This is a genomic window from Faecalibacterium sp. 7, assembly GCF_049562865.1.
Classification (GTDB): Bacteria; Bacillota; Clostridia; order Oscillospirales; family Ruminococcaceae; genus Faecalibacterium; species Faecalibacterium wellingii.
The window spans coordinates 2,503,720-2,616,139 of record NZ_CP186911.1; the positions used below are offsets into that span (position 1 = coordinate 2,503,720).

Here is a 112,420-nt window from a genome sequence, read left to right on the forward strand (position 1 = left end):
GATGCGGACAAGCATGAATCACCTGCTGCGCACTGCAGATTTTACCGAACTGGAAGCCGCCCTGCGGGCTGCGGACGGCCATCTGGAAATGAATGCTCCCGAGGAAGCCTTTGGTGAGCTGCGGCGCGCACAGGTACAGGTGGAAACGCTGGAATGGCTCTCCCATCGGCTGGTATGACAAAAGCACCGGAACTGTGCCTGTTCGGACACAGTTCCGGTGCTCATGGGGTCTATTCTGTTATTTCTGTGGTTCCCTGCGGTCGCCCATCAGCTTCTGCAGCTCATTGAAAAAGCTCTCCACATCCGCGAACTGGCGATAGACGGAGGCAAAGCGGACATACGCCACCTCGTCGATCTTTTTCAGTTCCTGCATGGTCAGCTCACCAATGCGTACACTGGGGATCTCACGGTCGTAGGAGCTGAGCAGGGTCTGCTCAATGCTGCTGACCGCCCGCTCCAATGACTCATAGCTGACCGGGCGCTTGGCACAGGCACGCACCATGGCATTGAGCAGCTTCTGCCGGTCAAAGGGTTCCCGGGAGCTGTCCTTTTTGATGACCACAAGCGGAACAGTCTCCACGACCTCATAGGTCGTAAAGCGCATGTGGCAGCTGAGACATTCGCGGCGGCGGCGGATGCGTTCGCTGTCTTCAGTGGGGCGGGAGTCGATCACTTTGGATTCCTCAGCTCCGCAATAGGGACATTTCATGTTCTGTTCCTCCTGTCCGGTCTGACCGGGCTGTGTTTTTACGCTTTGGTCTTGGGCTTGCGCTCGCTCCACAGCACCCACGCAGAGGTGGAAACGCACAGCGAAGTATACACACCGCTGATCATGCCCATCATCAGCGGGAACGCAAAGGTAAAGATGCTGTCCAGACCGTACAGCTTTGCCACGACACACATAACACCCAGTGCCATTACCGTGGTAATGGTGGTGATGAGGGTGCGGCGGGCAGACTGATTGACCGAGCGGTTGACCAGCTCTTCAAACGAGGCTTTTTTGCCCATCAGGGTGCGGTTTTCACGGATACGGTCGTAGACCACAACGGTATCATTGATGGAGTAGCCCAGAATGGTCAGCATGGCTGCAATGAAATTGCCGTCCAGCGGAGTGCGCAGCAGCACGAAGGTGCCAAACACCACCATCAGGTCGTTCACCAATGCCAGCACTGCCATCATGCCGCCGGTCAGGCCGCCGATGTTCTTGAAGCGCAGGGCAATGTACAGCAGGATCAGCACCAGTGCGAACACCACAGCCACCAGACTCTTCTGCAGGAACTTGATGCCCATGGCAGCGCTGACATTGCTCAGGGACAGCTGCTCAAAGTGGTTTTCCGGATAGCTCTCGTTCAGGCTGTCCAACAGGTCGGCCACCTGTTCCGTGGTCACCGTCTCGGTGCCGGGCATGGAAATTTTCAAGGTCTGGTCGCCGGTGGCAACGTTCTCGCCGGTCTGCAGGGTCAGGCCGGTGCTGTCCAGTGCAGCGGAAGCCGTTTTCTGCACATCCGCCGTGGTAAAGCTGCCCTCGTAGCTCAGGGTGATCATGGCACCGCCGGTGAACTCGGTATCCAGATGGACGCCGAACACCACAGCGCACAGCACGATGGCTGCCATCAGGCAGGTGGAAATAGTCAGGAAGCGCTTGCGCAGGCCCACAAAATCGATGGGCTTCTTTTCTGCCGTTTCCTTGCCGGGCTTTTCAGCGCCGTAAAGCCAGGGGTTGCGCAGTGCCTTAATGGAAGCTGCGCCGCGGATCATCACACGGGTAGCAAACACGCCAAACACAAAGTTCAGCAGCACGCCGGTAAGCAGCGTGTAGCCGAAAGCATAGATCGTACCGGCAGTGGACGGGCCAAAGGCAAAGAATACAAAGTGCAGTGCCTTGGCAAACAGGCCGTCCGAGGGGCCGAAGGCACCCATCAGCACAATCGCCACGATAACGATGGTCACGTTGCCGTCAATGATCGGCGTCAGGCCGCGGGCAAAGCCGCTCTTGAGTGCACCGTCCAGCGACTTGCCGTTCTTCAGCTCTTCCTTGATGCGCTCTGCGGTGATAACGTTGGCATCCACACCCATGCCGATGGCCAGAATGATGCCGGCGATACCGGGCAGGGTCATGGTGAAGCTTTCAAATACCGGGAAATAACCGGACACGAACGCCAGCGTTGCCGCCACCTGACCGGCCAGTGCCATGCAGGCCAAAAAGCCCGGCAGGCGGTACAGGATGGTCATGAATACCACGATCAGCGCAAATGCGATCAGACCGGCCAGCACCATGGCGCTCAGGCTGTTTTCGCCCAGGCTGGGGCTGACGGTAGAGTAGCTGTCCACAGTCAGCGCAAAGGGCAGTGCGCCGGAGTTGATCTGGCGGGCCATCTTGACGACCTGCTCCTGCGTGAAGGGATTGGATGCCGAACTGGTGATGATGGCAGAGCCATCGGTGATCGCAGTGTTCACGGTTGCGGTGCTCACGTTCTCGTCATCCAGCCAGATGCTGATGGTACCTTTGGACGCGGCCAGCCGGGTGGTCGCATCACCGAATGCCTTGGCACCGTCGTCCGTAAATTTCAGAGAGACGAAATACTCCGATGCACCCCCGCTGGTCACAGGGCCATACTGGGCTGCGGCGCTCTCGATCATGGAGCCGTCCAAAATCAGCTCACCGTCGGCACTGCTGCCCTCCCGGAAGGTGAGGTACGCGGTGGTGCCGATCTCGTCGATCGCCGCTTCCGGGTCAAAATCCGTCTCACCGGACTGCCACGGAAACTCGAGGATCAGGCTGTCGGAGGTGTTGTCCACATACAGCTCATAGTCGGTCACGTTCAAAGCGACCAGACGGTTCTCAATTACAAGCTGCGCGGCCTCCAACTGTTCTTCGGTGGCATCGTAGCCATCCGACGGCACAAAGGTGACGTTTACGCCGCCCTTGATATCCACACCGAAGCGGATATCCTTTGCGCCCTTGATGTAGGTCGTGGTCGTATCGCCGTACTTGGCATATACGCCGAAGAAGGCAGTGTAGACGAACACTGCGATCAGCAGCACTGCGGCGACAAGATGCCATGCTTTGCCTTTTGTTTTCATAAAATTCAGGGAACCTCCAAAAGCAGCGGCACAGACAGCCGCTGCCCGTATTCTGGTACAGACCCGCCTTCTGCGGGCCGTCTTTCTTCCGCAGGGCAGCCGTCATGCCGGCTTTCCTGCGACAAAACTCCCCTGACGGCTCAAGCGAGCCGCACAGAGGAGATAAAATCAGGAATCGTTAGATCTTAGTCCGCCTTATCAGCCAGCAGCTTTTCCACGACCGCCAGACGCACGCAGACGCACAGCAGTTCGGACGCCATTTCTACCTCGTCCAGACTGGGATAGGTAGGTGCAATGCGCAGGTGAGAATCCTGAGGATCCTTGTGGTAGGGATAGGCAGAACCGGCACCGGTCAGGGTCAGGCCCGCATCCTTGCACAGACCTGCCACGCGCTTTGCACAGCCGGGCATCACATACAGGCTGATGAAGTAGCCGCCCTTGGGGTCTGTCCAGTGGGCAATGTCGCCGCAGGGAATGAGGTTGTTCTTGAATGCCGTCTTGACGGCATCGAAGCAGGGCACCAGACGACGGCGATGCTTTGCCATGTGGGCCAGAACGCCTTCCTTGTTCTTCAGGAAGCGGACATGGCGCAGCTGGTTCATCTTGTCGTAGCTGATGATCATGACCGAGAAGCGCTTGCACATATACTTCATGCTGCTCTCGCTGCAGGCAATGGCAGAGACGCCTGCGCCCGGGAAGGTGATCTTGCTGGTGGAGGTGAACATGAACACACGGTCTTCGTTGCCGTACTTCTTGCTCTCGTTCAGCAGCACCGGAGTCTCGATGATCTCATCGGTGAGATGATGGACGATATAGGCCTCATCCCAGAAGATCTTGAAATCAGGCGCAGCGGTCTTCATCTTCGCAAAACGCTCGATGGTCTCATCGCTGTAGGTGTAGCCATCAGGGTTAGAATACTGCGGCACGCACCAGATGCCCTTGATATCGGCATCCTCGGCCACCAGCTTTTCCACAATATCCATGTCCGGGCCGTTGGGGGTCATCGGCACACTGATGAGCTCAAAGCCAAACTCCTCGGTGATGGCAAAGTGACGGTCATAGCCGGGCACCGGGCAGAGGAACTTGCGCTTCTCCACCTGAGACCAGGGGCACGGAGACTCCGGGAAACCAAACACATAGCCGATGTTGATGAGGTTGTACATCAGCTGCAGGCTGGAATTGCCGCCCACGAACACCTCGCCGGGCTGCACGCCGAATACATCCGCGAACAGCACACGGGCTTCCTGCAGGCCTTCCAGCTCACCATAGTTGCGGGCATCCGTGCCGGCATCGGTGGTGTAATCGTTCATCTTCAGCAGGTCCATGGCCAGATCCATCTGGTGAGGGCCGGGCTTGCCGCGGGCCATATTCAGCTTGAGGCCCTTGGCCTGAAATTCCTTGTACTTTGCTTCAAGCGCTGCCTTTTCAGCAGTGAGTTCATCACGGTTCATTGCAAGATAATTTGCCATTGGAAACACACTCCTTTATCGTACTTCCTGTTACCCATTGCGCTGGCGTTGCATCCGATGGAGCCTTCCTGCCAGGGAACCGGCTCCGTACTGCATCCAGACCTTAATATTATAGTACATTTTCAGCCCGGAAACAAGAATATTAAAACAAAAAGCCCTGCTAAAAGCAAAAAGCTTTTAAAACAGGGCTTTCACTCCCCTGCTGTGCGCCGAAGCGTCAGCTCAGAGAGGCTTGGTTTTTGTAGCGTTTGCGCACCGCACCGTATTCCAGATGGGCTTCTCCGCCCTCCACAGTGTCTTCATCCACCGTCACGCGGATGATGGTAGCATCTGTGGGCACATCATACATGATGGGCAGCAGGATGCCTTCCATCACGCTGCGCAGGCCGCGGGCACCGGTCTTGCGCTCAATAGTCTTGCGGGCAATGGCATGCAGTGCTTCATCGGTAAATTCCAGCTCCACATTATCCATGCCCAGCAGCTCTTTGTACTGCTTGACCAGACTGTTGCGCGGCTCCTTGAGCACACGCACCAGAGCATCCTCGTCCAGATCATCCAGCACGGTAATGACCGGCAGACGGCCGATCAGCTCCGGGATCAGGCCGAACTTGACCAGATCGTGAGGTTCCACCTTGCGCAGCAAAGCGCGCTCGGCTTCGCTGGAGTTATCCTTCAGGCTGCTGCCAAAGCCCAGCGCGGACTTATCCGTGCGGCGCAGGATATACTTGTCCAGACCATCAAATGCACCGCCGCAGATGAACAGGATATTGGTGGTGTCGATCTGGATGAACTCCTGCTGCGGGTGCTTGCGGCCGCCCTGCGGGGGAACATTGCTCACAGTGCCCTCAAGGATCTTCAGCAGGGCCTGCTGCACGCCTTCACCGCCCACATCGCGGGTGATGGAGGGGTTCTCGCTCTTGCGGGTGATCTTGTCGATCTCATCGATATAGATGATGCCGATCTGTGCCTTCTGCACATCGAAGTCCGCTGCCTGAATGAGCTTGAGCAGGATGTTCTCCACATCCTCGCCCACATAGCCGGCCTCGGTCAGGGTCGTGGCGTCGGCAATGGCGAACGGAACGCCCAGCATCTTGGCCAGAGTCTGCGCCAGCAGAGTCTTGCCCACGCCGGAGGGGCCCAGCAGCAGCACATTGGACTTCTGCAGCTCCACATCGCCGCCCTTGCCGCTGAGGATGCGCTTGTAATGGTTGTAAACCGAGACAGCCAGCACACGCTTTGCCTCGTCCTGACCGATCACATACTGGTCCAGACCTTCCTTGATCTCGGCCGGGGTCAGGATGTTGATATCCAGACCGTCTGCGGGCTGGATGTGTGCGCGGTTTGCACCGCCCCGTGCCGGGCGTGCGCTTTTGGGCTGATCCGGCTTATCGGAAAGCAGATCGTGGCACAGGCCGATGCATTCGCTGCAGATGTTGACGCCGGGGCCGATGATCATGCGCTCCACTTCGTCCTGATGCTTTCCGCAGAAGCTGCAGACCAGATCCTTTTCATTTTTGTCTCTGCCGGAATTGTTATTTGCCATAGCTGTTTTTCCTTATCCTGGGTAAATTAAATGTCAGCGGCTCAGCGATGGGCAATGACCTCATCGATCAGGCCGTATTCTTTTGCCTGCTGTGCGGACATATAGTTATCGCGCTCGGTATCCAGCTGGATCTTTTCCAGCGGCTGACCCGTGTACTCGCTGAGCATCCGGTTCATCTTATCGCGGATATACACCATGTGTTCAGCGTGGATCTTGATATCAGTGGTCTGGCCGGACAGGCCGCCGCCCTGACCGCCTGCGATCAGCGGCTGATGATCATGATCTCCGCATTGGGCAGTGCAAAGCGCTTGCCCTTGGTACCGCTTGCCAGCAGGAAAGCGCCCATGGAAGCAGCCATGCCCATGCAGATGGTGGAAACATCGCACTTGATATACTGCATGGTATCGTGGATGGCCATACCGGCGCTGATGGAACCGCCGGGGCTGTTGATATACAGGCTGATATCCTTATCCGGGTCCTGCCCTTCCAGATACAGCAGCTGTGCCACAACAAGGCTGGCCGTGGTATCGTTGACATCCTCACTCAGAACGATGATACGATCGTTCAGCAGACGGGAGAAAATATCGTAGGAGCGCTCGCCGTGGGACGACTGCTCTACAACGTAAGGAACAAAACTCATAAAGTTCGCCTCCTGAAATGGAATATAGTATTTGCAAAATTGACCGATACGGTTTCCCTGCCGGTTCTGCCGTATCGGTCAATTTTTACAACCTTTGATTGAAACCGTGCAGCGCGCCGCCAGCTTCAAAGGAGTGCAGCCGACTGATTACTCAGCGTCTGCTGCCTTCTCTTCCTCAGCAGCCTTCTCCACGATGTTTGCGTGGCTCTTGATGAAGTCGATGGCCTTGTTGATGGCCAGATCCTTCTTCAGGTCGTCAACATTGACCAGCTCACGGACCTTGTCCTCTTCCATCTTGTACTGGTCAGCGATGCGCTTGATCTCAGCGGAAACTTCCTCCTCGGAAGCCTCGATGTTCTCAGCAGCGGCAACAGCCTCCAGAGCCAGACGGATCTTGACCTGCTTCTCAGCCTGAGGCATGAAGGAGGCACGGAACTGCTCCATAGTCTGGCCCATATACTTCAGGTAGTCCTCGAGACGCAGACCCTGCTGCTCCACGCGGAATGCAAAGTCGTTGACCATCTCGTCCATGCGCTCATCGTACATTGCCTGGGGGATCTCGCCCTCCATGCTGTCGATGACCTGATCGACCAGAGCATTCTCAACAGCCAGGTCGTCCTGCTTGTCCAGCTGCTCCTGATTGTTCTTGCGGATGGAAGCCTTGAACTCGTCCAGAGTGTCGTACTCGGAGCAGTCCTTTGCCAGCTCATCATCCAGAGCAGGCAGCTCCTTGTACTTGACCTCGTGCAGCTTGATCTTGAACACAGCAGCCTTGCCAGCCAGCTCAGCAGCCTGATACTCGGTGGGGAAGGTGACGTTCACGTCGAACTCTTCGCCAGCGGAGTGGCCCACGATCTGATCCTCAAAGCCGGGGATGAAGCTGCCGCTGCCCAGAGTCAGGCTGTAGTGCTCAGCCTTGCCGCCCTCGAATGCGACGCCGTCCACAAAGCCCTCGAAGTCGATATCAGCGATATCGCCATTCTCAGCAGCACCCTCACGGGTCAGCTCACGGGCGTTGCGCTCCTGCACACGCTTCAGCTCTGCCTCAACAGCCTCGTCAGAGACAGTATGGACAGTCTTTTCCACCGTCAGACCGTTGTAGCTGCCGACCTTGACTTCGGGCTTGACAGCGACCTTGACGGTCAGGGTGACACCGTTGGTCTCGTCAGCAGAGTCAACAGTGACTTCCGGACGGCCGACCGGCTCCACGTTTGCTTCCTTGACAGCAGCCTCGAAAGCCTCGGGGAACAGCTCGTTGATGGCGTCGTAGGTAAAGACGTCCTTACCGTAGAACTTCTCGATCAGAGCGCGGGGTGCCTTGCCCTTGCGGAAGCCCTGAACAGGGTACTTCTTGCCTTCCTTCTTGAAAACATCGGCAGTGGCCTTCTTAAAAGCCTCTGCATCGATGGAGAACTGCAGCTCTGCCATGCTCTTCTCGAGCTTTTCACACTTGATGAGATTCATTTGTTTTTCCTCCACTCAAAAAATCTATTGCTCGGGGCAGGAAATTTTTGCCCTTTGCAACCGCGCACTGCGTCCTGAATGAACTTGCTTTTGCAACATGCGGGGACGCGCGCGCTCAATTGGGTGCAACAATCGCGTCAAAACTTATTATAGCACGCTTTGGACACAATTGCCAGTCCAAATTGTGAATTTTTATCATTTCTGCCCTTGCTGCAGCTTCCGCCCGGTCAGAACGTCTCTGTCCCGGACGATCAGTTGATGCGATATGGACAGAAACGCAGCCCATCCGCACTTACCAGCTTGTAGTGGATGCCGTCCACATCGCCCTGCACCGCATATCGGATCGCGTTGCCGTGCAGATGGCCGTAAAAGCAGGTTCTGATGCCATATTCTTTTAAGGTAGCTACGATCTCCGGGGCACTGGTGCCGGTGTATACCGGCGGATAGTGCAGGAACACCAGCTTTTCCAGTCCCGGTTCGGCGGCATCCAGACTCATGCGCAGCCGTCCGATCTCGCGGTTCATCACCTTTTCATCATGGGCCTCGCCTGCATCAAACAGCCAGCCCCGGGTGCCGCAGATGGCATAGCCCTCTACGCTGTAGGAATTGTTGTGCAGGATGTGCAGGGTGTCGAACCCCTCTGCTTTGAGGTAGGCGTTCATCTTATTGGCAGTGGACCACCAGTAATCGTGGTTGCCCTTCATGATGATCTTCTGTCCGGGCAGGCTCTGCAAAAATTCAAAGTCCCTGCGGGTATCGGTCAGGCGCATGGCCCAGCTGATATCTCCTGCCAGCACGATGGTATCTTCCGGTTTGATGAGCTTCCGCCAGTTTTTTTCCAGACGCTCCACATAATCGTTCCAGCCGGGAAAAATATCCATCGGCTTGGAAGCGCCCAGAGAAAGATGGGGATCGCCAAGCACAAAAAGTGCCATGTTTTTACTCCTGTTCTAAAATGCAGCAGGATGTATTATTCCTGATAGCCCAGCGCAACTTCGGCGATCTGCGCAGGCTCGATCACAGTGCTGAAGCGCTCCGGCTTCTGGCGCAGCGCAGCAAGACTTGCCGGTGCGGTATGCGCGGTAGCTGCTTCCAGCTGCTGCATTGCTTCAAAATCATTTTCCGGCGCGGACTGTCCCAAAGCCGTCAGCACGCTGCGCGGGAACTTGAAGGGAGACGCAGTGGACAGCACCACCATGGGCACCCCTTCGCGCTTTTTCTGTGCAGCCACATGGAAGGCCACTGCGGTGTGCGTATCGCACAGGTAGTTGTCCTTCTCATAGCGGGCACGGATCTCCCCTGCCACTTCTTCCTCGCTGCTCCAGCCGCAGGAGAAGCTCTCCTGAATGGCGGCCAGCGTCTCCGGACGTACCGTGTAGCTGCCGGTCTCGGCCAGACTCTTCATCAGGCCCGCCACCTCGGCATCGCTGCCGGTGACATGGTACAGCAAGCGCTCCAGATTGGAGGACACCAGAATGTCCATGCTGGGCGAAGTGGTCTTGAAGAACTCCCGCTTTGCGGTGTAGGTGCCGGTGGTGAGGAAATCGGTGAGGACGTTGTTCTCATTGGAGGCGCAGACCAGCTTGCCCACGGGCAGGCCCATGCGCTTTGCATAGTAGCCTGCCAGAATGTCGCCGAAATTGCCGGTGGGCACACAGAAATCCACTTCATCGCCGAAGGCGATGCTGCCCGCCTTGAGCAGCTGGGCATAGGCGGCAAAGTAGTAGACGATCTGCGGGACCAGACGGCCCCAGTTGATGGAGTTGGCGCTGGACAGGCGGATATCCCGTTTTGCCAGCTCGGCCGCAATGGCCTTATCGCCAAAGACCTTCTTCACACCGGTCTGGGCATCGTCGAAGTTGCCGCGCACCGCGTAGACTGCCACGTTGGCACCCTCCTGCGTTGCCATCTGCAGACGCTGGATCTCGCTGGTGCCGCCCGTGGGATAGAACACTGCGATCTCCACACCCGGGATATCATGGTAGCCGTCCAGAGCTGCCTTGCCGGTATCGCCGCTGGTCGCCACAAGGATCAGGGTCTTTTCCGTGCGGCCCAGATTCTTTTTGGCTTCCACCAGAAGCTTCGGCATCAGCTGCAGAGCGTAATCCTTGAATGCACAGGTAGGGCCATGCCACAGCTCCAGCGCATAGGTATCTCCCTCCACCGGAGCAAGGTATCCGGCCTTGCCTCCGAAAGCGTCGCCATAGGTCTTGCGGGCCGCTTCCGTCAGAAAGTCCTGCGAATAGTCGGTCAGATATTCCTTGATGACAGCAGCTGCCATAGCCGGGTAATCCAGCTCACACAGCGCCTTCACATCCACCTGCGGAAAGCTTTCAGGGACAAACAGGCCGCCCTCGTTGGACAGGCCCTGTGCGATTGCTTCCGAGGAAGTCACTTTGCGGTTTTGGTCTCTGGTACTGAAAAACTGCATTGTTGTCGCTCCTTTTTCGCCGTGGAACGCTGAAAACACGTTCCTGCTGCTACGGCAGAGAAGATCCCTGCCCGTACATTTCCCACCGGGGCGCTTGCTTTACGCAAGAAAAGCGCCCCTTATAATATGTACCATCCAGCGCCCGCTGTCAAGAGGGAACACTTCCGCCACATCAAATCGCACCGGCGCATCGCTCTGTCCGGTACACTGCAGATAGTGCTGTGCTGCAAAGATCAGCCGCTTCTGTTTGGCGGCATTGACCGCAGCAGCCGGGCGCGAAACGGCGTCCGAGCTGCGGGTCTTTACCTCGCAGATGACAATGGTCCCATCCGGTTCCTGTACCACCACGTCCAGCTCCCCCATCCGGGTGTGGAAGTTATGCGCCAGCAGCCTGCAGCCCTGCTTCTGATACCAGCGGGCCGCAGCGGCTTCTCCCCTGTGCCCCGTCTCAGCGCGGTTCACTTTCCGTTCTCCGGCCAGTAGCCCTGTTTTTTCAGGAAGCTGCGGCGGTAGAATGGCTGGATGCCGTACTGCGCAATGAGCTCATAGTGGAGCTTGGTCGGGTAGCCCTTGTGCTTTGCCAGCTGATACTGCGGGTACTGTCTGTCCAGTTCCAGCATATAGCGGTCACGGCTGACCTTGGCAAGGATGGATGCCGCGCCGATGCTGGCGCTGGTAGCGTCGCCCTTGACCACCGGCTGTGCCGGGATCTGCAAACCCGCCGGAGTGCGGTTGCCGTCCACCAGCACGAGGTTCGGCACGATGTCCAGCTCTTCCACGGCCTGCTTCATGCCGCCCATGGTGGCGTTGAGGATGTTTTCCCGGTCGATGATTTCCGGCCCCACAAAAATAATTTTGTAGGCCAGCGCCTTTGCAACGATCTCGTCAAACAGAGCTTCCCGTTTTTTCTCGGTGAGCTTTTTGGAGTCGTTGATGCCAAAGACCGGATTTTCCGGGTCCAGAATACAGGCCGCTACGCACACCGGGCCGCACAGAGGGCCGCGCCCGGCTTCGTCCACGCCTGCAAAGCAGCCATACTGACTGCGTACAGCGGCATCGTATTCATACAGCGGAGCCGAGATCTCCTCATCGGAACGGCGCTTCATTCCTCTTCCTCCTCGGCAAAATCCGTCAGGTCATCCCGCTGCGGCGGGCGCTCCAGCGAAATGCGGCCCCACTTGCAGGCGCGGAATTCATCCACCAGCATAATGGCGCAGCGCTCGGTGTTCACCTCGCCGCCGCGCACCAGCAGGCCGCGCTTGCGGCCGATGGCTTCCATCAGCTCGTAGGGCGGCAGTGCCAGCGTTTCGGCATCCAGCTTGTAGCGCTGGGCCACAAGGTCGGGATAGTTGCGGCGCACCTCATCCAGCAGGTTCATGGCCAGCTCTTCCACGTCCAGAATATCATCCTTGATGGAGCCGATGAAGGCCAGATTGGATGCAATGGTCTTGGAGTCAAACTTCTTCCACAGTACGCCGGGCATATCCAGCAGATCAAATTTGTCGGTGCTGACCCACTGCTTGCCCTTGGTCACACCCGGGCGGTCTGCTGCTTTGGCGCGGGCAGAGCCTGCAAAGGTGTTGATAAAGGTGGACTTGCCCACATTGGGGATGCCGCACAGCATCACCTGCGTCTTGGCACCGCCCATGCCGCGGTTCTGGCGGCGTTCCAGCAGGCCGGCCAGTTCTTTTTCGATCGCAGTCTTAACGGCATTGGCGCCGCCCTTCTGCTTGGCGCTGATCGCCACGCAGCCGGCGTCTGCTGCACGGAAGTATCGGATCCATTCTTCCGTTACGACCGGATCGGCCAGATCTGCCTTGTTCAGCGCATAGAGCTTCGGCTTGCGGGCCGTGATGCGCTCGATCTCCGGGTTCAGGCTGGAAAGCGGGATGCGGGCATCCAGCAGCACAAGGCTTGCATCCACATGCTGGATCTCCTGCTCCATCATGCGCAGGGTCTTGGTCATGTGGCCCGGGAACCACTGAATATTGTACTGGTTTGCAAAGCGGGTATCCATTTCGTTCATTTTACCACCCCAAAATCTGTAAAGGGCATAAAGCACACAAGCACCTTGCCCAGAATATCCCGTTCGTCGATGCAGCCGACATAGGTGGAGCGGCTGTCCAGCGACTGGTTGCGGTTGTCGCCCATCACAAACACCGTGCCCTCCGGCACTGTGTACGGGAACTGCACATCGTAGCCAAGATAGGTAGGCTCTGCAATGTAGTCCTCCTGCAAGACCTCACCGTTCACCGCCACGGTGCCGGTTGCATAATCGATGGAGACCGTATCGCCGCCTTTGGCGATGACACGCTTGACCAGCGGCTTGCCGTAGGAGGTATAGCTGTCCACAATGACCACATCACCGCGCTGAGGCTCGTAGCCCGCCCCCCACACGATGAGCTTGTCGCCGTTGACCAGCGTGGGCACCATGGAGCTGCCGTCCACCTGAATAATGCGGAAGAAAAACGAAAAGATCAGCACCAGCACCAGCGCTGCCGAGATCAGGGCCTCGTACCATTCCAGCAGATTCTGCCCGCGCACGGGCTTTGTCTGTTCCTGCTTTTCCATATCCGGTACACCTCACCTTCTGGTTTTACACTGCTGACCCGATTATACCGCAGCCGACAGGCTTTCTGCAAGCCAGATCACCTGTCGGCTGCACAGTTTTTTCAAATTTTTGATAAAGAAAAAAGGGACAACGAGGTTGTCCCTTTTCTCCCGTTTCAAATCGGGGATGATCAAATATCGCTCTTGACCTTGGCAGCCTTGCCGGTACGGCCACGCAGGTAGAACAGCTTTGCGCGGCGGACCTTGCCCTTGCGGACAACGGTGACCTTCTCAACGAAGGGGCTGTTGATGGGGAAGACACGCTCGATGCCGACACCGTAAGCAACGCGGCGAACGGTAAAGGTCTCAGCAACGCCGCCGTGCTTCTTTGCGATCACAGTGCCCTCAAAGGCCTGGATGCGCTCACGGTCGCCTTCCTTGATACGAACATCAACGCGGACGGTGTCGCCAACGTTGAACTGGGGCTTTTCAGCCTTGATGCTGCCTTCAGAAATAATCTTCAGTGCGTCCATTTTTGAATCCTCCATTTGTTTTTAGACGTTCATGCACGGCACCTTGCCGTCAGAGGACCGCCCGTTTAATGATATTGTCATTAACCCCGCTGTGGTCTCAGCGGACACTAACGCCTAAATAGGATATCACAAAACCCGCGTGAATGCAAGCGTTCTGACCAAAATAAATGCAAAAATTTTCTGTTTTGCCCAACAGACGGTCTTTCACGCTCTGATCAGACAAACAGCTGCTTATCTGCCGTCAAAAACTTTTTGCGCAGGATGTTGGCGCTGACGGCAGGCAGACCGAATTTTTCCTCCAGAAAGCCGGTGAGCAGCGAGGGGTTCAGGTTCAGTTCCTGTGCGGCCGGCATGCACAGATCAATGTGCAGGCTGTCCCCCTCCGTGGTGTACTCCACCTGCGGGATGTGATCCTTCAGCTCAATGATCTTGTTGCCTTTTTTGCCGTGCTTTTCCACCGGGGCGCTTTCCAGCGCATTGTACTGATCCAGCGCCGCAGCCGCTGCTGCCGGGTAGGTGATGCGATAGCATGCGTAGGCAATGAGGTCCGCCTTCATCTGCACCGGGCCAACGTGCGTGATCACGATACCTGCGGGCATGATGGCATTGAGGGCCGCTTTCCACTGCTCAAAATCCGGGGCTTCCGCTTCGGTCTTGACGTCCACGCACTCGCACTCACTCTCCTGCCCCAGCGAAAGCGGGCAGGCAAAGGTCATATAGATGTGGGGATTGAAGCCCAGCGTATGCCACACCGGCAGGCCGCTGCGCTTGAGCACACGCTGCATCACACGCTGCAGGTCCAGCAGGGAAATGTAGGAGGCCTCATTCTTTTTCTCAAACGAGATTCTGACTGTAATCAAAGCAGGGACCTCCTAACAGATGATTTGCACCGCAGCCGTGGCAGGCACGGTTGCAGGGCTGGGTGGTCTGGGCGGCAAGCGCCTTTTGGTACTCCCGCACCAGATATTCGTGGGTGACGCCGTAATCCATGTGGGACCAGGGCGTCACTTCGTCCAGACCGATGGGCCGCTGGCAGTAGAATGCCGGGTCGATGCCCAGATCTGCAAAGGTTTGCAGCCATGTGTCGTACTTGAAGCACTCTTCCCAGCCGTCAAAGTAGCAGCCGCGCTTGTAGGCTTCCACAATGACCGGGGCAAGGCGGCGGTCGCCCTTGGCAAACACGCCCTCCAGAAAGCTGGTGGTGCTGTCGTGATAGTTGACCTTGATCTTGCGGCTGCGCACGCTTTCCAGCAGATGCTTCTGCTTGGCCTGCAGGGTCTCGGCCGTATCCATGGGCACAAACTCAAAGGGAGTATGGGGCTTGGGCACAAAGCAGGCACAGCTGATCGTCACCTGAACGCCCTTTCCCTTGCCGCGCCTGGGCAGAGAATAGTAAAGATCGACCACCTTCTGCGCCGTCTCTGCGATGCCCTCAATGTCCTCCATGGTCTCGGTGGGCAGGCCCATCATGAAGTAGAGCTTGACCGAGGTGTAGCCCGCGTTGAATGCAATGGTGCAGGTCTTTTCGATCTCGTCCCATGTGACATTCTTGTTGATGACGTTGCGCAGGCGCTGGGTGCCGGCTTCGGCGGCGAAGGTCAGGCCGCTCTTGCGCACCTTGGTGGTTTTTTCAATGAGGCTCTGGGAGAAGTTGTCCACACGCAGGCTCGGCAGCGACAGGCTGACATGCTCCTTGGGTGCCCACTCGTTCAGATCATCCAGCAGCTCTTCCAGCTGTCCGTGGTCAGAGGTGGACAGGCTGGAAAGGCTCAGCTCCTCATAGCCGGTGTTGGCGCACAACTCCTGCGCCGCCCTGTTCAGAAGGCCCGCGTCACGCTGGCGCATGGGGCGGTACAGAAAGCCCGCCTGACAGAAGCGGCAGCCGCGCACACAGCCGCGCAGCACCTCGATGCTGGCGCGATCCTGAATAGCACCCACCATGGGCACCACGAAATTCGTGGGCGGGGCGAACTCGTTCAGGTCCTTGATGATGGCCTTGGTGATGCGCGCCGGGATGCCCGGCTCGTTGGGGGTGATGGCCTTGACCCGGCCATCCTCGTAATACTCCACATCGTAGAACGCCGGGATATAGACGCCGGGGATCTTTGCAATGCGCAGCAGCAACTCCTTTTTGGAGACGCCGCCCTCTTTTTTGGCCTTTTCGATCTCGGCACAGATGCCGGGCAGCTGGTTTTCACCCTCGCCCAGCTGGATCACATCAAAAAAGTCCGCGATCGGCTCCGCATTGCAGGCACAGGGGCCGCCCGCCACGATCAGCGGCCAGCGTTCGTCACGGTCTTTGGAATAGAACGGGATGCCGGCCAGATCCAGCATGGCCAGAATGTTGGTATAGGACAGCTCGTACTGCAGGGTGAAGCCCACTGCGTCAAAGGCGGTGAGCGGGTCCTTGCTCTCCATGGTGTAGAGCGGCAAGCCAAGGCGTTCCATTTCAGCCTTCATGTCCAGCCAGGGCATGAAAGCGCGCTCACACCACCAGTTTTCGCGGCGGTTGAGCAGCTCATAGAGAATCTTTTCGCCGAGGAAGGACATGCCCACCTCATAGGTGTCCGGAAAGCAGAACGCAAAGCGGACATCCACTTTTTCTTTGTCCTTATATACACTGCCGGGTTCTCCGCCGGTATAACGGCCGGGCTTCTGTACCCGTCCCAATGCTTCTTTCAGTTTTGGATCAAACATCGAGTCCTCCAATAAACAGTCCATTTTTACACGTCATTTTATTGTACCCGAAATGAGCTGTTTTTTCAATCGTTTCCCTTAAACTTTTTGCCTGCGCACCGCATTTCGCGCAGGCAGGACGCCAGCTGCGCCCCATCCAGCGGTGGAACGGGCAGCAGGTTGAATCCCCCGGTCAGTAGATTTGCCGCCCAGAAGGCACTGCCGCGGATGGTCAGTTCCTGTTCCAGCCGCAGCGTCCAGATGCCCGCCAGCATGAAATTGACCGCCGGGCCTGCAACAGCCAGCCAGAAGAGCCGCCCCGGTGAAAGGCCCCGGGCCGGAGCGTCCATCCGCATACAAAAGCCGGTCATGGTCACCTCAATGACCGGAAAGCGGCGCAGCAGCGCACAATACACCAGAATGTGTCCGCACTCGTGCAGGAACGCCGCCAGCAGGCCCAGCCGCAGAAAGCCGCTGGCATCGAAGTACAGCAGAAAATACAGGGAACCGCACAGCAGCACCGGGTCCCGGAACACCAGAGGCCCCAGCCGCAGGGCATCAGGATGCTTCATGCGAAAGGCCCAGTGCATCTGCCGGGTCACAGGCTTTTCCCTGACGATACAACTCAAAATGCAGATGTGCCCCGGTGGCCCGGCCGCTCTTCCCTGCTGTGCCGAGGGTCTGCCCGGCCTCTACGGCTTCGCCCGGACGGACATAGATATACTGCAGATGGGCATACACCGCCGCTGTTCCATCCGCAAGCAGAAGCTCTATGCAGCTGCCATAGCTGGTACTTCGCTTTGTGCGGAGCACGGTGCCGCCCTGCACCGCAAGGATGCCGGTGCCCTCGGCGCAGGCAAGGTCGATGCCTTTGTGGAATGCCCGTTTGCCCGTAAAGGGGTCCTCCCGCCAGCCGTATCCGTCCGAAATGCGCCACTGTGTGGTCTCCAGCGGAAAGCACAAGGCATCCTCCGTTTTCGACTGTGCCCGTGCCGGGAGCACCAGTCTGACGCAAAGCAGCGCTCCCAGCAGGGCCGCTGCCCGGAAAAGGGCCGATTTCTTCCCATATTTTGCGTGTTTTATGCGCCGTCCTGCTCGTCCGCTCCGCTTTGTCTGCATACCGTTTCCCCTTTCCGCTGTAGTCCACTGTATGCAGGCGGCGGTTCAAAAAGACCCGGCGGGGCTTTTCCCTGCCGGGTCTTACAGTGCTGTTATCTGCGGAACTTGAAGAGGTTCAGGAACTGCTTCAGGCGGCTCTTCTGTGCAGGCGCTTCAGCGATGGCCGGTTTTGCCGGCTTTGGCACAGAAGCAGGCCGGGGCGCCGTTTTTTTGCGGTTCACCATCTGTTCCAATTCGTCAAAGTGATCGTGTTCCTCCGGTTTCGGGGCCGCATCCAGATGGATGGGTGCCGACGGTTCAGGAGCCTTTTTCGGCTCCTGCTTCTGTACGGGGAGCTCCACCGTCTTTGTCTCCGGTTTCTCTGCAGACGGTTCTGCAGCGGGAGCTTCTGCAGTCAACGGTTCCGTCGGAGCTTCCACAGCCGCCGGGGCCGTTTTTTCACAGGCAGGAACTTTTCCAGTCCAGTCATCCCGAAGCAGCTCATACATATCCATCTGGCCGTTGACCGGTGCTTCGCCCTCGGCAGGCTTCACCTTCTGGTAGCTGCCATCCGGGCGCATCTCGCGGGCATTGACGTTATCCCGCAGCTGCAGCTGCAGAATATCGGTGAGCTTCTGCACCAGCACCGGGTCATCCACCCGGACGCCCACCTCCACGCGGCACTCCGTGTTGCGGGTGAGGAAGTCGCCGGAAGCAATATAAATGCGGGTGTGCACTCCATCAAAGAAGCTGTAAATGCGGCCATGCTCCAGATAACGGCCCACAAGGCTGCGGATGTGCAGGTTTTCGGTCTTGCCGGGCACCTCTGCACGCACACAGCAGATGCCGCGCACGATCATGTCGATGCGCACACCGGCACAGCTGGCTTCCTGCAGTTTCAGGATGATGTCGCGGTCACTGATGGAGTTGTTCTTCAGGATCATGGACGCCGGGCGGCCCATGCGGGCGGCGGCGATCAGGTGGTCCATTTCTTCCAGAAGCACGCTCTTGAACCGCAGCGGTGCTACCAGCATCTTGCTGCTGTCTTCGGTCAGGCGCTGTACGGCAAGGTTCTGGAATACGTTGGATGCTTCCTCGCCAATGACGGGATCGGCCGTGATAAAGGAATAATCGGTGTACAGCTCACTGGTTTTTTCGTTGTAGTTGCCGGTGCCGATCTGGGTGATGTAGGAGTAGCCCTGTGCACCCTTGCGGGTGATGAGGGTCAGCTTGGAGTGCACCTTGTAATCATCAAAGCCATAGATAACGGTGCAGCCTGCTCCTTCCAGCTGCTTGGACCAGTCAATGTTGTTCTGTTCGTCAAAGCGGGCGCGCAGCTCCACCAGAGCCACCACTTCCTTGCCGTTTTCGGCCGCTTCCATCAACGCCTGCACGATCTGGGATTCCCGCGCCATACGGTAGAGGGTCATCTTGATGGAAATGACCTCCGGGTCATGTGCCGCCTTTTTGAGCATGGCAATGAAGGGCCGGATAGACTGGTACGGGTAGCTGAGCAGCACATCATGCTTCTGCACCTCAGCAGCAAGATCGTACTGCGGCGGCGGCAGCATGGGCCGTGCCGCCGGGTAGAACAGCTCCGGATGTCCGTCTGCCTCGATCCTGCCGGTGAGCTTATAGAAGAAGCTCAGATCCAGCGGGCTTTTCTGCACGAACACCCGCTTATGGGTCAGCACAAGGCGGTTGCACAGCAGGCGTTCCACCTCCGGGGCAGATGCCGTTGTGATCTGCAAACGCACAGCCGCCAGCTTGCGGCGGCGCTTGAGCAGATCGGACATGATCTCACGGTAATCGATATCGTGATCCATCATGCCCTCTTTCACGTCGATGTCCGCATTGCGGGTCACGCGGAACAGGCACTTTTCCTGAATGGCATCCTTGCCAAAAATGCTGGCCGCAAAATGCAGCACCAGCTCCTCGGTGAGGGCAAACAGCGTCTCGCCATCTTTTTTTACAATGTGCATCCGTTCCATCTGGCTGGAAATGGGGATGATGCCCAGACTCTGCCCTGCAGGGTGCTTTTCCCTGAGCAGTACGCCCAGATAGATCTCCTGGTTGCGCAGGAACGGGAACGGATGGCGGTTATCCACGATCTGCGGGCTGAGGATGGGGAACAGCTCGGTCTGGAAATATTTTTTCCAGAAATGCTCTTCTTCCTTGGTCAGATGGTTAAAGTCCACCTTGTGATAACCGCATTCCGCCAGCGTTTCCAGCGCCTTTGCGTAGTATTTGTCGCATTCTTCCTGCAGCTGCGCCGTTTTGGGCATGATGGCAGTCAGCTGTTCCGCCGCGGACATGTTGGTCTTGTTTTCCCTCTTGACCTTTTTGCCCTGTTCCTGTTCCAGATTGGCGCGCTCCTGCAGAGAACCCACGCGCACCATGAAAAATTCGTCCAGATTCGAGCCATAGATCGCAAGAAACTTGACCCGTTCTGCAAGCGGAACATTTTTATCTTTGCCCAATGCAAGAACGCGCTGATTAAAATCCAGCCAGCTCAGTTCCCGGTTGATAAAAATGGTATCGTCACTCATAGTATTCCCCTTTTCCAGCTGCCTTGCGGCTCAGCTCACGGTTGCCTGCCCTTTCCAGGAATCCACCACAGTCTGCGTCAGGCCCGGAACGCAGGCTGCATCCTCCACCCGTGCAAACGGGCCGTTCTGCTCCCGGTATTCCAGAATGGCTCTGGCCCGGCTTTCTCCTACGCCCGGCAGGGTGCACAGCGCAGAAAGCCCGGCTGTGTTCAGATCCACCAGTATGTGCTGTTCCAGCCCTGCTGTATCCGGCAGCGGCTGGAACGCAGTGTCCTGCAGCGGCACGGCAAAATAAAACGCCAGCACTGCGCACAGGATCACTGCAGCCACCGAGAGACAAATAAAAACCGCCTCCCGTTTTTGGGACTCCGGCAGATGTGTTTCTTTCATTGTACCTGACTTTCCCCCAAAAAGAAAGGCTTCTGCGAAAGAATATGCAGAAGCCTTGCACAAATTTTACGCTAAATTTTCAGCATCCCGTACCATACGGTACAGCACTTCCACCGCAGAACCTGCCGCAGCATCGGTCAGGGTGACCTTTTGCGCAGCAAGACGCAGCTCTGGCGGAGCATCTGCCGCCGCCACGCTCTGGCTGGCATTGCGCACCAGCTCCAGCATGGACATGCCGCCCGCCAGCACCAGAACATCCTCCGGATTGATGCCCACCGGCATGCACACAGCATCCAGCATTTCGTGGCCGGAAACGGTTCTGGGCGTCAGGATCAGGGTATCTGTTGCGGCACGCTCGCCCAGCAGCACCGCTGTACGATCCCCCAGCGATTTTTCCAGCAGCGAGATCATGGGCACGGCCTTGCTGTCCTGATACAGCAGCACCCGCAGCACTTCTTCCCCCTTGATATCCGCTGCATTTGCCAGCAGATAGGGGGTCCATTCCTGCCGCAGATGGCGTTCCAGCGCCTCACTCATGCGCAACACCCGGGTGGTGCCATCGGTCATCTGCAAAGCGACGCCCACGCCTGCCGCGTCCGGCAGGCGGGTAAACAAATCGGCGTCCTGCCCGGCAAAGCTGCACAGCGTCCGGCTGGTGCCATCGGCAAAATGGTAGGCCATCGCGCCGCCGCACACCAGCGCAGGGGCATTGAGCCGCACACTGCCCAGAATGGAACGCACTGCCCGGGGCGTGCGCTGCGAGAACACCGTAAAACGGCCGCCGCGGCGGACGAACAGCTGCAGCACGTCCCGCACAACCTGAGTCAGGTTTCCATCCGCTCCCAGCAGCAGGTGATCCAGATCACACAATACAAGCCTTTGGTCCAGCTGGTTCATAGGGTTCCCCTCCTGAGCGTTGCAAGAAAATGAGTGAAGTATTCCGGCAGCTCCGAATCAAAGCGCAGCTGTTCGCCGGTAATGGGGTGGATAAACCCCAGTGTTTTTGCGTGCAGGCACTGCCCGTGCAGGCTGGTGATGCAGTTGTGCGGGCCGTAGACCGGGTCGCCTGCCACCGGGTGCTGGATGGACGCCATGTGCACTCGGATCTGATGGGTGCGGCCGGTCTTCAGGCGGCATTCCAGCATGGTGAAGTTGTTCAGCCGTTCCAGCACCTGATAACCGGTGTAGGCATATTTGGTGTGGGGCTCGCTGGCCGGGTAGACTGCCATTTTTTTGCGGTCGGTTTTGCTGCGGCCAAGATTGGACTCCACAAAGCCTTCATCTTGTGCAAAGCCGCCGTACACGATGGTGCGATACGCGCGCTCCACACTGTGCACCGCCATCTGCTGGGAAAGGCCGATGTGGGTTGCATCGTCCTTTGCCACCACCAGCAGGCCGCTGGTGTCCTTATCGATGCGGTGCACGATGCCAGGGCGATCTTCACCGCCGATGCCGGACAGGCTTCCCTTGCAGTGCCACAGCAGCGCATTCACCAGCGTGCCGTCCGGGTTACCGGGAGCCGGGTGCACCACCATGCCCTTGGGCTTGTTGACCACCAGCAGATGCTCGTCCTCATAGACGATCTCCAGCGGGATATCCTGCGGCACGGCCTCGATGGGCTTGGCGTCCGGGATCTCCAGCAGAATGGTGTCGCCTGCCTTGAGCTTCAGGCTCTTGGCCACCTGCCTGCCGTTGCACAGCACATGGCCATCCGCCACGAGGGCCTGCAGGGCAGAACGGGAAAGGCCGGTATCCTCGCCGCTGAGAAAGCGGTCAATGCGCTGGCCTGCCGTTTCCTGCTCCACCACAAATTCACGCTGCTCCATGGCTCACTGCTCCTTTGCGCCGCCGTGCAGCTCTTCCAGAAAGATCTCCAGCACCCAGAGACCCACACCCACGCACACGCAGATATCCGCAAAATTGAACACCGCAAACTGCATGAACAGCAGATTGATATAGTCCACCACCACGCCGTTAAGCACACGGTCGATCAGGTTGCCGATACCGCCGGCAAGGATCAGCAGCAGTGCGGCCTGCTGCAGGTATCTGCCGCGGCTGCGGAAGAACAGCCCGTAGGCCACAAGGATCAGCGCTATGCTGGTAGCGATGATGAGGAACAGCTGCTTGCCGCTGAGCAGGCTGAACGCCATGCCCGGGTTGAGCACGAACTGCAGCTCCACCACATGGGGGATCAGCGGCATGGCTCCCACCGGCTGCAGCACATTTGTGGCCCACAGCTTGATGGCCTGATCGATGCCAATGAGTGCCGCAGCCGCGAGCAGATTAAAAACAACATATGCCATAGGATACTCCCAAAATCATTCAGTATAAAAAACGGCGCTCCCCGGTATAAGGGAGCGCCGCCCTTTAAAACATTGTTTTATGCGGAACGCTTAGGCTTCCACAACGCTGGCGCAGCGTGCGCACAGGGTGGGATGTGCGGCATGGCTGCCGATGGAAGAAGAATACTTCCAGCAGCGCTCGCACTTTTCGCCGGTGGCATGTGCAGCAGCAACGCCCAGACCTTCAACAGCGCTTGCAGCGCCGCCTTCGCCCTTGACCAACTCTACCTGAGAGACGATCATCAGGTCGGCCAGCTCGTCCATGGGGATGCTGTTCAGCAGATCATACACCGCGTCATTGCAGTACAGAGTGACGGCAGCCTCCAGAGAAGCACCGATGACCTTTTCGGCACGGGCCTGCTCCAGAACCTTCTTCACCTCGTCACGGACGGCGATCAGCTGAGCCCACTTTGCCTTGAAGGCCTCATCGGCGGCATACTGGCCAGCCTTGGGCATCTCCTCAAAGACAACGTACTTGTTCATGCCCTCGGTCTTGGGCATGAAGTCCCAGATCTCCTGGCTGGTGAAGCACAGGATGGGCGCAATGATCTTGTCCAGAGCCACAAGGATCTTATACATGGTGGTCTGAGCAGCCTTGCGGCCTGCGCCGTTGGTGCAGTACAGGCGGTCCTTGGTCACATCCAGATAGAAGTTGGACATTGCAACAACGCAGAAGTTGTACACTGCATGATAGACCTTGTTGAAGTCGTACACAGCGTAGCCTGCGCTGGTGTTGACCATCAGGTCATCCAGAGCAGCCAGTGCCCAGCGGTCGATCTCCTGCAGCTGATCGTCAGCCACGCAATCGGTGTTGGGATCAAAGCCGTCCAGATTGCCCAGAATGAAGCGGGCGGTGTTGCGAATCTTGCGGTAAGCCTCGCTCAGCTGCTTGAAGATGTTCTTGCCGGCACGCACATCCACGGTGTAGTCGGAAGAAGCCACCCACAGGCGGATGATGTCAGCGCCGTAGTCCTTGATGATCTCGCTGGGCTCCACGCCGTTGCCGGCGCTCTTGTGCATCTGCTTGCCCTGCTCGTCCACGACCCAGCCGTGGCACAGAACAGACTTATAGGGTGCGCAGCCCTTGCTTGCAACGCTGGTCAGCAGGCTGGACTGGAACCAGCCGCGGAACTGGTCGCCGCCCTCCATATACATATCGGCGGGGAAACGCAGTTCCGGACGCTCCTCCAGCACAGCGGCGTGGGTGGAGCCGGAGTCAAACCAGACGTCCATGATGTCGGTGTCCTTGGTCCACTCGGAAGCACCGCACTTTTCGCACACTTCGCCTGCAGGGATGATCTGCTCGGCTTCGTACTTATACCATGCATCAGAACCTTCCTTGCGGAACAGGTCGCTGACAGCCTTGATGGTGGCATCGGTGATGTGGTAGGTGCCGCACTTCTTGCAGTAGAATGCGGGGATGGGCACGCCCCAGGTGCGCTGGCGGCTGATGCACCAGTCGTTGCGGTCGCGCACCATGCCCTTCATGCGGTCATGGCCCCAGTCCGGCATCCAGGTAACAGTGTCGATGGCCTTGTAGACGTCCTCGCGGAACTTTGCGATGGAGCAGAACCACTGTTCCGTTGCACGGAAGATGATGGGGTGATGGCAGCGCCAGCAGTGCGGGTACTGATGCTTGATGTGCACCTGACCCATGACAGCGCCGGACTCGGTCAGGTCGGCCAGAATGGTCTTGTTGGCAGCCCACACGCGCTGACCCGCATACTTGCCGGCCAGCTCGGTCAGATAGCCGCCATCGTCCACGGGAACGGTGATGGGAACCTGCGGATACTTCTGGCAGACGTTGAAGTCGTCCACGCCGTGGCCGCCTGCGGTATGGACGCAGCCGGAACCGCTTTCCAGCGTGACGTGATCGCCCAGAATGACCCAGCCTTCCTTGGGCAGGTAGACGTGATTGTAGCGCATCAGCTCGAACTCGGTACCGGGGACCGGCTCGCCCACGATCTCGTAGTTCTCGATGTGGCAGGCGTCCATGACGCTCTTGACCAGCTCGGTGGCCATGATGTGGAACTCATCGCCGATCTTGACGAAGGAGTACTCGAACTGGCCGTTCAGGCAGATTGCCTCGTTGGCGGGCAGAGTCCAAGTGGTGGTGGTCCAGATGACGAAGTAGGTCTTGTCCATCGGGATGCCGTGCTTTGCCAGCACACCGTTGGGGTCCTGAGAGACGTGGAAACGCACGAAGATGGAATCGCAGTCGTCCTCGCCGTACTCGATCTCAGCCTCTGCCAGAGCCGTGCGGCAGTCCGGGCACCAGTACACAGGCTTCAGGCCCTTGTAAATGTAGCCCTTCTTGGCCATCTCGCCAAAGATCTCGATCTGGCGTGCCTCAAACTCAGGCTTCAGGGTCAGATACGGATGCTCGAAATCGCCGATAACGCCCAGACGCTTGAACTGGTCGCTCATGATGTCGATGTGCTCGGTAGCAAACTTTTCGCAGATCTGGCGCAGTTCCAGCTTGGAAATATCCTTCTTCTTATCACCGACGGAGGACAGAGCCTTCAGCTCGATGGGCAGGCCGTGGGTATCAAAGCCGGGCACATAGGGAGCCTGGAAGCCCTCCATGTTCTTGTCGCGGATAATGATATCCTTGATGATCTTGTTCAGAGCAGTACCCATATGGATATTGCCGTTTGCGTACGGAGGGCCGTCGTGCAGGATGAACTGCGGCTTGCCCTCGTTGTGCTTCATGAGCTGATTGTACAGGTCGTTGTCGTCCCAATCCTTGAGCATGACCGGCTCCTTCTTGGGCAGGCCGGCACGCATTTCAAACAGGGTCTTGGGCAGGTTCAGAGTACTATCGTACTGTGATTTGTTCTTAGCCAATGGTTTACACTCTCCTCTATATTTCCTTATGGGGTCGCCTTACTCGCTGAACTTGACGCCCTGAAAAGCATCGTAGTCCGGCTCGTCCGGCTTAAAATCAGCAGGAGGCGCGGACAGAGGGTCCAGCTTGAGCTGGCTTTCGTCCTTTGCCCAGAAATCCTCGCTGCTGTCAGCCGCCTTGCTGTCATCTTCAGCAGAGACGGCAGATTCTGCATCTTCTTCTGCAGCCGGAGCAGGCTCTGCCTCAGGCTGCACATCTGCGGCCTGCAGCTGAGCGGCAGCCGCAGGTTCGGCTTCGTCGGCTGCAGGCTCTGCGTCGGCAGCTTCCTGTGCGGGCGTTTCCTTCTGGAACTCCGGCAGGCGGCTCAGCGACTCCACATGGCTGCGGTACAGATTGAGCACATCGGACTTGAAGCGGGTCACTTCCAGACGCACACGGTCATACTCGCGCTCTTCTGCAAGGCGCTTCTCGTTTGCCTCGTTCTCGATCTCATCTGCACGGTCGTTGGCCTTCTGCAGCAGTTCGTTGGCATCGCGGATGATATCATCACCGCGCAGATTTGCACGATGGATGATCTCTTCCGCCTTCTGGTTTGCTTCACGGATGACATTCTCACCCATGCGCTGCGCGTTGATCAATGCACTCTTGAGCATTTCACCGTCTGCCTCAAAGCTCTTCAGCTCCTCGTGCAGCTTCTGGTTTTCAGCAGTCAGATCCGCAATCTGCTTGCGAAGCTGTTCCGCCTGTGCATCGTCCTCCTGCAGCTGTTCTTCCACCTTGTCCAGAAAACGATCCACGTCCTCTGTGCGGTAGCCGCGGAGGTTTTTTTCAAATTGCACAGAACGGACATCCTGCGGAGTCAGCATAGTCATTTCCTCCCGTTGCTTTTAATATTGAAAAAATTCGATGATCGACCGGTCTTTTTTGCTTTTTCCGGGCAGTGCCGTCAGGCCAAAGCGGCCCTTGCCCCGCACGGTAAAAACATCACCCTCATACACCGGCGCATGGGGTTTTTCGGCAGGCAGATGGTTGATCTCCACCCTGCCGGCTGCGATCAGCTCACACGCCTGCCCCCGGCTGCACCGCAGCATGGCCGCAAGCACAGCGTCCAGCCGCAGAGACGACACGGTAGCGCTGCGCAGCTCGCGCCGGGCCTGCGGGAAGGACGGTATCTCGTCCGGTTCCAGCAGCTCAGTGGTCAGCTCGGTGTGCCCGGCCTGAAACAGCTCCCGGCAGATGAGCTGTGCTGCCGGTTCCAGCGCAAACACATACGCTGTGCCCGGCTGATCCTCCGGCAGAACGATGTCTCCCAGCGCTTCGCGCTTCAGCTCCAGACCCATCAGGCTGCCCAGATAGTCCTTGTGCGCGGGCAGCGCGGCCCCGGGCAGAGCCCGGCATTGCAGCCGCACGCAGCGGATGGGGTTTTCCCCATAGCTGTACTCGGGCTCCAGACAGAGATCCGGCGTTCCGCCTGCGGCCAGCCGCCCTCAAAGCGGAAGCCTTCCTCTATGTCCGCACGCCCCAGCGCTGCACGGGCAAGATCCTGCTCACGGTCGCTCAGAAAACCGGAGTACCGTGCGATCTCCCGGGAAAAGGCCGTGCGGGCCAGATCCTCGATATGCCGCATGAGATAGCGTTCTTCATCCGTGCGTGCGGGAATGAACCCGCGCACGGCTTTGGGCTGCGGATCAATAGAACGCGCCATTGTTCTCCAGCTCGTCCAGCAGATCGCCCATGATGTCTACATTATACGGTGTGATGATAAAGGTGCTGTTGGCCACCCGCTTGATCTGGCCGTTGTTGGCATAAGCAACACCGGACAAAAAGTCCACCAGACGGCGGGAGACTTCCTTGTTGGTAGACTCCAGATTGAGCACGACCGTGCGCTTGTTGTTCAGGTGGTCGGCAATGGTGCTTGCATCCTCAAAGCGCTCCGGCTTTACCAGCACCACCTTGAGCTGAGTGGTGGCATTGATGTTGACCACCTTGCCGTTCTTCTTGGTGCCCTCGGTATGTTCCTCAGCTTCGTCGTCCGCACCGAGACCGACGCCGTTGTTATTGTTCACCATCTGGGGACCATCGTCGATGTACTGGTCCTCATAATCGTCTTCCTGGTCAAACAGACCCTTCTTGATGCTGTCAAGAAAAGACATACAATCTGCTCCTTTCATTCCGGCAGCTTGGTGCTGCCTGGCGTTCTCTGCAAAAGAATGCAAAGAATAGCTTTATCTATTATCGGATTTTTTGCCTCAGATGTCAATAACTACAAAAGCTTTCCGTCATACAAATTTTGTCCGGAGACGATTATTTCGTCATAAAGCCTCACCTTGCTGACCGAACCCTCGGTCCCTTCGGGCAAAACAAGGATGTAATCGCCGTCTGTGATCAGCGGATGGTCTGCATCCACCGGGTCGATCCGGCAGAAGCGCGCGATGTTGCCAAGCTTGACGTAAACGCCGGGAACATAGTTCTCGCCCTGTGTCTCGGCCTCGGTCCCGTCCTCCTTCAGATAGTGCACCGCTGCTGCAGGCACCCGCAGGCCGCTGTGCTCCCCTACCGAGAATCCGTGCGGCAGCCCGGTTCAGGCACAGCACATCCCCGTTGATGGAGTTGCAGGTGAGCACAAAGCGTGCAAGGCCGCTGTCCGCATCCATGCTCACTTCGGCAACGGTCGCCTTCAGGCCGTTTTCCATCCGTCCCGGAAAGCTCATCTCCACCGCAGAGCGCAGCGGCTTGCCGTCCTGACCCAGCAGCTTTTCTCCCTGCTTTGCGCTGCACACGCCCACATAGCGCCATGTAAAACCGGCTACGATCTTACCGGCACAGCCATCCAGTGCGATCACCGGGTCGGAATCCAGATAGCCCTGCAGCTCCTGTGCACTCAGTGCAAGGATGTCGTCCGCGCCGGCATTGAGCCTGCCGCTGCCGGAAGCCCGTACAAAGTAACCGGTCTGCGGCGCAGCGATCTGGGTGGGACTGCCCAGCTGGGCCTGCACGCTCTGGGCCTGCTGGACCAGAGCCGTGATCTGATCGGTAAAGTTTGCAGCATCACCGGTGACGACCCAGAGCTTGTTCTGTGCAAGCTGATAGGCATTGGAATCATCATCCACTGCCTCGTAGTCGCCGTCATCCAGTGTATCCAGCAGATCATACAGTGCGCCAGCGCGTTCTTTTAAAAGGCTGTCCAGCTGCAGGGCTGCCGTGTTCTGGGATCTCTGCAGCAGATCGATCTGGTCATTCAGCTGGGTCAGCTGCTGGCGCAGCGTGGCCTGCGATGCATTGTTGTAGATCTCTGCCACCGCAGTGCCTGCGGAAACGCGCTCACCGTCCGCCGCAAGATATCCAAGGTTTCCGCTGCCTGCCACATAGCTTTCGTCAAACAGCAGCACGCCGTCTGCATCCACGGTATCCGAAATGACCGCAGGCAGTGCCGTTTCATAGACATTCTGCGGGAACAGGACGTGCATGGCCTGATAGAGCACATACCCTGCAGCCAGCAGCAGAAATGCGATCAGCACCCCTGCCAGCGTGGCAAATCCATGGGATGCACGGCCCTCCTTCCGGGTCTCGTCCGGCATATCGATCACCCCTTCGATAAAAATTCACTCACTTGATGGATGGCAGTCTCTGCCGCATCCGGTGCACCGGCATCCAGCCAGACCACACCGTCCATATGGCGGAACCATGTCAGCTGGCGCTTGGCATAGTTGCGGGACGCCTGCTTGAGTTTATCTGTACAGGCTTCCAGCGGAGCCGTACCTTCAAAATATGGGAAGAATTCCTTATAACCAATGGCCTGCGCCGCCGTGCGGAAGCGTTCGCGGCTGCGCCAGACGTACTCTGCCTCTGCCAGAAGGCCCGCTTCCAGCATCTTGTCCACCCGCAGATCGATGCGGCGGTAAAGGGCCGCACGGTCCGGGAAATCCAGTCCCAGGATCAGGCTGCGGTAGGGCCGTTCCTGCGGAAGGGAGTCTGCCTTCTGTTCGCTGAGACGCTTGCCCGTAGCGCGGTAATGTTCCAGTGCGCGCAGCACGCGCACCTGATTGTTCGGGTGGATGGCCGCTGCGGCCTCCGGGTCGGCCCGGCGCAGCTCTTCATACATGGCCGCGCCGCCTTTTTCGGCAAGCTCCGCCGCCAGTTGCTCCCGCAGGCCGGCAGGCGTTTTTTCCTCGGCAAAGCGCACCCCGTACAAAAAGCTCTGGACATACAGGCCCGTGCCACCCACGAGAATGGGCAGATTTCCCCGTGCCGAGATTTCCTGTTCCAGCGCTGCGGCCATAGCCGTAAAATCCGCCACACTGAAAGTTTTGTCCGGCGGCAGGATGTCCACGCCGTGGTGCGGGATGCCGCAGGTCTCCTCCGGCGTCACCTTTGCGGTACCGACGTCCAGCCCCTGATAGATCTGCATGGAATCGCAGCTGATGACCTCGCCGGAAAAATGCCTTGCCAGCGCCACGCCGAGAGCGGTTTTGCCTGTGGCAGTGGGGCCCACAACGGCTACGACCGGATGTTTATACGATGCGTCCAAACTGCTTTTCCAGCTCCTTTCGGGTCAATTTCAGTACGCAGGGGCGTCCGTGCGGGCAGAAGGGCGGCACCTCGCCGGAAAGGATCTTTTCGGCCAGCGCCAGCAGCTCCTGCGGCGAGGACTTATCCCCCGCTTTGATGGCTGCACGGCAGGAGATGGAATGCAGCACCCACTCGGTGTGCTCATTCAGCGCATCATGGCCGCCCTTGAGCAGCTTATTTGCGATCTCCACCAGCAGACTTTCCGCATTCTGCGGCTCCACATCTGCAGGCACTGCCCGCAGCACGACCGTGTTCCCGCCAAAATCTGCAATTTCCAGTCCTGCATTTTCCAGCAGCGGAATGTTGTCCAGCAGCGCCTGCTTTTCCTCTGCCGACAGATCGATGGCAGCAGGCTCCAGCAGCAGCTGACCGGGCACATTGCCATAGCTGGCCGCCAGCTTCTCATAGAGCTGGCGTTCATGGGCAGCATGCTTATCGATCAGGCACAGCTCGTCTCCGCGCTCTGCAAGGATGTAGGTCTTAAACACCTCACCCACATAGTGCAGAGGCTCCGGCTGACCTGCTGTCGGGTCAAAGTTCAGCTGCTCCGGCTCTGCTGCTTCCGCTGGCAGTTCTTCTGCCGGACATGCAGCAACGGCACACTTTTTCTCTGCCGGTCCATCCGGGCTCTCCGGCGCGGAAGGCGCCGACTTGTTTTCCTGTACCGCAGGCACTGCATCCCATGCCGCCATGTGATCCTGCGCCGCATGGATTTTTGCATCCTCTTGTCCCGCCAGTTCCGGCTCTACGTCCAGCTGTGCCTCGCTGGCCGCAGCACGGAAAGGTTCTGCCGTCCGGGGGCTTTCTGTTTCCGGACTGTGCAGCGTCACGAAGGGGTCCAGCATGGGAGCATTCTGCGTGCCGCTCTGCCAGCGGGGCACAGCGGTCGGCGCGGCTTTCCCTTCCGGCTCCGGCCGCAGAGCGGGCCGTTCCTCCGTTTTTGCCGGTTCCCGGCGCTGCTGCGGCAGGGTGCCCGGGTCCGCCTGCCCGGGAATGATGGCAGAAAGTCCTGTAAAGTTGTTTTTCTTTACATCGTTTTCAATCTTTTTATCGGTCGTTTTTTCATTTTCGGCCTTTTCATCTGCATCAAAGGTGAAAAGCCGTTCGCCGGTGCCGGGCTGAGCCAGTGCCAGCTTGACAGCGTGGTAGACCACATCAAAAATATCATTTTCCCGGGCAAAACGCACTTCCACCTTTGCCGGATGGACGTTGACATCCACAAGGTCTGCCGGCATTTCCAGCAGAAGAATGCCGCCCGGGAACTTGCCCTGCATCATGGTGCCCTTGAAGGCCATCTCCATGCCAGCCATCATGGTGCGGTTGCGCACATAGCGACCGTTGATGTAAAAATGCTGCATGCTCCGGCTGGCGCGGCAGCTTTTGGGCGGGGTCATCAGGCCGGTGATGCGGTACACACCCTCCTGATTTTTCAGCTCAATGAGGCCCCGGCTGAACTCCCGGCCCAGAACCGCATAGGCCGCGCTGCGCAGCTGACCGTCGCCGGGGGTGACATACTGCAGCTTGCCCTCCCGGATGAATTTGACACTGACCTCCGGGTGGCTGAGGGCCACATGGGCGATCGTATCCGCCACAAAGGTGCCCTCGGAAGAGTCCTTTTTGAGGAACTTCATGCGGGCGGGGGTGTTGTAGAACAGGTCCCTCACCCGGATGGTAGTGCCCACCGCACGGGCACCCGGCTCCCGGGAGATCTCTTCCCCGCCCTCGATGCGGTAGACGGTGGCAAACTCGTCTGCCTCGGTGCGGGTGGTCAGCTCCACCCGCGCCACGCTGGCAATGGATGCCAGTGCTTCGCCGCGGAAGCCCAGCGTGTGAATGCTGTTCAGGTCATCCGGCTTTTCGATCTTGCTGGTGGCGTGGCGGATAAACGCCGTGGAAATGTATTCCGCCTCAATGCCGGTGCCGTTGTCGCTGATCTCGATCAGCTTGACGCCGCCGGATTCAATGCTGACCGTCACCTGCGCAGCTCCGGCATCGATGGAGTTTTCCAGCAGCTCCTTGACCACTGACGCAGGCCGCTCGACCACCTCGCCAGCGGCAATCAGCTCGGCGGTGTGCTTATCCAGAACATGGATCACTGCCATGGTGTTCCCTCCTTATGGTTTTTTCGGGCAGGCTATCAGCTGTTCAGGCTGCCCTTCAGGGTCTTTTTCAGCTCGTAGAGGAAGTTCAGTGCTTCAATGGGGGTCAGCGTTTCCACATCCAGTGCTTCCAGCTTCTCCATCATCTCACTGGGAACAGCCGGAGAGTTGTACTCCTGCAATGCATCAAAATCCATCTGCTCCACCTTGTTTTTGGGAGCAGCAGCTTCCAGCGCACGCAGCACCTCGTGGGCGCGGCGGGTCACGCTGCCGGGCAGACCTGCCAGCTTTGCCACCTCAATGCCGTAGCTGTCATCCGCGGGGCCGCGCACGATGCGGCGCAGGAAGGTGATGTCCTCGCCGCGTTTTTTCACTGCAATATTGTAGTTTTTTACGCCGTCCACGCTGCCTTCCAGCTCGGTCAGCTCGTGGTAGTGGGTGGCAAACAGGGTCTTGCAGCCAAGCCCCTTGGCCGGGTCCGAAATATGCTCCACCACCGCACGGGCGATGCTCATGCCGTCAAAGGTAGAGGTGCCGCGGCCGATCTCGTCCAGCACCACAAGGCTTCTGGAGGTGGCATTTTTCAGGATCTCTGCCACCTCGGTCATCTCCACCATAAAGGTGGACTGACCGGCAGACAGGTCGTCCGATGCACCGATGCGGGTGAAGATGGCATCCACCACGCCCACGTGGCAGCTGGATGCCGGCACGAAGGAGCCGATCTGCGCCATCAGAGCGATCAGTGCATTCTGACGCATATACGTGGATTTACCCGCCATGTTGGGGCCGGTGATGATCAGGCAGCGGTCGGTGGTGCAGTTGAGGGTGGTGTCGTTGGGCACAAACAGGCTGCCCTTGAGCATCTGCTCTACCACAGGGTGACGGCCCTCCGTGATGGTCAGCTCGTCACTGTCGTCCACAACGGGGCGGCAATAGTTGTTTTCTGCCGCTGCCTGCGCCAGCGCAGTGAGAACATCCAGCTCTGCAACCGCGTTTGCCGTGCGCTGGATGCGGTCCAGCTGAGCGCTGATGCTTTCCAGTAATTCACTGAACAAACGGTGTTCCAGCGTGATCAGCCGCTCGTGCGCACCTAAGATCTTGCTTTCCAGCTCCTTGAGCTCCTGCGTGATGTAGCGCTCGCCGCTGGTCAGAGTCTGCTTGCGGATGTAGGTCTCCGGCACCTGCGCCTTGTAGGAATTGCTGACCTCGATATAGTAGCCAAACACATGGTTATAGCCGATCTTCAGCTTGGGGATGCCGGTTTCCTGCCGCAGACGGGCTTCCAGCTGCGCCAGAACGCCCTTGGTGTTGTCGCGGATGGAGCGCAGCTCGTCCACCTCGGCATGGTAGCCTTTGGCAATGACACCGCCATCCTTGAGGGTGGAAGGTGCTTCCGGGTCCACCGCCGCATAGATGCGGGCCTTGATGTCCTCCAACGGGTCGATCTGTGCTGCCAGCTCGGAAAGCTCCGGGCAGCTGCAGGCTTCAGCCTGCCTGCGCAGGCCGGGCAGACGGTCGCAGGTCTGGGCCAGCGTATAGATCTCCTTGGGTGTGGCAGAGCCATAGACCGTCCGGGTCATCAGGCGTTCCATGTCCGCAATGTAGTGCAGCTCTTCCACAAGATCGCCCCGGGCCATGGTCTGCTTTACCAGACTTTCCACAGCGTTCAGGCGGTGGTTGATGAGTGCGCTGGAAACAAGCGGCTGTTCGATCCAGCTGCGCAGCATACGCTTGCCCATGGAGGTACTGGTCTTATCCAGCACCCAGAGCAGTGTCCCCCGCTTTTCGCGGCCGCGCAGGGTTTCGGTCAGTTCCAGATTGGCGCGTGTCACCGGCGAGAGCCGCATGAACTGCGCCTTGTTGTAGCTGATGACCGTTTTCAGACGTTCTACGCCCTTGATCTGGGTATCGTGGAGGTATTCCAGAAGCGCTGCCATGGCAAAGCGCACAAGGCCGTCGGCGGCAATGCCGGTGGTCTGCGTCCAGTCGCGGCCAAACTGATTTTCCAGCGATGCCGCCACAAGGCCCGGCGCATAGCGTTCCTCCTCGATCAGCTCCACCGAACAGGTCATGTTCTTTTTGATGTACGCCGTCACCTCGCGGCAGTCCAGAAGGCCCGGATTCATCAGAACTTCGCTGGGATGATAACGGCACAGCTCGGTGATCACAGCCGGTGCCGTTTTATCCGCGTTCAGCTCGGTGATATGCGCCGTGCCGGTGGAGACATCTGCAAAGCACAAACCGGCTTTTTTCCCCTTGAGGAAGATGCTGGCAATGTAGTTATTGCGGTCGTCCTGCAGCATGCTGCTCTCAATGACCGTGCCGGGCGTGACTACACGGATGATGTCCCGCTTGACAAGGCCCTTGGCTTTGGCCGGGTCTTCCACCTGCTCACAGATGGCCACCTTGTAACCCTTGGCGATCAGCCGGGCCACATAGCCTTCGTAGCTGTGGAAGGGCACACCGCACATGGGCGCACGCTCGGCCTGACCGCACTGCTTGCCGGTCAGAGTCAGGTCCAGCTCTTTGGATGCCGTGAGGGCATCATCGTAGAACATCTCGTAAAAGTCACCGATGCGGTAAAAGAGAATTTCGTCTTTATGCTGTTTTTTGATCTCAAGATATTGCTGCATCATGGGCGACAGCTCTGCCATGTTATTTCCCTCTCCCGTTCTGTGCATAGTTTGCGGCTTGTAACCGCTGCGGCAAACAAAACGCGGTCTGTTTTGCACAGCCGCGTTCTGTCGAAGTTTTTGGCTCGAAAGTCGTTTTCATCCCGCATTCCTCGTCAGCCTGCCAAAAATCAGGCTGCGGCTGTTTTGCCGGAAAGAAGCACCGGCACACCGGTGTTCATGCGTCATGCGTTATGAAATGAACTTCTCAGTGGCAGCCGCCGCAGGTGGAACAGCTGCCGGTGCAGGAAGCAGAAGGCTCCTGTACCGTCATGGGGTCGCCGCCATTCATGGCAGTGTTGATGATGGCATCAATATAGTTCACAAGGTTCTCGCAGTCGCGCTTGGCCTCGTTGTAAGCCACCATGCCTTCGTTGCCCATGATCTGGCCGTACAGGCTGTTCACCTTCTCGTTCAGCTCGGCGATGCGGGCATCGTTGCGCTCGCTCTTGCCGATCTCGTTGTTCAGATCCATGCGGGCGAGGTTGAACTCGCCGATCATGTTCTGCAGCTCTTCGTCCTTATCGTTTGCCTTGCGGGTCTGATCCAGAACGAGGTAGCGGCTATCGGTCTGCAGCGCAACGGCTGCGCGCTTGAAAAGATCAATGCAATCCATTTGAATGGTCTCCTTCTTATTTATACGTTCAGGGGCACTGCCCCGGAATCACTCAGGCAAGCTCACCCAGCAGCACAGTCGCCCGTGCGCCCGTGAGATGTACGTTGGCATAGCTGCCCATCAGGGAAGCGTCTGCGGCAAATTCTACGGTCAGGTTGTTATCCAGCCGGCCGGAAAGGCTTCCCTCACTGCGTCCGAAGCCCTCCACCAGCACCTTCACGGTCTGGCCCACCTGCGCCTTGACCAGCGCCATGGCGATCTCGTCCTGCAGCTTGAGCAGGCGGGTCATGCGGTCGGTCTTTTCCTTGCGGGGGGTGGGATCGGGCATTTCGGCAGCCTTGGTGCCGGTGCGCTTGGAATAGATAAAGGTGAACAGCTGCATATAGCCCACCTTCTGCACCAGCTCCAGCGTCTTGACAAAATCCTCCTCGGTCTCGCCGGGGAAGCCAACGATGATGTCACTGGAAAAGGTGATGCCGGGCACCGTTTTGCGGGCATATTCGATGAGCTCAAGATACTGCTCCACGGTGTAGTGGCGGTTCATCTTCTTCAGCAGTTCATCCGAGCCGCACTGCACCGGCAGGTGCAGGTGCTTGCACAGCTTCGGCTGGGCGGCAATGGTGTCGATCAGCTTGTGGCTGGCATCCTTGGGGTGGCTGGTCATAAAGCGGATGTGGTAATCGCCGGGCACCGTGCACAGCAGGTTGAGCAGATCCGAAAAGTCCACCTTTTCTTCCAGACCCTTGCCGTAGCTGTTGACGTTCTGTCCCAGCAACGTGATCTCCTTATAGCCTGCCTCCACAAGACCGCGGAACTCGGCAAGGATATCGCCGGGCTTGCGGCTCTTTTCGCGGCCGCGCACATAGGGCACGATGCAGTAGGTGCAGAAGTTGTCGCAGCCGTACATGATGGGCAGCCATGCGCGGAACTCGCTCTCACGCCGGATGGGGATATTCTCCACGATGACCGGGCGCTGGGCGGGCTCCATCAGCACACGCTTATGCTTCTGCAGCTTCTGGGCAATGAGCTGCGGCAGGGTGTCGATGCCATCCACGCCAAACACAAGGTCTACATAGGGGTAACTCTTACGCAGCTTTTCCACCACATGCTTCTGATTCGCCATGCAGCCGCACAGGCCGATGATGAGGTCATGCTTTTTTTCCTTGAGTCCCTTCAGGGCACCTACGTTGCCGAACACACGCTGCTCGGCATGCTCACGCACGGCGCAGGTGTTGAAGAGGATCAGGTCGGCGTCCTCGGGCTTATCGCACAGGCCATAGCCGATGTCCATCAGCACGCCCTTGATCCGCTCGCCGTCGTTCACGTTCTGCTGACAGCCATAGCTGTGCACAAAGGCCAGCGGCGGCGTATCATAGGCCTGCTTTACCAACTCAGCGGCGATGTTATTATGTTCAAAACTAATGTATTCCAATCAAACCATCCTTCTCCGCCGGGAAGCTTCTCCCCGCACGGCGAAACTCTTTTTTCTGCCTTTGCAGAAAGCTCTCTTTAGTATACGCTCTTTGCGCGTTTCGGGCAAGGGGTAGTGCGCAATTTTCCCAAAGGTCACTGCATATTTTCCTGCATCTGTGCCTCACAGCAGGCTTCGCACACGCCAATGAGCACCACAGCGCAGTCCTGCACGCAGCCCTTCTGGTTCCTGACCAGCTTCATCACCTGTTCTTCGTCCACCTCGGCGTCGGTCACGCTGCCGCATACCGTGCAGTACAGGTGGCTGTGCCAGGGCAGCGTGTGGTCAAAGCGGTCTGCCTTGCCCGGGATGGAGACCCGGCGCACCCGGCCCGCATCCACAAGACTGTTCAGGTTGCGGTACACGGTGCCAAGGCTCAGGCCCGGGCACTCCTTGACCGCAGCATCATAAATCTCCTCGGCGGTGGGGTGGTCGCACAGGGCCTGTACGGTCTGCATGACCAGCTCGCGCTGTTTGGAATATCGCATAACTTCTCCTTTGCTTTCTCCTCATACAAAAAGTCTTGTTCAGACGTTCTCTTCGCCCTTGATCTTTGCCCAGTAGGCCCGGGCAGCCTGCTCATTTTTGTTGTCGCCAAAGGTGTAGTATTTCACGTCTTTGATCGCATCCGGCAGGTATTGCTGTGCCACCCAGTGATGGTCGTAGTCGTGGGCGTATTTGTAATTCTGGCCCTTCACCAGTGCATCCTCACCATCATAGTGTTTGTTCTGCAGCTGGCGCGGATCGGCCCGGTGCGGCCCGCCTGCACATCCGCAATGGCTGCATTGATGGCATCGTGAGCACTGTTGGATTTGGGACTGGTGGCCACCAGAACAACGGCGTCTGCCAGCGGAAGCCGCGCCTCCGGCAGGCCCACCATATTGGCGGCATCCACCGCTGCCTTCACGATGGGGATGATCTGCGGGTAGGCAAGGCCCACATCCTCACAGGCGCACACCATCAGACGGCGGCAGGCCGAGGGCAGATCGCCTGCTTCCAGCAGACGGGCCAGATAGTGCAGCGCTGCATCCGGGTCAGAGCCGCGCATAGACTTCTGGTAGGCTGACACGATATCATAGTGGTCGTCGCCCTCCCGGTCATAGCGCATGGCTGTGCGGCGGGTGACCTGCCGGATCATTTCCAGTGTGATGTGCTTTTTTCCGTCCTCGATGGGTGCCGCCGTTACCGCAAAATCCAGACAGCCCAGTGCCTTGCGCAGATCGCCGCCTGCGCTCTCTGCAAGGTAGGCACAGGCATCCTCGTCCATATCAAGCTCCGGTTCCCCGTCTCCCGAGAGCTTCTTCACCGCATTGTGCAGACCGCGCTCCACATCCGCTGCAGACAGGGCCTTGAACTCGAACACCGTGCATCGGGACAGCAGCGCATTATAAATGTAGAAGTACGGATTTTCGGTGGTGGATGCAATCAGCGTCACCGAGCCGTCCTCAATGCATTCCAGCAGGCTCTGCTGCTGCTTTTTGTTCAGATACTGGATCTCGTCCAGATACAGCAGGATGCCGCCCGCTCCCGCCAGCGTACCGATGTCCTTGAGCACCGCCTTGATGTCCCCTGTGCCGCAGGATGTGCCGTTCAGCTTGTGCAGCGTCATACCGCTGTTTTCTGCAATGATGCGGGCCACGGTGGTCTTGCCCGTGCCGGATGGGCCATAGAAGATCATATTGGGGATACGTCCGCTTTCGATGGTACGGCGGAACACCCTGTCCGGTGCCAGCAGATGCTGCTGGCCGCAGACGTCTGCCAGAGTTTTGGGCCGCAGGCGCTGCGCCAATGGTTCGTTCATCGTGTTCCCTCCTCCCATACCGGGCAAAGAACCCGGTATTTTTCTATAGTATATCGCATTTATGCGGCGAGAGCAATACTTTATCTGAAAATCATTCTCAGATAATCCCCGGCTGCAGTTTACAAAAAATGCAAAACATGGTATTATCATCTTAGCTTTTTGTCAAAGGAGGTGGAACAATGTCTGTTCGCCAAAAAGTGCCGGAGGATCTTACCGCCAGGAAGGCTCTGGCATTGGAGGTCATTGACCGTCTGAAAAAAGAGTATCCGGATGCCGGATGCACCTTGGACTACGCCCATGCATGGCAGCTGCTTGTCAGTGTCCGGCTGGCCGCGCAGTGTACGGATGCCCGCGTGAATATCGTGGTCGAGGACCTGTTCGCCAAGTACCCCAGTGTAGCCGCACTGGCTGCCGCAGAACCGGAAGACATCGAAGCCATTGTGAAACCCTGCGGCCTTGGGCACTCCAAAGCGCGGGATATCTCTGCCTGTATGCGGATGCTGCGGGACAAATACGATTGTCAGGTTCCCGCCACTTTTGAAGAACTGCTGGCTCTGCCCGGCGTGGGCCGCAAGAGCGCAAACCTCATCATGGGCGATGTGTTTGGCAAGCCAGCCATCGTGACAGATACCCACTGCATCCGGCTGTGCAACAGGATCGGCCTTGTGGACGGCATCAAGGAGCCGCAGAAAGTAGAAATGGCCCTGTGGAAGATCATCCCGCCCGAGGAAGGCAGCGATCTGTGCCATCGTTTTGTGATGCATGGCCGGGCTGTGTGCAATGCGCGCAAACCGGAATGCGAACACTGTTGTTTGAAGGCCATCTGCCGCTATGCGCAGGAGCAATTCGGTGCACAGACGGCAGGATCATAAATTTCAGGAGGTATTGATATGTTAGGTTTCATCTTCAGTCTGCTGGTCGGTGCACTGGCCGGTTACATTGCGGGCCGCATCATGGGCAGCGAAACTTCCACCCTGCGCAACATTGTGCTGGGCATTCTGGGCGGCTTTGTGGGCAGCATCCTGTTCGGTCTGGTCGGCCTGAGTGCTACCGGCATCGTGGGCGAGATCCTCGTGTCCGTTGTGGGTGCCTGCGTCTGCATCTGGATCGGCCGCAAGCTGTTCAAGTAATTTTTCACTTTATGCCATGACTGCTCTTTGAGTTTTTCTCGAAGGGCAGTTTTATTTTATCAAATGCATCTTTCGCGCCATTGCAGGCGCAAAAATCCGGCCTTGACAGCATTCCGGAAGTATGATAAAATATTTTCCGTTATCAGGCCTGTGTGCTACTGTGGCTCAGCTGGTAGAGCAGCTCACTCGTAATGAGCAGGTCGCCTGTTCGAATCAGGTCAGTAGCTCCAAAAGTCCTACGGATTTGCGTTGAAAATCGCAATGTCCGTAGGATTTTTTGTTTATATTTTGGTGTTTTCAAAAAAAAAACACACAGCGCAAAACCCAGCGCTGCCCGCAAAATGGTGCAAAGAAAAAGCACGCCAATACAAACGTATCAGCGTGCTTTTTCTCTTATGCGGGTAGTGGGGGTCGAACCCACACGCCTTGCGGCACAGGAACCTAAATCCTGCGCGTCTGCCAATTCCACCATACCCGCAAATGTGTATTTGTGTAGCTTTAAAGAAACTGCTCTAATATAGTATCAGTTCCATGCACAAAAGTCAATCACTGCACTGATATTTTCACCCGCTCCCGCGCATACTATCGCCGGACAGTCGTACCATTCTGCGACGCCGGAAGGGGGTCCCCATGCGCAGAGCAAAACTCCGCCGCTTTTTCCGCATTGCGGCAGCTTATCTTCTGGTTGCCATTCTGGCTGCGCTGGGATGGCTCTGGCACAGTCTGCCCTCTGAGATCCTGCTGGAGCCCGGGCAGTCCCTTTCCCTGCCCCGCTTTTCCTTCATCGAGCCTCTGCGCAGCACCGGCTCCCGCAATGCAGCCAGCACGCAGGCTGTTGGCAGCTATCAGGTCACTTTGTCGCTGGGCGGCTGGCTGCCCATCAAAACCGTGCGCGCCCTTGTGGAGACCCGGCCTGCTGTCACAGTCTGCGGCACACCTTTCGGAGTCAAAATGTTCTCAGAAGGCGCACTCATCGTGGGCTTTTCCGATCTGAACACGGCCAAAGGCACCATAAACCCCGCCAAGAAAGCCGGGCTTCGGCTGGGTGACCGCGTGGTGCGCATGGACGGCGTTCTGACCGAGACCAACGATGCGGTGCACGATGCACTGGAAGCCGCAGCAGGCGCCCCGGTGCGGCTAATCTATATCCGCGAGGGTGAACAGTTCCAGACTCAGCTCACGCCCGCATGGGACAACACCGCCGGGCAGTGGCGCGCCGGGATGTGGGTGCGTGATTCCTCCGCAGGCGTAGGCACCATGACCTTTGTGGACAACGATGCCGGGGTGTTTGCCGGTCTGGGGCATCCCATCAGCGACAGTGATACCGGCGAAAGCGTTGCGCTGCGCAGCGGCGAGATCGTCCCCTGCCAGATTGTGGGGTGTACCAGCGGCACCGTAGGCAGCCCGGGTGAGCTGAAAGGCCGCTTTCTGAGCACCCATGCGCTGGGCAGTATCTGCATCAACGGCGAGACCGGGGTCTATGGCCGGACACGCACTGTATTTTCCGGCCCGGAAGCAGAGATCGCTTTTGCGCAGGAGATCGTGCCCGGCGATGCAGAGATCTGGACCACAGTGGACGGAGAAGCGCCCCAGCATTACCAGATCCGTATTGAAAAGGTAAACGATGCCGACCCGCACCGCAACATGATCCTGCATGTGACGGACCGGAGGCTTCTGGCAAAGACCGGCGGCATCGTGCAGGGCATGAGCGGAAGCCCCATCCTGCAGAACGGCAGGCTGGTGGGTGCTGTGACCCACGTACTGGTAAATGACCCGACACGCGGCTACGGCATTTTTGCGCAGACCATGCTGAAGCAGGCGCATTCCATTGAAAAAACAGACGATGCTGCGCAGCCATAAAGCTGATTTGCAAAAAAATTTGCGCATTTCGATTTTCTTTGCCAAAATTTGCCAATATAAGCCGTTGAAAGTTCTGGAAATTTATGGTAAAATCCATGGTGTTAAGGGAACTGCACACATTGGAGGAAACAACCATGGACAAAGTGAGATTTTTGATGTCAGACACTGGTGCACAAATTACTGCCGCCTGCCGTGAGGCACTGGAGCAGAAGGGTGTGGATGTGACCGTCGTGGAAAAGGACGGCAACAAGGTGCTGCAGAAAATGCTGGCTGTGCGTCCGTAGGTAGTGCTGCTGGATGCCTTTATGCCCGGGCTGGATGCCCTGGCAGTCAAGCAGCGCTACAATGCCGCCGGGGAACGGCACACTTCCTTCTTCGTGACAGGCGCTTTCCAGAGCGAGGAAATGGTTCAGGAGCTGCTGGATGAGGGATTTTCCTACTATTTTGTAAAGCCCTTTGATGAGACCGTGCTTGCCGCCCGGGTCCTCAAGGCTGCGCTCGGGACGGAAAACCGCATCCTGCACACCAGCGTGGACAGCGATGAACTGACCGTGACCGAGATCCTGCACCAGATCGGCGTGCCTGCCCATATCAAGGGCTACCAGTTCCTGCGGGATGCCATCCTGCTCACCATGAACGAGCCGGAGTATATCAACGCTGTGACCAAGCGTCTGTACCCGGAAATCGCCAAGAAAAACGGCACCACCGCCAGCCGGGTGGAGCGCGCCATCCGCCACGCCATTGAGGTGGCATGGGACCGGGGCGATGTGGACACCCTCAACAGCTACTTCGGCTACACCATCCATAACCTGCGCGGAAAACCCACCAACTCGGAGTTCATTGCGATGATAGCTGATAAGATGCGGCTGGATAAGCGGCAGCGGGTGGGGTGAGTGTCGTTCCCGCACAATTCAGCGTTCCACCGTTTTTATTGATACAAGTTGTTCCATAATCTTCCTGCTTAAAAGCCGATGCTGCACGCACCGGCTTTTTCTTTGGGTTCCTGTCTTTCATAGAATCTGCTGCCGCTCATATTCTGATAAGAGCAAGCCATGCAGGCAAAGGAGGTTTTGCCCTTGAAACGATCAGAATACCTTGCCCGGCGCAGGCGGGCCAGAGTGGCAGTGATGATGTTGTTTGCCCTTATCATGGGGTTTGTATCTGCTGCGCCGCCGGTCGTCACCGGATGTCAGGCGCAGGATCTGACCCCGGTACCGGACACCTCGGTGCTCTCCCCTGCCATCTCTGTTCCGGTGCAGGCAGAGCCCGCTGCCCCTGTCCTTCCGGAAAAGTGGGTCTGCCTGACCTTTGATGACGGCCCCAGCAAGACCACGCCGGATGTGCTCAATGCCCTGAACGCTGCAGGGGTGCACGCCACCTTTTTTGTGGTGGCTACCGGTCACAACGAGAAGTATCTGCCCTTGCTCACCGAAGCGGTCAGCGCCGGACATCAGATCGCACTGCACTCTGCTTCCCACGAGTACAGCGATATCTACCGCAGCAGCGAAGCCTACTGGGCGGACATTGCACTGCTGAAGGAGCGCATTGCTCCCTATGTGGACGCAGAAAGCATCCGGTATTTGCGGTTCCCCGGCGGCAGCACCAACACGGTGAGCCGACGCTACGGCGGGAAAGGCCTGATGAAACAGCTGAAAGCCGAAGTAGAGCAGAAGGGCTGGCAGTGGGTGGACTGGAACGTGTGCGCCGAGGACGCCGTAGGCGGGCACCCCAGCGCGGACACCATTTACCGCAATGTGGTGCGGGAGACCGGGCAGCAGACGAACTGCATCGTTCTGATGCACGATTCCGCCACCACCCGCACCACCGCCGAGGCGCTGCCCGACATCATCCGGTGGTATGCGGATCAGGGTTTTGCGTTTTTGACGGTGGCCGAAGCGCTGCCGATTGGGTAAACAATTTTAATGGCCTCCGTTTCACTCTGGCCATATTCAGAGGAAAAGTCACTTTTAATATTGGGCCTTCCGAAAATCTGCGGATTTTCGGAAGGCCTTTTTCACAGAGAGGTCGCAGTGGGAAGCTGCGTTTTCTTTTGAAGAATGCCGTGAATCCATCCGGCCTTTCCCCTGAAAAAGCAAAAGGGGAAGTGTCCGCAGACGCTTCCCCTTTTGCAAATTAAAACGATTTTTCGCTATGAATGGCAGAGCGCACGCGGAGCCATTTTCAAATCATTCGTCCGCGTTCTGGCAGAACAGCGAGAAGGTACGGTAGGCCATGTACAGGTCGGTCTTGTGGATGACCTCGAAGGGCGAGTGCATGGACAGCACCGGCACACCGATGTCCAGCACGGGAATCCCCCGGTTTGCCACATACTTGGCAATGGTGCCGCCACCGCCAAGATCCAGACGGCCCAGCTCACCGATCTGCCAAGCCACATCGTTGGCGTCCAGCAGGCGGGTGATGTCCCCTACCAGCTCGGCGTTGGCGTCGCTGGCAGAGCTCTTGCCGCGGCTGCCGGTATACTTGAAGAATGCCACACCGCGGCCGGCGTAGGTGCCGTTCTGCTTTTCAAAGGCACCTGCCCAAGACGGGTCGTAGGCAGCGGTCACGTCCGCAGACAGGCAGACGCTGTTGCGGAAGGCAAGGATATCGTCCTGACCGGCAGCGCGGCACAGCAGCTGCATGAAGTGGAACACATACATGCTCTGCATGCCGGTGACGCCGTCGGAGCCGATCTCTTCCTTATCGGTCAGCACGCAGACGGTGGTGTGCACCGGGTCTTTGGTCTCGATCTCTGCCATCAGTGCGGGATAGGCGTCCACCCGGTCATCGTGACCGTAGCCGCCCACCATGGCGCGGTCAAAGCCCACGTCCCGGGCCTTGTAGGAGGGCACCACCTCGATCTCGGCACGGGTGAAGTCCCGCTCGGTGATGCCGTACTTTTCGTGCAGCAGCATCAGGGTGTTGAGCTTGACGGCTTCCTTGATGTCGGCGTCCTCCACGGCATCGGAACCGATGAGGACGTTCAGCTCTTCTGCCTTGATGCCCTCGCTGAGCTTGCGGTCGTTCTGCTCGGCACCCAGATGGGGCAGCAGGTCGGTGATGCAGAACACGGGGTCGCTCTCATCCTCGCCCACGCACACCGAAACGCTGGAGCCGTCTGCACGGGTGAACACGCCGTGGATGGCCAGCGGCATGGTGCCCCACTGATACTTGCGGATGCCGCCGTAGTAGTGGGTCTTGAAATAACTGAAATGGTCGGCCTCGTACAGCGGATTCGGGCGCAGGTCCAGCCGGGGGCTGTCGATGTGGGCAATGACCAGACGGAAGCCCTCTTCAAAAGATCTCTGTCCGATGGTAGCGGCCACCACCGCCTTGTGCTCCTGCACAAAGTAGATCTTCTGGCCGGGGGCATAGGTCTTTTTCGGCTCGAACTTCTCGTAGCCGGCTTCCAGCAGCATTTTTTCGCTGACGGCAGCCGCTTCGCGCTCGGTTTTGGCGGCGTTCAGAAACGCCTTGTAACCCTCGGCAAAGGCTGCAGCTTCCTTCTTGACAGCGGTGTTCTTGTCGGCAGCATACTCCGGCTTATAAAGCAGCTGTTCGGCAGCCTGCTTTGCGGTAAGTTTTTCGCTCATTTTCCTTATCTCCTCTCAGCTTCCTGCATAGATGCGCTGATATTCCGCATAGCAGGAAGTGATCTTTTTTACGTAGTGGTTCATCTGGCTGTAAGGGAAGCCCTGCAGGGTCTCGCCGTCTGCGGAGTGCTCTTCCATCTGTAAAAGAGCATCTACCGTGCCCCACCCGCTGTGATAAGCAGCAGCGGCAGTGGCAACATCGCCGTTGTAGCGCTCCATGCACAGGTGCAGGTAATAGCATCCGAACCGGATGCTGGTCTCCGGGTCGTAGAGGTTTGCAAAGAGCAGTCCTTCGTCCGGTGCAATTTTGCTGCGCAGCCAGATAAAGGTCTCCTCGGTCATCTGCATCAGGCCCCGGGCATCCACAGTGGAGGTGGCCTGCGGGTCAAAGCCGCTTTCGGTGCGGATGAAGGCATCCACCAGAAGCGGGTCGAGGTCGTAGGTGTCGGCCCACTGCTCCACCAGCGCTTCGTACTTGCGGGGGTATAAAAGCCGTTCTGCCCTGCCCCACAAGTTGGGCACCAGCACAAACAGCAGGATCAGCGCCATGCCCAGCAGGAACAGCCTGCGGCTGCGCATTTTTTTGCGGCGGCGTGCCTTCTGGGCGCGGAGAGCGCGGCGAATGCGGGCCGCCTCCGGGTCGTACTGCGGTGCAGGATCTTGTTCGTTATATCGTTCGTTCAAAGCTCTTTTCCCGCACCTCCTTCTGCCAGAAGCTTCCCACACAGCTCCTCAGCCGCAGCCTGCAGGTGTGCAAGGTCTGCGTCGTTGCGCAGAACGTAGTCTGCCTGTGCGGTGAGCACGGTTTCCGGCGTCTGTGCGTTCAGGCGGCGGGCAGCCATTTCGGCCGAAATGCCGTCCCGGGCCACGATGCGGGCCACACTGGTCTCAAAAGGTGCCGTGACCACGCACAGGCGGTCGCACTCGGCCTGTGCCGCAGTCCCCACGATGACCGCACCATCCAGCACGAACAGCGGTGCTCCGCCATCCAGCGCCGCCTGCTTTGCCGCACGGATGCGGTGGACGATCTCCGGGTGGGTCAGGCTGTCCAGCGCTGCTTTGCCCTCAGGGGTGGCAAAAGCGCGGTCGGCCAGCAGGCGGCGGTCCAATGTGCCGTCCTGTTTTAAAATGTCCGCGCCGAACCGCTGCGCCAGCTTTGGCAGCAGCGGCGAGCCGGGCAGTAAAATTTCGCGGCTGATCTGGTCGGCGTCGGCCAGCGGCACGCCGTGGGCCGAAAACACCGAGGTGACCGTAGATTTTCCGCAGCCGCTGCGGCCGGTGATTCCCAAACAGATCATAGCTTGATCACCCGGAAAGCCGCGGCGCGGATCAGGCGATTGTACACCGCCATGGAAAGGCCGTCTTTTCTGGGACAGCGGGCGTAGACCACCGCATCGCCCTGCTCATCCAGCGCACGCAGAGAGCGGAAGATGTGCTTTGCCTGATCGGCACCGTCCCCCTCGCGGCCATACTCCACGCAGGGCACACCCAGCTTTTCCGCCTCGCCGGTGAAGCACAGGCAGCTGGGATTCTGGTCAGCGTGGGCGTCCACATATGCCTTGAACTGCTCAAAGGTGCCGTCCAGCAGGGTCACATCTGCCTTGGGCGCATAGTGCTTGTACTTCATGCCGGGGCTGCGCACCACAGCACCCTCCGGCAGCTTTTCAAGGATGGCCTTGGACACTTCCACCTCTTCACCGAGGGCACGTTCCAGATCTTCCAGCGTGATGTGGCCCGGGCGGAACAGGGTGGGCTTTTCGCCTACCACCGACACCACGGTGCTTTCCACGCCCACATCGCACTCGCCGCCATCCAGGATCAGCGGCAGGCGGCCGTCCATATCGGTGAACACATCCTGCGCGTTGGTGGGGCTGGGCTTGCCGGAAAGATTGGCGCTGGGGGCAGCAAAGGCGCAGCCGCTCTTTTCAATGACTGCACGGGCCACCGGGTGGCTGGGCATCCGGATGCCCACGGTGTCCAGACCTGCACAGCACTCCGCTGCCACCTCCGGACCGCGGGGCATGATGATGGTGAGCGGGCCGGGGCAGAACGCCGCCATCAGCAGCTGGGCGCGCTCCGGCACCTCGCTGACAAGGCCGGGCAGCATTTCCGGGCCGGTGACATGGACGATGAGGGGATTGTCCTGCGGACGTCCCTTCGCCACAAAGATCTTTTTGACCGCCTCGCCGTTGCGTGCATCGGCAGCAATGCCGTAAACCGTCTCGGTGGGCAGCGCCACCAGCTCGCCTCTCTGCAGCAGGGCAGCCGCTTTTTCAATGCTTTTTTCTTCTGCAGCGGATAAAACTTCAGTCTTAAATTCCATACGGATCATCGTTCTTTCTATCTGTAAAGTATTTTTGCTTTTCAGTATATTTCAGCAGTACAACGTATTATTTTTGAAATCGCATTTCAGTGCTGTTCGTTGAGCTTCTGCAGCTTTTCGGTCTGTTCCCGGGTGGCAAGCGCATCGATCACATCGTCCAGATTGCCGTCCATGATCTTATCCAGATTGTGCACGGTCAGGCCGATGCGGTGGTCGGTGCAGCGGTCCTGCGGGAAGTTATAGGTACGGATCTTCTCGCTGCGGTCACCGGTGCCCACCTGCCCCTGCCGCTCCGAATTGATGGCGTCCTGCTGCTGTTTCTGTTTCTGTGCCAGCAGGCGGCTGCGCAGGATCTCCAGTGCCTTATCCTTGTTTTGGAACTGGCTGCGCTCGTTCTGGCATTCTACCACCGTGCCGGTGGGGATATGTGTCACACGGATGGCACTGGAGGTTTTGTTGATGTGCTGACCGCCCGCGCCGGAGGAACGGAAGGTGTCGATGCGCAGGTCTTTCAGATCCAGTGCAAAGTCCACTTCCTCGGCCTGCGGCATAACGGCCACCGTGGCGGTGGAGGTGTGGATGCGGCCCTGGGTCTCGGTCTCCGGCACGCGCTGCACCCGGTGCACACCGCTCTCGTACTTGAGGCGGTTGTAGGCCCCGGCACCATCCACCGAGAAGATGGCTTCCTTCACGCCGCCAAGCTCGGTCTCGTTCAGGTTGAGCATTTCCAGCTTCCATCCCCTGCTTTGCACATACATGGTGTACATGCGCAGCAGACTGTGGGCAAACAGGGCCGCTTCCTCGCCGCCTGCGCCGCTGCGGATCTCCACAATGACATTTTTGCCATCGTTCACATCTTTGGGCAGCAGCATAATTTTGAGATTATTTTCCAGTTTTTCCACATCTTGACTTTTTTCGCTGATTTCCTGCTGTATCATCTGTTTAAAGTCCGAGTCAAGAGCACCAGACTCTTCCAGCAGGGCTTTTGCCTGTTCCAGATGATCCTGTGCAGTCTGCCACTCCCGGTAGGCCTGCACAACAGGCTCTGCGTCGTGATACTCCCGCATCAGCTTGCGGAACAGCGCAGGGTCGGCAGCGGCATCCGGCTGGTTCAGGCGAACGGAAAGCTCCTCAAAGCGATGGCAGACAGCATCCATTTGGGTAAACATGTTCGGCATAATTCCGGCAGTTCTCCTAACAACTCAAATCTGCATCTGCAGCGCAGCAGGACGCCCCGGCAGGGCACGTCTCAGACCCGCACATGCAAAGGCATACGTTTCCCATGCGAGCTGTGCCGGACGCTAGACCTGCCCGGGCTTTATCACCTTTTTGATGTTCTTTTCAATTTTAGCACGCGGCAGCATCACCTCATGCCCGCAGCCAGTGCACCGGATCTTGAAATCCATGCCGACGCGCAGCACTTCAAAGCTCTGCGCACCGCAGGGGTGCTTTTTGCGGGTGAGGATGGTATCGCCTACAGCAATGTCCATAACCTTGGCTTCTCCCTTCTGCCTGCCTTTTTCAGTCGTCTGTGGGCAGGCGGCGCGTGTGTGCGCCCCCGGTGTGCCGGGCACAGCGCATACAAATATAGTATAATGCAAAGCCACATAAAATGCAAATATCCGCAATAGCAGATGCATAAGTTTTAATGAAATGGAGCTGGCTTTCCCAGACGGCACCTGTCCGGCTCCCAAAAACAACAGAAAGAGGAATGAAAGATGATGCATGCATATCGTACCGAAGGCAGCTACCGTTCTGCTGCCCGCATGACCGCCGCCGAGCTGCGCGCCGCCATGGCCAGCCGCGAGATCCTGCAATCCACCGCTCTGGCCTTTGACACCCAGCGTCAGCTGCGGTTTGAGCTGGGCGGAGTGAAGGCCGTGATGCCCTTTGCCCAGTGCGCCGACGGCGCCGAGAACGGCACCGTGCGGGACATTGCCGTACTGACCCGGGTAGGCCGTCCCACCTGCTTTGTCATTGAGTCGCTGGACACCGACGAGACCGGACAGCCGGTGTACCGGCTTTCCCGTGCTGAGGCACAGCGGATGTGCAAGGCCGACTATCTGGACGCCCTGCAGCCCGGCGATATCCTGCCCTGCACGGTGACCCACATTGAACCTTTTGGTGCCTTTTGTGACGTAGGCTGCGGCATCAGCGCCCTGCTGCCCATCGACTGCATGTCGGTGAGCCGCATCTCCTCCCCTGCCGACCGGGTGAGCGTGGGGCAGCAGATCCTATGCGCCATCAAGAGCCGGGACCTGCAGGGCCGCTTTGTGCTGACCATCCGGGAGCTGCTGGGCACCTGGGAGGAAAACGCCGCCGGGTTCACCGTGGGCGAGACCGTGGTGGGCATCGTGCGCAGCGTGGAGGAATACGGCACCTTCATCGAGATCGCACCCAATCTGGCCGGCCTTGCGGAGAGCTGTGCCGACCTGACCCCCGGGCAGGCTGTCAGCGTCTACATCAAGAACATCCTGCCGGAAAAGATGAAGATCAAGCTGGTGATCGTGAACCATTCCCTGAACCAGCGCCACCGGTTCGAGCTGAAATACTTCATCACCGAGGGCCGTCTTGACCGGTGGGTCTACTCCACACCGGAAAGCCCGAAGCGGATCGAGACAGATTTTGCCGCTGCGGCTTGCAATCCGGCGTGAAACCCTTTATACTATAAAAGAAAAGGAATGCAAGGGGGATGTATGGAACGATGGCCGCTAATGATGCTTTTACCGCCGGTGTACGTCCCGGCGGGCTGACCAGCAGCACCGAGATCCGGCTGCTGCTGTGCTATCTGGTCAAAAATGCCGGACCCATTGCCCGGCAGGAGATTGAAAACGCCCTGATGGAAGAAGCTCTGGTGAATTATTTTGAGATCGGCTCGTGTCTGGACGATATCACCAAGCAGCAGCTCGTCACCCTGACAAAGGGCAGCTACACCATTACCGATAAGGGCCGCAAGGTCGCGCAGGAGCTTGCCTACGACCTGCCCCGCAGTGTGCGGGAACGCGCTGTGGCCGCTGTGCTGCGCTGCCAGACCTGGGCCCGCAAGGAGGCCAAGTACAGCGCCAGCATCACCGAAAAGGCAGACGGTCACTGCACCGTGCGCTGCACCGTGAAGGGGCTGGATGCAGAGCTGTTCTGTCTGGAGCTGGGGGCTCCCGACCGCCTTTCGGCTGACCTGATCAAAAAGCAGTTCATCCTCAAGGGCAACGAGATCTATCAGATGCTGATCAACAAGCTGACCGAAGAAGAGAAGTAACGATTTGGAATGGCCGCCGCGCACGCTTTAGCCATAAACAGCGGAAATTTCATGATTTTATTTGCGGTTTGGAAGTGTCTGCGGACACCTCCAAACCGCTTTTTTCACGAGAAGTACCCAAATTTCAAACTGCATTTTTCCTTACGACCTTTACTGTGAAAGCCAAAAACCGGAAAAGTCCGCAGACTTTTCCGGTTTTTGAATATAAAAATAATTCCGCTGAGCATGGCCAGAGTGAAACGGAGGCCATTCAAACTACAAAATCAAATCAGGATGCAGATGAGCCCGGTACAGCCCTCATTGATGACCCGTTCCAGCGTTTCCTGCAGCCGGATGCGGGCCTCCTGCGGCATATGCAGCAGCTTGCTCTGCAGGCCCTCGTTCACCAGCTCGTGCAGGCTCTTGCCAAAGATGTTGGATTCCCACAGTTTCTCCGGGTCGTCCTCAAAACCGGCCAGCAGGCTGCGGGCAAGCTCCTCGCTCTGCTTTTCGGTGCCCACGATGGGGCTGAGTTCGGTGTGGATAGTCGCCTTCAGCATCTGGATGGATGGCGCGCAGGCTTCCAGACGGACCCCATAGCTTGCCCCCTGCCGCACGATCTGGGGCTGTTCCAGCTTCAGCTCGCTGACCGAAGGCATCACAATGCCGTAGCCGGTGGCTTCCACCTGCTCAAGGGCACTGCGCACCTTCTCGTACTCACGCTTCGCCCGCGCCAGCTCCATGATGCAGGGCATCAGGCCCGCTTCATCACCAATGGCAAGGCCGGTCTGCTCGCTCAGCACCTGATAAAAAATCTCCGGTTTTAGCTCCACCGTGATGCGCACGCTGCCGGCCGCAAGGTCGATGCCGCTGATGGACGACCGCTGCACCGCGTCACATTCCAGCGCAGGTGCGTTTGTTCCGGAGGGTACATCCTTCATGCGGGAGACCTTCTCTGCCAGCTGCATGGCGGCTTCATACACCTGCGTCTGCAGCCAGTGGCCGTTTTCCAGCATCGTGACCCAGCGCGGCAGGGCAAAATCCAGCTCCCTCACCGGAAATTCGTACAGGACCTGCCGCAGGATGCTGCCAAGTGCCTCCGCGTCCAGATCCACGCAGCTTACCGGCAGAACGGTGTGGTCGTAGTCCCGGGCCATGCCCTCGGCCAGCTGCTTCGTCTCCGGGGCTTCCGGGTGAGTGCTGTTGAGCAGGATGATGTAGGGCTTGCCCAGCGCATCCAGTTCTTCCACGATGCGCTTCTCGGTTCTGGCATAGCCCTCCCGCGGGATGTCGCTCACCGAACCGTCGGTGGTGACCACGATGCCGATGGTGGAATGTTCACAGATCACCTTGCGGGTGCCCGTCTCGGCGGCAAGATCGAAGGGGACCTCGTGGTCGAACCATGGGCTCTTGACCATGCGGGGCCTGTCGTTTTCCTCGTGTCCCATGGCCCCCTCCACCATGTAGCCCACGCAGTCGATGAGCCGCACCCTGCACTCGCCGCCGCCCTCCAATTGCAGGGGCACGGCCGTTTCCGGGATGAATTTCGGCTCGGTGGTCATGATGGTACGGCCCGCGGCCGACTGCGGCAGCTCGTCCCGGGCACGTTCCCGGGCTGCCGCCGGGCCGATGGCCGGCAGCACCAGCTGCTCCATGAAACGCTTGATGAAGGTGGATTTGCCGCTGCGCACCGGGCCCACCACCCCAATGTAGATATCTCCGCCGGTGCGTGCGCCGATCTCACGGCAGATGCCATTCTGTTCCTGATTTGCCAAATTGCTCTCCCCTTCCCGTTTGCGCTGTGCACCGGACAGGTTTCCGGTCCGCTTGTTGTATCGTATGAAACAGGGCGGGGCATTATGCCGGAACGATTTTAGATGCCCTCCGCCTTGCTCTGGGCATATTCAGCGGAAAATTTATTTTATAATTGCAATTCAGGAAAATCTGCGGATTTTCCTGAATTGCTTTTTCACAGATGGGGTCGTAGAGGGAAACAGCATTTACAGCGCCGCTTTCTGCGAAAGCGCGGCGCTGTGGAATAGGCTTTTTCGTTTGCTTTCAGCATGCTGAACCCTCTCAGGCTCACATTCGTTCGCCAGCTCCCCCGAAGGGGGAGCTTTTTGCAGTAACGGCGCAGTTTCCAGATAAAATGCAAGCCTTGCGGATGCGTCAGAAGCTCCCCCTTTCGGGGGAGCTGGCAAATCCAGAGGATTTGACTGAGAGGGCGAGGATGCTTTCCCTTCTCCCAAGGGGACGGCTGAACTTCCTCTGGCAAAGCCGGACACCTTCTTTATTGCAATCGATACTGATGCCATGCAAAAGCCGTTTTCCGTCACAGCCCCATCTGTGAAAATGGTCTAGCAGAATGCCCGCAGGCATTCCGCTAGACCAAAATCTAAAAATAATTTTCCGCTAAGAATGGCAGAGCGAAGCGGAGCCATTTTAAATCGTCCAACAAAAAGAGAGCTGCCGCGCAAAATGCACAGCAGCTCTCGGTATGGTTCCTATGAAATTACGGGGTCAGACGGTTGGGGCCGCGGAACAGGAACTCGGCGTCCTTGATGGTCAGGCCGCACAGCAGCATGGTCAGGCGGTCGATGCCCAGACCGAAACCACCGTGGGGCGGGCAGCCATACTGGAAGAACTCCAGATAGAACTTGACATCCTCGGCCAGACCCTTTTCCTCAGCCTGCTTCTTCAGCACCTCGTAGCGGTGCTCACGCTGGGCACCGGTGGTGATCTCCACGCCACGCCAGATCAGGTCGTAGCCCTGGGGCACGCCGTTCTCATCCCGCATGTGATAGAACGCACGCTTCTCGGCGGAATAATCGGTGATGAAGAGGAACTCGTGACCGTAGTGCTTCTTCACCCACTCATAGCTCAGGCGCTCGGCCTCAGTGGTCAAATCGCCCTTCTCGCTCTCATCGACGGTATAGCCGAACTCTTCTTCCAAGCCCTTGTACAGGTCTGCCAGCTTGACCACCGGGAACGGAGTGGTGGGCACGATGACTTCCTGACCGAACATCTCCTTGATCTGGTCGCCGTAGTTGTCCTTGACGGCCTGCAGACCGGCAGTCAGCAGCTCCTCTTCCATCTTCATCACGTCTTTATAGGAAGTGATGTAGCTGAACTCCAGATCGAAGCCGGAGAACTCGGTGGAGTGCTTGTTGGTGTAGCTCTTCTCTGCGCGGAACACGGGGCCGGTCTCGAAGATGCGCTCAAAGCCGGCAGCCATGGCCATCTGCTTGTAGAACTGGGGGCTCTGTGCCAGATAGGCATTGCGGTCGAAGTAATCCACCTTGAACACCTCAGAGCCGCTCTCGCTGGCAGCAGCGATCAGCTTGGGGGTGTGGATCTCGATGAAGTTACGGTCCAGCAGGAACTTGCGCATGGCGTTGACGAAGCAGCTCTGTGCCTTGAACATCAGCTGGTTCTCGTCGGTGCGCAGGTCGATCCAGCGGTAGTCGATGCGCTGGTCGATGCTGGAGCGCTCCACAGCCTTCTTTTTCTTGGTGGCTGCGATCTCCTTGCGGACGATGGGCAGTGCATCGGCAATGCTCTCGATCTCGATGGACTCGGGGATCATCTCCACGCCGCCCATCTTGACGTAGTCGTTTTCCACCACCTTGCCGGTGACGGTGATGACGGAATCCGGGGTGAGCTTATCGATGGTATCCACCAGATCGGGGTGATCTTCCTTTTCCACCGTGATCTGCAGCTTGCCGGTAATATCCTTCAGCACGATGAAGGCCATATACTTGCTGTTGCGCAGGTTCTCGATAAAGCCCTGCACCTTGACCGTGCCGCCGATGGCCTTCTGGGCCTCGTTGATATAGGTGCGTTCCATAATACAGGAATCCTCCTTTGACGTCTTGTGTACTGTTTTATTATACGCTTTTCCGGGGATAAATCAAGAGATATGGCGAACGAACTCCTTCCGTCATCGCTGCGCGATGCCACCCATTCCCCTTTTTGTCACTGGCGCGACATCTTCCCCCGGCCGGGGGAAGTCTTTCTCAAGGAGGGAGGCTTTGGCATGGCGGCAGAAGGAGTCACTTTTTCTCATCGTGCAGAGTGCCCGTGCCGCCCTCCACCACGCCGTCGTGCCTGAGCACAGCCGCAATGGTGCCGAAGAAGCATTTCACATCCAGCCCAAAGCTCAGATGCTCCACATACCAGCCGTCCAGCTTTGCTTTCTCCGCGATCTCCAGCTCATCGCGGCCATGACTCTGTGCCCAGCCGGTCAGGCCCGGGCGCACATCGTTGGCATGGTACTTGTCGCGCTCGGCCAGCAGATCATACTGGTTCCACAACGCAGGCCGCGGGCCGATGACCGCCATATCCCCCACAAAGATGTTCCACAGCTGGGGCAGTTCATCCAGACTGGTCTTGCGCAGGAAATGGCCCATCCGGGTGATATACTGGTCCGGGTCGTGGAGCAGGTGGGTGGGCATATCGTGGGGCGTGTCGATGCGCATGGTGCGGAACTTTAAAATGTAAAAGTGCTTTTTGCCAATGCCCACACGTTTCTGTTTGAAAAACACCGGGCCGGGCGAATCCAGCTTGATGGCCACAGCCAGGATCAGAAAGAGCCATGACAGGCAGACCATGCCGCACAGGGACAGCACGATCGCCAGCAGGCGCTTGATACCGTTACGATACATGAGCTTCCTCCATTTTTTTGCCATTGTTCTGTCAAGGTGTCCCTGAAAAGTCGAAAAGATCGTCTATTTCTTTGTTTTCAGATACACCCTGGAACAGCGTTACCAGTATACCAGCATCCTTCTCCATTTGCAATCGTATACCGTAACAGATGCCGGTATTTTGATGATTTGGCTGCATTCTGCCGGTTTTATTGCAGAAAAACGCCGGTTTTGTCTCTTGTTTTGTGCGGCAGAAGGACGTAAGATAAAGAAAATGAGAAGTCAACTCCCCCAGTCTCGCTTTCGCTCGACAGCCCCCTCACTGAAAAAGACTCTCCCCGCGCCGGGGAGAGATGTCGCCAAAGGCGACAGAGTGGGGAGCACTGGCAAACCCGCAGGGTTTGACTGAAGTAGTTCCAACAGGAGGTTTCACGTTTATGATCCAGCATTTCCGTTTTGGCGCTCCCCTGCCCACCGACAGCGTGGTGCAGGACATTCCCGTTTCCGCCGGGCCGGTGCCCTTCCTCACAGCCGAAGAAGACGGCTGGGCCTACCGGATGGCTCCGGATGCCATCGTATACGGTCTGGGCGAAATGCCGCGCGGCATCAACAAGCGCGGCTGGCACTACATTACCAACAACACCGATGAAGCCCGCCACAGCGAGGATAAGCTTTCCTACTATGGTGCGCACAATTTTCTGCTCATTGACGGCGGTGCTGGTCGTGAATGCTTTGGCGTGTTCATCGATTTCCCGGGCAAAGTGCGTTACGATATCGGCTACACCGAATACGACACCCTGCGCTTTTCTACCGAAGAGCCGGACTATGAGCTTTACATCATTACCGGCGACGACCTGAACGATATCAGCCGCCAGTTCCGGCAGCTCATCGGCCGCAGCTATATCCCGCCCAAGTGGGCCTTTGGTCTGGCACAGAGCCGCTTTGGCTACAAAACCGCTGAGGACGTGCGGGAGGTGGCCCGTCAGTACAAAGAGAACGATCTGCCGCTGGATATGATCTGCATGGACATCGATTATATGCAGGACTACGCGGATTTTACCGTAAACAAACAGCGCTTCCCGGACCTTGCCGCTCTGAGCGCCGAACTGAAGGCACAGGGCATCCGGCTGGTACCCATCATCGATGCGGGTGTGCGCATCGACCCGGCAAACCCCGTCTGTGCCGAGGGCCTTGCAAACGGTTACTTCTGCACCAAAGCCGACGGCACGCCCTTTATGGCGGCGGTGTGGCCCGGCAAGGCTTACTTTGCGGACTTCCTGCGTCCGGAGGTGCGGGAGTGGTTCGGCCGGCAGTACAAGGCGCTGACCGACTGCGGCATCGAGGGCTTCTGGAATGATATGAACGAGCCTGCGCTGTTTTATTCGCCGGAGCGGCTGAAAGCCTTCTTTGCGGACATGCACGCCCTAAGCCGGAAGGACAACATCGTGCAGGATGAATTCTTCGGCAAGGTGGTAGGCGGCGCGCTGGGCCTGATGAACGCCCCCGCGGACTACGCCAGCTTCTACCACGACGTGGATGGCCGACGGGTGCGCCATGACAGGGTGCACAACCTCTACGGCGGCAATATGACCCGCGCGGCAGGCGAAGCCTTTACCAGCCTGCGCCCCGGCAGACGCACTTTGCTGTACAGCCGCTCCAGTTTCATCGGCAGCCACCGCTACGGCGGCATCTGGCTGGGTGACAACGCTTCCACATGGGCACAGCTTCTGGCCAATATCCAGATGATGCCCAATGTGCAGCTCTGCGGCTTTTTGTACACCGGTGCCGACCTGTGCGGTTTTTCCTACGATACCACGCCAGATCTGGCCCTGCGCTGGCTGGAGTTCGGCCTGTTTACCCCGCTGATGCGCAATCACTCTACCGATGGTTCCCGGATGCAGGAATACTACCGTTTTGCGGACATGCTGCCCGCCCTGCGGAAGATGCTCCGGCTGCGGTATGCCCTGCTGCCCTACCTTTATAGTGAGTTCATGAAGGCGGCACTGGAAAATACCAGCTACTTCCGGCCATTGGGCTTTGACTTCCCCGCCGACCCGGACGCCCGCGAGGTACAGGACCAGCTGCTGCTGGGCGAGGGTGTGATGGTAGCGCCTGTCTACACCCAGAACGCCAGCGGACGCCATGTCTACCTGCCCGAGTCCATGAAGCTCTACCGCATTCGCAGTGTGGACGACTACGACACCGAGCTTCTGCCCGCCGGGCACCATTATGTCCGCTGTGCACTGGACGAGGTCCTGCTGTTCATCCGCCCGGGCCATGCCGTGCCGGTGGCAAGACCCGCCAGCTGCACCGCCCAGCTGGACGATACCAGCCTGACCCTGTGGGCCTGCCCGGACGAAAGCGGCAGCGCCCGCTGCCGGATGTACACCGATGACGGCGAGACGAGCGATTTTGCTGCACCGGATCACTGGAAGGTGCTTGGATCCAACTGAAAAGCCGTTTTCCTGTGGCATTGCCGGAAAAAGCTGTCTTTTTTCGGCGATGCCACTTGTATTTTTCTGCGCCGCGCGGTATAATATGCCTTCGGTTCCCTTTATTTACGAAATATTTACATTTCAGATGCTGTCCTCCTAAGCAGTGTGCAATGCTTCGGAAAACAGCTTCTCCGCGTAAACGATAAAAAGGAGGCACTCTTCTCATGGCTCAGACAAGCCGCTCCGCTGACCTGACCAGCGGCCCGATGCTCCAAAAGATCATCCTGTTCTCCATCCCGCTGGCAGCTTCCAGCATCCTGCAGCTGCTGTTCAACGCAGCGGACGTAGTGGTCGTGGGCCGCTTTGCGGGCAGCACCGCACTGGCGGCAGTGGGCTCCAACGGCTCCCTCATCAATCTGCTGGTGAATCTGTTCGTGGGGCTTTCGCTGGGCGCAAACGTGGTGGCCGCACGCTGTTTTGGTGCAAAGGACGAGCGCGGTGTTCAGAACACGGTGCAGACCTCGGTGACGCTGGGCCTTGTCAGCGGCGTGCTGCTGGCCGTGGTGGGGTTCTTTGCGGCCCGGGGCCTGCTGGAGCTGATGAGCTGCCCGGAGGATGTGATCGATCTCTCTGCGCTGTATCTTAAAATCTATTTTATCGGAATGCCCATGACCATGCTGTACAATTTCAGCTCGGCACTGCTGCGCGCCGTGGGTGACACCAAGCGTCCCCTGTACTGTCTGGCGGCGGCAGGCATCATCAATGTGGTGCTGAATCTGGTGTTCGTCATTGGCTTTTCCATGAGCGTGGCAGGCGTGGCACTGGCTACCATCATCAGTCAGACCGTCTCCGCCTGCATGGTGACACGGATGCTGATGAAGGAGGAGGGTGCTCTGCATCTGGATCTGCATCATCTGGGCTTCCACATGGGTGCCCTGAAGCAGATTTTGCTCATCGGCCTGCCTGCCGGTCTGCAGAGCACCGTGTTCAGCCTGTCCAACGTGGTCATCCAGTCGGCTATCAACTCCTTCGGCTCCACGGTGGTGGCAGGCAGTTCGGCCTCCGCCAATCTGGAGGGCTTCGTCTATACCGCCATGAACGCCTTTTCGCAGGCAGCGGTGACCTTCACCAGCCAGAACATGGGCGCACGCAAGTACCAGAACCTGAACCGCGTTGTCCTCAACTGCCTGCTGTGCGCCATCGTCACCGGCGTGGTGCTGGGCGGCGGCGCAGTGCTGGCAGGCACCCAGCTGCTGCACTTCTACTCCTCGGATGCGGCGGTCATTGCCGCCGGATACGAACGCCTGCGGGTGATCTGCGGCACATACCTGCTGTGCGGCATCATGGACACGCTGGCCAGCAGCCTGCGCGGCCTTGGCTACAGCGTGCTGCCCATGGTGGTGAGCCTTGTGGGCAGCTGCCTGCTGCGTCTGGTGTGGATCGCCACCCTCTTCCAGCTGAACCGCACACCGTTCATGCTGTACATCAGCTACCCCATCAGCTGGGTGCTGACCGCCGCCGTGCATCTGGCCTGTCTGCTTGTGGTGCGGCACAAGATGAAAAACAAACTTAAACTATCCATCGACTGAAGAACAGGGCTGCATCCGTTTGGGGACGCAGCCCTGTTTTTTACAAGTCTTTTTTCAGCAGATACCGGTCGTATCCGCCATACATTTCCCGCCGGGAGACGATGGCAAAGCCCGATGCAAGGGCGTTGTTCAGGCTGTACTGGTTTTCCGGGCTGACGGTGGCCCCGATGTGGGTGATTTCTTCCGGGAAGAGCGGCAAGGCTGCTCCCAGCATGAGCCTTTGCAGGCCGTTGCCGCGAAAGTCTGCGTGGACGATGGCGCTGTCGGCATTGGCCCAGTGCTCCCACTCGGTATGCGGGACGTCCATGAAGGCCGCGTAGTTGTGCTCGCTCTGCCCGCAGAAGCGCACGATGAGGTACCCGCCCAGCCTGCTGCCCTGCCATGCACCAATGCACAGGTCCTTGCGGACATAGGTCATGATATTTTCCAGCGTGTCCGGCACGAACTGCTCGGGGTGCGGCATGGCGGCGCGCACCTCATTCTGCAAAGCGTACACCGCCGGGGCTTCCTCTGCCGTACAGCGGCGCAGCAGCATGGGCACCGGCGGCTCTGCGGTTTTGCCGCATATCCTGTGCAGAAAAATTTCCATCTTGCTATCCCCTCCAAAATAAAATCGTACTTTTGGGCCGATTCCAGTATAAATGCCGCTTTTATAAATGTCAATTTATGCTATAATAAAGTAGAAAGGGGTTTTGCGGTGCATGGCCGTGGTCACAAAGCGGGGCCGTGCGCCGCAGGGCTCCAAGTCCCGGCAGTGCCCTGCGCTGCCTGTGAACGGAGGAACCAAACCATGAAGGAATCTGCACTTGCATCTTCCAGCCGGTTGGGCGGCGCTGTCATCAGCGACCGCATCGTTGCCAGTCTGCTGGAAGAGCTGCGCACCGGGCGCTATGCCCGGGCCGATCGTCTGCCTGCCGAGGTGGACCTTGCCGCCGAGCTGGGCGTGAGCCGCACCGTCATCCGTGACGCGCTGAGCGAAATGGAACGCGCTGGTTACGTGGAGCGTGTGCGCGGCATTGGCACGGTGGTGAACCGTACGGTGCTGAGCCTGCGCAGCCGTCTGGACCAGAAGCTGGAATACTACCCGCTGATCCGCAGCTTTGGCAGCTACCCCCACGCCGACGGCATTCAGGTCTTTCCCATCCGTGCCGGGGAGGAGCTGGCCCACAATCTGGACATCGCACCCGGCGATGATGTGATCTGCATCAAAAAGCGCATTCTGGCCGACACCACCCCGGTGATCTATTCCATCGACTACCTGCCCAGAGCATTGTTCGGTACACGGGATTATACCCGCATCGACCTGACCGGCGGAGTGTTCGATATTCTGGAACGGGAATGCCACCAGCAGATCTCCTCCAACGTTGCCCACCTGAAGGCAAGCTGCGGCGATGACGCCATCCGCTCGGCCATGCGCCTTGCTCCCGGCGAAGCCATGCTGCTGCTGGACGAAGTGTGTTTCAATCGTTTGTGCCGCCCGGTGATGCGTTCGCTGAGCTACTACACAAACTTCTTTGATTTTTCTATCCTACGCAAACTGCTTTAAACGGAGGTATGTACCCATGCGACATCTGATCGACCCGTTGGATTTTACCCAGCAGGAAATCTCCACGCTGCTTGATCTGGCCGACCGCATCCACGACGACCCGGCAGCCTATCAGGACGCAGCCAGCCACAAAAAGCTGGCCACCCTGTTTTATGAGCCCTCCACCCGCACCCGCCTTTCCTTCGAGGCTGCCATGCTGAATCTGGGCGGCCATGTGCTGGGCTTCCCCAGTGAGAACGTATCCAGTGCAAGCAAGGGCGAGAGCGTAGCCGACACCATCCGCGTGGTGTCCTGCTATGCGGACATCGTGGCCATGCGGCACCCGAAAGAGGGCGCACCGCTGCGTGCAAGCCGCTACTCCCGCATTCCGGTGATCAACGCGGGCGACGGCGGACACCAGCACCCCACCCAGACCCTGACCGACCTGATGACCATTCGCCGCCGCATGGGACGGCTGGATGATCTGACGATCGGCTTGTGCGGCGATCTGAAGTTCGGCCGCACCGTGCACTCCCTCATCAAGACCATGGCACGCTGCAAGAACATCCGCTTCGTGCTCATCAGCCCGGAGGAGCTGCGTGTGCCGGACTACATCGTGAAGGACGTGCTGGAGGCCAACGGCATCCCCTACAAGGAGACCCGCAGTCTGGAGGAATCCATGCCGGAGCTGGACATTTTGTACATGACCCGTGTGCAGAAGGAGCGCTTCTTCAATGAGGAGGACTACATCCGCCTGAAGAACAGCTACATCCTCACCAAGGAAAAGATGAGCCTTGCAAAGCCGGATATGGCGGTACTGCATCCCCTGCCCCGTGTTAACGAGATCGCGCTGGATGTGGACGACGACCCCCGCGCCGCTTATTTTGAGCAGGTGCAGAACGGTGTGTACGTCCGCATGGCACTGATCATGACCTTGCTGGGCCTGCGCGACCCCAAGGCACCTAAGGAGGAAAACTGATATGCTGAACATTGACGAGATCCAGAATGGCATCGTGATCGACCACATCAAGGCAGGCACCGCTGTCGGCCTGATGGATCTGCTGGGCATCGCGGGCAACCGCACCGCCAGCGTGGCACTGATCCAGAATGCACGCAGCAACAAGAGTGAAAACGGCCGCAAGGACATCCTCAAGGTGGAGGGCGATGCTTCCTGGCTGAATCTGGATGTGCTGGCCTACCTTGACCCGAACATCAGTGTGACCATCATCGAAAACGGCAAGGCTGTGCGTAAGGAAAAACCCAAGCCTCCCAAGCGCCTGGTGAACATCGTGCGGTGCAAGAACCCCCGCTGCATCTCCTCCATTGAGGAAGAGTGCGATCAGATCTTTGAGCTGAGCTCCAACGGCAAGTATCGCTGCATCTACTGTGAGCAGGAACTGCAGGTAAAGCCGGAGTAAATCGAACCAAAAAAGAGACCGCTGCACGTGATTTCACACGATGCAGCGGTCTTTTTCATTGCTTTATGATCTTTTATCGGCTGTCATTTCAGCAGTGTGCTGTGGTCTGCGCCGTTCACTCGCAGAGCCGACGATGCGCCGTCGTTGTTCCAGACCACCGTTGTGCCCTGAGTGCACACGCCCAGCAGCTCCACGGCAGAGACCGACGCCGTGCGCTCCTGCGTGCAAAAGAGCATGGTCTGCATCCCGTGGCTGCGCAGCCGACACAGTGCATCATAGGTCATTTGCAGGGATGCAAACGCGGCATCCGCCTTCACGGTCACCGTGCCGTCCTGCCAGGTCAGCGTGTACGCCACTGCCTTGCCCGCCGCATCCGTGACGGTCAGGCCCGTGAGCGCATCCAGACGGCCGCTGTTGACTGACTCCACCGCGGGTGTTTCCCCTGCTGTTTTGTCGCCCGGCAGAGAGATATCCTTGCCGTCGGTATTTCTCCGGTCAATGGAAGAGCCCGGCAGCAGGCCGTCAAAAGCCTGCTCTTCGCCGTTTGCACCAATGGCAACGCCATCCTTGCCTGCAACGGCAGAGATGGTGACCTTGCCCTCAATGGTGATGTCGGCATCCGCTTCCGCAGCGTCCTCGTCTGGGTCAACGAGTGCGCCGCTGCCGATGGCTGCGCCGCCCTTGCTGGCATCTTCACCGTCCTGACCCGGCTCCGGGGCACCGCCCACAGCGGACACATCCGGGGTCGTCGCCGTTGCTGCGGATGGTAACACGGTTCCGGGCATCCTCGTTTCCTTCCAGATCCGCGCCGCCTCCGATTCCGGCACCGCCGCCCACACCGCCAGCTGCGCTGACCGTCGTTCCGCCTTCAATGGTCACATCGCCTGCCGATGCATAGCCGCCGCCAATGCCTGCGCCGTTTGCGCCGCCCTCGGCGTTGACCGTGGCATTACCGGAGATATTCACCGTCACATTACCAAACACACCGCTGCCGATGCCCGCAGCACCCTCGCCGCCGGTGGCATTGTCCACCTTGGCGTTGTCGGTGATGGTCACCGTACCCGTACCGCCGAAACCACCGCCGCCAATGCCCGCACCCTGGGCACCGCCCTGAGCGTTTTTCACCTCGGCATTACCAGAGATGGTGATGTCGGTCTTGGAGTTGTAATAGCCGTTGCCGATGCCTGCGCACCCACCGCCGCCAGTGGCTTCCTCGATCACGGCGTCACCGGTGATGGTCACCGTGGCGTTGCCGTAGCCGCCGCCACCGCCAATGCCCGCACCGCAGATAGCGTTCGGGTTGTCCGAGGAGCCGCCCTGAGCCGTGATATTGCCGCCCGAGATGATCACCGTGCCGTCGCCGCCGCTGCCACCGCCGCCAATGCCTGCACCGTCCAGCGTTCCGGTGGCGGTGATGGTGCCGCCGGTGATCTCGATGGCACCGGAATTGTTGAGGTTTGCGCCGCCGATACCTGCGCCGCCGTAGCCTCCGGTGGCGTCCAGACTGCCGTTCTTGTCCTCATCCTGAATGGTCAGCTTGCCGCTGACCACGTTCCCGGCGGAGTCCTTTTCCTCGTTCCGCTCCAAGCCCGCGTGCCAGCCGCTACTTTCCAGCGTGTTGCTGCCGTCCAGCTCAATGGTGGTGTCGCCGGTGCCGGAGACGCTCACGGCTGCGTCACCTTTTGTGTCCGTGATGGTAACATCCGAGAGGGTGACTTTCAGGTCGTCGTCCGTGTTGTTGATGACGTCCACCGCGTTGCTGGTGCCTGCATTGCTGCCCGTCACCGTCACGTCGTCGTCCTTGTCGGTCACGTTTTCGTTCTGAGTCACCTTGGCGGTGCCGTCGCCGTTGGCTTCAATGGTGATGCTGCCCGCGCCGATGTCGTAAACTTCGGCAAAGGCCGGAACAGCCGTTCCCGCCATCAGTGCCGCCGCCACGGCCAGCGCCGCCAGTCTCCGGGTCATTGGCTTTCCTTTTTTTCCCCCCCCCGAACGCAGGGCGCGTGGTTCAGGGCACGCATGGCAAGATTTCGATACGAGATCATAGAACACTGCCTCCTTCATAATTGGGCAAGCACCGTGCAGTCTTTTGCACGCTTTGCCAATTTGATGCAAAAATGCTTTACAAGTTCCAATATAGCACTTTTTTTGTCAAGATTCTACAGTCTCCGGGGAATTTTAGGTGAAATTTTGTCACACAAAAAAGCTGCCGCGCAAAATTTGCACAACAGCCTTTCCATTTTGCAGCAGCTGTTCTTCCGCTGCAACGATCTTCAGAAAATTCCGATGAAGCTTTTCGCGGCGTGAATCACAGACCCGGCCGATGCCCCGTTCCCACACAGGGCACGGGCCGGGCCAACCTTTATGTACAGCAAAGCCCCAAAGACCGCCGCCAAAAGCGCCATCGGATACACTGCGCGGCCCGTAGGCCGGCAGGAAATCAGCAAAGGGAAAGCGGACAGCTTAACACGCACCACTGTCCGAAGCACCGCCGTATGTAAAGTGTTTCCTGAGTTGCCTCAGCCGCAATCCACTCTGCCCGTGCAGGCATCACCTTTACCGTTTTTCAGTATAGCACGGTTGCGGTCCTGTTGCAGAAAACTTGTCATAAACTGTCGGTACTCATGTCATGAATTGCACACCGGGATGGCACAGGTGAAGCGGAACCAGCGGTCGCGGCAGCTGACCGTATACTCTGCGCCGTACTTGCGCAGCACCTCCTGCACATTGGCAAAGCCCATGCCGTGGCCGCTCTCCTTTTTGGTGGTGCCGGGCAGCTTGTTGTCCTCCAGATCCAGATCATCCTGCACGCGGTTGCGCACCGAGAGCAGGTACTCCTCCGGTGTTTTGCGGATGCGCACATGCACCTCCGGCGGCAGGGCCTGCGCTGCGGCACGGATGGCATTGTCCAGCAGATTGGACAGCACGATGACCATGTCCATGCCATCAAAGGGGATCTCCTTGAGGTCGCACAGGTCAAAATAGACTGTCACACCCTTTTGGGCCGCTTCTTCGTACTTTTTGCTCAGGATGGAATCCAGCAGCGGGTTGTGGGTGTCCATGATGGTGGTGCCTGCCGCCACCAGTTTGCTCACACTTGCAAGGTAGGTGCGGGCTCCCTTCAGGTCGTCCTGATCCAGCAGCGCGTTGAGAGCGCTCATGTGGTTGGTAAACTCGTGGGTCAGGCGGCGCTGCTCCGTGTAGGAATCCAGCAGTGCTTCTGCACGCTGCTGCTCCAGCTGAGCACGGTAGCGGGAGTTCTGCCGCTGCACCACCTGATCGTTGAACATCTGCACGATGGCGATATGCACCAGCACCGCCACGCTCATGCCAAAGGTCAGCAGCATGGTCACCAGGGTGGCGGGCTGCCGGGTCCCTGTGACCATCAGCACAATGTTCAGCACCACAGCCACCCCGGGGAAAAAGGACATCACCAGCGCCTGCAGCGGCTGCAGAGCACACTTCTGGTTCCAGCTGTACAGGGAATGCGCAACTGCTGCACCCACGATGAAGTTTGCGGCGCACAGCGCGATCAGGCAGCCGGGGTGCTGCCATGCTTCGCCGGTGCGCACTCCTGTAAACCAGGAATAGGTATAGTTGACCGTGTTCTCCACCAGCAGGCACATGGTGCCGTTGATCAGGCAGGCCGTGAGCTTATCCGTCATTGTTCCGCCAAACAGCTGCGCGGTAACGAACAGATACAATACATTGAGCAGAATGGCCTGCACATTGAAAAATGACATTCCTGTTGCGAGTGACAGGCCCAGCTGCCCCATACACAGCAGCTCTGCCCACAGCACCGGCCAGCGCAATTTTCCCCTGCCAAGGTAGGCCCATTCTACCATAATAAAAGCATTCGCCTGAACCAGACAGACCAGATGCCCGAGCAGCGCCTCTGTGAACACCTCACTCATCGACGTACTGCCCCTTCCATTCCAGATATGCGCTGCGGATAGCGGCATAGCCCGGGCGGCTGATGCTGAGTTCCACCCCGTTTTTCAGCGTCATCTTATAGCTGCGGATGCCACACACATATTTCATGTTGACCACATCGCTGCGGCTCACCTGCAAAAAGCCGTTCTCGTACAGCATCTGCGGCAGGTCGGCAATTTTGCCGTAGTAGGTGCAGATGGGCTGGCGGGGGATGTCGCCATAAACGTTGATCTGGCGCAGATCACTTTCCAGATAATAGATCTGATCCAGCGGGATCTCTGTGGCAGCGCGGTTGTGGTGCACCGTCAGGATCTTGCGCTGGTCGGTCAGCTCGGCCAGCAGGTCGTCCAGACAGCTGGGCAGGGTGTGCACAATGTCCCGCTTGAGCAGGTAGCGGTATGCGTTGACCGTATAGCCCTCCAATGCAAATTCCAGATAGGCCGATACGTATACCAGCTTCAGCCCGGGACATTTCTGCTTGAGCTGGCGCCCCAGCACCATACCGTTCACGCCGGGCATGTCCACATCCAGAAACGCCAGCTGGTACAGCTCCAGCTCCGGCGTTTCCAGCGCCTGCCCCGCGCTGGTGCAGACGGCAGTCTGTACCAGAATGCTGCGGGCCGCAAAGTAAGCGGCCACATATTCTGCCATGCGGGTGCCAAAGGCCGCATCGTCATCACAGATCAGAATGTGCATCCCGGAAAGCTCCTTTCTTCTGCAAAAAGCCCCTCTTATTTATGGAATAAGAGGAGCCTTTCGTTAACCTGCTTGCCCTCTCAGCCAGACCCTTTCGGGTTTGCCAGCTCTCCCAAAGTGGGAGCCTTTGGCAGTCCATGCAAAGTGCATCTTTCTGTCCGGTTTTCTCCCTTTGGAAGAGGCGTCGCCGAAGGTGGCGGAGAGGTCGAAGTCATTTATTTACACATATTTACGCAAAAAATTTATCGTAGATGCCAAAAGCAAAGATGAACAGCACAATGACCGGCAGCACATAGGTCAGGTAGCCGCGCATCCAGTCCTGCATTTTGAGGCCCTTGCCGGTGTTGACTTCCTTTTTATAGTTGTCCCAGCCCCAGCCGTAACGGGTAACGCAGAACAGCAGATACACCAGACTGCCCAGCGGCAGGAACAGGTTGCTGACGAGGAAATCTTCAAAGTCCAGCACAGCGCCGCCGAACACTGCAAAGCCGTCCCATGCCCAGAGGTTGTAGCCCAGCACGCAGGGCAGCGAAAGCGCCGTGATGAGCACAAGGTTCACCAGACTGGATTTTTTGCGGCTGCAGCCGGTGAGCTCCATGCCGCAGCAGATGATGTTCTCGAACACAGCCAGCACCGTAGACAGGGCCGCGAATGCCATGAAAAGGAAAAACAGGGTGCCCCACAGACGGCCCAGTGCCATATTGGCGAAGATGTTGGGCAGAGTAATGAAGATCAGGCTGGGGCCGCTGGTCTGGTCCACGCCATAGGTGAAGCAGGCCGGGAAGATGATAAGACCGGCGGTGATGGCCACAAAGGTATCCAGCACCACGATGCGGGCGGACTCACCCAGCAGGGAGTGCTCCTTGTCGATGTAGCTGCCAAAGATGGACATTGCGCCGATGCCGAGGCTCAGGGTGAAGAAGGCCTGATTCATGGCGGACACCAGCGTGTTGACCACGCCCACCTCTTCCATCCGCTTGAAGTCAGGCACGAGGAAGAAGCTCAGGCCCTCCTTTGCACCGGGCATGAACAGGCTGTTGACGGCCAGCACCACCATGATCACCAGCAGGGCGATCATCATGACCTTGGTCACGCGCTCAAGGCCGTTCTGCAGGCCCTTGGCGCACACAAAAACGCCCAGCGCCACAACAAAGACCATCCAGAAGGTCATAACACCGGGGTCTGCCAGCATTTCGGTAAACTTGCCGGCCACCTGATCGGCGTCCAGACCCGCCAGCTTGCCGACTGCGGTCATGTAGAAATAGTGCAGCATCCAGCCTGCAACGGTGGTGTAGAACATCATGAGCAGGTAGCAGCCCACGAGGGTAAGATAGCCGTGGATGTGCCACTTCTGGCCCGGTTTTTCCAGTGCCTGATAGGCCCGCACCGGGCTCTTGCGGGAAGCACGCCCCACCGCGAACTCCATCGTCATGATGGGCAGGCCCAGAATGACCAGAAAGAGCAGGTAAAACAGCACAAATGCGCCGCCGCCGCCCTGACCGGCAATATAAGGAAACTTCCACACGTTGCCGATGCCGATGGCACAGCCTGCCGAAAGCAGAATGAAGCCCAGCCGGGACTTCAGTTTTTCTCTTTCCATGATTCCAAAACTCCTTGTTTTCCGATCTGCTCCGCCCCGCCTTCATCAGGCCGGACAAAGCGTTGCTTTTGTATTATAGCACAAATTCTGTCGATGAACAGGTCTGCTTCAGAAAGATGAACTTTTGTTGTCAAAAGTAATTTTTGTATTTCTCGCATGCACAGCCCGTCCTGCCGCAGGGTCACGCAGCAATTTTCGTTGCAGGTGCGTCTGTTTTCGGTGCATTTGCGGCGGGCTTCAATTTTTCTCACCTGAAAGGTGAAGAGCTGACAGTTATTCATCTTTCCACCCAGCAGCAAAAAAGGGAGAAGCATCTTTGGACGCTTCTCCCCTTTACAGGTGTATTTACTTCCGCTTTTTGGGGGCATTACCCTTGCCCACCGGGCCGCGGGGGCGGCGCTCGGCAGCCTTGGACTGCACTGCGGCGCTGCGGGTCTGGGCGCGGCCCTTGGCGGCAGCGGCACGCAGACCGTTGATCTCCGCCTTGGTCAGCTCACGGTAGGTGCCGGGCTTGAGCATTCCCAGCTTCACGACACCCTCGGCGTTGCGCTTCAGACGTACCACCTCAAGTCCTACGGTCTCGCACATACGGCGGATCTCGCGGTTCTTGCCCTCTTTCAGGGTCATTTCCATCACGGTGCGGCCCGGCTCATCCGTAACAACGTTGATAGCACAGGGCATGGTCTTGGTCCCATCATCCAGCACGACGCCGCTGCTCAGCTTCAGGATCTGGCTTTCATCGGCGCGGGGCTGCACGGTGACGCGGTACAGCTTGGAGATGCCGCCGGACGGATGGGTGACAGCCTGTGCAAAAGCGCCGTCGTTGGTCATGAGCAGCAGGCCTTCGCTGTCCTTATCCAGACGGCCCACCGGGTACAGGCGGGCAGGGACATCGCTCACCAGCTCCATCACGGTCTTGCGGCCCAGCTCATCGCTGGCGGTGGTCACATAGCCGCGGGGCTTATACAGTGCCAGATAGTACATCTGCTGATCCTTGCGGATATAGATGCGCTCATCGTCCACATGCAGCACGTCGCGGTTGGGGTCCATCTTGTCGCCCACCTTGACGGGATGGCCGTTGACCTTGACGCGGCCCTCGGCGATGATCTGTTCGGCGGCACGGCGGGAGCAAAGCCCCTGCTCGGCCATGATCTTCTGAATACGTTCTTCTGCCATAATTCAAACTCCTTGTGCGCCTCCCGGCGCTCAAAACGCACACCTCTCCCCTGCTTTGGGGTGCGGGTGCGCCTGTATCAAAACTGTGAGTTGGAAGCTCACAGTTACGGCGATGGTGATCGGCAGGCCAGCAGGGAGCTTTCTCCGCGAACAGCCCGGGACTCCAGTCCCGCCCCAACGCTTGTGCGCCGGGGCCCCACCCCCAGGACATTCGCTGGAGAAACTCCCTGCCGTCCTACTGGTATATTTTACTTCTCCGCAGGTGCGGCTTCCGGAGCCTTCTCGTCCCTCTTGATGAGGGCGGCAAGCTTGTCCACCAGCTCAGGCAGCATGGTCAGCGCACGGTCGATGGTGTTGGAAGTATCGGACAGCTGGATGGTGCGCACGCAGCCATCCTTGATGACCAGAAATGCCACGGGCTGGATGTTCACGCCCGCGCCGGAACCGCCGCCGAACAGATCCTTGTTGGCAGCATTTTTGCCGTCAAAGTCAGTGCCGCCGGAGGCAAAGCCAAAGGAAACCTTGGACACCGGCAGGATGGTGATGCCGTCCTCGGTGGTAATGGGCTTGCCGATGATGGTGTTGGAGTCCACCATCTGGTGGATCTTCTCCATGGTAACGTTCATCAGGCCCTGAATGGGATGTTCAGCCATAAAACAGTGCTCCTTTTTCATTCAATTCGGGCAGTGTGCCCGTGTCAGCACTCTTCTCTGCCTTGCGGCAGACAGAGCGGAAAACTTGCATTGATATTTTTATATAGTGTACCACATTTTACAGGAAGATGTCCAACACTTTTTTGCGCCAGAATTCGTACAAAACGCGCAGAGCCGCGATCACAATGAACAGCGCCTGCGCGCTCACCCGGCAGGACACCCGGTCTTCTACCGTGGGCTGACTGCTACCAAAGTCCGGCAGGATGCGCAGCTCGTCAAATTGCAGCCAGAGGAACCGATCCAGTACGCCCAGCACCGGATACAGCCACGCCTGCAGCTTGCCGTAATCGCGGGCTGCTGCAGCAGGGTCCTCCCCGCGCACGCCAAGGCGCACCTGTATTTTTGTAATGCGCAGGGCCCCGAACACGGCCTTCATCAACCTGCCCGCACCCCTGAGCATGGCGCAGATGATCTCCAGCGTGATCTTTGCCTTTTTGCGGGGCCGGGCAGGCTTGTCGGCGGCGGCTTTTTTCCGGGCCTTTTCTTCGGCTTTTTTCCGCTTGCGCTCAGCGCGCCATGCAGCAAATTTTGCCTTCACTTTGCCAAAGCCTTTGGGCGGCTCCGGGTTTTCCGGCGCGGGCGGCGGCTCCGGCTTCGGGTACTGGAACACCGGGAAGGTGATCCCCAGTGCGCCGGCTCTTACGGTGAGCACACCGTGCTCCCAGCACAGATCCGCACAGAAGGGGCACAAAAGCAGCAGCACCACAAGCACCAGCACCACCAAAAGCAGGATGCCGACGGCTTTCAGTACAAACAGCAGCACCGCGCCCAGCGCGGCGAGGAATGCTCCCATGCGTTACCCCTCACTTTCCTTCGATGCCGTGTCACTCTTTGTTTCCGCGCCGTGCACCGGCGGCAGATCCGCCAGACTGGAAAGCCCGAACACCCGCAAAAAGGTATCCGTGGTGCGGAAGCTCACCGGCCTGCCCGGCAGGTCAAGACGTCCGGCTTCCTCAATGAGGCCCTTTTCCAGCAGGCCGGACACACTGGACGAAGAGTCCACGCCGCGCACCTGCTCAATAAAGGCACGGGACACCGGCTGGTTATAGGCGATGACGGTCAGGGTCTCCATGGCGGCAGGCCCCAGCGGCACCGAGCGGCGGCTGTCCAGCAGGCGGCGGATGCAGTCGGCCCACTCCATTTTCGTGGCAAGCTGCCAGCGGGTGTTCAGATGCAGCAGACACAGGCCGCTGTCCTCTCTGGTGTAATGCTCCCGCAAGGCTTCCAACGCGGCTTCCACGCTGACCTGCGGCAGCTGTACCGCCTGAGCCAGCTTGTCTGCGCCAATGGGGTCCCCACAGGCAAACAGCATAGCCTCCACGGCTGCACGGATCTGTTTCTGGTTCATTCTTTCTCCTTGTCACGTTGGATGCGGCCCCGCTGCATGGTGAGCTGGCCCTGTTCGTCCAACTTTACGCGGCCGCCGCGCACCAGCTCCAAAAGGGCCAGAAAGGTGGCCACGTTGGTGCTGCGGGTCTGCTGGCGGCTGAACAGCTGGCTCATTTTTGCCGCTGTACCGCTGATCAGGTGTCGCAAAATGTACACCACCCGGCTCGTCACCGACACCATGGGTGCCGTTACCAGCGGCTCAAACTGCTGCTGTGTGGGCTCCCTGCGCAGTTTGGTGCGGCCCGAAAGTGCAGCCCAGTAGTCTGCCAGCACCTGCGGCGCATGGTGCAGGTCATAGGCGGTATCGAACTCCATTTCTGCAGGCGGGCGCACAAACACCGGTGCAGCCTCCGCTTTTTCGCGCAGCAGCACAGCCATACGGCGGCACTGGTCGTACTCAATGAGCTGACCAGTAAACTCCTGCTTGAGCCGCTCGCCCTCTTCGCTGCGGGGCAAAAGCAGGTAGCTCTTCATTTCCACAAGCCGCGCAGCCATTTCAATAAAAGCGCTGGCGGCTTCCGGGTCGGGGTCTGCCTGCTCCACCGTGCGGGTGTACTGATCGATCAGCTCCAGAATGGGGATGTTGTGCAGATCCATCTTATGTTTGGCCACAAGTGCCAGCAATAATTCCAGCGGGCCGTCAAAATCTTCCAGATGGAAGGTCAGTTCCTCTGCCACGCTCACACCACCGTCCCAAGGCCTGCGTAGTAGATGGAATACGCGATCTTATCGATGTATCCGGTGCCCTTGCCCAGCAGATCCCACACCATGTTGTTCAGATAGTACAGCGGCGTATCCAGCGCACCAAACCACACGGCGGCCAGCAGGGCGATCATGATGTAGCGCTCGTACCGCATCAGGCCAAAGTACATCTGCCGGGGCAGCACTACCAGCAGGATGCGGCTGCCGTCCAGCGGCGGCACCGGAATGAAGTTAAACACGGCAAGGCTCACATTCATCAGCACAAGGTACTGCAGGAACATGGCAGCATACAGGGTGGCATCGTTCACCGGAGCCCAGTAGTACATGAGCTTCCACGCCACCATGCCCACATAGGCAAGGATCATGTTTGCCGCAGGGCCTGCCAGCGCGGTAAGGGCCATACCCCACTTCGGGTTTTTGAAGTTGCGGGGATCGGTGGAGACCGGCTTTGCCCAGCCCACGCCCGCAAACACCATGCACAGCGTACCCAGCAGGTCAAAGTGTACAAAAGGGTTCAGCGAAAGACGGCCCTGCCGCTTTGCGGTGTCGTCGCCCAGCAGCCACGCGGCCAGCGCATGGCCCGCTTCGTGGAAGGGGATGGCCACCAGTGCCACCAGTGCGCGGATGAGATAATAGATGCCCTGAGAGGTCATTCGATATTCCTGCCTTTTTTCATTATACCATATATAATACTATCTTTTTGCCCTGTACACAAGTCCCCGGCAAAAAACACGGATATTTTTTGAAAAAAGGCTTGCAATTTGCAGGTCAATCTGTTACAATAGTCAAGCTGATTATTTTGATTCCTTACTTCACTGCAGGAGGTGCAAGTACCATGGCTAAATGTGAATGCTGCGGCAAGGGTGTTACCTTTGGTATCAAGGTTTCTCACTCTCATCGTCGTTCCAACCGTACCTGGAAGCCGAATGTCCGTCGTGTCAAGGCGGTCGTTGAGGGTTCTCCCAAGTACGTCTACGCATGCTCCCGTTGCCTGCGCGCTGGCAAAGTTACCCGCGCTGTCTAATTTGGTGTATGTGGCCGGTCACTTTGTCGAGTGGCCGGCTTTTTTTGTTGCTGTAAGGAGGCAAAACAAATGGCTCTGCCCAATGACCCCATCATGCTGCTGAGCGTGGTGAACCTGAAGCTGCGGGATTTTTACAAAAATCTCGATGCTCTGTGCGAAGATCTGGATGCCGACAAGGCAGATCTGTGCGCAAAGCTCAAAGCTGTGGGCTACGAGTACGACGCCCAGCGCAACCAGTTTGTGTGATTTTACCAGAAAGCTTTCTTTTGATCGCGAACGATCAGTGCCGGTGCGCAGCGACTGTGCCCGGGCTGGTGAATATAGAAACAAGGAGTGCTTGATTTATGATCCAGGGTACCTATTACAAAGAGTGGAGCAGTGTACTGAACCGCGAAATGGAGTTCAAGGTGTATGGCAGTGCCGGTGTTCCGGTGCTGGCTCTGCCCGCCCGCGGCGGCCGCTTTTACGATTGGGAGAACAACGGTATGCCGGACGCCATCGCCCAGCTGCTGAACGAAGGCAAGGTGCAGCTGTTCTGCGCTGACAGCATCGATGGTGAGGCCGTGCTGAACGGCGATGCCCCGGTGCGCCGCCGGGCCGAGATGGAAGAAAAGTATTTTGTCTACCTTACCGCTGAGCTGGCTCCCCGTGTACTGGCCCTGAACGGTGCCGCAAAGGGCACCCGGCTGTGGTGTGTGGGCATTGATCTGGGCGCTGTGCACGCAGTGAACTGCCGTCTGCGCCGCCCGCAGCAGTTTGCGGGGGCCATCGGCCTTTCCGGCATCTATGATCTGGCCCGCTTCTGGGGCAGCGAGAAGGACGATCTGGTACTGCGCTCCTCTCCCCTGCTGTATCTGGGCGAAAAGGGCATTGCCAACAAGCTGACTCTGGCAAAGGCCGAAGAAAACAGCCTGATGCTCTGTGCCGGTCAGGGTGCCTACGAGGACGATGCCAAAGCCGACACGCAGGCGCTGGCCGACCTGCTGCAGGCAGAAGGCCTGCCTGCACATCTGGAACTGTGGGGCGGCGATGTCTCCCACGAGTGGTACTGGTGGGGCAAGATGCTGGGCCTGTTCGTGCCGCGGATTCTGGAACAGTAAAATAGCATTTTAACCCTCTCATTCATTGCTGCGCAACGTCAGCAAGACTGAGAGGGTTCTTTTTGTTTTGCTGTATACCCTGCTACCCTATTTGTGAAAATTTCAAATCCCTACTTGATTTATCGGATATGCCGTGCTATACTCACATTGTAAGCTATATACCCCATTAGGGTAAAGGAGATTTTTATGGATAACGAAAAAAAATCCTGCTGCTGTTGCGGCACGCCCGCCCAGCCGGCCCCCGAGGCAGCTGCCGAAAGCTGCTGTCCCGCCGCAGCCGACACCGAAGGTGCAGCCTGCTGCCGCCACAAAGACCGCACCCCTGAGGAGCACAAGGCCCTGCTGAACCGGCTCAGCCGTATCGAGGGTCAGGTGCGCGGCATCCGCGGGATGCTGGAAAAAGACGTCTACTGTGTGGACATCCTTGTGCAGGTGGCAGCAGCAAACTCCGCGCTGAACAGCTTTTCCAAAGAGCTGCTGGCGCAGCACATCTCCACCTGCGTCGCTGACGACCTGCGCGCGGGCAGCGAGGAAAAGCTGGACGAACTGATAAAGCTTCTGCCAAAGCTCATGAAATAAAAAGCTCCTTTTACATGCATACTGAACGCAGGAGTGAGATTTTATGGAACAATTCAATGTTACCGGCATGAGCTGCGCGGCCTGCTCTGCCCGGGTGGAAAAGGCCGTGAAGAAGGTGCCCGGCGTCACCAGCTGCTCGGTGAGCCTGCTGACCAACTCCATGGGTGTGGAGGGCACAGCATCCGATGCCGCCATCATCCGGGCCGTGCAGGATGCAGGCTACGGTGCCAGCCCCAAAAAGGCGGGGACGGCTTCGGCTGCGCCCGGCACCAGTGCCGACCTTGACGCCCTGACCGACCACGAGACCCCTAAGCTCAAGCGCCGCCTGATTGCATCACTGGGCTTTCTGCTGGTGCTGATGTACTTTTCCATGGGGCACATGATGTGGGGCTGGCCCCTGCCCCACTGGTTTGATGGCAACCACATTGCCATGGGCCTTGTGCAGCTCCTGCTGGCAGGCATCGTAATGGTCATCAACCAGAAATTCTTCATCAGCGGCTTCAAAGGGCTACTTCACGGCGCTCCCAACATGGATACGCTGGTGGCTATGGGCTCCATGGCAAGCTTTGTGTGGAGCACCTACGCCCTGTTCGCCATGACCCGCGCTCAGGTGGACGGCAACAATGAGCTGGTCATGCACTATATGATGGAGTTCTACTTCGAGTCGGCTGCCATGATTTTGACCCTCATCACGGTGGGCAAAATGCTGGAAGCCCGTTCCAAGGGCAAGACCACCGATGCCCTCAAGAGCCTGATGAAGCTGGCCCCCAAGACCGCCAACCTGCTGCGGGACGGTGCCGAAGTGACGGTGCTCATCGAGCAGGTGCAGAAGGGAGACATCTTTGTGGTGCGCCCGGGCGAGAATGTGCCCGTGGACGGCATTGTGCTGGAAGGCAGCAGCGCCGTGAATGAGAGCGCCCTGACCGGCGAGAGCATCCCCGTGGACAAGGCCGAGGGCGATAAGGTAAGCGCCGCCACCACCAACCAGTCCGGCTTCCTCCGGTGTCAGGCCACCCGCGTGGGCGAGGACACCACCCTGTCCCAGATCATCAAGATGGTCAGCGATGCCGCTGCCACCAAGGCCCCCATTGCAAAGATCGCCGACACCGTGTCCGGTTTCTTCGTGCCTGCGGTCATTTCCATTGCTGTGATCACCACCATCGTGTGGCTGCTGCTGGGCCGTGAGCTGGGCTATGCACTGGCCCGCGGCATTTCCGTGCTGGTCATCAGCTGTCCCTGTGCGCTGGGTCTGGCTACGCCCGTTGCCATCATGGTAGGCAACGGGCTGGGTGCCAAAAATGGTATCCTGTTCAAGACCGCTGCTTCGCTGGAAGCTGCAGGCCGCACCCAGATCGTGGCTCTGGACAAAACCGGCACCATCACCAGCGGTGAGCCCAAGGTCACCGACATTTTGCCCGCTGAGGGCGTTTCCGAGACCGAGCTGCTCACCCTTGCCGCCGCACTGGAACGCAAGAGCGAGCACCCGCTGGCCAAGGCCGTGCTGGCCTGCACCGACGAGCAGAAGCTCGCCGCCCCCGAGGTATCCGACTTTACTGCACTGCCGGGCAACGGTCTGGCTGCAAAGCTGGACGGCGTGGAGATCTTTGGCGGAAGCGCGTCCTTTATTGGTACCAAAGTCACCGTGCCTGCACAGCTGCAGGAGAAGGCCGCAGCCCTCTCCGCACAGGGCAAGACGCCCCTGTTCTTCGGCGGGGCGGGCCGTCTGCTGGGCATCATTGCAGTGGCCGATACCATCAAGGAGGACAGTCCCCGCGCCATCCGGGAGCTGCAGGCCATGGGCATCCGCGTGGTGATGCTCACCGGCGACAACCAGCGCACTGCCGACGCCATCGGCAGGCAGGCAGGTGTGGACGAGGTCATTGCAGGCGTGCTGCCTGACGGCAAGGAAGCGGTCATCCGCCAGCTGCAGACCTACGGCAAGGTGACGATGGTGGGCGATGGCATCAACGACGCCCCGGCTCTGACCCGCGCCGACACCGGCATTGCCATCGGCGCAGGCACCGATGTTGCCATCGACGCGGCAGACGTGGTGCTGATGAACTCCCGTCTTTCGGACGTACCTGCTGCCATCCGCCTGAGCCGCGCTGCCCTGCGCAACATCCACGAAAATCTGTTCTGGGCCTTCATCTACAACATCATCGGCATCCCGCTGGCAGCCGGTGTGTTCATCCCCTTCGGCCTGACCCTGAACCCGATGTTCGGTGCCGCCGCCATGAGCCTTTCCAGCTTCTGCGTGGTGAGCAATGCCCTGCGTCTGAATCTGTTCGATGTGCACAGCACCAAGCACGACCGTGCACCCAAAAACGCCGCTTCCCTGCCTGCTGCCCTCACGCAGCCCGCAGTGGATGAGAATAAAGAGAGTTCCATCAAGGAGGACACTGCTATGAAAAAGACCCTGAAAGTTGAAGGCATGATGTGCGGCCACTGCGAGGCTCGCGTAAAGAAGGCTCTGGAAGCCCTGCCCGAAGTGACTGAGGCCGTGGTGAGCCACGAGACCGGCACCGCCATCGTCACCCTGAACGCCGATGTCGCCGATGACGTGCTGAAAAAGGCCGTTGAGGATCAGGACTATCCCGTAACCGACATCCAGTGACCCAAACAGCCTGACCGCAAGCGAAAGACCGCTGCACGGAACATCAACGTGCAGCGGTCTTTTTGTGTTGGTCATGGAGCGCCCCGCACTGTCCGCTGCACCTCTTCTGCAGCTCTGCCACAGCAATGCAGCACACGGCAAAGGCCAGCAGCGCGCAGTCCAGCGGCACGCGGTGCATGACCGCCACCCGCCCGGACAGGGTGCTGAACGCCTGCACAGCCTGTTCTGTGCCCGGCACCACCAGCCAGAACAGTGCCAGTGACAGGGGCAGATGCAGCACCCGCGCGGCCAGCAATGGCCCCAGTGACATCTCCGGCGGGCAGATGGTACGCACCTGCAAAAGCACCGAAGCTCCCTGCATGCTGAGGGCCGCACAGCAAAGGGTGCTGGCCCACAGTCCGGTGTGGGATGCGCAGTCACAGCCGGAGCAAACCTCCAGCAGCATCGCGGGCAGCACCGACCACGGTTTTGGCAGCAAAGTCTCCGCTCCCGCCGCCAGCAGCCGGAAATACAGCACAAAACCGCACAGTTTCAGGTACGTGACCGCTGCCTGCGCCACCACGGCATCCAGAGTGGGCAGCGGGATATCCTCTGCCTTTGCGGGCAGGCACTGCCCGGCGCCGCCCTGCATCCGGCAGAGCAGCGCAGCCGTAAGATACCCCGCCAGCAGCTGGGCCGCAAACAACCGCACCCCCAGCGCCCGGCTGCCCAGCATCTGCTCCCCTACCGTGAGAATGACAAAGGATGGCCCGCTGCACACACAGGCGGGCAGCAGCGCCGACGTCTGCCGGGGCGTCAGCTGACCGGTGCGCACCGCCTGTGCCGCCGCGGCCGCTGCCGGTGCAAACCCGCCCAGAAAGCCTATGAGCAGCACACTGCCTGCGGCCTTTGCCCGCACCCCAATGACCCGGGCTGCCGGCTGGAACGCAAAGCCCAGCAGCGGCCCGGCCCCGCAGCCCATGAGCAGCGCCGAAACGATGAGGAATGGAAACAGCGATACCAGCAGCGGCCCGCCGCAGAGCACAAGGCCTGCATGCAGGGCATCCGCGCAGCGCTGCGGTGCGGCAAACACCAAAACTGCCGTGAACATTGCCAGCGCCAGCAGCATTCCCTGCCGGAATTTGTGGGTTCGATTCATAAGCAAGCCCTCCGCATCCATATATATGTAGCAGCGCGCCGCGGGCAGAACTGCGGGATGGGAGGGAGTGGCATGTGGGCCAAGCACAAAACGCAGCCACCGCACCGCTGGCTTGCAGCACTGTTCTGTCAGCCGCCCAAGGGGTTTTACCGCACACCCGCCGTCTACCTGAGCGGCGGACAGATGGAGATCGAGCATTTCCGGTGCATCCTGACTTACAGCCCGGACTGCCTTTGCCTGCAGATGCCCCATGGCCGTTTCACCGTTCACGGCGATGAGCTGAAGATCATCACCCTCACCGCCACCCGCCTGACCCTGCGGGGCCGCTTTCTGCGGACGGACTTCGCAGATGAATAGGAGGTGCCCCCATGGAACCGGTAAGGCTTTGGGCCGCAGTGGAGTTCACTGCACGCAGCGGCAGCACCGAGGCCCTGCTCACCGCTGCCGCCCGGGCCGGGCTGCATCTCTACGGCGTGACGGCTCTGCCCGGGGGCTTCTGCGGCCACTGTGCCGCCCGGCAGTATCCGCGCCTTGCTGCTCTGGCCCGCAGATACCGGGTACGGCTGCGGGTGCGCAAAAAGCAGGGGCTGTACTTCCGGGTGCGCCCGTTGCTGCGCCGGGCCGGGCTCTGGGCCGGGCTGGCGGTGTTCCTGCCGCTTTTGTTCTGGACGCAGCAGTTCGTCTGGTTTGCTGACGTCTCCACCCTCACCGCCGGACAGGCTGCGCGGGCGTCTGCCATCCTGCGAGAGGCGGGCCTGCAGCCCGGCTCTGCCGTGACCGAAGCAAAGCTCGCCGCCGGGGAATACGCCCTGCTGCACAGTGGTGAGTTCTCATGGGCCAGCCTGAATTTTGCCAAAGGACGGCTGGAAGTAGAAGCTGCCGCCGCAAAGCCCAAGCCCGACATTGCCGCCGGAACGCTGCACGGCATCCGGGCCCGATGCAGCGGCACTGTGGTGCGCACGAACCTTGTCAGCGGCACCATGCTGGTGGTGCCCGGGCAGCAGGTGGAAGCCGGGCAGGGCCTCATTGGCACGGCGCGCAGTGAGCGCGACGGTACGCTGATCTTTGCCCCCGCCGCCGGGACGGTGCTTGCGCAGTTTGAATGGAACGACACCCGCACCGTGCCGCTGAAAGAGAATATCTTTCAGTACACCGGAGCCTGTACCCGCAGCATAGAGCTTTTGGTGTTCGGGCAGGTATTTGCCCTGCCTGCCGCGTCTGCGCCGGAGAACGCCGTTTTCACCACCCGGCATTATCAGCCGGAGCTGCCTTTGCTTGGCCTTGCGCTCCCCTGCTCCATCCAGGAGACCTGCCGGTACGGGCAGCAGCCGGAAACGCTCTGCCACACCGGGGAGCAGGCGGCGGCACTGGCCCGGCTGCAGAGCCTGCAGGCTTTGTACGCCGCATGGCCGGATGCGGAGTGCATTGCCCGCAAAGAGGACTGCACTGTGAACGACGGCAGGCTGAATTACACCGTGACGTATACGATCGTTGCGGATATCTGCGGGTGAGATGCAAAAAGGGCCTTCCCATTTCCGGGAAAGCCCTTTTGTATTTTGCGTCTTATTTGTTTTCCGCTGCCTGCGCGTCATACTCCGCGATCAGGTCGTTCAGGTCGTACTGGTACTTGCTGTGACAGAAGTGGCACACCACCTCACAGTTCGGGTCCTCGTCACGCATTTTCACCAGCTCCTTGCGGCCAAGGCTGAACAGCATTTCCTTTGTGCGTTCCGCACTGCAGTCGCACTGGTAGTGCACATCGCGCTCGTCCAACACGTTGGGTTCAAAACCCGCCAGTGCCAGCTGCATCATATCCTCGGGGGTCTTGCCCTCGTGCAGCATGGTGGTGACGGAAGGCATGGCTGCGATATTTTTTTCCAGCTGATCGATCTCTGCATCAGTGGCACCGGGCAGCAGCTGCACCATAAAGCCGCCTGCGCACAGGATGGACAGGTCCTTGTCCACCAGCACGCCCAGTGCCATGACGGTGGGCACCTGCTCGCTGTAGGCGTAGTAGGCGGTCAGGTCCTCGGCGATCTCGCCGGAGACCAGCGGCACCTGACCCACGGTAGGCTCCTTTTGCAGGCTGTTGTCCCGGATGACGGTGAGCACACCGTCTTTGCCCACAGCGCCGCCCACATCCAGATGGCCGTTCGGCTTTGCAGGCAGCTCCACCAGCGGGTTATCGATGCAGCCTTTCACGTTGCCGGTACCGTCGGTGCAGGCAATGACCACGCCGGCGGGGCCGCCGCCGGACACACGCAGGGTGATCTTGTCGCGGTCGTCCTTGAGCATGGAGCCCATCAGGGCTGCGCCGGTGAGCAGACGGCCCAGTGCCGCGCTGCAGGTGGCGCTGGTGGTGTGCAGCTTTTCGGCCTTGCGGACGATCTGGGTGGAATCCACGCCGCAGAACACGACGCCGCCGTTCTCCGACAGGCCGCGGATCAGATTTGCCATAGGTTATTCCTCCAATTGTGTATACTGCTTGACTGCGCAGAAGAAATAGCGCTGGCTGTCCTCGGTCAGCGGGCCGAAGGTCTCGCCGTCGCAGACGCTTTCCAGCGCAAAGCCGTGCTTTTCCAGCGCGGTGCGGATGGTGTCAAGGTCGTAGGTGTACTCGTAGAACTGCTCGTGGAAGTGCTCGCCGGTCTCGTGGTAGTCGATGTCCACGGTGATCTCCACACGGCGGTTCATGGCATCGTAGTGGTTGCGCCACACACAGGCGGCATCCTCTTCCTCAAAGGTGAATTCGTTGTCGCCCAGCACGTTCCGGTGCTTGTAGGGCGTGTTCATATCAAAGAGGAACACGCCGCCTTTTTCCATAAAGAAGCCTGCGTTGGCAATGGCCGTGTCCAGATCCGGGATGTGGTTGAAGGTGTCAAAGGTTGACACTGCGCCCCGGATGGTGCCGTACAGGTCCAGCTTGAGCAGATCCTGCCGCAAAAGCAGCAGTCTGCCGGAAAGGCCCAGCTGTTCGGCCTTGTCCCGCACAACGCAGAGCATTTCCTCGGACTGGTCAATGCCGATCATATCATAGCCTGCCTGCGTGAGCATCAACGTCAGCTCACCGGTGCCGCAGCCAAGGTCGGCCAGAATGCCGTCCTGGATGCCATGGGCTTGCAGTTCGGCACGGATGTGCGCATACAGCGCGTCATAATCGGCCTCGCCGTTGAATTCATCGTAGAAATAGGCAAATTCGTTGTAGGCCATGGTTTACTCCGCTTCCTGTTCCCCGGCCACAGCGGCATTGAGCACCGCCTGCAGCTCCGGGATGCCGTAGCCGTTCTCGCCGCTGGTCAGCACCACCTTCTGGCAGCCATAGGGGCGGCAGAGGTTTTCAAAGTCCTCCTGCGTCTTGGCCAGCTGGCTCTTTTTGAGCTTATCAGCCTTGGTCAGGGCCACCACATAGGGAATCTGGTGATAGTGCAGGTAGCGCAGCATCTGCTCATCGTCAGCGCTGGGTGCATGGCGGCAGTCCAGCAGCTGCACCAACAGGGTGTGGTGGCGCGGGGCCTCAAAATAGCTGTTGATGAGGTCGTCCCAGCGCTCACGGTCGGCGTTGCTCACCTTGGCATAGCCGTAGCCGGGCAGATCCACAAAATAGCAGTCGTCCACCGAATAGAAATTGATGGTGGCCGTTTTGCCCGGCGTGCTGGACACGCGGGCGAGGTTTTTGCGGCTACACAGCTTATTGATCAGGCTGGATTTGCCCACATTGGACCGCCCCGAAAAGCTCAGTTCCGGGCGGTCGCTCTCGGGCAGCTGGCTGGAAATGCCGTAGCTGGCAATGAAATCAGCTTTGTTGTAATTCATGGAGCTTTCCTTTCTGTTCTGCGTTCAAGGGACTGTATGTCGGCAGCCCCGGTCAGATGCAGCTTGTCCGGCGGGACGGCAGATAGTTTCTCCAGCGAATGTCCTGGGGGTGGGGCCCCGGCGCGCAAGCGTTGGGGCGGGACTGGAGTCCCGGGCTGTTCGCGGAGAAAGCTATCTGCCGGCCTGCCCTATTCTCAGCACACCGCGCCGGGCTGGGGCTTTTCTGCGGTGGGCGGCACAATGGCGGCGTCTGCCGCCTTTTTCTTTGCATGGGTGCGGCTGGGAGCCTTGGCCTTCTTTGCGTTCTGGGGCTTGAGCAGGGCTGCGTTCAGCACCTGCGTCAGGCTCTGCATGGGCAGGAAGGTAAGGCTCTTCTTCACCTCATCGTCCACATCGTAGAGGTCGGGCTCGTTGTCCTTGGGGATGAGCACGGTCTTCATGCCCTCGCGGTAGGCCGCCATGCTCTTTTCCCGCAGGCCGCCGATGGGCAGCACATTGCCGTGCAGGGTGATCTCGCCGGTCATGGCAACATCGCCGCGCACCGGGATGCCGGACAGGCAGGATACCAGTGCCGTGGTCAGGGTGACGCCTGCACTGGGGCCATCCTTGGGCACTGCGCCCTCGGGGGCATGGATGTGCAGATTCACATTTCTTGAGCTTTTCCGGGTCGATGCCGTACTCGGCGGCGTGCACCCGCACCCACGTAACGGCCAGCTGGGCGCTCTCCTTCATCACGTCGCCCAGCGAACCGGTGACGGTGATCTTGCCGCTGCCCTCCGGAATGACCTGCACCTCAATGGGCAGGGTCTCGCCGCCCACGCTGGTCCATGCCAGACCGTTGGCAACGCCCACCATGTTGGTACGGTTGAGGAATTCGGGCTTGACGAAGCGGGGGCCCAGCAGATCTTCCAGCATGGTGCCGGTGACAGACACGCTCTCCACCTCACCGGAGGCGATCTTGCGGGCGCACTTGCGCAGCACGCTGGTGATGGTGCGTTCCAGATTGCGCACACCGGCCTCGCGGGTGTAGCCGTCGATGATGCCGTAGAGCGCGCTCTGGCTCAGGGTGACCTTGCCGGTCAGGCCGCAGGCCTTGAGCTGCTTGGGCAGCAGATGCTTGCGGGCAATGTTATATTTCTCCACACGGGTATAGCTGGGCAGTTCGATGACGTCCATGCGGTCACGCAGGGGGCCGGGGATGCTGCCCAGATCGTTGGCCGTGGTAATGAAGAATACATGGCTCAGATCAAACGGGATATCGATGAAATGGTCGTTGAAGGTGCTGTTCTGCTCCGGGTCCAGCGCTTCCAGCAGGGCTGCGGCCGGGTCTCCCCGGAAGTCGCCTGCCAGCTTGTCGATCTCGTCCAGCAGCATCAGAGGGTTCGCGCTCTTGGCGGTGATCATGGCATTGATGATCTTGCCGGGCATGGCACCGATGTAGGTGCGGCGGTGGCCGCGGATTCTCAGCTTCATCCCGCACGCCGCCCAGACTGATGCGCACATACTTGCGGCCAAGGCTTTCGGCGATGGAGCGTGCAATACTGGTTTTGCCAACGCCCGGAGGGCCCACCAGACAGATGATCTGGGCTTTGACGTCCGGTGCCAGCTTGCGCACGGCCAGCGTTTCCAGAATGCGGTCCTTCACCTTTTTCAGGCCATAGTGGTCACGGTCCAGGATCTGCTGTGCACGGCCGATATCAAGATCATCCACCGTGAAAGTGTTCCACGGCAGGTCCAGACAGGTGTCCAGATAGGTGCGGATGACCGTTGCCTCCTGATTGGAGCCCTGCATCTTGGAAAGACGATCTACCTCCTTGAGCAGCTTTTTCTCGCTGTCCTCCGCAAGGTGCAGTTCCGTGATCCTGCGACGGTACTCGTCGGCCTCAGCGTGGGTGTCGTCGCCCTCGCCCAGTTCATCGCTGATGATATGCAGCTGTTCGTGCAGGTAATAATCGCGCTGGTTCTTGTCCATGGACTCGTTGACCTTTTCCGCGATCTCCTTTTCAATTTTCATCACCTGACACTCGCGGCGCAGCATCTCAACCAGCTTTTTCAGCCGCCCGTTCAGGGTGCCTTCATCCATGACAGCCTGCTTGTCCTCGTAGCGGAACAGCAGGTTCGCGGGCATATACTCGCTGAGGAAGGCAGGGTCGTCGCTGGAAACGATGGCAAACACCACGTCCTTGCCAAGGCGCGGGTTCATGCCGAGATACTCGTCAAACCCGGTCTTGAGGGCGCGCAGCAGCGCTTCGGTCTCCACGGCTTCCTCGGGCTTGCCGGGGCGCACCGGGGCCGGGCGCACTTCCGAAAGCAGAAAATCACCGCTGGCATCCAGCTCCGTGAGCTTTGCACGGTACTTACCCTCCACCAGAACCTTTACAAGGTCCTCGGAGACCCGCAGCACCTGCTTCACCTCGGCCACCACGCCGTAGGCAAACAGGTCGGCCTGAGCGGGGTCCGTGGTATCCATGGACTTCTGCGCCACCAGAAAAACGTTGGAATTATTTGCCATTGCCCACTCCACGGCGGCAATGCTTTTTTCGCGGCCCACCTCAAAGTGGACAAGATTGTTGGGGAATACCACCAGACCCCGCAGGGCGATGGTGGGCAGATGCAGCGTTTTGCGCTCCACCTTGATGGTAACTTTTTCACTCATTGTGCAAACACCTCCCGGCTGCCGCGTACTTTCCCACGGCGGCAGCGCCGTATGCAAGAGTTCCTATCTATAAAGTATGTTGTTTCCTTATTATACTGATTTCCGGCCAAAATGCAACTGTGCCGGGCCGGGCGTTGGTTTTTTCGTCAGCATCCTTGCCCTCTCAGTCTCACTCCGTTCGCCAGCTCCCCCAAAGGGGGAGCCTTTGGCAAAACCGGAAAGTTTACCGTACTGCCAAGGCCTCTCACTTTGGGAGAGGTGGCACGGCGTAAGCCGTGACGGAGAGGGCGAAGCCGTTAAAAACAAAGAATTCTTTAATCTTCCTTCCGTTTTTCCTGCGTGGAAAAGCCCATTTTGCCCAGAGCGGGCAGCAGGGCCCTGAGGGTGATGGAGGTCAGTGCGCCCATCACAAGGCCCAGCACCAGCATGACCGGCGCATAGTAGAAGGACAGCGAGGACGAAATGATCACACCTGCACCCAGCAGCTGGCCGATGTTGTGGGCCAGTGCGCCGCATACGGACAGGATGAACCATGTGGGCCGCACCGGCAGCAGATAGTAGAGCACCCACATCACCAGCAGGGACAAAAGGCCGCCGCACAGCGAGAGGAAGCCCGCCGTGAAGCCGGACACCAGAAACACGAACAGCGCCTTGAGCACATCCAGCACCAGTGCCTGCTTTGGCCCCATGAAAAACAGCGCGTACATCACTACGATGTTGGCAAGGCCCAGCTTCATGCCCGGCATCAGGCCCGGAATGGTGAGTGTGCCCTCAATAAAAGACAGCGCCATGGCCAGCGCAAACAGCAGGCCGGAAAGCGCAATGTGCCGTGTTTTTTCATAGCTGCGTCGATTCCCTGGCATTCTGTCCCCTCCTTTATTCTTCGGTCTGGCTCTGCTCGTAGCTTTCCTGCTCTTCCATGGCAGCTTCCCATGCGGCAAACAGCTCCTCCTGATGGAAGCGCAGGTCGCTCAGCTCATCGCTCTTCTGGCGCAGCAGGTCGGGGTCGTTGTACACCTCGGGCGAGTTGATCTCGTTGTCCAGTTCCACCTCGCGGGCACCGCAGGCCTCCATCTCATCCTCACAGGCTTTGATCTTGGCCCGCAGCTCGGCGCGGCGGCGGCGCTGTTCCTTGCCATAACCGATCTTAGCGGGCTCGGCGGGCTTCTGCACGGCAGGAGCCGGGGCGTTGCGGCCCATCAGGGCGTCGTAGCTGGGGTAGATGGTGGCCTTGCCGTCCTCAAGGTAGAGGATAGGACAGGCCAGACTGTTCATCAGGTGGCGGTCATGGGTGACCAGCAGCAGCGTGCCGGTGTAGGCCATGAGGGCCTCGGTAAGATTTTCGCGGGTGTAAATGTCCAAATGGTTGGTGGGCTCGTCCAGAAACAGCAGATTGGGCCGTTCCAGCACGATCTCCGCAAAGCGCAGGCGTGCCAGCTCGCCGCCGGAAAGCGCCTCGCAGGGCTTGAACACCGTCTCCCCCCGGAAGCCCAGCTTTGCCAGATGGTTGCGCACTTCCAGCTCGGTCATGCGGGGATACTTGTTCCAAATCACATCGATGACCCGGCCCTGACCCAGACGGTTCTGCTGCTGAGCAAAAATGCTGGGCCGTGCACCGGTGCCCAGCCGCACCATGCCGCCGGAAGGGCGGCGCTTGCCGTCCAGCACCTGCATCAGGGTGGATTTGCCTGCGCCGTTGGGGCCTGCGATCACCAGTCTCTGGCCGCGGCACACCGTGTAGGTGAAGGGCTCCAGCAGTGTGCGCTCCCCGATCCGGATGGTCAGGTTCTTGAGCAGCACCAGCTCATTCCACGGTTCTACGTCATATTCAAACCGGAACTTGAGCTGGTTGGTCTCGTCCTTGGGGGCTTCGGTGATCTCCAGCTTTTCCAGCTGCTTGCGGCGGCTCTGGGCCATTTTGGTGGTGGAGGCGCGCACAAGGTTGCGGTCCACGTAGTCCTGCAGCTTTTCGGCCAGCGCCACGTCCGCATCGTGCTGCTTCTGGCGCAGGGCATCGGCAGCTTCCTTCTGAGGCAGGTAGGTCGAGAAGTTGCCCTTGTAGGTGGTCATGGTCTGGAACGAGACTTCCCAGATCTTTGTACACACGTTATCCAGAAAATAGCGGTCATGGCTGACCACCAGCACCGCGCCGGAATAGCTCTTGAGGTAGTTTTCCAGCCATTCCATGGTGGCAAAGTCCAGATGGTTGGTGGGCTCATCCAGAATGAGCACATCCGGCTTTTTCAAAAGCAGCTTGGCCAGCCGCAGTCTCGTCAGCTCGCCGCCGGAGAGCACCGCAATGTTCTTCTGCCATGTATCCTGCGGAAAGCCCATGCCGGACAGCACCTTTTTGATGTTCACATCCATGTTGTAGCCGTCGGCGGCATCCACGATGTTCTGCAGCTGGTCGTGCTGGGCCAGCAGGGATGCGTCCTCCGGGTTTGCAGCCATCCGGCGTTCCAGCACCTGCATCTGGGCCATGGCATCCAGCACAGGGGCAAAGGTGGAGCGCATTTCGCCGTAGATATCCAGCGTGGCATCCAGCTTTGCGTTCTGTTCCAGATAGCCCAGCGTCACGCCGTGGGTCACGCTGAATTCCCCGTCGTAGTCCTGATATTCGCCGGTAAGGATCTTGAGCAGGGTGGTCTTGCCCGCGCCGTTCTGGCCCACGATGCCAATGCGGTCCTCCCGCTCGACGCTGGCGGTCACATCATGCAGGACGATCTTTTCGCCAAAGCTTTTGCCTAGTTTTTCCAAATGTATCAGCATAGTTTTATGATCCGTTCTCTATCCACTTGTTGGGTCAGCACTGGTGGCGGCGGTTTTTCAGGCCCACATTGGCCAGCTCTTCCTGCTCCATCACCAGAGGATACAGCTCCTTCAGGTCTGCGATCTCGTAGGTGGGCACCACCTTGCCGGGATTTTCAGCGTGATTGGGATTATACCAGCAGGTGTCCAAACCTGCATTCGCGCCGCCCTGAATGTCGCTGCTCAGACCGTCGCCCACCATCAGCACATGCTCCCGGTTCTCCACGCCAAGGGCGCGCAGGGCTGCATCAAAGATCTTCCGGTTGGGTTTTTCGGCGTCCATCTTCTCGGAAACGAATACATCCTCCATAAAGTTCAGGATGCCGCTTTCTGCCAGACGGCGGGTCTGCACCTTCTGGAAGCCGTTGGTCACAACGGCCAGCGTCGCCACCTCGGAGAGCTCCCGCAGCACGTCCAGCACTTCCGGCCCCATCAGGTCCGGATGGGTGGAGAGCTGCTCCAGATAGAAGCGGTTCATCTCGGCTCCGTCACCGGCGGCATCAACGGCCTTGAGGAAGCGGGTGAACCGCTCTGCCATGAGCTTTTCCCGCTTGATCTGGCCCTTTTCCAGCTGACGCCACAGCTCCTCGTTGATGGTGCGGTAGGTCTGCACGGTCTCAGCGTCCGGCTCAATGCCGTAGTTCACCAGCGTTTCGGCCAGTGCCTTGCTTTCTGCTGCGTCAAAATTCAGCAGCGTGTTGTCTGCATCGAACAGGATGCAATAGTATTTTGCCATATGTCTTCCCTCTTTTCCTTCTGCCATGGCCTCAAATGCCATGCGCTCAACAACAGGGAGAAGCCAGCCCTGCCCCCGCAGAGCTGGCTTCCGGAAGCTGCTTTCATCGTCAGGCCCTCTGCACTGGCTGCAAAAACAGCTTCATATTATTCTGAGATCATTTCGTACATCGGTGCATCGGTTTGCTCCGGGTCGTTATCCGGGCAGGTGGTTTTTGCATCGCAGGGGGTGGCGGCGCACTTTGCCATTTCCTCTTCCAGCGCGCCGTTGTCCACATTTTCCCAATCGGTGCCGTAATCGTCCACACTGCCGTCGGTCACGTTCTCTTCGCCCGGCAGAGCCGGGGTGCGGGGCTCCTCGTAGTACATCAAAACGCCTCCCTTCCTGCCCAGCCTATGCGGCACGGCAGGCCAGGGTGACAGCCTCAGGACGCAGAGTCCGTGGGTGCTGCCTGCTCGTTGGTAGTTTCCTTGCTGGCGTTTGCTTCCGAAGACTCGGTACGAGAACCACTTTCCGTCGCGGAACTGCTGCCTGTGTGAGAGCTGCTCTCCGTCGCAGAACTGCTATGGGAGGACGAGGTGCTCTCGCTGGAAGAAGCGCTGCTGCCCGTACTATGAGAAGAGCCGGAAGAGGTGTTGCTGCTCGTACTGTGGGAGGAGCTGGACTCACCGTTGGAGCTGGACGTGCTTGCCGAGGGAGCCGTGCTCTCGCTGCTGGAAGTGCTGTGCGAGGTGCTGTCGGAAGCGGATGTAGATCCGGAGGAAGCTCCGGACGAAGCAGCGGAAGAGCTGCCAGAGCTGCTGGTGCTGCCGCTGGAAGAGCTGGCAGAGCCAGCGCTCACGCCGCTGACCGTCACGTTCACGGTATTGCTGGCAACGGTGCAGCCGTTGTAGCTTGCCACTGCATAGACCTTGAAGGTTGCATTGAGCATGGAAGGATTGATCTCCACCTTCACAGTGGTCTTGCCCGCAGCCTGAGGCACTTCCGCACCGTTGGCGTACCAGCGGATGCTGTCGGCAGTGAGATGCTTACCGCCCAGCTTTGCGGTAAAGGTGTAGTAATCGCCCAAAACCGCCTTGCCGGTGCTGCTGATGCTGATGGATGCCTGTGCAAACATGGCGGTCACATCCACATTCTGCTTGAAATTGGTGTCTGTGCGGGTCTTCTGGGTGACGCCGTCGCTCCAGCGGACGAACACATGACCCTCCTGCGGCACGGCAGTCACGCTGACAGACTGAGCTGTGCTGGTCACATCATAGGTCAGTGCCGTCTTGCCGCTGTCGCTGCCGCTGGACAGGGTGCCGCCGCCGTTCTTATCCACACGATAGGCGGCCTGATACAGCACGCTCTGCCCTTCGGAAGAGCTTGCAGCCTCCGAGCTGCTGGGTGCTGCCACCGCAGAACTGGGATTTGCCGTGTATTCTGCGCGTTTGGGAATGTTGGCGGTATCCGGACGGCGGTCGTCGGTCTGGTAAGCATGGGTGCGCAGGTAGCTCAGCAATGCCTTGAGGCCGGCGGGCTTCAGGTGGATGTCCCCACTCTGATAGTAGTCCTCACGGCCATAGCCGTTGGCATCCTTCAGCACCTCGGCCGTATTGAGGAACTTCAGGCCCATCTGCTCACACATGGACAGCAGCGCCATGTTGAAGTCGTCGATCTTGGTCTGATCCATATTGGGATAGTTTGCGTGGTTTGCAGGCACCGGCGGCACCGTGTTCACGATGATGTCGGTATAGGGGTAGCTTTCCTGAATGGCCTGCACCAGCGCGGTGTAGTTATTGATGAACTCCTCCACCGCCATACCGTTGTCGTTGGTGCCCAGCATGATGACCACGCGGCGGGGCTTCATTTTGGCCACTGCCTGCGCGATGGTGTAGCTGTTGTTGTCCTTTTTAAAGGTGACGATGCCCTCGTTCAGGGCGGCATGGGTGCCAATGCCCTCTTTTGCGCAGAACTGCTGCAGGCTGACAAGGCCGTTTGCATACAGGCGCACCGTGTTGGAATCACCGATGAACAGGGTCTCTTTCTGATAGTCCTCGCCCGCATCGGCGGTCTCCGGCAGCAGGGCGCTGGAGGTCTCGTTGATCTGATAGTGATCCGAGATATCCTCTTCACCCGGCACCAAAACCTCGCTGGAGGGCTGCTCCACCGGGGCGGAGGGGTTCTTGCCGCGCTTGAGCAGGGTCAGCGTGATGCCGATGGTCAAAACAGCGGCCAGCGCGCACACCGCGCACACCAGCACCGCCTGCTTCTGCATGGGGGTAAGTGATTGCTTTTCCGGTTGTGTTTTTTTCATATCTCTCACCATTCACCTGAAAACCGTTTTTCCGGAGCATCGTACCGTTTACGCGGTTCCTTCTGCTCCCGGAGCGGCTTCTTATTTTCCGGCGTAAACACTGGGTCTATGCTTTTCCACTTCAGTCCAGGATCTGCGCTGCAAGGTCGGCACAGCTTTCTGCCAGCAGCACGGGGTGGAAGGGGGCCAGCTCCTCCCTGCTGCCGTAACCGTACAGCGCACCGGCAGCGTCCAGACCGCAGTCTGCTGCGCCGCGCATATCGTCGTTACGGTCGCCCACCATCAGCACCCGCTTGCCCTGCATCATGGGCTGGGCAAGTACATAGCGCACCACATCGGTCTTGGTATCGCGGCTCTCGTCCATGGACGCGCCGCCGATAAAATCAAAATAATCTGCAAGACCCTTTTCTTTCAGGATCGGCGTAACGACCTGCGTGGGCTTGGAGGTAGCCGTGCACAGGATCAGGCCCGCAGCCTTCAGGCGCTGCAGCATCTCTGCTGCGCCCGGATAGGCGGCACACTCGTGGCTGCCCTTGACGGCGTAGCTGTCACGGTAAAGGTTCGTGGCCTTTTCAATGAGGACCGGGTCCGTGAAATGTTCGCCAAAGCTTTTGCGCAGCGGCGGCCCGAGATAACGGCGCAGGTTGACGTGCGTGGTGTCCACGCCCATCTTATCAAAGACTTCTTTTAATGTATTTATAATACCCGGGGCAGAATCGATCAGGGTTCCGTCCACATCGAACAGGATCGCATCGTAATTCAGCAATGTTCAACTTTCCTCACTTTCATGGTGATACATCCTATAGTATAGCACAGAATCCCGTTATCAGCAATTCCAACAAATGGTTTTTACAAAAATTATGCATTCGAGCAGAGAAAAGGCCCGCCCGGCATCCGGACAGGCCTTTCAGCATCTTCTTACTTCGCTGCGGCATCCGCAGGCGGATAGTACAGGTTGTTGGAGACGAACTCCAGCTTATCCTTGAGCACCAGTTCCAGATTTGCCACGGCGTGCACCATGTTGGTGGCCGAATCGTTTACTTCCAGCAGCTTGCACAGGTCCAGACCGTCCAGTTTCATGGCGGCGTCCATCTTCCGGCTTTCGGCACAGAGGATGTGGCTCAGGGCATTTTCCTGCAGCGCGATGCTCTCCACCAGATCAACGACCGCCTGCTCCAGCGTCACCTTGGGCAGGCAGGGGCAGGGGCAGCGGGTGGTATCGATACAGTTTTCAGCAGACATGATAAAACCTTCCTTTCGTTCATCCGATCAGGGGCGGTGTACGCCCCATTCTATGTCTGCCGGGTGTGCCGGTGTTACTCCTGCTTTTGTGGATTCTGGGTGCCGCGTACCTTTTCAATGGTCGCGCGGTAGCCGCCGGAGCCGTACTGGATGCAGCGGTTGATGCGGCTGATGGTAGCCGTGCTGATCTCCACCGCCTTCACGATCTGGTCGTAGGTACTGCCGTCCAGCAGCATTTTGGCCGCTTCCAGCCGCTGCGCCATATCGGAGATCTCCTTTACCGTGCACAGATCCTCAAAAAAATTGTAGCATTCTTCCCGTGTTCTCAGGCTGAGGATCGCATCAAACAGTGCATCGGTGGTCTGGTTTCTTCTGGAATTTTTTTCTGCCATAAATGTTCTCCTTGCCGCCGCAGCGGACTATCCGGTTTTGGGGCGTTCCCTATCTTAAATGTTTCGGAAATATTCAGATTCTTTCTTGCATCATCACTTTAGCACATCAAAGTGTGAAAGTCAAGCCCTGAGCGTGAACTCTTTTCATTCGTGGATGTGTATAGTTTTTTTTGTTTCACGCATGAACAAAAATCACCTAAAAATTTTTGCAGAACGCTTTTCTGAATTAGTGCATCCTCCGAACTTGTGCCAAAGATATTGACAATTTGTGAATTCCGCACTAAAATACGGACAATCATTCGGCAAATGCGATGAACAGGACATGATTCTTTGCAGCACCCTCTCCCAGAGAGCCGCCCATCTGATGCAACGGCGGTAGTCAGGAGCAAAGCGTTCTCCCCTGCGAGCAGCCTGTGTGAACCGGACGCCGACCCCGTCCGCAGTAATGTATGGCCGTTTTGCCCACGTTACGGGGCTGCGTATGTATGTACGCTGGGAGTGGCTGCCTGTGCAGCAAACGAAGTGGTACCGCGGAGTATTCCATACACGATGTGCAGTGTATGTGAAGGCCTTCGTCTTCGATGGTTCGTCCCAAATGGAACGAACCCGGGAGGACGGGGCCTTTTTTACACCCTGCCGCCCCCATGTCGCTGACATTTGCCGGATGCCAAGAAAGGAAAGAGGTAAAAACAATGAATACGCTGGTCATCGTATTGATCGCAGCCGTGTGTCTGTTTGGCGCTTATATGCTTTACGGCCGCTGGCTGGCTAACAAGTGGGGCATCGACCCCTCTGCCAAGACCCCGGCAGTTGTCCATGAGGACGGCCGGGACTATGTTCCCACCGACGGCTGGACCGTGTTTGCACACCAGTTCAGCTCCATTGCCGGTGCAGGCCCTGTCACCGGTGCGATCCAGGCCGCTGCTTTCGGCTGGCTGCCGGTGCTGCTGTGGGTGCTGCTGGGCGGCATCTTCTTCGGTGCCGTCACCGACTTCGGTGCTCTGTACGCTTCCGTTAAGAATGACGGCAAGAGCATGGGCATGCTGATCGAAAAGTACATCGGCAAGACCGGCCGCAAGCTGTTCCTGCTGTTCTGCTGGCTGTTCTGCGGCATTGTGATTGCCGCCTTTGCCGACATGGTTGCCGGCACCTTCAATGCCTACGGTGCTGACGGTGCTCTGGTGGAGGCTGCCCAGACCAACGGTGCTGCCGGCATGGTCTCCATCATGTTCATGGTGTTCGCCGTGGTCTTTGGCCTGCTGCAGAAGAACCTGCACTTCACCGGCTGGAAAGAGAATGTGATCAGCATCGTATTCATCGTGCTGTCCTTTGTGGTGGGTGCAAACTTCCCCATCATTCTGGGTAAGGCTGCATGGAGCTACATCACCTTTGTGTACATCTTCTTTGCCGCTGTCCTGCCCATGTGGCTGCTGAAGCAGCCCCGTGACCACATGACCACCTTTATGTTTGTGGCCATGATCGTGGGCGCTGTTCTGGGCCTGATCGTCAACCATCCCGTCATGAACTTGCCGGTGTTCACCGGCTTTACCAACGCCAAGCTGGGCACCATGTTCCCCATCCTGTTCGTTACGGTTGCCTGCGGCGCTGTTTCCGGTTTCCACAGTCTGGTGTCTTCCGGCACTTCCTCCAAGACCGTTACCAATGAGAAGGATATGCTGAAGGTCGGCTACGGTGCCATGGTGCTGGAAAGCCTGCTGGCTGTCATCGCTCTGTGTGTTGCCGGTGCTTCTGCTGCTGCAGACGGCACCCCCGCAGACGGCACTCCGTTCCAGGTCTTCAGCCGTGGCGTTGCCAGCTTCTTCGTGGGCTTCGGCCTGGACCAGCACTTTGCCTCTGTGTTTATGACCATGTGCGTTTCCGCACTGGCTCTGACCAGTCTGGATGCTGTGGCCCGTATCGGCCGCATGAGCTTCCAGGAGCTGTTCAGCGTGGATGACATGGAGCATACTGAGGGCTGGCGCAAGCTGCTGTGCAACGTGTACTTCTCCACCTTCCTGACTCTGGCTTTCGGCTTCCTGCTGACCAAGATCGGCTACGCCAACATCTGGCCCCTGTTCGGTTCTGCAAACCAGCTGCTGAGCGCTCTGGTTCTGGCCACTCTGTGCGTGTTCCTGAAGGTCACCGGCCGCAGCAACAAGATGATCTTCCCTCCGCTGGTCATCATGCTGTGCGTCACCTTCACCGCTCTGGTGCAGCGCCTGATCGCTATGGTCAAGGCCATCAGCAATGCCGCTGCTGTCACCATCCCCGCTGGCGAGACCACTTGGGGTGCTGTGTTCATTGCAAACGGCCTGCAGCTGATCCTGGCCGTGCTGCTGATCGTTCTGGGCCTGAACATCGTGTTCCACTCCTTCAAGGCCTATAAAAACGCTGAGCATAACAGCGAGGCAAAGGTCTGATCTCTCAGGTTTGAGCATCGCTTAACAGAATAGGCAAAATGCCGCTGACGGAATAAAAGCCGTCGGCGGCATTTTTATTTTATATGATTCGTGTTCGTGGCGTCCTGCGGGCCGCTCCAAACACTTTTTCACCAGAAAAGTTCCATCGAAACAATGCATTTTGACAGTAAATGCCATGGATCATCGCGGCCCCTCTTGTGAAAAGCGAAGCCCGGAGAATCTTCGGATTCTCCGGGCTTCTTTCATAACAAATAATTTTTCCGCTAAAAATAGCCATAGCACACGCGGCGGCTATTCTAAATCAAAAATCAAACGTTCGCTTTTTCCCACGTTTGAAGGACCGCCATCTGCACCGGGGTGTGGAACCAGTGCTCCCCGCCCTCCATGATCGTCAGATGCGCCCCGCTTTCCTGACGGAAGCGCTCGATCATGGTGCGGCTGGTCAGGGCATCCCTGTCACCATACAGCACTTGCGTGCGGCCATGCCAGTGCAGCGGATGTTCCCGCACCCAGCACAGATACGGCCATGAGAGGGTCTCACCGAGATCCGTGGGGATCTCCCCTGCCCGCCGCAACTGTTCCTCGGTCACATGGACATATTGCATCATATTCGTGATGAGAGCTTCCATATCCACCACCGGAGAGACCAGCAGGGTCTTTTCCGGGACGTCGGCCTGCAGCGCCTGCATGGCAAGCCACGCGCCGATGCTCACGCCATACAGCCGGATATGCGCCCACACCGGCTTCATGCGGGCATAGACAGCCTGCAGTTCCGGAACCACCACCCATGGCAGTAGCTGCTCCGGACTGTTTTTCCGTGCGCCATGCTCGGGCAGGTCGATAGCCAGCACCTGCCAGCCTGCTTCACAGGCTGTAGCGGCAAAACGTTCCGCCTCTTCCTTGCAGCCGTTCTTACCATGGAGATAGAGATAGACCTTGCGGCTCCGATCGCCGTACAGGATAGCCGGGACGCCCGCAATGGTCATGGTTTGTTTTTTCATAAGGGATTCTCCTTACCCGATCATGCTCTCCATTCGGAGAGACGTTTTGTTTACACTGCGCATTGCTTTTCGTCCTCCCTTCTTTCCGTTTTCTCTATGATAGCACATCCGCCCGGCAAACACAAACAAAAAAGGAGCCGCAGCGCCCTGTTACGGGTACTGCAGCTCCCAGATTCAACCCAAAGGTTAAATTACTTCACCATGCTTGCAACTTCAGCAGCGAAGTCGTCAGCACGCTTCTCCAGGCCTTCGCCCTTCTGGAAGCGGGTGAACTTGACGATCTTGATGTCGCCGCCCAGATCCTTAGCGACCTTAGCGGTGTACTGAGCAACGGTCAGGTCGCTGTCCTTGACGAACTCCTGATCGACCAGGCAGTTCTCCTTGAAGAACTTCTTGATCTTGCCCTCGATCATCTTCTGCTTCACAGCATCGGGCTTGTTAGCGGTCTTGGGATCGCCAGCCATCTGAGCCAGCATGATCTCCTTCTCCTTGGCCACGACCTCAGCGGGGACAGATGCCTCATCGACATAGCCGGGGTTTGCAGCTGCGACCTGCATGGCGATATCCTTGCCGTAAGCAACGAACTCGTCCTTAGCCTCGATGCCGTTGGTGGTCTCGAAATTGACCAGAATGCCGTGGGTGCCGCCGCCGTGGACGTATGCAGAGCAAACGCCCTCGTAACGGACGAAACGGCGAACCTTGATGTTCTCCTTGATGACCAGGATCAGGTTCTTCAGAGCCTCGTCAACGGTCTCGCCGGACTCGGTCTTGCAAGCCATCAGAGCCTCAACATCAGCAGGGTTCTGCTTCATGATGACCTGAGTTGCCTCCTTGACGAAAGCAACGAACTTGTCGTTCTTGGCAACGAAGTCGGTCTCAGCGTTGACCTCGATGACAACACCCACCTTGCACTCGGGGCAGTAGTCAGCGTAGACCATACCCTCGGCAGCGGTGCGGCTTGCCTTCTTGGCAGCGGTAGCCAGACCACGCTCACGCAGGATCTCGATTGCCTTCTCGAAGTTGCCGTCAGCCTCGGTCAGAGCCTTCTTGCACTCCATCATGCCGCAGTCGGTCTGCTTGCGCAGTTCCATAACGTCCTTTGCAGAAATAGCCATTTTCGTATTCTCCCTTACACGTTATTTTGTTGTTTGTGGGATGGGAAATCAGGCGTTTGCTGCATCCTCAGCGGGAGCGGCCTCCTGGTTGCCCTGCTTGCCTTCCAGCGCAGCGTCAGCCATAGCGCCAGCGATCAGCTTGACAGCACGGATTGCGTCGTCGTTGCCGGGGATCACGTAATCGATCTCGTCGGGGTTGCAGTTGGTATCAACGATAGCAACGATGGGGATGTTCAGCTTGCGGGCCTCAGCAACAGCGATGCGCTCCTTGTGAGGATCAACGATGAACATAGCCTTCGGCAGGGTCTTCATGTTCTTGACGCCGCCCAGGTACTTGTCCAGCTTCTCCATCTCCAGCTCCAGCTTGGCAACTTCCTTCTTGGGCAGCAGCTCGAAGGTACCGTTCTCCTTCATCTTAGCCAGCTGATCCATACGGTCGATGCGCTTGCGGATGGTGCGGAAGTTGGTCAGCATACCGCCCAGCCAGCGAGCATTGACATAGTGCATGCCGCAGCGCAGAGCCTCGTCACGGATGGACTCCTGAGCCTGCTTCTTAGTGCCGACGAACAGGATGTCGCCGCCCTCAGCTGCAACTTCCTTCACGTAGTTGTAAGCCTCGTCCAGCTTCTTCACGGTCTTCTGCAGATCGATGATATAGATGCCGTTGCGCTCGGTGAAGATGTACTTAGCCATCTTGGGGTTCCAACGGCGGGTCTGGTGACCGAAGTGCACGCCTGCCTCGAGAAGCTGCTTCATAGAAACGACTGCCATAATAAAAATACCTCCAGATATTGTTTTGCCTCCGCACACCGTGATCTGCACAGTACATCGGGTACCGGCAGACTGCCCTCCACTCGTAAGAGCACAAAAGGGCATAGTGATGCGTGTGTAATGCTTTGTTATAGTACCACAAAAAGAATGCGGTTGCAAGTGTTTTTCTCTGTTTTTTACAAAGAAAAACGTTATTTTTCTCTTATTTGCCCTTTGGCGGTGCGCTGAAGGCCGAAAGGCCCATGCGATCCAGCGCATATCCTTTGCCGAACATCAGATCGTACTGCAGCAGCCAGTGCTCCGCGCACCACCGCTGCTGGAACTCTGTGGGCTCCTGCGTGGTGGTGCCGTCCAGATTCATGGTGGTGCCGCGGGTGTTGGTGCGGCTGGCCACACGCAGCTGACGGTTCAGGAACTGGAAGTAAAGCGGCTCTTCCAGACCGTAGATATCCATCATCACCGGCGAGATATCGTAAGCGGCAATGGTGCCAAGGTCTACCTGCTGGTCGGAGTAGTTGGACCACATCAGCAGGGTGGTCTGGTGCAGGCGGGGGTCTGCGCTGGAATCGCTGGCATAGCCGGTGGCGGTATAGACGTCATAGTTGGAGTCGATGGGGTTGTAGTGGTCGCCCCAGAACACCAGAATGACCGGCTCGTCCACCTGAGAGAAGTATTCGGTCAGCCTGCCCAGCATGGCGTCCGCGTCCCGAATGCCGGTGGCAAAGTCCTCCAGTGCACCCACGGTGCTGGGCTTGAGGCCCGTGGGATGGGACACCACCTTTACGCGCTCGTCGTCCGGATAGTTGTCCTTATTATAATTGGTATGGTTCTGCATGGTGACGGCGTGCAGGAACACCGGCTTATCCGAGGAGGCCTTCATGCTCTCGTACTGCTGGATGATCTGGTCTGCCATGGAATCATCGGTAACAAGGCCGCTCGTCCAGTAGTGTTTCCGAACCTTGGTCACGCCATGCATATCCTCAAGGCTGATAAAGTCGTCAAAGCCAAGATTGGGGTAAGCCTTGTCGCGGCTCCAGTATTTTGCCCAGAAGCAGTGCACGGCAGCGGTCTGATAGCCCCGGCTCTTGAGATAATTGGGCATGGCAAACATGGGCTTGGTCACATGCTGCTGGTAGGGCTTGCTGCCGCTGGGCAGGAAGGACACCGAATAGCCGGTCAACGCCTCAAACTCCACATCGCAGGTGCCGCCGCCAAAGCTGGGGCTGTAGGCCCGGCCGTAGGCGCTGGTCTGCTGCAATGCATGCAGGTTTTGGGAGACGTCCGTATCAAAGGTGATGCCGTACTGTTCCAGCTCCGAGACATCCCAATAGGACTCGTCCATCACATAGATGATGGTGGGGTCCTTCACCTGCTCGTCCTTGGGCGTGACGGCACTGTAGCTGGTGGAATACAGCGGACTGGTGTTGAACTTCTGGCTCTCGTCCACATTGTCCAGCAGAGCATCCACTGCTTCCTGCGAGTATTCCTCCGGCTTATCGATCTCCAGATTGGTGAGGTTCGTCATAAAGCCGGTAATCACGCCATAGTAGCGGTAGTAACGATCCTGCATCCATGCGTCCGGCACAATGCCGACGGCCCGGGTGACGACAGGCTGTAAGTACACGCCGAACACCAGCAGGCAGAGGGCTGCAGCCGTGGCGGCAGAGCCCGCCAGCCGGGGCAGCCATCGCTGTTTGTGACGGCCGCGGAACAGAAAAAAGCTGCCCACCGTCAGCGCCAGCACCACGATGATGGTGACGACCATGCTGGTCTGGATCTTGAGGCCTGCAGCGGACGCCACGCCGGCAGCTTCCGACACCTGTGCCAGATCCCACGGCAGAAAGGGCTCGCCGCGCAGCTGCAGGGTATAGAAGTTCACCGCACAGGGCGCACAGCCCAGCACCGCCATGCCCAGCGTGGACAGCGGCGGGCAGCGGAATACCCAGTCCAGCAGCAGCCACACCAGAAACAGCAGCAGCCATGCCAGCAGGTAGGCCCCGATATGCGGAAAGATAAATTCTGCAAATACATCTGCGCTCAGGCTTCCGCGGGCGATCCATTCGCCCAGCAGCAGCGCGATCAGCGATGCCGCCAGCGGAAACACCATCCGCAGCGTCAAAAGCGGTTTTGGAGTTTTCATAGTTCCTGTTCCTTTCCTCATCCCGATGGTTTCATTCAACGCAAAAGCAACGTTTCCTACGCTTTTTGCACAAAGCTCCTGCGATTATTATAGTCACTTTACCGAAAAAGTCTACCCCCGATTTTACAAAAAATTCTCATGTTCCCCATTTTGCCAGCAGCTTTCGCCAAAACGCGGGCTTTTCCGGCTGCGGCGGTGCTTCCGGCAGGGCCGTGTGCACCAGTATGGCATCCGCGCCAATGGTCTCGATCTCCTGCCATGGAATGGTCAGGCTTTCATCCCGACCCAGCAGCCCGAACAGCCGGGGCCTGCCCAGCAGAATCAGGTTTTGCAGCTGGGCGGTGGCGGGGTCAAAGGCCAGGTCATCGGCCCGGCCAAGGCAGACGCCCTGCTCCAGCTGCACCACTTCCTTTTCACACAATTCCCGGATGGTCAATGCTGCTCTCCCCTTTCTGCCACAGCTTATGCGGCCGCCGGGCCGCTCATGCAAAAAGCAGTGGAAACCGCATGGCAGATTGTGGTATACTGAGGGAAAGCATTCCATCAGAAAATCGAGGACATTATAAATGTATAAAAGCATCATTTTTGATCTGGGCGGCGTCATGGTGGATTTTGACCCCAAAGCCTATCTGGTAGACCGCCTGTGCAATGCCGCCATCGAAGAGCAGGTCTACGACCTGACCTTTGGCAGTGAAGAATGGCAGCAGCTGGACGCCGGGCTGGTCTCCCGCTTTAACGGCAACAGCTCCATGCTCAAAAAGGCAAAGGCCGCCGGGCGCGAGTTCGAGGTGCAGGGCGTGCTGGACGACTGGCTGCACATTCTGCGTCCGCGCCGCCGGATGCAGGAGCTGGTACAGCGCCTGAAGAACCATGGCTACAGCGTGTATTACCTGAGCAACATCCCGCAGGACGTGCTGGAGCTGTTCCAGACGCGGGGCGTTCTGGACCACTTCGACGGCGGCGTGGCCTCCTGTGAGGTGCACATCAACAAGCCCGACCCCCGCATCTATCAGGCATTGCTGGACAAATACAGCCTCCGGGCCAGCGAGTGCGTTTTCATCGATGACAATCTGGCCAACGTGCAGGCCGCCTTTGCGCTGGGCTTTGCCGGCATTCAGATGAAGGAGAATGTGGGCACTCTGGTGCGCAGTCTTGCCACCTGCAATGTGACCCTGCGGTAATTTCCATAGAACCAGCAGCAGCCCCCGCCGGGATGGATCATCCGGCGGGGGCTGCTGTGCGCTGGGGTTACTTTTTCTCGTAGTTCTGGCAGTAGTGCGGGGTCTCCACCTGCTGCGTATTGCAGGTGCACTGCTCTGTCACTTTGATCTGGGGCAGCTCGCACTTGCAGCCGCTCACATTGTGGCTGCACTCGCAGACATCACAGGTAACGCCGATGTTTTCCATATTTATCACCTCACTGCCCTTAGCATGGCCCGCAGGCAGCGGGTTTATACTGGAAATATCATCCAGCCTTTTTTTCTTCGCGCTTAGACCTGAATGTGACTGCCACATGCCGGATGGACAGCACCGGGTGCACCGGCAGCATCCGGGGGCCTGCCCAGCGCATCACCGTGCGGATCTTCTCCCGCATGGCGGGCTGGTAGCAGTGCACCCTGCAGGCTGAGCAGAAGGTCTTGGTCTCCATAAATGGGCACTTATCAATGCGCATCAGGGCATAATCGTGCAGCTGCCTGCACTCCGGGCACAGGGTTCCTTTGGGTGTTTTGTGCTGCCTGCGGCAGTAAAGAGCGATCATCTCGCTGACCAGCAGCTTTTCGTCTGTGCGTTTTTTGTCCAGATCCTTTGGGGTATCCTGCATGGGGCGGGCCTCCTGTAGTTTTATTCCTTTTTACAGCGGCCCGACCGGATCGCAGCGCGGCGCACCACACTGCGCAGAAGTGCAAAGCCTACTGTAACACCAATTGCTGCAGCCACTGCCATATACACCGCCTTCTGAAATCAAAGCGGCAGGAGCACAGACCTTTCCGTCTGCCGTCCCCTGCCGCAGTTTTGATGCATCCTGTACAGAGGCTGCTGTTTTTGCGCAAAAGTTAGTGTTTGCTAACTTTCTGTTCTGCAAAAACACCGTTTTGCGGTGCTCTCATAGTTTATCGCAGCAGTCTCTGTTTGTCAAGAGAAGCTTCTCCGGCTTACCATGCAGCCAGATCAGCGCCCAGCTTGCGGCATGCAGCCTGAACATCATCGTCCGGAGCCTCGTTGCAGATCAGGCCCTCACCGTTCAGCACCTGTGCGCCGTCGCCCTGAGCACGCTCCACCCAATCGCGCATCCACTGGCCGTCGCCCCAGCCGTAGGAGCCGAACAGGGCGATCTTCTTGCCGTTCAGCGAGCCCTCCAGATCAGAGAACATGGGCTCAAACTCGCTCTCCTCCAGCTGCTCAGCACCCATTGCAGGGCAGCCAAAAGCAACTGCATCAAACTCAGCCAGCTTTGCGGCGTTCATTTCGCTGCAGGGCACGATGGTGCCGTTTGCACCCTCTGCCACGCAGTTTGCCATGGTCTCGGTGTTGCCGGTTGCGCTCCAGAATACGACTGCTACTTTGCTCATAAAAGATCGACCTCTCTCAAATCAATATTAGTTAGATATATCTAACTTCATTTTCCACGAAAATGCGTCTGACCACGCAGGCGCATCCCCATTTGGTTAGTATCTTCTAACCACCGATAGAATACCACAGCTTCCCGGCTGTGTCAAGCCTTTTATGCAAAAAGAACTGCCGCGGCCGAAAGTACGCCATAGATCACCGGCTGATGCAGCAGATACAGCAAAAGCGAGTGCCGGCCCATCCAGCCCAGCACCGGGCACACCGGGCGGCGCAGCGGTTCCATGCGTCTGCGGCCCACCGCCTTGTGCAAGTAGTACCCCGCCCAGAACAAAAACAGCCACGGCAGCAGGCCAAAGTAATCGGCGGAGTAGAACCAATCCGGGTAAAAGCCAAAAAATGCAGTAAAGTAGTTGGCATACAGGCTCTGCGGCAGCATCAGCTTCCAACCGCCAAGGCCCACCCAGCCCAAGCCGACCGGGTAGCACACCGCAAACAGCACCGCCGACACCGCAAGGCCCACAGCGGGCATCACTTTTTTCAGCAGCGGTTCCAGCACACCGGTCAGCAGCATGGCCGTACCCAGAAAGGTCAGCACGCCAAAAATGACCCGGCCTCCCGGCATGAACACCAGCGTCACCGCCGTTACCAGCGCTCCGGCGGCAAACACGGTAACACCGCGCCGCAGCATGTGCCGCCCAAAGGGCGCACAGAAGCCGGACAGCAGAATGAACACCCAGCAGATGGCCTGCTGCCACAAACGGCCCGGCGTACCGGCATACCACCCCATATTCATGTCAAACAGAAACACCAGATCCCAGCAGACATGGAACAGCATCATGCTGATCAGATCCAGCCCGCGCAGCTCGTCCAGCAGGGCGTAGCGGCCCGCCGGGGCCTTTTCCCGGGTGGTGTGTCCGTTTTTCATTCCCCCGTCTCCCCTTTCGCAGTTCATTTGACATGAGATAATTATAACCCGCCGCCGCTGTGCCTGTCAACGGAACCGTTCCGTAGGTTGAACAAAAAAACCGCTGCACAGCGGCAAAGCCATGCAGCGGTCAAATGAATAACTGGGGAAACCTTATCAGACTTCGGTGTTGAAGTAGCGCTTCAGCAGGCCCTCAAAGCCGCGGCCGTGACGGGCCTCGTCCTTTGCCATCTCGTGAACGGTGTCGTGGATGGCATCCAGATTCAGGGCCTTTGCCTTCTTGGCCAGATCCATCTTGCCTGCACATGCGCCGCACTCAGCCTCGGCACGCATCATCAGGTTCTTCTTGGTGCTGTCGGTGACAACTTCGCCCAGCAGCTCTGCAAAGCGGGATGCGTGGTCTGCTTCCTCGTAGGCATAGCGCTTGTAAGCCTCAGCGATCTCGGGGTAGCCCTCGCGCTCAGCCACACGAGCCATTGCCAGATACATGCCGACCTCGCTGCACTCACCCTCAAAGTTTGCGCGCAGGCCATCCACGATCTCCTGAGGCACGCCCTCAGCCTTGCCGATGCCCACAACATGCTCGGTCACATAGGTGTTGCCGGTCTTTTCCACAAAAGCGGAAGCAGGAGCCTTGCAGACGGGGCACTGAGCGGGGATCTCGCCCTCAGCAATATAACCACAGACGGTGCAAACATATTTCTTCATAAGAATTGACCTCCATCATTTTCTTTTTATCATTCACTGGTTTTTGAAGTGCGGGTGTTGGTACTCACCGGCCCTTCTCATGGCTCTATTATAGCGAATGATTCCTAGTTAGTCAAGGATAATTTTAAGAATTATTCCTACTTTTTAAAAATAAACCCGTCCACACCCCAAAAAGGGCACGCCCTCCCCGGCCCCGCCAAAGCGGAACCGGGAAAGCGTGCCCAGAAAGAACTGCTGTATTTCAGTCAGATCCGATCACACCTGCAGGTTGCTGCTGGTAGCGGCTTCGGAGCCGTCGGCAGCATCAAACTCGTAGTCGTTGCCGGGCAGGATAGCGTTCAGCAGGATGCCGGCGATCGCGGCCACAGCCAGACCGGACAGGTTGATGGTGACGCCTGCAACGGCAAAGCTGACGCCGCCCACAGAGTTGAAGCCCAGAGCGCACACCAGAATGACAGCGGCCACGATCAGGTTGCGGCTGTTGGTAAAGTCCACGCGATTCTCCACCACATTGCGCACACCGATGGCGGAGATCATGCCGTACAACACAAAGCTGATACCGCCGATGATGCCGGTGGGGATGGTGTTGATGACAGCCTCAAACTTGGGGCTGAAGCTCAGAATGATTGCCAGCACGGCAGCAATGCGGATGACCAGCGGATCGTAGATCTTGCTCAGAGCCAGCACGCCGGTGTTCTCGCCGTAGGTGGTGTTGGCCGGGCCGCCCAGCAGGCCGGCCATGGTGGTTGCCAGACCGTCACCCAGCAGGGTACGGTTCAGGCCGGGGTCGTTGATATAGTTGTGGCCAACAGTAGCGCTGATGGCGGCGATATCGCCCACATGCTCCATCATGGTTGCCAGTGCAATGGGGATGATGGTGAACAGTGCGCTGATGAACTCCGGGCTGCCGTCGATGGCAAACAGGCCCATGGCCTCCTTGTGCAGAGGGATGCCCACCCATGCAGCCTCAGAAATGCGCTGGAAGTCCACTGCGCCGGTCACCAGTGCCACTGCATAGGACACCAGCACACCGATGAGGATGGGCAGGATCTTGACCATGCCCTTGCCCCAGATATTGCATGCAATGACGGTACCCAGCGCCACAAAGGCCAGAATCCAGTTGGACTGGCAGTTGTTGATAGCAGAGGGGGCCAGGATCAGGCCGATGGAAATGATAATGGGGCCAGTGACCACCGGCGGGAAGAATTTCATGATGCGGCGGATGCCGAAGGTGGAGATCAGCACGCTGGCTGCCAGATACACCAAACCGGAGAATGCGATGGCTGCACAGGCATAAGGCAGCATCTTGGTATTGGCCACGGTCAGGTTGCCGTCCGCATCAGCCAGCATGGGGGCCACGATGGAGAAGCCGCCCAGATACGCAAAGGAAGAGCCCAGAAAAGCAGGCACCTTCTTTTTGGTGATGAGGTGGAACAGCAGGGTGCCCAGACCTGCGCACAGCAGGGTGGTGGAAACGCTCAGGCCGGTGAGCAGCGGCACCAGCACCGTTGCACCGAACATGGCAAACATGTGCTGCACGCCCAGAATGAACATACGGCCTGCGCCCAGCTGGCGCGCGTCGTAAACGCCTTTGGAGTAATCGATCTTTTCACTCATGAAGTTTTTCTGCCTCCTACAGAACTCGCAGCCCAAAAAAAGAGGCACCGCCGTCAGCAAAACGGCAATGCCCTTGAAATTTGGGAACAATGATTCCGCCCGGAAATGAGAAGTGCAATACAGCGCAGTCGATGATTCTTGTGCAGCATGGTGCGCTCCCCCTTTCATTCAGGCTCTTTCCAAACCGCCGCCCAAGCCCCGCAAAAGGCCGCAGCGGGCAGTCCCTCAAGAGATTATAGCAGACTTTTGGCCCGTGTGCAACCATTTTGCACAATTCTCCTGTATTTCCAGCCCGGAAGATCACGCCTGCTCTCTTGCAATCCAACCCAAATCGCACTATAATATAACCTACCATTGTAATCTGTATTATAAGAGAATTATCAGGAGAGTTTATGATCTATCTGGATTATTCCGCCAATACCCCGGTAGACGAAGCGGTTTTGCAGCGCTTTTGCGAAGTAGAGCGCAATTGCCCGGGCAATGCAAATTCCCGCCATGCAGCAGGCACTGCCGCAAAGGCTGCCATCGACACCGCCACCCAGAGCATTGCCCGCAGTCTGAATGTGCAGCCCGCCGAGATCATCTATACATCCGGTGCCAGTGAAGCCAACAACTTTGCCATCAAGAGCATCGCCCGGCTGGAGCGCCACCATGGCAAACACATTATTTCCACGCCGCTGGAGCATTCCTCGGTGAGCGGCAGCCTGACCGCCTTGCAGGAGCAGGGCTATGAGATCGATCTTTTGGACATCCGGCAGGACGGCACGGTGGACCTTGCCCACCTGAAAGAACTGCTGCGCCCGGACACCATTCTGGTGGCCGTCACTGCCGTGGACAGCGAGCTGGGCGTGGTGCAGCCGGTGGCTGAAATCGCAGAGATCTTAAAGGCCTATCCCCACTGCCATTTCCATGTGGATGCCACGCAGGCCATCGGAAAGCTTCCGGTCAGCTTTGAAGGCATCGACACCATGAGCCTGACTGCCCACAAGTTCTACGGGCTGAACGGCATTGGTGTGCTGGTCAAGCGGCGCGGCCTTGCGTTGGAGCCGCTCATCCATGGCGGCGAGAGCACCACCATTTACCGCAGCGGCACCCCCACCGTGGCGCTGGCCTGTTCGCTGGCGCTGGCGCTGGATAAGGCCGTCACCGAGCTGCCCGCCCGGGTGGAGCACATCCGCGCCCTGAACGCCTGCCTGCGCACCGTCCTTGCAAAATACCCCAAGGTGCGCATCAACAGCCCGGAAGGCGCTGTGCCGCAGATCCTGAACCTGAGCGTGCAGAACGTAAAGGGCACCGTGTTCCAGCGGGAGCTGGATGCCAGAGGCGTCTGCGTCTCGGTCAAATCAGCCTGCTCTTCGGACGGCCTGCCCTCCCGCGCCGTGTTTGCCGTGAGCCATGACCGGCGCAACGCACTGTCCTCGTGGCGCATCAGCCTGAGCCACCTGACCACCGAACAGGAACTCGACGATTTTATGCAGGCCTTCGATGCCTGTTACACCACTCTGACCCAGTGAGATATATGAGGCGACCCATGAAAAAGACTTTAGAGCCCTATCAGCTGATCGAACGCAGCATCAATATTTACAAAGAGGAAACGCACGGAAAAAATGAAAACGCCGTTCGTTCTTTTGCTCTGACCGATACAGCAAAGGCAATCCTCAACGCCCAGCGCGAGCTTACCGGTGACTTTGAAAGCGTGTTTTGCATCAAATCAGAAAGCACCTACCGGCATCGCTGGGCACTCTATTGCAACTCCAATGGCATCAATCCGTGCACTCCCTATGAGCTGCGGCACACCTTCGTTTCCATGATGAAACGTCTTCCAGAAGGTGAGCTCAAACAACTTGTTGGCCATAGCAAAGACATGGACACCTTTGGCGTATACGGTCACGCATTTGGTTCCGATGCCGAAGATACCGCGCAAGCTGTCAACGGTGTCCTGTTTAAGATTTTGAATCCAGAATCTCGCAAATAGAATGCAATTTTTTCTTTTTTTATTTATGAGTGCGTGACCTCTTGCGTGAGCAAAATCATAACCCCGCGTGAAAACGCGGGGTTTGCAGAACGGCCCCATAGGGGCCATAATACCAGCCGCGCCTAAAGGCGCACAATGAGCGACGTCAACCGCACACTGACGTCGCTTTTACTTTCTCATACTATCTGTAGGCACTTCTGGCGAATCGTCGTCATCGAAGTCAGCTACATTCTTGAATGGATCTTCGTATTCCTTGAAGCTCAACTGGTCGCACATCTGATCGTTGAACTCTTGTTCCTGAATGTATTTGCGGATTTTGGCTTCATTTCCACCTACTGTATTTACGTAATATCCTTTCGCCCAGAACACTCTCCTTCCGTATTTGTATTTTAGGTTTGCATGTCGCTCGAATATCATGAGCGTACTCTTCCCTTTGAGATACCCCATGAAATCTGCTACGGCAAGTTTGGGCGGTATCGACACAAGCATATGGATATGGTCTGGCATCGCGTGTGCTTCTATTATCTCTACATGCTTGTAATCGCATAGTGTCCTTAGTATTTTTCCAATATCTTTTCTTAGCTTTCCGTATATCACTTTCCTGCGATATTTCGGTACTAGCACTATGTGATATTTGCAATTCCAGCTCGTATGTGATAAACTTTTCTCGTCCATATGGATGAACCTCCTTTTGCTTTAGTATGCGGTTGGCGTTACCCGCTTCTAATTATAGCAAAAGGAGGTTCTTTTTCTACCGTTTCAACGCTACGGCTCTTTTCTTCCACAAGCATAGCTTGTGGTTTTCTATATGAAAAAAGAGCGTTAATTCTTAACGAATCAACGCTCTTTTTAGTGGTGGAGGCGATGGGAGTCGAACCAATTCCCGCCGTTCTATCGTGAAAAAATCGCAATTTTCAGTCTGAAAATGTGGCGTTGCTATGGGCTTAAATTCTGCACATAGAACCGCACCCAGTTCCCTAAAATCGGGAAGTGTGGTAAAAACTGTGGTATTTTTCAGCCGTGCAGCAGCTTCATAAATACCGCATTGACGGCCTGCGCGGTCTGCACATCCTCACCCGTCAGAGCGTGGCTGTACTGGCCGAATGTGTCCATGTCTTCGGAGTGACCTACAAGCGCCTTGACCTCACCAGCGGGCAGCGTCTTGATTGCGGAAACAAAGCTGTGCCGCAATTCGTACAGACTGACCGGCTGCAGATCGTTGGCAGTGCAGAACACTTTCCAGCGCTTATAATACCGGCGTTCGGTTTCCAGACAAAACACGCTTTCACAATGCCCTGTGATGGCCCTCTGAGCTTCCAGAACGGCCCGCGCCACGTCGGACAGGACGAAGGCCCGCACCGCGTTTTCGTTCTTCCCGCGCGTCTCCCGACCCTTCACGTTGATGGAGCGAGAGAGGTTCACCGTGTCGCCTTTGATATCCGCCCAGCGCAGCCCCAGCAGCTCACCCGGCCGCAGCCCCGTCAAGACCTCAAAGCGGTATGCTTGGATATAATCATCGTGCACCCGCTTGCCCCTGTAAAGCGTTGTGTCCGTGCTGAAGAGCTTCACAAGATCGTCCGGCTGCAAGACCTTCTTGCCCTTCAGGCGCGCGCCCGCTGGTATCTGCACATCTTCCGGCAGGAAGGTGGACAGCTTTGCTTTTCGGCAGTATTTGCAGAAGGCGCGGAGATCACCGGCCAGCAGTTGCAGCGTTTTCCGGCTTCGCCCCGCCGCGTGGGCCTTGTTGACGATAGCTTGTAAATCTGCATCCGTCAGGGCGTTCACCCGCTTCTTCCCGATTGCTGGCAGCACCCAGACCCGCCACCGGCTCTCGATCGGCTCATAGTTGCCCGCGCTGGTGGTCTGTTTCAGACCGTCGAACCAGAGCTTGTACACATCCTCTACCCTGCCCACCTTCACGCCGATACCGTCTTCTAACCACGCATCGGCCTTTCGGTTTGCTTCCCGCTGGCCGGTCCGGCCCGGAGTGCTGCTGTAAAAATACCGGCGCTGGCCGTCCTTCTGCACCGCCACCCGCCACCGACTGAACTTCTCTTGCCAAACGGCCGTATTGGTTCGTTTACTCATCGCGGTAGAATGCCCTCAGTGCCTGCAACGGCGGCAAGAACTCGTTGCAAATCTGGTCTGCCACTCCAATGGCGGTCTTTTCATCATAGACGTGAGAGGTTATATTTCGGGCTGTAAGAACATCGTTCCAGCCCTTTGCATCCACGATCATGCCAGCCGCAAAGGCTTCTTTCAAAATCGCGCGGGGAGAGGAAAACGGAATGGTGCTTCCCTGATCTTCCAAGTATTCCTTGATGGACTTCCACGCCAGCTCTACGGTAAATTCAAAGCGCTGGATCAGGCCGTCCCGATAAAGCGCATCCTGTTGGCTCTTCTGGTAAATGGCTACCGCCTGTTCCAGCTGGGCCAGAGCGCTGATATAATGTTCAACTTTTTGCAGCATAAAGTTCTACACCGTCCTTTTTTATATTTTCCAAAAATACCGGGTTCATCCCGTCTTTGATATGCACGATATCAAATTTCAGCAGCGTGGGCAGTTCTTCGCATTCCAGCCAGAACTCCGACCGGTTATTCTCTGGCATTCCATACACCGCTAGATCAATATCGCTGTTGTATCGGTTATCCCCTCTGGCACGGGAGCCAAACAACACAAGCCGCTTTGCGCCGTACCGCTTTGCCAGCGCGGCAATCCGGCTATAAAGTTCTTCCATTATACTGTCTCCTTTTAGGCAACGCAGTTTCATCGAAGGAACGAATTTTTCAGTTTTGCTCAAAAATGAGCAGAACCCTCTCGGTGGTCGCCCCAGCATCAACCACATTATAACACTGGACATGGCGACGTACGTAACGAACTCGTTCCCCCTCCCTATGGTGAATCACCGCACCTACAACCATAACATAACAAAACGTTAGGTTATGGGCATAACGTTTCACTGTCGAATGGGAGTTTGCCAATTTCTTTCAGCACACTATACGCAGCACGAGAGGCAAGCTGGGCCGGAGGCGCAGGGCTGTCCAACATATCGCACATCTCGTCGTATTCGTGGTCAATCGGATGTTCAAGAAGCCATTTCTGCATTTCGGCAATACGTTCCGGTGTAAGCCAACTACTCATAGAATTTCACTCCATTCTTTTCTCACGGTAACGGATTTATATACCATCTTTCGACATAGTCACCATAGCTCTCAATCTCCCATTGCTTCGATTCTTCCATCGTCATAAGTTCTGCGCTTCAGACTGTTCTTTCAGTCTGCTGTAAAGTTCATAAGATTCAATAAATAGCCGCCGCTGAAACTCTTCTTCCTCTATAATCTCCGGCGTTACGATTCTACAACGACTTGGAATATAGTGGGTGTGTTTATATTCAATTACAAACGCGTCCCGACGGCGAACACTCTCCGAATGAAGTCTCTGATTCTCTTCAAGTGCCTGTTTTATTTCATCTGCATCCATTTTGGCGGTCATGCTTCGACAGCATTCTTTATACTCTTTTTCATCCCTACGATATGCTTCCTTATATTCGTGAAACAAACGGTTTTGCTCAACTTCTTCGGCTATAATCTCAGGTGTGGAAACAGACACGCTCAGAGTAAGGCCATGTGCCTTCCTGTATTCAGCTTCAAGCGCATCTTGCCGCTTTACGCTCTCTTTCCAGCGCTGCTGTATCTGTTCTTTCGTGTATTCCATAGCTTTCACCATGCGCTCAGGCCTGCATATAAGCGGCTGTGAGCGCTTTTATTTTTTGTCCGAGTCTTTATCAGCCGCGTTATCTAGAACACTCTGGACGGTCGCTGTGGGGCGCTGTTGATATTCTGGTATCTTCGCTAAATCCTCAATAACTCCAAACGCCTTTTCTTGTCCCCGATCATTCATAGAGTGATAAACCGCAAGAAGTTTATTATCTTTTTCCGCGTTGTCCTTAATCATTTCTACTGCTTTATTAAGCGAA

The 112,420-nt window shown here is 58.1% G+C and carries 108 protein-coding genes, 2 tRNA genes and 4 pseudogenes (2 of these 114 running past the window's edge); 25 read left to right on the forward strand and 89 right to left on the reverse strand.

What is annotated here, in order from left to right; translation table 11 throughout:
- Positions 1–178, forward strand: the end of a protein-coding gene (locus tag ACKXF7_RS12410) for a DUF4363 family protein (RefSeq protein WP_249238684.1). The gene continues 191 nt to the left of window position 1, outside the view; only the last 178 of its 369 coding nucleotides appear in the window; the start codon falls outside the window, past its left edge; the stop codon is at positions 176–178.
- 60 nt (positions 179–238) lie between these two features.
- Here the strand turns inward: ACKXF7_RS12410 and nrdR are convergent, their stop codons facing one another.
- From nrdR to ACKXF7_RS12585, 35 genes and pseudogenes are all read right to left on the reverse strand, one after another.
- Positions 239–709: a transcriptional regulator NrdR gene (gene nrdR / locus ACKXF7_RS12415; RefSeq protein WP_249238683.1), complete on the reverse strand. Its 471-nt coding sequence runs from the start codon at positions 707–709 to the stop codon at positions 239–241.
- Positions 710–747: 38 nt separating this feature from the next.
- A complete protein-coding gene (gene secF / locus ACKXF7_RS12420) occupies positions 748–3,084 on the reverse strand; it encodes a protein translocase subunit SecF (RefSeq protein ID WP_348583543.1) in 2,337 nt (778 codons plus the stop codon).
- Positions 3,085–3,269: 185 nt separating this feature from the next.
- The gene (locus tag ACKXF7_RS12425; RefSeq protein WP_249238681.1) at positions 3,270–4,553 is read right to left on the reverse strand and encodes an aminotransferase; all 1,284 of its coding nucleotides are present in this window, start codon (positions 4,551–4,553) and stop codon (positions 3,270–3,272) included.
- 217 nt (positions 4,554–4,770) lie between these two features.
- The gene (clpX, locus tag ACKXF7_RS12430; protein WP_249238680.1) at positions 4,771–6,096 is read right to left on the reverse strand and encodes an ATP-dependent Clp protease ATP-binding subunit ClpX; all 1,326 of its coding nucleotides are present in this window, start codon (positions 6,094–6,096) and stop codon (positions 4,771–4,773) included.
- Between the two features lie 41 nt (positions 6,097–6,137).
- Positions 6,138–6,736: pseudogene (locus ACKXF7_RS12435) on the reverse strand (ATP-dependent Clp protease proteolytic subunit).
- Positions 6,737–6,883: 147 nt separating this feature from the next.
- Positions 6,884–8,200, reverse strand: coding sequence for a trigger factor (tig, locus tag ACKXF7_RS12440; RefSeq protein ID WP_423741466.1), 1,317 nt, complete (start codon positions 8,198–8,200; stop codon positions 6,884–6,886).
- A gap of 251 nt (positions 8,201–8,451) precedes the next feature.
- Positions 8,452–9,135: a metallophosphoesterase gene (locus ACKXF7_RS12445; RefSeq protein ID WP_339394826.1), complete on the reverse strand. Its 684-nt coding sequence runs from the start codon at positions 9,133–9,135 to the stop codon at positions 8,452–8,454.
- Positions 9,136–9,170: 35 nt separating this feature from the next.
- On the reverse strand, positions 9,171–10,631 hold the full coding sequence (gene thrC / locus ACKXF7_RS12450) for a threonine synthase (protein WP_348583546.1): 1,461 nt from the start codon (positions 10,629–10,631) through the stop codon (positions 9,171–9,173).
- 99 nt (positions 10,632–10,730) lie between these two features.
- Positions 10,731–11,093, reverse strand: coding sequence for a YraN family protein (locus ACKXF7_RS12455; RefSeq protein ID WP_423741467.1), 363 nt, complete (start codon positions 11,091–11,093; stop codon positions 10,731–10,733).
- The gene (locus tag ACKXF7_RS12460; protein ID WP_423741468.1) at positions 11,090–11,737 is read right to left on the reverse strand and encodes a ribonuclease HII; all 648 of its coding nucleotides are present in this window, start codon (positions 11,735–11,737) and stop codon (positions 11,090–11,092) included. Before ACKXF7_RS12460 ends, ACKXF7_RS12455 begins: the two co-directional genes overlap by 4 nt.
- A complete protein-coding gene (gene ylqF, locus ACKXF7_RS12465; RefSeq protein ID WP_423741469.1) occupies positions 11,734–12,657 on the reverse strand; it encodes a ribosome biogenesis GTPase YlqF in 924 nt (307 codons plus the stop codon). Before ylqF ends, ACKXF7_RS12460 begins: the two co-directional genes overlap by 4 nt.
- The gene (gene lepB, locus ACKXF7_RS12470; protein ID WP_249238672.1) at positions 12,654–13,202 is read right to left on the reverse strand and encodes a signal peptidase I; all 549 of its coding nucleotides are present in this window, start codon (positions 13,200–13,202) and stop codon (positions 12,654–12,656) included. Before lepB ends, ylqF begins: the two co-directional genes overlap by 4 nt.
- Before the next feature lie 170 nt (positions 13,203–13,372).
- Complete coding sequence (rplS, locus tag ACKXF7_RS12475; RefSeq protein WP_022257134.1) at positions 13,373–13,714, reverse strand: 50S ribosomal protein L19; 342 nt, start codon at positions 13,712–13,714, stop codon at positions 13,373–13,375.
- A gap of 215 nt (positions 13,715–13,929) precedes the next feature.
- On the reverse strand, positions 13,930–14,574 hold the full coding sequence (locus ACKXF7_RS12480; protein ID WP_348583551.1) for a TIGR03936 family radical SAM-associated protein: 645 nt from the start codon (positions 14,572–14,574) through the stop codon (positions 13,930–13,932).
- Positions 14,549–16,411 (reverse strand): TIGR03960 family B12-binding radical SAM protein, encoded by a 1,863-nt coding sequence (locus tag ACKXF7_RS12485; RefSeq protein ID WP_423741470.1) that lies wholly within the window; start codon positions 16,409–16,411, stop codon positions 14,549–14,551. Before ACKXF7_RS12485 ends, ACKXF7_RS12480 begins: the two co-directional genes overlap by 26 nt.
- A 65-nt stretch (positions 16,412–16,476) precedes the next feature.
- Entirely contained in the window at positions 16,477–16,962 is a 486-nt protein-coding gene (locus ACKXF7_RS12490; RefSeq protein ID WP_423741471.1) for a peptidase, read from the reverse strand.
- Positions 16,949–17,353 carry a M23 family metallopeptidase gene (locus ACKXF7_RS12495; RefSeq protein WP_423741472.1) on the reverse strand — a complete coding sequence of 135 codons (405 nt, stop codon included), beginning with the start codon at positions 17,351–17,353 and terminating at the stop codon, positions 16,949–16,951. Before ACKXF7_RS12495 ends, ACKXF7_RS12490 begins: the two co-directional genes overlap by 14 nt.
- Before the next feature lie 248 nt (positions 17,354–17,601).
- Entirely contained in the window at positions 17,602–20,055 is a 2,454-nt protein-coding gene (gene ppk1 / locus ACKXF7_RS12500; RefSeq protein WP_423742636.1) for a polyphosphate kinase 1, read from the reverse strand.
- Positions 20,056–20,067: 12 nt separating this feature from the next.
- Positions 20,068–20,427 (reverse strand): ComEA family DNA-binding protein, encoded by a 360-nt coding sequence (locus ACKXF7_RS12505; RefSeq protein ID WP_423741473.1) that lies wholly within the window; start codon positions 20,425–20,427, stop codon positions 20,068–20,070.
- A 66-nt stretch (positions 20,428–20,493) separates the two neighbouring features.
- Positions 20,494–21,324, reverse strand: coding sequence for an HAD hydrolase family protein (locus ACKXF7_RS12510; protein ID WP_423741474.1), 831 nt, complete (start codon positions 21,322–21,324; stop codon positions 20,494–20,496).
- On the reverse strand, positions 21,321–22,253 hold the full coding sequence (locus ACKXF7_RS12515) for an RluA family pseudouridine synthase (protein WP_423741475.1): 933 nt from the start codon (positions 22,251–22,253) through the stop codon (positions 21,321–21,323). The genes ACKXF7_RS12510 and ACKXF7_RS12515 overlap by 4 nt, the downstream gene beginning before the upstream one ends.
- Before the next feature lie 3 nt (positions 22,254–22,256).
- Positions 22,257–22,730 carry a signal peptidase II gene (lspA, locus tag ACKXF7_RS12520; protein WP_423741476.1) on the reverse strand — a complete coding sequence of 158 codons (474 nt, stop codon included), beginning with the start codon at positions 22,728–22,730 and terminating at the stop codon, positions 22,257–22,259.
- Between the two features lie 90 nt (positions 22,731–22,820).
- Positions 22,821–25,616: an isoleucine--tRNA ligase gene (ileS, locus tag ACKXF7_RS12525; protein ID WP_097775650.1), complete on the reverse strand. Its 2,796-nt coding sequence runs from the start codon at positions 25,614–25,616 to the stop codon at positions 22,821–22,823.
- Positions 25,617–25,655: 39 nt separating this feature from the next.
- The gene (locus ACKXF7_RS12530) at positions 25,656–26,489 is read right to left on the reverse strand and encodes a DivIVA domain-containing protein (RefSeq protein ID WP_423741477.1); all 834 of its coding nucleotides are present in this window, start codon (positions 26,487–26,489) and stop codon (positions 25,656–25,658) included.
- Positions 26,490–26,504: 15 nt separating this feature from the next.
- On the reverse strand, positions 26,505–27,026 hold the full coding sequence (locus tag ACKXF7_RS12535; RefSeq protein ID WP_423741478.1) for a S4 domain-containing protein: 522 nt from the start codon (positions 27,024–27,026) through the stop codon (positions 26,505–26,507).
- Positions 26,957–27,322, reverse strand: a complete 366-nt coding sequence (locus ACKXF7_RS12540) for a hypothetical protein (protein ID WP_423741479.1) — start codon at positions 27,320–27,322, stop codon at positions 26,957–26,959. Before ACKXF7_RS12540 ends, ACKXF7_RS12535 begins: the two co-directional genes overlap by 70 nt.
- A complete protein-coding gene (locus ACKXF7_RS12545) occupies positions 27,306–27,770 on the reverse strand; it encodes a cell division protein SepF (RefSeq protein ID WP_418266213.1) in 465 nt (154 codons plus the stop codon). The genes ACKXF7_RS12540 and ACKXF7_RS12545 overlap by 17 nt, the downstream gene beginning before the upstream one ends.
- Positions 27,771–27,929: 159 nt before the next feature.
- The gene (locus ACKXF7_RS12550; RefSeq protein WP_423741480.1) at positions 27,930–29,195 is read right to left on the reverse strand and encodes an HlyD family efflux transporter periplasmic adaptor subunit; all 1,266 of its coding nucleotides are present in this window, start codon (positions 29,193–29,195) and stop codon (positions 27,930–27,932) included.
- A 5-nt stretch (positions 29,196–29,200) separates the two neighbouring features.
- Positions 29,201–30,145, reverse strand: a complete 945-nt coding sequence (gene miaA, locus ACKXF7_RS12555) for a tRNA (adenosine(37)-N6)-dimethylallyltransferase MiaA (protein WP_423741481.1) — start codon at positions 30,143–30,145, stop codon at positions 29,201–29,203.
- Positions 30,129–32,288, reverse strand: a complete 2,160-nt coding sequence (gene mutL, locus ACKXF7_RS12560) for a DNA mismatch repair endonuclease MutL (protein WP_423741482.1) — start codon at positions 32,286–32,288, stop codon at positions 30,129–30,131. The genes miaA and mutL overlap by 17 nt, the downstream gene beginning before the upstream one ends.
- Before the next feature lie 35 nt (positions 32,289–32,323).
- The gene (gene mutS, locus ACKXF7_RS12565) at positions 32,324–34,939 is read right to left on the reverse strand and encodes a DNA mismatch repair protein MutS (RefSeq protein WP_418266217.1); all 2,616 of its coding nucleotides are present in this window, start codon (positions 34,937–34,939) and stop codon (positions 32,324–32,326) included.
- A 226-nt stretch (positions 34,940–35,165) separates the two neighbouring features.
- Entirely contained in the window at positions 35,166–35,573 is a 408-nt protein-coding gene (locus ACKXF7_RS12570) for a YlbF family regulator (RefSeq protein ID WP_423741483.1), read from the reverse strand.
- A 52-nt stretch (positions 35,574–35,625) separates the two neighbouring features.
- Positions 35,626–37,005 (reverse strand): tRNA (N6-isopentenyl adenosine(37)-C2)-methylthiotransferase MiaB, encoded by a 1,380-nt coding sequence (miaB, locus tag ACKXF7_RS12575; protein ID WP_423741484.1) that lies wholly within the window; start codon positions 37,003–37,005, stop codon positions 35,626–35,628.
- Between the two features lie 134 nt (positions 37,006–37,139).
- The gene (locus ACKXF7_RS12580; protein WP_249238654.1) at positions 37,140–37,532 is read right to left on the reverse strand and encodes a Fur family transcriptional regulator; all 393 of its coding nucleotides are present in this window, start codon (positions 37,530–37,532) and stop codon (positions 37,140–37,142) included.
- A gap of 39 nt (positions 37,533–37,571) precedes the next feature.
- Positions 37,572–38,845: pseudogene (locus tag ACKXF7_RS12585) on the reverse strand (replication-associated recombination protein A).
- Between the two features lie 179 nt (positions 38,846–39,024).
- Here ACKXF7_RS12585 and ACKXF7_RS12590 point away from each other — a divergent pair.
- The 3 genes from ACKXF7_RS12590 to ACKXF7_RS12600 all read left to right on the forward strand — a co-directional run bounded on the left by ACKXF7_RS12590 (position 39,025) and on the right by ACKXF7_RS12600 (position 40,205).
- Entirely contained in the window at positions 39,025–39,717 is a 693-nt protein-coding gene (locus tag ACKXF7_RS12590; protein ID WP_423741485.1) for an endonuclease III domain-containing protein, read from the forward strand.
- Between the two features lie 18 nt (positions 39,718–39,735).
- Complete coding sequence (locus ACKXF7_RS12595; RefSeq protein WP_423741486.1) at positions 39,736–39,975, forward strand: GlsB/YeaQ/YmgE family stress response membrane protein; 240 nt, start codon at positions 39,736–39,738, stop codon at positions 39,973–39,975.
- A 154-nt stretch (positions 39,976–40,129) separates the two neighbouring features.
- Positions 40,130–40,205: transfer RNA gene (locus ACKXF7_RS12600), tRNA-Thr, on the forward strand.
- Between the two features lie 166 nt (positions 40,206–40,371).
- Here the strand turns inward: ACKXF7_RS12600 and ACKXF7_RS12605 are convergent.
- A tRNA-Leu gene (locus tag ACKXF7_RS12605) sits at positions 40,372–40,453 on the reverse strand.
- A 152-nt stretch (positions 40,454–40,605) separates the two neighbouring features.
- On the opposite strand from ACKXF7_RS12605, the gene spoIVB reads away from it, so the two are divergent.
- The 3 genes and pseudogenes from spoIVB (at position 40,606) to ACKXF7_RS12620 (ending at position 43,748) form a co-directional block, all read left to right on the forward strand.
- Complete coding sequence (gene spoIVB, locus ACKXF7_RS12610) at positions 40,606–41,835, forward strand: SpoIVB peptidase (protein WP_339394803.1); 1,230 nt, start codon at positions 40,606–40,608, stop codon at positions 41,833–41,835.
- A gap of 134 nt (positions 41,836–41,969) precedes the next feature.
- Positions 41,970–42,728: pseudogene (gene spo0A / locus ACKXF7_RS12615) on the forward strand (sporulation transcription factor Spo0A).
- Between the two features lie 183 nt (positions 42,729–42,911).
- Positions 42,912–43,748, forward strand: a complete 837-nt coding sequence (locus tag ACKXF7_RS12620; RefSeq protein ID WP_423741487.1) for a polysaccharide deacetylase family protein — start codon at positions 42,912–42,914, stop codon at positions 43,746–43,748.
- Positions 43,749–44,021: 273 nt separating this feature from the next.
- Here ACKXF7_RS12620 and ACKXF7_RS12625 read toward each other — a convergent pair whose 3' ends face one another.
- The 6 genes from ACKXF7_RS12625 to ACKXF7_RS12650 form a co-directional block, all read right to left on the reverse strand.
- Complete coding sequence (locus ACKXF7_RS12625; RefSeq protein WP_423741488.1) at positions 44,022–45,428, reverse strand: aminopeptidase; 1,407 nt, start codon at positions 45,426–45,428, stop codon at positions 44,022–44,024.
- Between the two features lie 15 nt (positions 45,429–45,443).
- A complete protein-coding gene (locus tag ACKXF7_RS12630) occupies positions 45,444–46,112 on the reverse strand; it encodes a lytic transglycosylase domain-containing protein (RefSeq protein ID WP_423741489.1) in 669 nt (222 codons plus the stop codon).
- On the reverse strand, positions 46,109–46,726 hold the full coding sequence (gene coaE / locus ACKXF7_RS12635; RefSeq protein ID WP_423741490.1) for a dephospho-CoA kinase: 618 nt from the start codon (positions 46,724–46,726) through the stop codon (positions 46,109–46,111). The genes ACKXF7_RS12630 and coaE overlap by 4 nt, the downstream gene beginning before the upstream one ends.
- Positions 46,723–47,751, reverse strand: a complete 1,029-nt coding sequence (locus ACKXF7_RS12640) for an L-threonylcarbamoyladenylate synthase (RefSeq protein ID WP_423741491.1) — start codon at positions 47,749–47,751, stop codon at positions 46,723–46,725. Before ACKXF7_RS12640 ends, coaE begins: the two co-directional genes overlap by 4 nt.
- 86 nt (positions 47,752–47,837) lie before the next feature.
- Positions 47,838–48,929, reverse strand: coding sequence for a peptide chain release factor 1 (gene prfA / locus ACKXF7_RS12645; protein ID WP_418266226.1), 1,092 nt, complete (start codon positions 48,927–48,929; stop codon positions 47,838–47,840).
- Positions 48,930–49,052: 123 nt separating this feature from the next.
- Positions 49,053–49,241, reverse strand: coding sequence for a DUF951 domain-containing protein (locus tag ACKXF7_RS12650; RefSeq protein ID WP_339394797.1), 189 nt, complete (start codon positions 49,239–49,241; stop codon positions 49,053–49,055).
- 228 nt (positions 49,242–49,469) lie between these two features.
- On the opposite strand from ACKXF7_RS12650, the gene ACKXF7_RS12655 reads away from it, so the two are divergent.
- A complete protein-coding gene (locus ACKXF7_RS12655) occupies positions 49,470–50,405 on the forward strand; it encodes a S1 RNA-binding domain-containing protein (RefSeq protein WP_418266227.1) in 936 nt (311 codons plus the stop codon).
- A gap of 50 nt (positions 50,406–50,455) precedes the next feature.
- A complete protein-coding gene (locus ACKXF7_RS12660) occupies positions 50,456–51,007 on the forward strand; it encodes a DUF4364 family protein (RefSeq protein WP_316543760.1) in 552 nt (183 codons plus the stop codon).
- Between the two features lie 263 nt (positions 51,008–51,270).
- On the opposite strand, the gene spoIVA is transcribed toward ACKXF7_RS12660, so the two are convergent.
- The 3 genes from spoIVA to ACKXF7_RS12675 all read right to left on the reverse strand — a co-directional run bounded on the left by spoIVA (position 51,271) and on the right by ACKXF7_RS12675 (position 55,650).
- Positions 51,271–52,761, reverse strand: a complete 1,491-nt coding sequence (spoIVA, locus tag ACKXF7_RS12665) for a stage IV sporulation protein A (RefSeq protein ID WP_418266228.1) — start codon at positions 52,759–52,761, stop codon at positions 51,271–51,273.
- Positions 52,762–53,498: 737 nt separating this feature from the next.
- On the reverse strand, positions 53,499–54,833 hold the full coding sequence (aspS, locus tag ACKXF7_RS12670) for an aspartate--tRNA(Asn) ligase (RefSeq protein WP_423741492.1): 1,335 nt from the start codon (positions 54,831–54,833) through the stop codon (positions 53,499–53,501).
- A 205-nt stretch (positions 54,834–55,038) separates the two neighbouring features.
- Complete coding sequence (locus ACKXF7_RS12675) at positions 55,039–55,650, reverse strand: sugar transferase (protein WP_423741493.1); 612 nt, start codon at positions 55,648–55,650, stop codon at positions 55,039–55,041.
- Positions 55,651–56,066: 416 nt separating this feature from the next.
- On the opposite strand from ACKXF7_RS12675, the gene ACKXF7_RS12680 reads away from it, so the two are divergent.
- Positions 56,067–58,082 (forward strand): TIM-barrel domain-containing protein, encoded by a 2,016-nt coding sequence (locus ACKXF7_RS12680; RefSeq protein WP_423741494.1) that lies wholly within the window; start codon positions 56,067–56,069, stop codon positions 58,080–58,082.
- Between the two features lie 206 nt (positions 58,083–58,288).
- Positions 58,289–59,653, forward strand: a complete 1,365-nt coding sequence (locus tag ACKXF7_RS12685) for an MATE family efflux transporter (RefSeq protein WP_423741495.1) — start codon at positions 58,289–58,291, stop codon at positions 59,651–59,653.
- A gap of 40 nt (positions 59,654–59,693) precedes the next feature.
- Here the strand turns inward: ACKXF7_RS12685 and ACKXF7_RS12690 are convergent, their stop codons facing one another.
- Positions 59,694–60,242 (reverse strand): GNAT family N-acetyltransferase, encoded by a 549-nt coding sequence (locus ACKXF7_RS12690; protein ID WP_423741496.1) that lies wholly within the window; start codon positions 60,240–60,242, stop codon positions 59,694–59,696.
- Positions 60,243–60,443: 201 nt separating this feature from the next.
- Between ACKXF7_RS12690 and ACKXF7_RS12695 the strand changes: the two genes are divergently transcribed.
- From ACKXF7_RS12695 to ACKXF7_RS12705, 3 genes are read left to right on the forward strand one after another with little or no spacing between them, the layout of a single operon-like run.
- Positions 60,444–61,199 (forward strand): GntR family transcriptional regulator, encoded by a 756-nt coding sequence (locus ACKXF7_RS12695; protein WP_249238624.1) that lies wholly within the window; start codon positions 60,444–60,446, stop codon positions 61,197–61,199.
- A 16-nt stretch (positions 61,200–61,215) separates the two neighbouring features.
- Positions 61,216–62,157 (forward strand): aspartate carbamoyltransferase, encoded by a 942-nt coding sequence (pyrB, locus tag ACKXF7_RS12700; RefSeq protein WP_423741497.1) that lies wholly within the window; start codon positions 61,216–61,218, stop codon positions 62,155–62,157.
- A gap of 1 nt (position 62,158) precedes the next feature.
- On the forward strand, positions 62,159–62,596 hold the full coding sequence (locus tag ACKXF7_RS12705) for an aspartate carbamoyltransferase regulatory subunit (protein ID WP_339394786.1): 438 nt from the start codon (positions 62,159–62,161) through the stop codon (positions 62,594–62,596).
- A gap of 83 nt (positions 62,597–62,679) precedes the next feature.
- Here ACKXF7_RS12705 and ACKXF7_RS12710 read toward each other — a convergent pair whose 3' ends face one another.
- From ACKXF7_RS12710 to ACKXF7_RS12765, 12 genes are all read right to left on the reverse strand, one after another.
- Positions 62,680–63,369: a hypothetical protein gene (locus ACKXF7_RS12710; RefSeq protein ID WP_423741498.1), complete on the reverse strand. Its 690-nt coding sequence runs from the start codon at positions 63,367–63,369 to the stop codon at positions 62,680–62,682.
- Positions 63,290–64,561 (reverse strand): hypothetical protein, encoded by a 1,272-nt coding sequence (locus ACKXF7_RS12715; RefSeq protein ID WP_423741499.1) that lies wholly within the window; start codon positions 64,559–64,561, stop codon positions 63,290–63,292. The genes ACKXF7_RS12710 and ACKXF7_RS12715 overlap by 80 nt, the downstream gene beginning before the upstream one ends.
- A gap of 662 nt (positions 64,562–65,223) precedes the next feature.
- Entirely contained in the window at positions 65,224–66,510 is a 1,287-nt protein-coding gene (locus ACKXF7_RS12720) for a sensor histidine kinase (RefSeq protein WP_423741500.1), read from the reverse strand.
- Positions 66,503–67,225 carry a LytR/AlgR family response regulator transcription factor gene (locus tag ACKXF7_RS12725; protein WP_423741501.1) on the reverse strand — a complete coding sequence of 241 codons (723 nt, stop codon included), beginning with the start codon at positions 67,223–67,225 and terminating at the stop codon, positions 66,503–66,505. The genes ACKXF7_RS12720 and ACKXF7_RS12725 overlap by 8 nt, the downstream gene beginning before the upstream one ends.
- Before the next feature lie 229 nt (positions 67,226–67,454).
- Positions 67,455–68,825, reverse strand: a complete 1,371-nt coding sequence (locus ACKXF7_RS12730) for a sodium-dependent transporter (protein WP_423741502.1) — start codon at positions 68,823–68,825, stop codon at positions 67,455–67,457.
- Positions 68,807–69,139, reverse strand: a complete 333-nt coding sequence (locus ACKXF7_RS12735; protein WP_423741503.1) for a hypothetical protein — start codon at positions 69,137–69,139, stop codon at positions 68,807–68,809. The genes ACKXF7_RS12730 and ACKXF7_RS12735 overlap by 19 nt, the downstream gene beginning before the upstream one ends.
- 31 nt (positions 69,140–69,170) lie before the next feature.
- The gene (locus ACKXF7_RS12740) at positions 69,171–70,001 is read right to left on the reverse strand and encodes a pseudouridine synthase (protein WP_348583588.1); all 831 of its coding nucleotides are present in this window, start codon (positions 69,999–70,001) and stop codon (positions 69,171–69,173) included.
- A gap of 248 nt (positions 70,002–70,249) precedes the next feature.
- Positions 70,250–70,654 (reverse strand): GerW family sporulation protein, encoded by a 405-nt coding sequence (gene ytfJ, locus ACKXF7_RS12745; RefSeq protein WP_423741504.1) that lies wholly within the window; start codon positions 70,652–70,654, stop codon positions 70,250–70,252.
- Between the two features lie 118 nt (positions 70,655–70,772).
- Positions 70,773–71,507: a DUF2953 domain-containing protein gene (locus ACKXF7_RS12750; RefSeq protein WP_423741505.1), complete on the reverse strand. Its 735-nt coding sequence runs from the start codon at positions 71,505–71,507 to the stop codon at positions 70,773–70,775.
- Positions 71,508–71,510: 3 nt separating this feature from the next.
- Entirely contained in the window at positions 71,511–72,062 is a 552-nt protein-coding gene (scpB, locus tag ACKXF7_RS12755; RefSeq protein WP_423741506.1) for an SMC-Scp complex subunit ScpB, read from the reverse strand.
- Complete coding sequence (locus tag ACKXF7_RS12760; RefSeq protein ID WP_423741507.1) at positions 72,059–72,781, reverse strand: segregation and condensation protein A; 723 nt, start codon at positions 72,779–72,781, stop codon at positions 72,059–72,061. Before ACKXF7_RS12760 ends, scpB begins: the two co-directional genes overlap by 4 nt.
- Positions 72,782–72,783: 2 nt before the next feature.
- Positions 72,784–73,458, reverse strand: a complete 675-nt coding sequence (locus ACKXF7_RS12765) for a site-2 protease family protein (RefSeq protein ID WP_423741508.1) — start codon at positions 73,456–73,458, stop codon at positions 72,784–72,786.
- Between the two features lie 182 nt (positions 73,459–73,640).
- On the opposite strand from ACKXF7_RS12765, the gene rpmB reads away from it, so the two are divergent.
- The 5 genes from rpmB (at position 73,641) to ACKXF7_RS12790 (ending at position 78,122) form a co-directional block, all read left to right on the forward strand.
- On the forward strand, positions 73,641–73,829 hold the full coding sequence (rpmB, locus tag ACKXF7_RS12770) for a 50S ribosomal protein L28 (protein WP_080545321.1): 189 nt from the start codon (positions 73,641–73,643) through the stop codon (positions 73,827–73,829).
- A gap of 69 nt (positions 73,830–73,898) precedes the next feature.
- A complete protein-coding gene (locus tag ACKXF7_RS12775) occupies positions 73,899–74,075 on the forward strand; it encodes a DUF4250 domain-containing protein (RefSeq protein ID WP_097777911.1) in 177 nt (58 codons plus the stop codon).
- 98 nt (positions 74,076–74,173) lie between these two features.
- Positions 74,174–74,929 carry an esterase family protein gene (locus ACKXF7_RS12780; protein WP_348583592.1) on the forward strand — a complete coding sequence of 252 codons (756 nt, stop codon included), beginning with the start codon at positions 74,174–74,176 and terminating at the stop codon, positions 74,927–74,929.
- A gap of 186 nt (positions 74,930–75,115) precedes the next feature.
- Entirely contained in the window at positions 75,116–75,508 is a 393-nt protein-coding gene (locus ACKXF7_RS12785) for a metal-sensing transcriptional repressor (RefSeq protein ID WP_423741509.1), read from the forward strand.
- 43 nt (positions 75,509–75,551) lie between these two features.
- Entirely contained in the window at positions 75,552–78,122 is a 2,571-nt protein-coding gene (locus tag ACKXF7_RS12790; RefSeq protein ID WP_423741510.1) for a heavy metal translocating P-type ATPase, read from the forward strand.
- Between the two features lie 43 nt (positions 78,123–78,165).
- Here the strand turns inward: ACKXF7_RS12790 and ACKXF7_RS12795 are convergent, their stop codons facing one another.
- Positions 78,166–79,260 carry a hypothetical protein gene (locus tag ACKXF7_RS12795; RefSeq protein ID WP_423741511.1) on the reverse strand — a complete coding sequence of 365 codons (1,095 nt, stop codon included), beginning with the start codon at positions 79,258–79,260 and terminating at the stop codon, positions 78,166–78,168.
- A gap of 72 nt (positions 79,261–79,332) precedes the next feature.
- Here ACKXF7_RS12795 and ACKXF7_RS12800 point away from each other — a divergent pair, with 72 nt between their 5' ends.
- On the forward strand, positions 79,333–79,617 hold the full coding sequence (locus ACKXF7_RS12800) for a YabP/YqfC family sporulation protein (protein WP_423741512.1): 285 nt from the start codon (positions 79,333–79,335) through the stop codon (positions 79,615–79,617).
- Positions 79,618–79,628: 11 nt separating this feature from the next.
- Positions 79,629–80,771: a sporulation protein YqfD gene (locus tag ACKXF7_RS12805; RefSeq protein WP_423741513.1), complete on the forward strand. Its 1,143-nt coding sequence runs from the start codon at positions 79,629–79,631 to the stop codon at positions 80,769–80,771.
- A gap of 52 nt (positions 80,772–80,823) precedes the next feature.
- Here ACKXF7_RS12805 and hslO read toward each other — a convergent pair whose 3' ends face one another.
- From hslO to ACKXF7_RS12865, 12 genes and pseudogenes are all read right to left on the reverse strand, one after another.
- The gene (gene hslO / locus ACKXF7_RS12810) at positions 80,824–81,717 is read right to left on the reverse strand and encodes an Hsp33 family molecular chaperone HslO (RefSeq protein WP_423741514.1); all 894 of its coding nucleotides are present in this window, start codon (positions 81,715–81,717) and stop codon (positions 80,824–80,826) included.
- A 3-nt stretch (positions 81,718–81,720) separates the two neighbouring features.
- The gene (locus ACKXF7_RS12815; protein ID WP_423741515.1) at positions 81,721–82,470 is read right to left on the reverse strand and encodes a class I SAM-dependent DNA methyltransferase; all 750 of its coding nucleotides are present in this window, start codon (positions 82,468–82,470) and stop codon (positions 81,721–81,723) included.
- A gap of 3 nt (positions 82,471–82,473) precedes the next feature.
- Entirely contained in the window at positions 82,474–83,073 is a 600-nt protein-coding gene (gene yihA, locus ACKXF7_RS12820) for a ribosome biogenesis GTP-binding protein YihA/YsxC (RefSeq protein WP_339394768.1), read from the reverse strand.
- Positions 83,074–83,267: 194 nt separating this feature from the next.
- Positions 83,268–85,729: pseudogene (gene lon, locus ACKXF7_RS12825) on the reverse strand (endopeptidase La).
- Between the two features lie 314 nt (positions 85,730–86,043).
- Positions 86,044–86,592 (reverse strand): Gx transporter family protein, encoded by a 549-nt coding sequence (locus tag ACKXF7_RS12830; protein WP_423741516.1) that lies wholly within the window; start codon positions 86,590–86,592, stop codon positions 86,044–86,046.
- 13 nt (positions 86,593–86,605) lie between these two features.
- The gene (locus ACKXF7_RS12835) at positions 86,606–88,498 is read right to left on the reverse strand and encodes an ABC-F family ATP-binding cassette domain-containing protein (protein ID WP_423741517.1); all 1,893 of its coding nucleotides are present in this window, start codon (positions 88,496–88,498) and stop codon (positions 86,606–86,608) included.
- Positions 88,499–88,532: 34 nt separating this feature from the next.
- On the reverse strand, positions 88,533–89,273 hold the full coding sequence (locus ACKXF7_RS12840) for a YjjG family noncanonical pyrimidine nucleotidase (protein ID WP_423741518.1): 741 nt from the start codon (positions 89,271–89,273) through the stop codon (positions 88,533–88,535).
- Positions 89,274–89,419: 146 nt separating this feature from the next.
- Positions 89,420–89,641: a hypothetical protein gene (locus ACKXF7_RS12845; protein WP_249238597.1), complete on the reverse strand. Its 222-nt coding sequence runs from the start codon at positions 89,639–89,641 to the stop codon at positions 89,420–89,422.
- Between the two features lie 56 nt (positions 89,642–89,697).
- Positions 89,698–91,569 (reverse strand): SGNH/GDSL hydrolase family protein, encoded by a 1,872-nt coding sequence (locus ACKXF7_RS12850; RefSeq protein WP_423741519.1) that lies wholly within the window; start codon positions 91,567–91,569, stop codon positions 89,698–89,700.
- A 121-nt stretch (positions 91,570–91,690) separates the two neighbouring features.
- Positions 91,691–92,335, reverse strand: coding sequence for an HAD-IA family hydrolase (locus ACKXF7_RS12855; protein ID WP_423741520.1), 645 nt, complete (start codon positions 92,333–92,335; stop codon positions 91,691–91,693).
- 152 nt (positions 92,336–92,487) lie between these two features.
- Positions 92,488–92,811, reverse strand: a complete 324-nt coding sequence (locus tag ACKXF7_RS12860; RefSeq protein WP_005940334.1) for a hypothetical protein — start codon at positions 92,809–92,811, stop codon at positions 92,488–92,490.
- 74 nt (positions 92,812–92,885) lie between these two features.
- Entirely contained in the window at positions 92,886–93,203 is a 318-nt protein-coding gene (locus ACKXF7_RS12865; protein WP_249238594.1) for a YerC/YecD family TrpR-related protein, read from the reverse strand.
- Between the two features lie 692 nt (positions 93,204–93,895).
- Between ACKXF7_RS12865 and ACKXF7_RS12870 the strand changes: the two genes are divergently transcribed.
- Positions 93,896–95,623, forward strand: coding sequence for a carbon starvation CstA family protein (locus ACKXF7_RS12870; RefSeq protein ID WP_423741521.1), 1,728 nt, complete (start codon positions 93,896–93,898; stop codon positions 95,621–95,623).
- A gap of 308 nt (positions 95,624–95,931) precedes the next feature.
- Here the strand turns inward: ACKXF7_RS12870 and ACKXF7_RS12875 are convergent, their stop codons facing one another.
- The 5 genes from ACKXF7_RS12875 to ACKXF7_RS12895 all read right to left on the reverse strand — a co-directional run bounded on the left by ACKXF7_RS12875 (position 95,932) and on the right by ACKXF7_RS12895 (position 101,086).
- A complete protein-coding gene (locus ACKXF7_RS12875; protein ID WP_423741522.1) occupies positions 95,932–96,624 on the reverse strand; it encodes an alpha/beta hydrolase in 693 nt (230 codons plus the stop codon).
- A gap of 191 nt (positions 96,625–96,815) precedes the next feature.
- Positions 96,816–97,739, reverse strand: a complete 924-nt coding sequence (tsf, locus tag ACKXF7_RS12880) for a translation elongation factor Ts (RefSeq protein WP_423741523.1) — start codon at positions 97,737–97,739, stop codon at positions 96,816–96,818.
- 48 nt (positions 97,740–97,787) lie between these two features.
- Positions 97,788–98,510 carry a 30S ribosomal protein S2 gene (gene rpsB / locus ACKXF7_RS12885; RefSeq protein WP_022257112.1) on the reverse strand — a complete coding sequence of 241 codons (723 nt, stop codon included), beginning with the start codon at positions 98,508–98,510 and terminating at the stop codon, positions 97,788–97,790.
- 202 nt (positions 98,511–98,712) lie between these two features.
- Positions 98,713–100,650 carry an LTA synthase family protein gene (locus ACKXF7_RS12890; RefSeq protein ID WP_423741524.1) on the reverse strand — a complete coding sequence of 646 codons (1,938 nt, stop codon included), beginning with the start codon at positions 100,648–100,650 and terminating at the stop codon, positions 98,713–98,715.
- A 136-nt stretch (positions 100,651–100,786) separates the two neighbouring features.
- Positions 100,787–101,086, reverse strand: a complete 300-nt coding sequence (locus ACKXF7_RS12895; protein ID WP_423741525.1) for a PRC-barrel domain-containing protein — start codon at positions 101,084–101,086, stop codon at positions 100,787–100,789.
- A gap of 130 nt (positions 101,087–101,216) precedes the next feature.
- On the opposite strand from ACKXF7_RS12895, the gene ACKXF7_RS12900 reads away from it, so the two are divergent.
- Positions 101,217–101,831, forward strand: a complete 615-nt coding sequence (locus tag ACKXF7_RS12900) for an HAD family hydrolase (protein ID WP_423741526.1) — start codon at positions 101,217–101,219, stop codon at positions 101,829–101,831.
- 67 nt (positions 101,832–101,898) lie between these two features.
- On the opposite strand, the gene ACKXF7_RS12905 is transcribed toward ACKXF7_RS12900, so the two are convergent.
- From ACKXF7_RS12905 to ACKXF7_RS12930, 6 genes are all read right to left on the reverse strand, one after another.
- Positions 101,899–102,057 carry a DUF1540 domain-containing protein gene (locus ACKXF7_RS12905; protein ID WP_249238587.1) on the reverse strand — a complete coding sequence of 53 codons (159 nt, stop codon included), beginning with the start codon at positions 102,055–102,057 and terminating at the stop codon, positions 101,899–101,901.
- A gap of 58 nt (positions 102,058–102,115) precedes the next feature.
- The gene (locus ACKXF7_RS12910) at positions 102,116–102,472 is read right to left on the reverse strand and encodes a nitrous oxide-stimulated promoter family protein (protein WP_423741527.1); all 357 of its coding nucleotides are present in this window, start codon (positions 102,470–102,472) and stop codon (positions 102,116–102,118) included.
- Between the two features lie 331 nt (positions 102,473–102,803).
- Positions 102,804–103,220: a flavodoxin gene (locus ACKXF7_RS12915; RefSeq protein WP_005940293.1), complete on the reverse strand. Its 417-nt coding sequence runs from the start codon at positions 103,218–103,220 to the stop codon at positions 102,804–102,806.
- Between the two features lie 152 nt (positions 103,221–103,372).
- Positions 103,373–104,143, reverse strand: a complete 771-nt coding sequence (locus ACKXF7_RS12920; protein ID WP_423741528.1) for a heparan-alpha-glucosaminide N-acetyltransferase — start codon at positions 104,141–104,143, stop codon at positions 103,373–103,375.
- A gap of 156 nt (positions 104,144–104,299) precedes the next feature.
- Entirely contained in the window at positions 104,300–104,851 is a 552-nt protein-coding gene (locus tag ACKXF7_RS12925; RefSeq protein ID WP_005926148.1) for an NADH peroxidase, read from the reverse strand.
- A gap of 255 nt (positions 104,852–105,106) precedes the next feature.
- Positions 105,107–106,468, reverse strand: coding sequence for a uracil-xanthine permease family protein (locus tag ACKXF7_RS12930; protein WP_418266261.1), 1,362 nt, complete (start codon positions 106,466–106,468; stop codon positions 105,107–105,109).
- 392 nt (positions 106,469–106,860) lie between these two features.
- Between ACKXF7_RS12930 and ACKXF7_RS12935 the strand changes: the two genes are divergently transcribed.
- Together ACKXF7_RS12935 and ACKXF7_RS12940 are read left to right on the forward strand one after the other, a co-directional pair.
- Positions 106,861–107,982 (forward strand): cysteine desulfurase family protein, encoded by a 1,122-nt coding sequence (locus ACKXF7_RS12935; protein ID WP_423741529.1) that lies wholly within the window; start codon positions 106,861–106,863, stop codon positions 107,980–107,982.
- Between the two features lie 17 nt (positions 107,983–107,999).
- Complete coding sequence (locus tag ACKXF7_RS12940; protein WP_423741530.1) at positions 108,000–108,443, forward strand: hypothetical protein; 444 nt, start codon at positions 108,000–108,002, stop codon at positions 108,441–108,443.
- 168 nt (positions 108,444–108,611) lie between these two features.
- Here ACKXF7_RS12940 and tnpA read toward each other — a convergent pair whose 3' ends face one another.
- The 7 genes from tnpA to ACKXF7_RS12975 all read right to left on the reverse strand — a co-directional run.
- Complete coding sequence (gene tnpA / locus ACKXF7_RS12945; protein ID WP_117948336.1) at positions 108,612–109,118, reverse strand: IS200/IS605 family transposase; 507 nt, start codon at positions 109,116–109,118, stop codon at positions 108,612–108,614.
- A 339-nt stretch (positions 109,119–109,457) separates the two neighbouring features.
- Positions 109,458–110,531, reverse strand: coding sequence for a tyrosine-type recombinase/integrase (locus ACKXF7_RS12950; protein ID WP_423741531.1), 1,074 nt, complete (start codon positions 110,529–110,531; stop codon positions 109,458–109,460).
- Positions 110,524–110,913, reverse strand: coding sequence for a nucleotidyltransferase substrate binding protein (locus ACKXF7_RS12955; RefSeq protein ID WP_348583617.1), 390 nt, complete (start codon positions 110,911–110,913; stop codon positions 110,524–110,526). Before ACKXF7_RS12955 ends, ACKXF7_RS12950 begins: the two co-directional genes overlap by 8 nt.
- Positions 110,897–111,181 (reverse strand): nucleotidyltransferase domain-containing protein, encoded by a 285-nt coding sequence (locus tag ACKXF7_RS12960; RefSeq protein WP_348583618.1) that lies wholly within the window; start codon positions 111,179–111,181, stop codon positions 110,897–110,899. Before ACKXF7_RS12960 ends, ACKXF7_RS12955 begins: the two co-directional genes overlap by 17 nt.
- A gap of 203 nt (positions 111,182–111,384) precedes the next feature.
- Positions 111,385–111,585 carry a hypothetical protein gene (locus tag ACKXF7_RS12965; RefSeq protein WP_348583619.1) on the reverse strand — a complete coding sequence of 67 codons (201 nt, stop codon included), beginning with the start codon at positions 111,583–111,585 and terminating at the stop codon, positions 111,385–111,387.
- A 102-nt stretch (positions 111,586–111,687) separates the two neighbouring features.
- Complete coding sequence (locus ACKXF7_RS12970) at positions 111,688–112,158, reverse strand: hypothetical protein (RefSeq protein WP_348583620.1); 471 nt, start codon at positions 112,156–112,158, stop codon at positions 111,688–111,690.
- A gap of 48 nt (positions 112,159–112,206) precedes the next feature.
- Positions 112,207–112,420, reverse strand: the 3' portion of a protein-coding gene (locus ACKXF7_RS12975; RefSeq protein ID WP_348583621.1) for a helix-turn-helix transcriptional regulator. The gene runs 221 nt beyond the window's last position; only the last 214 of its 435 coding nucleotides appear in the window; its start codon lies off the right edge, out of view — the gene reads right to left on this strand; the stop codon is at positions 112,207–112,209.

What these genes read in the sequence shown, in the direction of transcription:
- nrdR (WP_249238683.1), bottom strand. Translation starts at nt 709, where the DNA reads ATGAAATGTCCCTATTGCGGAGCTGAGGAATCCAAAGTGATCGACTCC.
- secF (WP_348583543.1), bottom strand. Translation starts at nt 3,084, where the DNA reads ATGAAAACAAAAGGCAAAGCATGGCATCTTGTCGCCGCAGTGCTGCTG.
- ACKXF7_RS12425 (WP_249238681.1), bottom strand. Translation starts at nt 4,553, where the DNA reads ATGGCAAATTATCTTGCAATGAACCGTGATGAACTCACTGCTGAAAAG.
- clpX (WP_249238680.1), bottom strand. Translation starts at nt 6,096, where the DNA reads ATGGCAAATAACAATTCCGGCAGAGACAAAAATGAAAAGGATCTGGTC.
- tig (WP_423741466.1), bottom strand. Translation starts at nt 8,200, where the DNA reads ATGAATCTCATCAAGTGTGAAAAGCTCGAGAAGAGCATGGCAGAGCTG.
- ACKXF7_RS12445 (WP_339394826.1), bottom strand. Translation starts at nt 9,135, where the DNA reads ATGGCACTTTTTGTGCTTGGCGATCCCCATCTTTCTCTGGGCGCTTCC.
- thrC (WP_348583546.1), bottom strand. Translation starts at nt 10,631, where the DNA reads ATGCAGTTTTTCAGTACCAGAGACCAAAACCGCAAAGTGACTTCCTCG.
- ACKXF7_RS12460 (WP_423741468.1), bottom strand. Translation starts at nt 11,737, where the DNA reads ATGAAGCGCCGTTCCGATGAGGAGATCTCGGCTCCGCTGTATGAATAC.
- ylqF (WP_423741469.1), bottom strand. Translation starts at nt 12,657, where the DNA reads ATGAACGAAATGGATACCCGCTTTGCAAACCAGTACAATATTCAGTGG.
- lepB (WP_249238672.1), bottom strand. Translation starts at nt 13,202, where the DNA reads ATGGAAAAGCAGGAACAGACAAAGCCCGTGCGCGGGCAGAATCTGCTG.
- rplS (WP_022257134.1), bottom strand. Translation starts at nt 13,714, where the DNA reads ATGGACGCACTGAAGATTATTTCTGAAGGCAGCATCAAGGCTGAAAAG.
- ACKXF7_RS12485 (WP_423741470.1), bottom strand. Translation starts at nt 16,411, where the DNA reads ATGTTTGATCCAAAACTGAAAGAAGCATTGGGACGGGTACAGAAGCCC.
- ACKXF7_RS12490 (WP_423741471.1), bottom strand. Translation starts at nt 16,962, where the DNA reads ATGAAGCATCCTGATGCCCTGCGGCTGGGGCCTCTGGTGTTCCGGGAC.
- ACKXF7_RS12505 (WP_423741473.1), bottom strand. Translation starts at nt 20,427, where the DNA reads ATGAAAGAAACACATCTGCCGGAGTCCCAAAAACGGGAGGCGGTTTTT.
- ACKXF7_RS12510 (WP_423741474.1), bottom strand. Translation starts at nt 21,324, where the DNA reads ATGAACCAGCTGGACCAAAGGCTTGTATTGTGTGATCTGGATCACCTG.
- ACKXF7_RS12515 (WP_423741475.1), bottom strand. Translation starts at nt 22,253, where the DNA reads ATGGAGCAGCGTGAATTTGTGGTGGAGCAGGAAACGGCAGGCCAGCGC.
- lspA (WP_423741476.1), bottom strand. Translation starts at nt 22,730, where the DNA reads ATGGCATATGTTGTTTTTAATCTGCTCGCGGCTGCGGCACTCATTGGC.
- ACKXF7_RS12530 (WP_423741477.1), bottom strand. Translation starts at nt 26,489, where the DNA reads ATGACTATGCTGACTCCGCAGGATGTCCGTTCTGTGCAATTTGAAAAA.
- ACKXF7_RS12540 (WP_423741479.1), bottom strand. Translation starts at nt 27,322, where the DNA reads ATGGCGCGTTCTATTGATCCGCAGCCCAAAGCCGTGCGCGGGTTCATT.
- ACKXF7_RS12545 (WP_418266213.1), bottom strand. Translation starts at nt 27,770, where the DNA reads ATGTCTTTTCTTGACAGCATCAAGAAGGGTCTGTTTGACCAGGAAGAC.
- ACKXF7_RS12550 (WP_423741480.1), bottom strand. Translation starts at nt 29,195, where the DNA reads ATGCCGGACGAGACCCGGAAGGAGGGCCGTGCATCCCATGGATTTGCC.
- mutL (WP_423741482.1), bottom strand. Translation starts at nt 32,288, where the DNA reads ATGGCAGTGATCCATGTTCTGGATAAGCACACCGCCGAGCTGATTGCC.
- mutS (WP_418266217.1), bottom strand. Translation starts at nt 34,939, where the DNA reads ATGGCAGAGCTGTCGCCCATGATGCAGCAATATCTTGAGATCAAAAAA.
- ACKXF7_RS12570 (WP_423741483.1), bottom strand. Translation starts at nt 35,573, where the DNA reads ATGGATTGCATTGATCTTTTCAAGCGCGCAGCCGTTGCGCTGCAGACC.
- ACKXF7_RS12580 (WP_249238654.1), bottom strand. Translation starts at nt 37,532, where the DNA reads ATGCGATATTCCAAACAGCGCGAGCTGGTCATGCAGACCGTACAGGCC.
- ACKXF7_RS12590 (WP_423741485.1), top strand. Translation starts at nt 39,025, where the DNA reads ATGTCTGTTCGCCAAAAAGTGCCGGAGGATCTTACCGCCAGGAAGGCT.
- ACKXF7_RS12595 (WP_423741486.1), top strand. Translation starts at nt 39,736, where the DNA reads ATGTTAGGTTTCATCTTCAGTCTGCTGGTCGGTGCACTGGCCGGTTAC.
- spoIVB (WP_339394803.1), top strand. Translation starts at nt 40,606, where the DNA reads ATGCGCAGAGCAAAACTCCGCCGCTTTTTCCGCATTGCGGCAGCTTAT.
- ACKXF7_RS12625 (WP_423741488.1), bottom strand. Translation starts at nt 45,428, where the DNA reads ATGAGCGAAAAACTTACCGCAAAGCAGGCTGCCGAACAGCTGCTTTAT.
- coaE (WP_423741490.1), bottom strand. Translation starts at nt 46,726, where the DNA reads ATGATCTGTTTGGGAATCACCGGCCGCAGCGGCTGCGGAAAATCTACG.
- ACKXF7_RS12640 (WP_423741491.1), bottom strand. Translation starts at nt 47,751, where the DNA reads ATGGAATTTAAGACTGAAGTTTTATCCGCTGCAGAAGAAAAAAGCATT.
- prfA (WP_418266226.1), bottom strand. Translation starts at nt 48,929, where the DNA reads ATGCCGAACATGTTTACCCAAATGGATGCTGTCTGCCATCGCTTTGAG.
- ACKXF7_RS12650 (WP_339394797.1), bottom strand. Translation starts at nt 49,241, where the DNA reads ATGGACATTGCTGTAGGCGATACCATCCTCACCCGCAAAAAGCACCCC.
- ACKXF7_RS12655 (WP_418266227.1), top strand. Translation starts at nt 49,470, where the DNA reads ATGATGCATGCATATCGTACCGAAGGCAGCTACCGTTCTGCTGCCCGC.
- ACKXF7_RS12660 (WP_316543760.1), top strand. Translation starts at nt 50,456, where the DNA reads ATGGCCGCTAATGATGCTTTTACCGCCGGTGTACGTCCCGGCGGGCTG.
- aspS (WP_423741492.1), bottom strand. Translation starts at nt 54,833, where the DNA reads ATGGAACGCACCTATATCAACGAGGCCCAGAAGGCCATCGGCGGCACG.
- ACKXF7_RS12675 (WP_423741493.1), bottom strand. Translation starts at nt 55,650, where the DNA reads ATGTATCGTAACGGTATCAAGCGCCTGCTGGCGATCGTGCTGTCCCTG.
- ACKXF7_RS12680 (WP_423741494.1), top strand. Translation starts at nt 56,067, where the DNA reads ATGATCCAGCATTTCCGTTTTGGCGCTCCCCTGCCCACCGACAGCGTG.
- ACKXF7_RS12685 (WP_423741495.1), top strand. Translation starts at nt 58,289, where the DNA reads ATGGCTCAGACAAGCCGCTCCGCTGACCTGACCAGCGGCCCGATGCTC.
- ACKXF7_RS12690 (WP_423741496.1), bottom strand. Translation starts at nt 60,242, where the DNA reads ATGGAAATTTTTCTGCACAGGATATGCGGCAAAACCGCAGAGCCGCCG.
- ACKXF7_RS12695 (WP_249238624.1), top strand. Translation starts at nt 60,444, where the DNA reads ATGAAGGAATCTGCACTTGCATCTTCCAGCCGGTTGGGCGGCGCTGTC.
- pyrB (WP_423741497.1), top strand. Translation starts at nt 61,216, where the DNA reads ATGCGACATCTGATCGACCCGTTGGATTTTACCCAGCAGGAAATCTCC.
- ACKXF7_RS12705 (WP_339394786.1), top strand. Translation starts at nt 62,159, where the DNA reads ATGCTGAACATTGACGAGATCCAGAATGGCATCGTGATCGACCACATC.
- ACKXF7_RS12715 (WP_423741499.1), bottom strand. Translation starts at nt 64,561, where the DNA reads ATGACCCGGAGACTGGCGGCGCTGGCCGTGGCGGCGGCACTGATGGCG.
- ACKXF7_RS12720 (WP_423741500.1), bottom strand. Translation starts at nt 66,510, where the DNA reads ATGAGTGAGGTGTTCACAGAGGCGCTGCTCGGGCATCTGGTCTGTCTG.
- ACKXF7_RS12725 (WP_423741501.1), bottom strand. Translation starts at nt 67,225, where the DNA reads ATGCACATTCTGATCTGTGATGACGATGCGGCCTTTGGCACCCGCATG.
- ACKXF7_RS12730 (WP_423741502.1), bottom strand. Translation starts at nt 68,825, where the DNA reads ATGGAAAGAGAAAAACTGAAGTCCCGGCTGGGCTTCATTCTGCTTTCG.
- ACKXF7_RS12735 (WP_423741503.1), bottom strand. Translation starts at nt 69,139, where the DNA reads ATGCTTCTCCCTTTTTTGCTGCTGGGTGGAAAGATGAATAACTGTCAG.
- ACKXF7_RS12740 (WP_348583588.1), bottom strand. Translation starts at nt 70,001, where the DNA reads ATGGCAGAAGAACGTATTCAGAAGATCATGGCCGAGCAGGGGCTTTGC.
- ytfJ (WP_423741504.1), bottom strand. Translation starts at nt 70,654, where the DNA reads ATGGCTGAACATCCCATTCAGGGCCTGATGAACGTTACCATGGAGAAG.
- ACKXF7_RS12750 (WP_423741505.1), bottom strand. Translation starts at nt 71,507, where the DNA reads ATGGGAGCATTCCTCGCCGCGCTGGGCGCGGTGCTGCTGTTTGTACTG.
- scpB (WP_423741506.1), bottom strand. Translation starts at nt 72,062, where the DNA reads ATGAACCAGAAACAGATCCGTGCAGCCGTGGAGGCTATGCTGTTTGCC.
- ACKXF7_RS12765 (WP_423741508.1), bottom strand. Translation starts at nt 73,458, where the DNA reads ATGACCTCTCAGGGCATCTATTATCTCATCCGCGCACTGGTGGCACTG.
- rpmB (WP_080545321.1), top strand. Translation starts at nt 73,641, where the DNA reads ATGGCTAAATGTGAATGCTGCGGCAAGGGTGTTACCTTTGGTATCAAG.
- ACKXF7_RS12775 (WP_097777911.1), top strand. Translation starts at nt 73,899, where the DNA reads ATGGCTCTGCCCAATGACCCCATCATGCTGCTGAGCGTGGTGAACCTG.
- ACKXF7_RS12780 (WP_348583592.1), top strand. Translation starts at nt 74,174, where the DNA reads ATGATCCAGGGTACCTATTACAAAGAGTGGAGCAGTGTACTGAACCGC.
- ACKXF7_RS12785 (WP_423741509.1), top strand. Translation starts at nt 75,116, where the DNA reads ATGGATAACGAAAAAAAATCCTGCTGCTGTTGCGGCACGCCCGCCCAG.
- ACKXF7_RS12790 (WP_423741510.1), top strand. Translation starts at nt 75,552, where the DNA reads ATGGAACAATTCAATGTTACCGGCATGAGCTGCGCGGCCTGCTCTGCC.
- ACKXF7_RS12795 (WP_423741511.1), bottom strand. Translation starts at nt 79,260, where the DNA reads ATGAATCGAACCCACAAATTCCGGCAGGGAATGCTGCTGGCGCTGGCA.
- ACKXF7_RS12800 (WP_423741512.1), top strand. Translation starts at nt 79,333, where the DNA reads ATGTGGGCCAAGCACAAAACGCAGCCACCGCACCGCTGGCTTGCAGCA.
- ACKXF7_RS12805 (WP_423741513.1), top strand. Translation starts at nt 79,629, where the DNA reads ATGGAACCGGTAAGGCTTTGGGCCGCAGTGGAGTTCACTGCACGCAGC.
- hslO (WP_423741514.1), bottom strand. Translation starts at nt 81,717, where the DNA reads ATGGCAAATCTGATCCGCGGCCTGTCGGAGAACGGCGGCGTCGTGTTC.
- ACKXF7_RS12815 (WP_423741515.1), bottom strand. Translation starts at nt 82,470, where the DNA reads ATGGCCTACAACGAATTTGCCTATTTCTACGATGAATTCAACGGCGAG.
- yihA (WP_339394768.1), bottom strand. Translation starts at nt 83,073, where the DNA reads ATGAATTACAACAAAGCTGATTTCATTGCCAGCTACGGCATTTCCAGC.
- ACKXF7_RS12830 (WP_423741516.1), bottom strand. Translation starts at nt 86,592, where the DNA reads ATGCCAGGGAATCGACGCAGCTATGAAAAAACACGGCACATTGCGCTT.
- ACKXF7_RS12835 (WP_423741517.1), bottom strand. Translation starts at nt 88,498, where the DNA reads ATGCTGATACATTTGGAAAAACTAGGCAAAAGCTTTGGCGAAAAGATC.
- ACKXF7_RS12840 (WP_423741518.1), bottom strand. Translation starts at nt 89,273, where the DNA reads ATGGCAAAATACTATTGCATCCTGTTCGATGCAGACAACACGCTGCTG.
- ACKXF7_RS12845 (WP_249238597.1), bottom strand. Translation starts at nt 89,641, where the DNA reads ATGTACTACGAGGAGCCCCGCACCCCGGCTCTGCCGGGCGAAGAGAAC.
- ACKXF7_RS12850 (WP_423741519.1), bottom strand. Translation starts at nt 91,569, where the DNA reads ATGAAAAAAACACAACCGGAAAAGCAATCACTTACCCCCATGCAGAAG.
- ACKXF7_RS12860 (WP_005940334.1), bottom strand. Translation starts at nt 92,811, where the DNA reads ATGTCTGCTGAAAACTGTATCGATACCACCCGCTGCCCCTGCCCCTGC.
- ACKXF7_RS12865 (WP_249238594.1), bottom strand. Translation starts at nt 93,203, where the DNA reads ATGGCAGAAAAAAATTCCAGAAGAAACCAGACCACCGATGCACTGTTT.
- ACKXF7_RS12870 (WP_423741521.1), top strand. Translation starts at nt 93,896, where the DNA reads ATGAATACGCTGGTCATCGTATTGATCGCAGCCGTGTGTCTGTTTGGC.
- ACKXF7_RS12875 (WP_423741522.1), bottom strand. Translation starts at nt 96,624, where the DNA reads ATGAAAAAACAAACCATGACCATTGCGGGCGTCCCGGCTATCCTGTAC.
- tsf (WP_423741523.1), bottom strand. Translation starts at nt 97,739, where the DNA reads ATGGCTATTTCTGCAAAGGACGTTATGGAACTGCGCAAGCAGACCGAC.
- rpsB (WP_022257112.1), bottom strand. Translation starts at nt 98,510, where the DNA reads ATGGCAGTCGTTTCTATGAAGCAGCTTCTCGAGGCAGGCGTGCACTTC.
- ACKXF7_RS12890 (WP_423741524.1), bottom strand. Translation starts at nt 100,650, where the DNA reads ATGAAAACTCCAAAACCGCTTTTGACGCTGCGGATGGTGTTTCCGCTG.
- ACKXF7_RS12900 (WP_423741526.1), top strand. Translation starts at nt 101,217, where the DNA reads ATGTATAAAAGCATCATTTTTGATCTGGGCGGCGTCATGGTGGATTTT.
- ACKXF7_RS12905 (WP_249238587.1), bottom strand. Translation starts at nt 102,057, where the DNA reads ATGGAAAACATCGGCGTTACCTGTGATGTCTGCGAGTGCAGCCACAAT.
- ACKXF7_RS12910 (WP_423741527.1), bottom strand. Translation starts at nt 102,472, where the DNA reads ATGCAGGATACCCCAAAGGATCTGGACAAAAAACGCACAGACGAAAAG.
- ACKXF7_RS12915 (WP_005940293.1), bottom strand. Translation starts at nt 103,220, where the DNA reads ATGAGCAAAGTAGCAGTCGTATTCTGGAGCGCAACCGGCAACACCGAG.
- ACKXF7_RS12920 (WP_423741528.1), bottom strand. Translation starts at nt 104,143, where the DNA reads ATGAAAAACGGACACACCACCCGGGAAAAGGCCCCGGCGGGCCGCTAC.
- ACKXF7_RS12925 (WP_005926148.1), bottom strand. Translation starts at nt 104,851, where the DNA reads ATGAAGAAATATGTTTGCACCGTCTGTGGTTATATTGCTGAGGGCGAG.
- ACKXF7_RS12930 (WP_418266261.1), bottom strand. Translation starts at nt 106,468, where the DNA reads ATGAGTGAAAAGATCGATTACTCCAAAGGCGTTTACGACGCGCGCCAG.
- ACKXF7_RS12935 (WP_423741529.1), top strand. Translation starts at nt 106,861, where the DNA reads ATGATCTATCTGGATTATTCCGCCAATACCCCGGTAGACGAAGCGGTT.
- ACKXF7_RS12940 (WP_423741530.1), top strand. Translation starts at nt 108,000, where the DNA reads ATGAAAAAGACTTTAGAGCCCTATCAGCTGATCGAACGCAGCATCAAT.
- tnpA (WP_117948336.1), bottom strand. Translation starts at nt 109,118, where the DNA reads ATGGACGAGAAAAGTTTATCACATACGAGCTGGAATTGCAAATATCAC.
- ACKXF7_RS12950 (WP_423741531.1), bottom strand. Translation starts at nt 110,531, where the DNA reads ATGAGTAAACGAACCAATACGGCCGTTTGGCAAGAGAAGTTCAGTCGG.
- ACKXF7_RS12955 (WP_348583617.1), bottom strand. Translation starts at nt 110,913, where the DNA reads ATGCTGCAAAAAGTTGAACATTATATCAGCGCTCTGGCCCAGCTGGAA.
- ACKXF7_RS12960 (WP_348583618.1), bottom strand. Translation starts at nt 111,181, where the DNA reads ATGGAAGAACTTTATAGCCGGATTGCCGCGCTGGCAAAGCGGTACGGC.
- ACKXF7_RS12965 (WP_348583619.1), bottom strand. Translation starts at nt 111,585, where the DNA reads ATGAGTAGTTGGCTTACACCGGAACGTATTGCCGAAATGCAGAAATGG.
- ACKXF7_RS12970 (WP_348583620.1), bottom strand. Translation starts at nt 112,158, where the DNA reads ATGGAATACACGAAAGAACAGATACAGCAGCGCTGGAAAGAGAGCGTA.